The sequence below is a fragment of the Gottfriedia sp. NPDC056225 genome, from assembly GCF_042267765.1.
In the GTDB taxonomy this organism is placed as follows: Bacteria; Bacillota; Bacilli; order Bacillales; family Bacillaceae_G; genus Gottfriedia.
On record NZ_JBHJTJ010000014.1, the window covers coordinates 1 to 112103 of the forward strand.

Genomic DNA, 112103 nt, shown 5'->3' on the forward strand with positions numbered 1-112103 from the left:
GCCTTGTAAATTGTTATGTTTTTTACGATAAAATTGATAATTTCCTAAATTTAAGCGTTTTCATTCATATTCATAAAAAAAATACCATTTTCGAAATGGTATTTTCACTAAAATGATTACATTATTCATTTATAAATTATTTCATTATATTAATACTTCTTCTTCTACCACAAAATCCACAACTCTATTCTCCTTATAATAAAAGGAATAGTGATAGTTATGATCATCATTTAATAGAATGGGAAGAAAAAAAGGAATACACTCTCCTACTCCTTGATTTTTTGCATCGATTACCCAATCAATTTTTTTCCAATCTAAAATACCTTCGTCCGTTTTTATAGGAGTATCAAATAGTAAACGATCGGACACTTCAGCAAGAAATACATACATACCACCAAAATCCACATCTTCTTCATGCCAGGTTACTTTACCTTTATAAGTTAATTGATTCATTTCAATTTGAATACCGGTTTCCTCAGCAATTTCTCTTTGTACAGACCTTTCAATTGATTCACCTTTTTCTATTTTTCCACCAACACCATTCCAAATTCCCATTGTTGGAGCGTTTACTCTATTTAACATTAAAAGTTCATTTTCTCGTTTAATAAAGCATAAAGTATATTTCAAAATGTACACGTTCCTTTCAATCCATTAGTCTACTTTATTCCATTAATTATGGCATAATTTGCTATTAATTTGTGCATTGAAAAACTTTACTAATTTTTTAGAATATTTTAAAATTTAAATAATATATATACAATAAAGGAGAGGTGTGTTGTGGATCAATCAAATATTATCGATTTAAATCAATATAGAAAATCAAAAAAGCATAGATTGGAATCCTTCGCATTTCGAGTAAAGTATGACGAGTCAGCATATAAAGATGCTTTAAAGCTTTTAATTTTCACCTGCTCACTAGCCGTAATTTCCTTCTTTTTTATCTTTTATTTTATTTATAAAATAATTAACTGAAATTACCAGTTACACTTTAGTTTACATAATAATATTATGTACAAAAAAAGTACAAAAATTTATGGAATTCTACCCATAAATTTTTGTACTTTTTTAAACTTAATTAAATTTCCTCGCAGTATTGTTCAAAATAAGTTTGAAGTTTTTGAACAACTTGCATTGGATCATGTCCTTCAATTTCATGACGTTCAACCATTGCAACAAGCTTACCATCTTTTAATAATGCAAATGACGGAGAAGAAGGAGCTTTTCCAGTAAAATATTCACGTGCTTTTGAAGTAGCTTCTTTATCTTGCCCTGCAAACACGGTAACTAATTGATCAGGTCTTGCATCATAATGTACTGAATGTGCTGCTGCAGGACGGGCAATACCACCTGCACAACCACATACCGAATTCACCATTACTAGTGTTGTACCTTTCTTTCCTAATGCTTGCTCGACTTCCTCAGGTGTTTTTAATTCTGCATAACCAGCCGCTACGATTTCTTGACGTGCAGTATGGACAACATCATTCATAAAAAAGTTAAAATTCATATTCATTTCATCTACTCCTTACGTGCTTTTTTTCATCTTACCAATTTAGAGACTATTAATTCAAGCTTTTAAACCTGCTACTATTATATTTTCATTCATTCACTAACTCATCAATAATAATCGGTAGATGAGCTAAAGTAGATATTGCATATTGATAACTATCATTAACTTCTTCAACGACACGAATAACTGTTACATATGGATTATTATTTTCAAATTGATTAATCTTTTCCACATCACCTGCAATAAATAATATTTTTGCATCGATTTTATTTTTTAATCCAATTGAATGTAATGTAGATAATACATTTTTCATTAACTCTTCTTCTTGTTCACTAGCACCTTCTAAAATTATACAGTCCCAACTTACTAATTTCAGTTGATCAAAAAGAAGTTCGTCCATCTCTCTCCCTCCATATCGTTTGTTTATACAAATATATGAGGAAGTGATCTAACACATACTTTTTTAGTTTGAAAAAACTCTATTTAGAAAGAATTCACTTATATCGATTAAATTCTGATTAATCAAACCTTATCTACATTTCACCAATACCAAATGCCAATACTAATAAGAAAAAGGAAATAAATGCTACGATATTTAAAAACGTACCAAGAATGATATTTGTTATTTTTTTCGAGAGGAATGCAAAAATCACTCCACTCAATGACAAGATGCAGAAAAAGATAAGGAATATGCCAGGGTATTTAGTGTATTCTTTCATAAAAAAAGATAGAATTATGCTGATTCCAACCATCATAATCGAGAGCCAACCATATTTATTCACGAAATCTCCCCTTTCTTATTATAATGTATCACATTAATTGGAAATGGATGGAAATTTTATTAGATAAAATAAAAAGAACGCTTTTAGCGTTCTTTAAGAATTAACAGTTAACTTCGTTTCCGATTGAATCTCGACTTCTTTCCTTTTTTGAAAAAGACGATTTACAAAAAACATCATTGGAAAACTTAGAAAAGCAATTGCGCTAATAATAACAAAACCATGTCCGCCCTTTTCATATCCGAAGTAAGCTAACAAACTTCCCCCTAGCGCAGGACCGAAAACAAATCCAAGTTTTGAGAATCCCATCGCGCCAAAATAAGTTCCCTTTAAATCTTCTGGAGCAAGTTGATCTACAAATACATCTGTAAATGTAAAAGCAAAGATTTCTCCTACTGTTAAAATAATCATAACGATTGCTAATAAGAAAAAATTAGTAAATAAACCGAACCCAGCAACCGCTAGACTAACGATGATATTTCCGATCATCATTGATACAGTAGGTGAAAAATTCTTCATTCTACTTACAATTGGAAACTGAAGTATTACCACAGTAACTGCATTGATTGTTGTTAAATAAGCGTATAATTTAATCCCATTATGAAACTGTGGTGCATTCGCAAAATATTGAGACATTGTAGAAAAGCTTTGTGAATAACCAAGTCCATAAAAACAAATTGTAACAATCGTTAAAGCAAAGATAACATCCTTGCGTAAAATTGAAAACGATGCCTTCATCGAAACTTTATTAGTTGGCGCAGAGTTAACTTCTCCGATTTTATGTTTTGACAACATGTATAATAATGTTAGCCCATAAAAAAAGTACACAATTCCAGATAATACAAATGGTAATGTACTCTTAGAACTTCCAAGATATAAACCAACTAAAGGACCAACTGCCACCCCAACATTTATTGCAGCATAGCGCAAATTAAAGACTAACAGTTTTGATTTCTCATCGGTTATGTCAGAAAGCAATGCCCTTGAAGAAGGTTCGAAAAATGATGAGCAAATATTTAAGATCGAATTCAGTACAAAAAACCATATAAACGAATCTCCTAGCCCAAAACCAACTAACGTAATAGACCATAAGAAAATACTCGATAGTAAAATAGTTTTCCTCCCAATACGATCAGAAAGAGTTCCTCCTATGAAGCTGAAAAACACCCCTAAAAATGATGAAACTGTTAACATAAGCCCAACCATTGCAGGTGAGATATGTTTAACCGAAGTTAAATAAATAGCTAAAAACGGCATACTTACTGTGCTAGCAAATCTAACGAACAAAGTTCCAATTACGATATTCCAAGCAACAGGATGTACGGCAGATAAATTTTTAAACATCTTATCCCCCCCTATTTCTCTAAGATGTCACATATTTGTAAATTATCTTACAAATATTACAGTTTGTAAAGGGATTAGTTCCTAGACAAAAAAAGGGATGGTTCAGTGAATAAAGAGAAATCTTTAACTAAGGATGAATAAATTTTAGTGAAGGACTATTCCTAAGAAATGCAGAGATGAATCGAATAAGAGAAGTCTAAAGGCTAAGTCAGAGAAACTTAAAGTAATTAGGAACTGTGAGAGGCCTGCAAGATAAAAGGAAAGGATTAAGCTGGATTAAGGTTAGAAAATAACATTTTAGTAAACTAAAAAATATGATTTTCTAACCTACAACCGCGTTCTTATTATTTACTTTTCATATTCTTATACAAATTGTCTTTTAAAATTGCCATAAATCTATTTTTACTATTATCTATGACTTCAAAACCATATTTACGATATAAGTCATGTGCATCTCTCGTTCCTAACATAAACGTTCGAACTATTGATACATTTTCATCATTCATGATTTGTTCCATTAGCCATTTAGATAAACCTTTTTTACGATGATCAGGTAGGATAAATACATCTGCGAGGTAGGCGAATGTTACCCCATCAGTCACGACTCTTGCAAAGCCCACTTGGTTTGGTTCATTTGCTTCTGGATTTCCCTTATAGACACCAAAGCAGAATGAACTTTTAATAAACCGCTCTATATAATCAAATGGAATTTCGTTTGCCCAATATGAATCTTTGTCTAAAAAATTATAAATGACTTCTCTGTTTAATAATTCTTTATTAGTTGATATGAAATAGCCCTCTTTCTCGACTAGCATAAAATCCACCCCTATTTTTATTAATTTCAGATTAGTACGATTATTCAATTTTATCATAGAACTCGAAACATATTCCATCCTATTCAGTAGGAGATATAGGCTTGTATCCCTACTTCTGCACAACTGAAATTCCAGTTTAAGGTTAAAATCTTTATTAAAAATAAAAGTCTGATTAGGACTAAACTTTGTTTATCCTTTGTGTGAACGTTACTTTTTTTGCATTGAAAGTGAATATCGAACCTTACTTTCACTCATTAACAAGTTGTTTAATTACTGGATGGGGTATGTATACTCTTTTGACTGGTTGTGCTTTGTAGGTCTTCGTTCTTAACTTTTCAAGTAGTGACACAATATTACCTTCCAAGTTAGTTTCATGCTTCTAAAGATATAATCAAGATAAATTAAAGAGATTGCCCTTAAAGGACAATCTCTTTAATTTATCTATTAATACACACTAGTATTTTCTTTTGTTGTGTTTTCTAGGATTTCTTTTACTCTTCCTAGGAATTTACCACAAATGAATCCGTCAAGGACACGGTGATCAAGTGATAAGCATAGGTTAACCATATCGCGTACGCCAATCATTCCGTTTACAACGGCTGGGCGTTTTACGATGCTTTCAATTTGTAAAATTGCAGCTTGTGGATAGTTAATGATTCCTGCGCTTTGTACACTTCCAAATGATCCAGTGTTATTAACTGTGAATGTACCACCTTGCATTTCGTCTGATTTTAATTTACCAGTACGAACTTTTGTAGCAAGTTCAGTAATTTCGCGTGCAATACCTTTGATTGTTTTCTCATCAGCATTTTTGATTACTGGTACGAATAATGCATCATCAGTTGCAACAGCGATCGATAAGTTAATATCTTTCTTTTGGATGATTTTGTCGCCAGCCCACATTGAATTAATCATTGGGTATTCTTTAAGTGCTTGAGCTACTGCTTTAACAAAGAATGCGAAGAATGTTAAAGAGAAGCCTTCTTTTTGTTTGAATGAGTCTTTAAGGCTATTTCTGTAATTAACTAAGTTTGTTACATCAACTTCGATCATCATCCAAGCATGTGGAGCTTCGTGCTTACTACGTAACATATTTGCAGCAATTGCTTTACGTACGCCTGTAACAGGAATCTCAATATCGCCAACTGCTGTAGGAATAACAGGAGCTGGTGCTTTAGCTACTTCAACAGCAGGAGCAGTTTGTGCTGCAACTGGTTGTACTGGAGTTTGAGCTACAACTGGAGCTGGTGCAGCTTGAGGAACACCATTAGCAATTGCATTTAAAACGTCTTTTCGAGTAACTCGACCATTGTTTCCTGTACCAGGAATTAGTGAAAGGTCAAGATTATTTTCTTGTGCTATACGAAGTACAGCTGGTGAAAAACGTACTTTACCTGATTCATCTGTTTTAGAAATAGTTTGCGCAGGTGCAGCAGCTACTGGTGTTTGAACTGGTGCTACTGGTGCTGCAGGTGCAACTTTTTCAGCTGGTTTTTCTTCAATTGTAGTAGCAGCTACTTCACCAGAAGCGCCTTCTACTTCAATTGTACAAATGACTTCTCCAACTGCTAAAGTGTCGCCTTCATTCGCGATTAATTCTTTGATAACGCCAGTAAATGAAGATGGTACTTCTGCATTAACTTTATCTGTCATAACTTCAGCAAGAGGATCGTATTTATTTACATGGTCCCCTACTTTTACTAACCAACTACTAATTGTACCTTCTGTTACGCTTTCACCTAATTGAGGCATTTTAATATTTTCGATCATCATTATGTCCCCCTTTTTCAAACAGTGCCATTAAAATGCTGCAAGTTCTCTAGCCGCTTTTTCCACTTTATCTGGATTAACCATAAAGAATTTTTCCATTGTAGGTGAATAAGGCATTGCTGGAACATCAGGGCCAGCAAGACGAGCGATTGGAGCATCTAAATCAAATAAGCAATTTTCAGCAATAATTGCTGCTACTTCGCTCATAATGCTTCCTTCTTTATTATCTTCAGTTACTAATAAAACTTTACCTGTTTTAGCAGCAGCTTCGATAATAGATTCTTTATCTAATGGATAAATTGTACGTAAATCTAAAACATGTGCTGAAATGCCATCTTGAGCTAATTTTTCTGCTGCTTGAAGAGCAAAATGTACACATAATCCGTAAGTGATGATTGTAATATCTTCACCTTCACGTTTTACATCAGCTTTACCAATTGGAAGTACATAATCAGTTTCAGGTACTTCACCTTTAATTAAACGATAAGCACGTTTGTGTTCAAAGAATATTACTGGGTCGTTATCACGAATTGCCGCTTTTAATAATCCTTTAACATCATAAGGAGTAGATGGCATTACAATTTTTAAACCAGGTTGACCTGCAAATACCTTCTCAACTGATTGAGAGTGGTAAAGTGCACCGTGTACGCCACCACCATATGGAGCACGGATTGTAATAGGACAAGTCCAGTCATTGTTTGAACGGTAACGAATTCTTGATGCCTCAGAAATAATTTGGTTTACTGCAGGCATAATAAAATCAGCGAATTGCATTTCAGCTACTGGTCTAAGTCCGTACATTGCAGCACCAATACCTACACCTGCAATTGCAGATTCTGCAAGTGGCGTATCTAAAACACGGTCTTCACCGAATTGATCATAAAGACCATTAGTCGCTTTAAATACTCCACCTTTTAATCCAACGTCTTCCCCTAATACGAATACTTTTGGATCGCGTTCCATTTCTTCTTTTAACGCTAAAGTTACTGCATCTATATAAGACATTACTGCCATATTGTCCTACCCCCTCTTATTCTTCGTAAACAAACTTCATTGCATGCTCAGGTGCTGCATATGGAGCGTTTTCTGCGTAATCAGTTGCTTCATCAACGATTGCACGGATTTTTGTATCCATTTCTTTTTCTAATTCTTCAGTTAAGACACCAACTTCATGAAGGTATTTAGCAAATGTAAATAAACAATCTTTACTTTTTGCTTCTTCTACTTCTTCACGAGAACGGTAAACACGATCATCATCATCACTTGAGTGAGCAGTTAATCGGTATGATACAGCTTCAATCAATGTTGGACCTTCACCACGACGAGCACGGTCAGCTGCATCTTTTGTTACACGGTAAACTTCTAATGGATCATTTCCATCAACAGTAAAACCAGGCATACCATATCCGATTGCACGATCAGATACATTTTCACATGCTAATTGTTTCTCAATAGGTACTGAGATTGCATATTTGTTATTTTCACACATGAAAATTACTGGTAACTTATGTACACCAGCAAAGTTAGCTCCTTCATGGAAATCACCTTGGTTTGAAGAACCTTCACCAAAAGAAACCCATGATACAATATCTTTACCTTCCATTTTACCAGCTAATGCTACACCTACTGCATGAGGTACTTGCGTTGTAACTGGTGAAGAACCTGTAACGATACGGTTTTTCTTTTGTCCGAAGTGACCTGGCATTTGACGGCCACCAGAGTTTGGATCTTCAGCTTTTGCAAAACCAGAAAGCATTAATTCTTTTGCTGTCATTCCGAATTGTAAAACAATACCCATATCACGGTAATAAGGTAATACATAGTCTTTTGTATTATCTAATGCATAAGCTGCACCAACTTGCGCTGCTTCTTGACCTTGACAAGAAATAACGAACGGAATTTTACCAGCACGATTTAATAACCACATACGCTCATCAATTCGACGTGCTAAAAGCATTGTTTCATACATACTTAAAACGTCATCATTTGATAAACCAAGTTGTTCATGACGGTTTGTAGTTGTAACCTTTTCCATAAATATCCCCCTTTTACCACTTAAAAAATGTGGAAGCGTTTAAATCATATTTTGAGATGAAAAGTAGAGATTAGTTCTCTACTTTTCAATAGTTTATTAAGAATGAATTGCTAATCCTTCAACAGCAAGTGCTGCTTCACCAATCGCTTCAGATAATGAAGGATGTGGATGAATTGTATGAGAGATTTCCCATGCAGTTGCGTCTAAAACTCGAGCTAATCCAGCTTCAGAAATCATATCAGTAACATGTGGTCCGATCATGTGAACACCTAAAAGGTCATTTGTCTCTTCATCAACAATTATTTTTACGAATCCGTCATGTTCACCATATACTAATGCTTTACCAATTGCACGGAAAGAGAATTTACCTTTTTTAACTTTATAACCTTTTTCTTTTGCTTCACGCTCAGTTAAACCAACTGATGCAACCTCTGGATTACTATATACACATTTACTAACCATAGTTGGATCTAATGGAAGTGGCGTATTGCCTACAATATGCTCAACAGCAATAGTACCTTCTCTTGAAGCAACATGAGCTAATTGTAAACCACCAATTACATCACCAATCGCATAAATATGAGATTCTTTTGTTTGGTAGAAATCATTTGTTTGTATAAAACCATTTTCAACTACGATGTCAGTATTTTCTAAGCCGATTCCTTCAACATTTGCTTGACGACCAACTGATACTAACATTTTTTCAGCAGTGAATGATTTTTCAGTATCTTTATGAAGCGCATTAATTCTTACGCCATTATCGATAACTAAAGTTTCAGCTAAAACTTTTGCATCTGTAACTAATTTGATTCCTTTTTTCTTTAATAATCTTGTCATTTCTTTAGAAATTTCTTCGTCTTCTAAAGGTAAAATAGTTTTACTGTACTCGATTACTGTTACATCAACACCAAAATCTGCTAACATTGAAGCCCACTCAATACCGATTACACCGCCACCAACAATAATAATTGACTCGGGTAGAGACTCCATTTTTAACGCCTCATCAGATGACATTACATGCTCACCATCAATTGTTAAACCAGGTAAAGACTTTGGTCTTGAACCAGTTGCGACTAATACGTTTTTAGGGATTAACATTTCATTCTCGCTGCCATCGTTCATCTCCACAGAAATTGTTCCAGGCATTGGAGAGAAAATTGAAGGTCCTAAAATACGTCCTAAACCACTGTATACATCGATTTTACCTTGTTTCATTAAGTGTTCTACACCTTTATGAAGACCGGCAACGATATTTTCTTTTCTTTGTTGTACTTTGCTAAAATTTAAAGTTACGCCTGATGTTTCAACACCAAACTCTTCACTTTTCTTAGCAGTTGAAAAAACTTCAGCACTACGTAGTAATGCTTTACTTGGAATACAACCTGCATGTAAGCAAGTACCACCTAGTTTATTTTTTTCTACTACTGCTACTTTTAATCCTAATTGAGAAGCACGAATAGCAGCTACGTAGCCACCTGTACCGCCACCGAGTACGACTAAATCATATTCTGTTGCCATGATGAAATTCTCCTCACATTTATACTAAAGATTTAACTGCATTTTCTCCAGGATAGATTTTTGCTTCTTCTTCTTCTCGAAGTACTCGAAGTGCACCTTCACAAAGAGCTTGAAGTTCATTTTCACCTGGTAAAACAATTACACGTGCCATCCATTTAACTCTTTTTGTAATTTCATTAACAATAAAATCACTATAAGCAATTCCACCTGTTAAGATAATTGCATCAATATCGCCTTCAAGTACTGCTGCGGCACTACCAATTTCTTTAGCAACTTGATAAGCCATTGCTTCATATACTAAAGCGGCTTTTTGATCGCCATCTTCAATCATGTTTTCTACCTTAATTGCATCTGCAGTACCAAGATAGCTCACTAATCCACCTTGACCAACCATCATTTTTTGAACTTCGTTAATATAGTAGTCACCAGAGAAACAAAGTTTAATTAAATCACCGATTGGTACAGTTCCAGCACGTTCTGGGCTGAATGGACCTTCACCATCTAAACCGTTATTAACGTCAATTACTCGTCCTTTTTTATGAGCACCGACGCTCACCCCACCACCCATATGGGCAATGATAAGATTTAAATCGTTATATGACTGTTCTAACTGTTTTGACACTTTTCGTGCAACAGCCTTTTGGTTTAAAGCATGGAAAACACTTCTTCTTTCCATAAGTGATTGTCCACTGATTCTTGCTACTGGTTCTAACTCATCAACAACTACTGGATCAACGATAAATGCTGGAATGTTTAACCCTTGTGCAATTTCATTGGCAATGATTCCACCAAGATTTGATGCATGCTGACCACTATAGCCAATTTTCAAATCTTCTAACATTATTTCATTTACTGCATAAGTTCCACCTTCGATTGGTCTAAGTAGTCCACCTCGGCCACATACAGCACTTAATTTAGAAATGTTAATTCCTTCTTTGTGTAAAACCTCTAAAATAACATTTTTTCTAAATTCATATTGATCAATTATTGTTTTATATTTATTTACTTCTTCATCGTCATGGCGTATTGTTTGTTCAAAAATTGGTTTTTCATCATCAAATACACCAACCTTTGTGGATGTGCTGCCAGGATTAATTACTAAAATACGATGCATTTGTCAACACTCTCCCTTCTAAGTTTACCTTACCTTTATAACTAGAAAGAAAGAGCTTTTATTACTCCACTCTTTCTTTCCATCTAAAAAATAAAGGAATTTTTTAAATCAGTTAATTATCTTCTGCTTAAGATGTTGTGACCATTAGATAAGAATTGGCTACGAGATTTTGCCATTGTAGCAATACGTTCTTCAGCTAAACGATCAGCAGCTAAATATGTTGGAATACCATCACGTTTTGAAATTTCAATAACTTTTGCAATGTTATCATATAAGCCTTCAACTTTTTTCATTGCACGGTCGTAGTTATATCCGTATAACTCATCAGCAACGTTAATAACTCCACCTGAATTGATTACGTAGTCAGGAGCATAAACGATTCCTAATTCATGGATTAAATCACCATGGCGAGTTTCTTTTAATTGGTTATTTGCAGAACCTGCAATAACTTTCGCTTTTAATAATGGTATTGTTTTATCGTTAATAGTCGCACCTAATGCACATGGAGCGTAAATATCACATTCAACACCGTAAATATCATCAGGATCTACTGCTGTAGCTCCAAATGCTTCTACCGCACGTTGTACTGCTTCTTTATTAATATCAGTAACGATTAATTGTGCGCCTTCTTCATGTAAGTATTCGCATAGGCTGTATGCAACATTACCAACACCTTGGATTGCAATTTTTTTACCTTCTAAGCTGTCAGTACCAAATGCTTCTTTTGCAGCAGCTTTCATCCCACGGTATACACCAAATGCAGTAACTGGAGATGGGTTACCTGAAGAACCGAATGAAGGTGAAATACCTGTAACATAATCAGTTTCCTCGTGGATTAAATCCATGTCAGCAACAGTAGTACCTACGTCTTCAGCAGTAATATAACGTCCATTTAAGCCTTGAATATAACGTCCGAATGCACGGAACATTGCTTCGTTTTTATCTTTACGTGGATCACCGATGATTACTGTTTTTCCTCCACCTAAGTTTAAGCCAGCAGCAGCATTTTTATAAGTCATACCTTTTGCTAAACGTAGAGCATCTTCAATTGCAGCTTCTTCTGATTCGTAAGTCCACATTCTAGTTCCGCCTAAAGCTGGACCTAAAGTTGTATCATGAATAGCGATAATCGCTTTTAATCCTGATTCTTTGTCTTGGCAGAAAACTACTTGCTCATAATCGTAAGTTTCTAAGTATTTGAAGATTTCCATGTAATAACAGCTCCCTTAAAATGTGTAAGTTTATTTTTTAGAATTACATATAGCTAATGCTAATGAATATAACTTTGTCATTGCTGAATCAGAACGCGAAGTTAAAACAATCGGTGCCTTAGCTCCAGCAATTAGTGCAGCCACTTCTGCGTTAGCCATAAAGACTAAAGATTTATATAGAATATTTCCAGTTTCTATTGTTGGCACTAATAAAATATCAGCTCGCCCAGCTACTTCTCCAGTTAAACCTTTATGTTCAGCTGCTTCAACAGAAATGGCATTATCAAGCGCTAATGGACCATCAATAATACAATTTTTAATTTGTCCTCTTGTATTCATGACAGTTAGTGATGCTGCATCTAGTGTAACTTGCATCGCAGGATTTACTACTTCAACAGCTGCTAGTACAGCAACCTTAGGGGTTTCGATTCCTACTTTCCTTGCAATTTCAACACTGTTTTCAACAATTTTCACTTTTTGATCTAATGTAGGTGCAATGTTCATTGCAGCATCAGTTACGATGACTGCATTTTCTCTACCTGGTACATCGAATATTGCTACATGTGATAAAACGCCTTTATCTCTTAAGCCATATTCTTTATTCAACACTTCTTTCAGAAGAACTGAAGATGAAAGATTACCTTTCATTACAATTGAAGCTTCGCCAGAGCGAACAGCTACAACTGCATTTTTAGCAGCCTCTTTATTTGTATTAGAATGAACGATTGTTAGTTTTTCTGCAAATTGTTCATTTTTTAATAAATCTTCATACATTTCATAGATGGTCTGCTCATTTCCGAAAAGTAAAAATTTTGCTAAGTCATTATCTAATGCTAATGAAACTGCTTCTTTTACTTCAAAATCTTCAGCTACTGCTACAGCTACTGTTTGCATTGAATGACTTTTCGCGAGTATCATTATATCTTTTAAATTCATTGAAGCCCTTCCTTTCATCCCCTCACACTATATAAAGCAATTAGCGTGCCAACTTTTCAAAAAGGATGGAACTATTTTAAAAATAGTTGAAAAGCCTTACATTTCCAACGTTATAGTACCAGGTACTAGTAACACCCACAAAATCTATTCTACAACAATATTTTGAAAAATGACAGTAATTGTATGCAAAAATATTCATAGCACGCAAATTATTGCGTGCTATTTTTTGCAGTGTGGTATTTCTCTAATTTATAATACAAATTTCTGACCGATATCCCAAGCTCTTTTGCAGACTTTGTCTTATTGCCATTATTCTTTAGTAATATCTTTTCAATGATTTCACCTTCATAATTTATGACCATTTCATCAAGGGAGCTTATTTCTTCAAAATGTACAGTTTCGTTTGGTTCAGCAGATTGAACATCATGTTTAACTTGTACAATTGCTGATAAATGTTCAGGTAAAATTTGTTTTTCGTTAAACTTCATAAATATAACTGCTCTTCCCAACACATTTTCCAATTCCCGTACATTCCCAGGCCAATTGTAACTGTTTAATTTTTTTAATGCTGATACTGAGATTCCTTCAACATTACGCCCGTAGTCTTGATTAATTTTCGAAAGGAGCCTCTCACCAATTGGTAAAATATCTTCTATTCGATCCTTTAGTGCCGGAATAATGATAGGAAGTTTATTCAATCGGTAATAAAGATCCTCACGAAACTTTCCATCAATGATTGCTTCCTCCAAATGAACATTCGTCGCAGCAATCACACGCACGTTTATCGGTATAGACTTTGTCCCACCTACACGTCTAATTTCTTTTTCTTGTAGGACCCTTAATAGTTTGGCTTGCATGGCAGGTGATAATTCTCCAATTTCATCTAAGAAAATACTACCATTATTAGCTTCTTCAAACAGGCCTCTTTTCCCACCACGTTTCGCTCCCGAAAATGCACCTTCTTCATATCCAAATAATTCACTTTCTAATAAAGTTTCTGAAATGGCAGCACAATTAACGCGAACAAATTTATTATATTTGCGATCGCTTTCATTATGGATCGCGTGAGCAAACAATTCTTTTCCTGTTCCTGATTCTCCGCGTAGCAAAACTGTAGCAGGAGTACTCGCAGCTAATTTAGCCTGCATAATCGCTAATCGAATACCTTCAGAATCACCAGCTATATCCTCAAACGAATATTTTGCTTCTAATGTTCTAATAATTTGTCGTGCTCTATGTAACTCATTTGTTAACTGAGAAATTTCGGAAACATCATGGATTACTCCAACACTTCCTTTTAATTCTCCATCAACGATTACAGGTGCTACATTAACTAATACATCTCGGTTTTGTTTTCCAACTTTCATTCGCACTCCACGAACAGCTTGCTTAGTCTTCAATACTTTTACGTGAACACTTTCTCCTTCAGCAATATCAATTGTTGCATGTTTTCCTAAAACTTGTTCACTTGATAATCCAGTTAATCTCGTGTATGCGGGATTAATAATAATTCCATTACCTTTTTCATCCACAACCGAAATCGCTTCATCTGAACTTTGAATGACTGCTTCAAGCATGCTATAAACTTCTTTTAAATTCGTCACTTCTTCAGCTAAATCTAGCACTTCAGTATCATCTTTAAAAACAGAAATAGCACCTTCAAGTTCTCCATCTTCACGGAATATTAGAATACGCGTTGTAAAAATTTTGCTACCATTAATTAATATGTGCTCTTGATTAATTTCCTTTTTTTTCGTTTGAAGCACTCTTGGCAATTTACTAGTCGGCACTACATCTAATATATACCTGCCAATTGCATCATCTTTATCAGTATGTAACATTCTTTCTGCTGATCGATTAAATAAAAGAACTTTCCCCCATTTATCTACGACAATCATTCCATCATGAGTGTTATCTAAAATTAATTCCTGCTGCCTTTTTTTATTATTAATTAAATTAAAAAGCGATTCTTTTTCTTGAACAAGATCAGAAATCATTTTTGCAACTGAACCTGGAATAACTAAAGTTTGATTAGCTTTATGTTCGATTAATTCCTGATAAATTGCTTCATCTCCAGTTGTATTAATTACTACATGAATATCCTCGGTTAAATTAGCTTTCCAATCCTTTAGTATTGGTATATTTAAGCTTTTAGCATATTCTAACCCTTTAGCCTCTTTTATCATATCTACTACTGCAACTACATGAAATAAATCAGAATGTGACAACAGCTTTAATACAGCTGTTCCACCAGTTCCCATTCCGACAATCATTACGTTTTGTTTCATCTTAGTTCACCTACTAATTTCAACAAATTATTAAACACATTAGACTATTATATCTATAAAGTTATTCTTTCGTCTATTTCAAAAGTTTTATTAGTCTTGACAACACTATACTTGTATAAGATTATGAAGAAAGAGAATTATGTAATTTTGTTATATATTGTTATTATTAATCGGAGGAATTAATTAACATGAAAGAATCATTTACACGTATGTTAGCATTCGTTGTGATTGTTGTACCAATAGCTTTAGCAGTTATCGGCATTAAATTACTTCGCGACTCGGTTTTTTTAATTCATTCTTTTGGTATTCCTAATATTCCATTGCAATTACTAATCGGAATTGTTTCTTTAGGTGTCGGTTTTTATTTAGTTGGAAGCTTTGTATTATTCAGGGATCGAAAACGAAACAAAGTTCAAGGTAAATTTTTAAAAAGATAATCCGCTTATAAAAATGAATAGTTAATTTCCACAGTAGGATGCGGGTAGAAATGCAAAGAAAGTGCTCACTATAAAGTAAGCACTTTTTTTATTTACTTAGAAGCTGACTTCGAATTTTGAACGCTATTTCTGGAAAGTCCGTAATAATCCCGGTACAATTGATTTCAATTAAATGTTTCATTACATCCGGCTCATTGATCGTATACGGCCTAACTGCTATTTGATGTTCCATCGTCCTTTTGATTTGTTCATCAGTAATAATACGATAATTCGGATGAACTGCTCTTGCTTTAAAATCTTCAGCAAGTTTCCATGGTTCTTTACTTCTTCTATTATATAGAACTGCTGTTTCAATATCTGGCGCCATTAAGTGGAATTTAAGCATACTTTTATGATTAAAAGAAGATAAAACGATTCTTTTTTCATATTCATATGAACGGATTAAATTTATTACTCGTTCTTCTAGCCCGTGATATTCAATCTTATCGTTTTTTAGTTCCACATTAATACTGAAACTATTCCCTCTTGCCCATTCAAACACTTCTTTTAATGTCGGAATTGTACATCCTTTAAATTGCCGTTTAAATCGATAACTAGCATCAAATTGCTTTAATTCAGCTAAAGTATAGTCTTTAACGAAACCTTTTCCGTTTGTTGTACGATTAATTGTCTCGTCATGTATAACAACAATTTCACCATCTTTTGTTAAGTGTACGTCTAATTCAATTCCATCTGCTCCTAAATCCTCACATGCCATAAAAGAAACCATTGTATTTTCTGGATAGGTTCCTGCTGCCCCTCTATGACCAATAATATCGACCACTTTAAAATTCCCCCTTGGAGAAAATATGTACTTTCTTCTTTTTCTTATTGTATACTAATTTTACGAAACTACTAAGGAGGTACATTATGCGACCATTACAAATTTCGCCTGAAACGGCAATATTATTATCAAAAAAATTAAATGTTCCTTTAGAACAAATTATGCATATGCCACAGCATATATTAATGAAAAAGTTGATGGAATTGGATTTAACTAATAACAATGAAACTTCTGAAGATCAAGAAAAGAAATAAAAAAGTTGTTTAGTAAATTTTATTCATTTTACTGTTACAAAGAAGGTAGAATTTTTTCTCCTTCTTTTTTTTGCACTATACTCACATAAATTATCTCATAAAAATTACATTTATCATTAAATTGAGTAAAATTATACAAATAATTAACAAATATAAGGTAATTTTAATTTAAACTTCCTTTCATATTACTTAATTTTCAAGTAAAATGTTAAGTATTGTGTATATTTTAAAGACAAGTATTTATGGAGGTATTTTTAAATGTTACCTGATTGGTTAATTGGTTTTATCATGGGTATGGTTGAAGGCTTAACTGAATTCTTACCCGTTTCTTCAACTGGTCATATGATTTTAGTTGCTGATTTATTAAAATTCACTGGTGAAAAAGCATCATTTTTCGAAGTTATTGTACAACTTGGTTCAATTTTAGCAGTAGTTGTTGTTTTCTGGAAACGACTTTGGTCAGTCCTTGGCGTTAAATCCGACGGTTACCGACAAACTAACCTAAACTTAATACATATCATTATCGGTGCAATTCCAGCTGGGATTGTTGGGCTTGTATTCCACGATTTTATTAAAGATGTATTATTTTCACCAAAAACTGTTGTAATCGGACTAGTAGCAGGCGGTATTCTATTAATTGTTGCAGAAAAAGTTTCTAAACAACCTAAATCATCTGATTTAGATCATATTTCATATAAGCAAGCTTTCATTATTGGTTGCTTTCAAATGTTAGCATTATGGCCAGGATTTTCACGCTCAGGCTCTACTATTGCTGGGGGATTATTATTTGGTCTAGATCGCAAAACTTCTGCAGAATTTACATTTATTCTAGCAGTTCCTATGATGATCGCAGCAAGTGGATTAGATCTTGTAAAAAATATCGATATTTTAAGTGCTTCAGACTTACCACTGTTTGCAACTGGATTTATTACTGCTTTCGTAGTTGCATTACTTGCTATCGTTTCATTCTTAAAATTATTAGAAAAAGTAAAGCTAACTGGATTTGCAGTATATCGTTTCATCGTTGCAATTGTATTTACAATCGTATTTATTATCTAATAAGACAACAAATAAAAAAGATAGGGCTACCATATTGCATGGTCCTATCTTTTTTTATTTTAATTAAGATCATAATTTTATTTTTTAAAATGGAAAAAGGCTATTCGTACAACGTATACGACTAGCCTTTATTTATATATGTTAGTTAATTATAATTAAAAATTGTTGTCTATTGGCGAAAGCCCTACCTCTCTTTCGCAATTCGGCTCCAGGGCCGTTCCATTAGGCAGCTTGTTTCACAACAATCTTCACTAACAGACACTACTACTAAATTTAAAACAAGGTTGAAATAGCTAACGCGTCATGGAATACGTCCAATTTTCTTCCAAATTTCCGTAGTAATAATATCGTTTTTCTTAATGTTTCAGTGGCACAATAAATATTATAGCACACTACAAAAAAATGTACAATCTAATTTTAATTTAAAAGAAGTTGCATCTAAAATTAGCGTAGTAGAGAAATGCGAATTGCAAATCGTTTAATAAATGGAATTTGGGGAGACTCTGATTTAATTAAGGTTAACTGCAAATAAATACGAACTGCAATTAGGTGAGAATATTGCAATTAAATTAAAAATGGATAGAAATCTGCTGAAATAATGATCTGCATACCCCTTTTCATATTGAAAGCAATGTACTAAAAAATACGTTAACAAATCAATAATACATTGAATGATTAAAGGGGCTGCCCACGTGCCAGTTAACCTGACTTGTGGACAGCCCCTTTCTAATAATAATTGCTAATGCGAAAAAATACCGAAGATCTCATAAGAAGTTATTCGCTTAGAGAATAAGTCTGTGGGATCACTGTTAGAAGTTTATCGGAATTGAAATTTTCTTGGACAATTTGTACTTAAAAATTAACTTATGATGCTTTATGTTCTAGGCGCAATTTGTCTGCTACCATTGCAATAAATTCTGAATTTGTTGGTTTTGCTTTTGACATCGAAATTGTGTAACCGAATAATGTAGAAATACTATCGATATTTCCACGGCTCCATGCTACTTCAATCGCATGTCGAATCGCACGCTCAACTCGGCTAGCAGTTGTATTAAATTTCTTAGCAATATCTGGATATAATACTTTTGTAATTGAACCTAGTAGTTCAATATCATTGTATACCATTGAAATTGCTTCTCGTAAGTACATATAACCTTTAATATGAGCAGGTACACCAATTTCATGAATGATACTAGTGATACTTGCATCTAAGTTGCGTGGCTTACTTTCGTAATTTGAAACAAGCGATGGGGCATTTCGTTTAGTAATTGAGCTACCTTTTCCAACTACTTGACGAATGTTGCTGATTAAATGCTCCATATCAAATGGTTTCAAGATAAAGTATGACGCTCCAAGATCAACCGCTTTTTTAGTTACATCCTCTTGACCAAAAGCAGTTAACATTATTACGTTTGGAATTTTCTCAACTAAGCCAGTACGTAAGCGATCTAAAACTGCTAAACCGTCTAAATGAGGCATAATAATATCTAATACTAATACATCTGGCTTTTTGTCTTTCACTAGAGGTAAGCAATCTTGTCCATTAAACGCAACTCCAACCACTTCCATATCAGTCTGTGCGTTAATGTAGTTCTCCAACATGATAACAAGTTCTTTATTATCATCAACCAATAATACTTTAATTTTCTCCACGCCCGTTCCTCCCTACATCCTCTATAGTGAATTACATTACTTATTACCGATAATTTCGACAATAAAAATTTATTTCCTGTTTTTATTATAAATTCTGAATATTTTTATTAATATAGATAGTTTTCTTCATTTTCTTCTAGCATTCGACGATAGCAATAAAAACAACTATGTATTAAGTCGAATTATCATATAATTCATTATATAAAAAATGAAATAGTATGTAAATTTATAATTTTTAATAAAAATTTACAAAGTCTTAAAATATTCTTTATTCTCAACTATTTTTTATATTAATAATTTTTTAATCAACTCGTTCTTCTTACTAGTATATAACCATTTTTTTCCATATTCAATCTAATTTCAAAAAATACACCTACTAAATTTAGTAGGTGTATTTTACTTCAAGATGCTTTTTTATTTTGATAATCATATATTGGGACTTTTGCTTCATCAAGCATCCATTCAATATGAACTCCATATCCACTCGTTGAATCATTTACAAAAACATGTGTAACTGCACCAATTAATTTACCGTTTTGAATGATTGGTGAGCCGCTCATGCCTTGTACGATTCCACCGGTTTCTTTAAGTAAACGCTTATCAGTTACCTTTAAAATAATCCCTTTTGTAGATGGAAATTTTTGTTGGATACTGCTCACGATTTCTATGTCAAATGCTTCAACTTTATTATCATGTATAACAGTAAGTATTTTAGCAGGACCTTTTTTCACTTCATTTGATAATGCAATCGGTAAAGGTTGAGACATAATCCCATTGTCAATTGTACTATTAACTTTACCGAATATTCCAAAGGGACTATTAGATGTGATATTGCCAATAGTTCCGCGATCTAGAGCAAAATGTGCAATTTTTTCTCCTGGGGAACCATCTGAGCCTTTTTCAATAGCTGTAACAGTAGAATAGACTATATGCCCGTCTTCTACTTCTATAGCCTTTCTTGTATCGCTGTCTGAGATGACATGTCCTAATGCGCCATATTTTAATGAATTTGGTTCAATAAATGTCATCGTACCAATACCAGAAGCTGAATCTCTTATATACAAGCCTATTCTATAGCTGTCACGGCCTTGATCACGAATAGGTTGTAGCATTTTAGTATAATACTTCCCTTCACGTTTTACAGTGATTTTAATCGGTTTTCCGTACTTCCCGGCTTTTTGAATAAATGGTAGTACATCCGACATTTTTTCGATTTGTTTACCATTCATTTTTATTATCATATCTCCAACCTTAATACCTGCAATTTCACCTGGAGACTTTTGTCCTGAGCTCGTATTTACTAAATGGTGCCCAACGACTAAGACACCTACTGAATTAAGTTTTACTCCTATTGATTGTCCTCCTGGTATTATTCTTAAATGGTTTAATACTTTTACATCCACCTTTTTGCTTGGTAATTCATTCATACCTAAAGCAACATTTACGATTTCGCTTTGTTGATCTTTATTTATGGTAGATGAAAATACATTTTTTTGATTTATATTAAACACGCCAATACCAACTATAAATAAAAGGAGAAGAATTTTTATTATTCGATGAACATTTACCTTTTTCACAAGCGAATCACTCTCCTTAGCGCCAAATTTCATTTTTTTTAATTCGCGGCTATGTAGTTAATGTTAGCTTTGTAAAAGCAAAATATGATTGTAAAATTATGATAGATACTTTCTCGTATAATGTTGTATTAGTATGTTTCATTTAGCATTTTCCAATTACTAATTTATCAATAATTCCCACAAAAAAAAGAGAATATTTAATGAATAGCAAAAAAACTTCTATCATTAAAAATTCTCTTATATTATTGAGCTTGAAATTTTGTTGAAGTTGCTTGTTCAATCAATTCTTTAGCATGCTGAATCGTAACGTCTGTAATTTCTACTCCAGCAATCATTCTTGCGATTTCATTAATTTTTTGATCATTTCGTAACGGCGTAACAGAAGTTTTTGTTCGGTTGCCATCAATTAACTTCGCTATAAATAAATGAGTATCTGCCATAGACGCAACTTGAGGTAAGTGGGTAATACAAAGTACTTGAGAATTAATCGATACCTTATGTATTTTTTCCGCTATCGCTTGCGCTACTCTTCCACTAACACCTGTATCAACTTCATCAAAAATAATTGACGTAATTCCTTGGTGCTTAGTAAATATACTCTTTAAAGCAAGGAACATTCTTGATAGCTCTCCGCCTGATGCAACTTTAGCTAACGGCTTTAAAGGCTCACCTGGATTTGTCGATATATAAAATTCGACAAAATCAAATCCATCTTTTTTAAACTTTACATGTTTATCACCTAATAATGGATCTGTTTCTTGACCTTCTTCTACTTCAAACATAATTTCAAAGGTCGTTTTATCCATATAAAGCTCTTTTAATTCTTTATGTATATCAGCTGTTAATTTAATTGCTAATTCTTTACGTTTATTTGAAAGTAATTTTGCAGCTTCGATTAGTTTATCCGTTACTTGATCTAGTTCTTTTTCTAGCTTCTCTATATGCTTATCTTTATGTTGGATCGTATCTAACTCTTGTTCGATACCTTCAGCGTATTGTAAGATGTCTGCAACGCTATGTCCATACTTCTTTTTAAGAGTAGAGATTTCGCTTAAACGTGTTTCAATTTCATTCAGTCTATTTGGATCATATTCCATTTGTTCAATGGAATCACGTAATCGATAAGATATATCTTCTAATAAATAATAACTACTACTAATACCCTCATGCATTTCCTTAATATCATTATCAATATTTGTAACAGATTCTAAAGAATACATACTTGATCGAACTGAATCTAAACCTGATCCATCCTGTGATAAACTTTGATATGCCTCTACTAATGATTTATAAATGCGTTCAAAATTAGAAATTTTAAGTCTTTCTTCCATCAGCTGATCATCTTCATTTTCCTGTAAATTAGCATTTTGAATTTCTGATAGTTGAAATTGGATTAAATCTAATCTATGCGCCATTTGTTGCTCATTTTCAGTCAATTGCTTTAACTGTTTTTTTAGGGCCATATAGTTATTAAAAATTGATTGATATTCAGTAACTAAAGGATGAATCGCTTTTTCATCATATTGCTGTAACATCGGTAAATGATGTTCTTGGTCCATTAAATCTTGACTCTCATGTTGTCCATGAATATCAACCAAGAGACCACCAATTTCCTTTAAAATAGAAGTTGTCACTAACTTACCATTGATGCGACAAATACTTTTTCCAGTTGAAGTAATATCTCTTTTTAAAATAATCATTTCATCTTCAATGTCAAAACCTAATTCTCTACATCTAGCGTAAATTAAATGATTCTCATTTTCGATATGAAATAAGCCTTCTATTTCTGCTTTATCAGTATCATATCTTACGAATTCTGCAGACCCACGACCACCAAGTAATAGACCGATGGCGTCAATAATAATTGACTTCCCAGCTCCTGTTTCACCACTTAGTACAGTTAAACCCTTTTCAAATGAAATGGCTACTTCCTCAATGATTGCAAAATTTTTAATGATAATTTCAGATAACAATGAGTTTCTCTCCTCTTTTTTAAAACCATTCTCCTATTGAAGCATGTCAATAAATTTTTCTTTTAAATCCTCAGCATCTACAGGTGTACGACAAATAATTAATATCGTATCATCACCACAGATTGTACCCATAATTTCAGCCCAATCTAAATGATCAATTAATGCACCAACAGCATTTGCATTACCCGGTAATGTTTTCATTACGATTAAATGACTAGAACTATCAATTTTAATAAATGAATCAATTAAAAGTCTTTTTAATTTTTGTAATGGATTAAATCGTTGATCCGCAGGTAAGCTATATTTATATCGACCATCTGATAATGGTACTTTTACTAGGTGTAGCTCTTTTATGTCACGAGAAATAGTTGCTTGAGTTACTTTAAAACCTAAATCTCGTAATGATTGTACTAATTCATCTTGTGTTTCGACTTCATTTTTCGCGATAATTTCACGTATTTTTATATGACGCTGACCTTTATTCATAATACACCTCTTTGCAAGTTCCGACAAATATCTTACTTATGTAAGATTATCTTATCTAACTTACTCGTTATTGTATATATTTTTTTAAACGTTTTCATAAAATGCATTTTTTAGTATTTAAATATTAAATACTATTTTTACCGATATCTCCATTTGGAAAAAAGGAGAAAAAGGAAACCAAATAGGTTTCCTTTTTATTATTTGGCCTTCTTCAATTCACTATGTGCTTCATTTACAATTTCCATTGGAGAACGTTTTAGTTCGCTCGTTCCAACTTCTTTTGAACCTTCCCAATGAAGATGAATTAAGAATTCAATATTACCATCTCCACCTGTTATAGGAGAGAAAGTTAATGCTTTAATATCATATCCTTGACGTAGTGAAAAGTCGACCATCATTTCGATTACTTGTTCATGTACTTTCGGTTCGCGTACAATCCCTTTTTTACCAACTTGTTCTCTACCTGCTTCAAATTGTGGTTTGATTAAAGCGACAACATCACTTGAAGGTACTAGTAATGTTTTTAGAACTGGTAAAATTAATCTCAATGAAATAAATGACACGTCGATTGAAGCAAATTGCGGTAGTCCTTCGATTAAATCTTCTGGTTTCACATACCTAAAATTTGTTCTCTCCATAACAATTACGCGTTCATCTTGTCTTAATTTCCATGCAAGTTGATTATATCCAACATCAAGTGCATATGATTTTTTCGCTCCATTTTGAAGTGCACAATCTGTAAAGCCACCTGTTGAAGAACCGATATCAATCATAATTTTATCTTGCACAGATACATCAAATGTGTTTAAAGCTTTCTCTAATTTGAATCCACCACGACTTACATATGGCATTACTTCACCTTTAATTTGCAATGGTAGTTCAATATCAATCTTTTCTCCAGGCTTATCTAATCTTTGTTCATTTGTATAGACAAGACCTGCCATGATCGCTCGTTTAGCTTTTTCGCGTGTTTCGATTAAACCACGATCTACTAGGAGTACGTCTACTCGTTCCTTTTTTGCCATTTATATGTCATCCTCTTATTTATTACAAACCATTTCACGGATTTTTTTAACCGATTCATCTTTTGTTAAATGAATTTCTTCAAGCAATTTATCAACATCACCATGCTCAACAAATAAATCAGGTATACCGATGCGTTCTACACGGACATTTTGAAAATTATTTGAGCTTGCAAATTCTAAGACAGCACTTCCAAACCCACCTTGTAGGACTGCTTCTTCGATTGTTAAAATTGGTTTTCCATCTTTAAAAATATCACTTAACATAGCAGTATCCATCGGTTTAATAAACCTAGCGTTTACTACTTTTACAGAAATATTATCTTTTTCCAATTCATCCGCAGCATCTAGAGCCATTTTAATGGTTGTTCCAAATGTTAGGATTACGGCATCAGTTCCTTCTCTTAAAACTTCCCATGAGCCTATTGGAATTTCTTTTAACTCTTCATCCATTGGTACACCGATTCCATTCCCTCTTGGGAAACGTAATGCAATAGGACCATCATCATATTTAATGGCAGTATTAACCATGTGTTGGCCTTCATTTTCATCTTTAGGCATCATTAATACTAAATTAGGTATATGACGTAGGAATGCAATATCAAATACACCTTGGTGTGTTTCACCATCTGCCCCAACTAACCCTGCACGGTCTATGCCAATAAACACATTTAAATTTTGTCGACAAATATCATGTAGCACTTGGTCATATGCTCTTTGTAGGAATGTAGAGTAAATCGCTAAAAACGGCTTCATCCCCTGTGTCGCTAAACCAGCTGCTACAGTTGCGGCATGTTGTTCAGCAATACCGACATCAAAAATTCGATCAGGTAATAGCGCTTGGAAATTTTCCAATTTTGACCCTACTGGCATTGCAGGTGTAAGCGCAACGATTCGCTCATCATTTAAAGCTAATTTTAAAACCGTATCGCTCACAAGCTTACTCCACGCAGGTGGTGCTTGATTTGGCTTAATTAACTTACCTGATTCAACTTTATAAGGACCAGTGCCATGCCAAGTTCCGATGTCATCACTTTCAGCAGGCTTATAACCTTTTCCTTTTTTCGTTAAAACATGCACTAATACTGGACCTTTAGTTTTCTTTGCATATTCAAGCGTTTCAAATAAATCTTCATAACTATGTCCATCAACTGGGCCAAAATAAGTGAAGCCCATTTCCTCGAAAAACATACCTTGCGTAACTAAATATTTAAGGCTATCTTTTAATTTCTTAGATGTACTTGAAAGTTTATCGCCGATTCCTGGAATTTTTTTGATGACACCTTCAAGTTCACCTTTTGCCCAACGATATTTCCCGGTTGTTCGGAGTCTACCTAAAATGCTATGTAAAGCACCTACGTTAGGTGCGATTGACATTTCATTATCATTCAGTATAACAATGACATCTTTTTGCTCATGACCAATATGGTTCATCGCCTCTAGAGCCATACCGCCTGTTAAAGCACCGTCTCCGATGATTGGAACAATATACTCTCCAGTTTTTTTAATATCTCTTGCAATAGCCATTCCCATCGCAGCAGATAGAGAAGTCGAGCTATGCCCTGTTTCCCATACATCATGTTCACTTTCATTTCGCTTTGGAAAACCACATAATCCTTTAAATTGTCTTAGTGTAGTAAATTCCTTCGCTCGACCAGTTAGTATTTTATGAACATATGATTGATGTCCTACATCCCATAAAAATTTGTCTTTAGGCGAATCAAAGACTTTATGTAATGCTATCGTTAATTCTACAACCCCTAAATTTGGTGCAATATGGCCACCAGTTTCAGAAAGTTGCTGAATAAGAAATTTACGAATTTCTTCACTTAATACTTCTAACTCACCGTTCGTTTTATTTTTTAAAAAACTCGGATTTTCAATTGTCGTAAGATCCATCTTGGATCACTCACCTTCCTAGATGTTAAATCTCTTTAAATAGTTCATTATTATGTAATTTTATCTATAAAATGATTTTACCATACTTGTAGTTAAACGCTAGTTTCAAAAAGACTTACTCTTAACACCATGTATCATAATACCATTTTTATTAAAAACTGTTTAATGTTTTTTATATTTATAGATTAAAATTATCGATATTTTCCATCAAAATGAAAAGAAAGCCGCTAGCACAGATGTGTTAACGGCAAACATTTCTGTATATTTGATTAACAACATTAGCATTTGTTATAAAGTACCTACATTATACATAAATGTATAAATCTATTCAATGGACAGCCATTTCATTACATAATTATAGGTTAAAAACTGCGATTTCCGACAAAATCACAAATTGAGATTAGATAATCATCTTTAATTCCACATGCTCTAACATGTTGTTTAGCTTCTGTAATAAAAGTATGCAGTCTCTCTTTTGCCCCTTCGACTGTGTATAGCTTCACATATGTCGTTTTATCATTTTCGATATCACTACCTACAGGCTTTCCTAAAACTTCTTCGTCGCCAATTACATCTAAAATGTCATCTTGTATTTGAAATGCTATGCCAAGTTTATATGCAAATTGTGTTAGATGTGATAATTGCTCAGCTGAAGCTTTTGAAATAATTGCACCCGCGATAACTGGATACATTAGCATTTTACCCGTTTTTCTTTCATGGATATATTGCAATTCTTCACCACTAAGCTGTTTACTTTCACCTTCCATATCTGCAACCTGACCAGCAACCATCCCTTCAGGACCAGCAGCAATTGCTAATTCACTAATCAATTGTAGCTTCACTGAATTAGATACTTGATTGTCATTCATTTCTGTAATTAATTTGAATGCATATGTCAGTAAACCATCACCTGCTAATACTGCAAGATCTTCACCAAATACTTTATGATTCGTCGGTTTTCCTCTTCGGAAATCATCATCATCCATACAAGGTAAATCATCATGAATTAATGAATAAGTATGAATCATTTCCAAAGCACATGCAGGTTTAATCCCTAGTACTGGGTCATTACCAAATGCATCTAGAGTCGCGAAAAGTAAAAGAGGTCTAATTCGTTTCCCGCCACCTTGTAATGAATAAGACATCGATTCTTTTAATCTCTCTGGGGCTTTTAAACTCTCAATTGATTTAATCATTTCTTCATTAACAAGTCTACTGGAATACTCCATAAATTCCTTGAAAGTGTTCATATTATTCCTCCTCAACAGTAAAAGGAGTTTGCTCACCTTGTTCATTTAAAATCGATGTCATTTGTTTTTCAACTTTTGTAAGCTTTTCTTGACAAACTTGAGACAGTTTTATACCTTCTTGAAAATATTCGATTGCTTTTTCAAGTGGTACATCACCTTGCTCTAGTTTTTGTACAATCGTTTCAATCTCTTTAATTGCTTCTTCAAAAGATAGTTCGTTTTGTGACAATTGCTTTACTCTCCTTTTACTTCAAGTACTTCACAATTTAATTTTCCATCAGTCATTTGTAACTGGAATCGATCTCCGCTTTTTGCTTGGTTAACCGATTTTATCAGTTCATTATTATCTTTATAAGCTAATGAATAACCCCTGGCCATAACCTTTAATGGACTAAGTGCATCAAGTGTATGCACTATTTTTTCCATTTCAAATTTTTTCTGGGTTACAAGTCGATTAAATTCTTTTTGTAAAGTCATATGTAACTGCAAGTGTTTTTGTTTTTCAAGCTGAATTCTATTACTCGGATGATGTATTAGTAATGACGAATTAAGCTCTTTATGTTTATTGATTTTCGATTTCACAATTTCATTTATTGTCGAGTGAAAGCGCTCATTAATTCGATCAAACTGTTCTTGTTTTGGATGTAATAATGAATTTGGATACCTAAAAACATAAGCATCTTGAACTGACTTTAATTGAGCTTTTTTACGTTCGATAATTGTATCTATCGCTTTATTAAGTCTTGTTTCTCTTACTGAAAATTGTTCTAGAATTTCTCTCTGACTTAAAGAAACTAACTCTGCCGCAGCTGTTGGTGTAGGAGCTCGTAAATCGGCAACATAATCAGCTATAGTCGTATCGGTCTCATGCCCAACTGCTGAAATAATTGGAATTTTTGATGTAAAAATAGCTCTTGCGACTTTTTCATCATTAAAAGCCCAAAGCTCCTCAATTGAACCTCCACCTCGCCCGACTATTAAAACATCAATTTCTTTCATTTTATTAGCTGTTTCAATTGATTTCACAACTGATGTAGGGGCACCTTCTCCTTGTACAAGAGTCGGTATTACGACTATTTTACCAATTGGATATCTTCTTTGAATTGTTGTTATTATGTCCCGTACGGCTGCTCCAGTCGGTGAAGTCGCAACCCCGATTACACTAGGAAAAGAAGGAATCTTTTTCTTAAATTTCTGATCAAAGAGTCCTTCTTCTAATAGTTTTTTCTTTAATTGTTCATAAGCTACAAAGAGACCGCCAACCCCATCAGGTTGCATGTCTCTTATGTAGATTTGATAGCTACCAGACCCAGGGTATACATTTATTTCACCTTGAACAATAACCTGCATACCATCAGTTGGTTGAAATGCTATATTAGCATTATAGGATTGAAACATGACCGCCGCAATTCTAGCACCATCATCTTTTAAGGTAAAATAATAATGACCGCTAGATGAATGACGTTTAAAGTTTGAGATTTCTCCACGGAGAAGTATACTTTGTAAATTTCGATCCGCTTGAAACTTTGCTTTTAAATATTTAGTTAATGCGGTAACAGTAACTGGTAGCTTTTCCGTCATGCCTACCCCTTCTTTCATTCTTGCAAAGCAATATGATTAAAGTTTTACACTCAAATTAATGTTATGATCAATTTGAGACGCCGCTTTTAACGTATTATGAAGTAGCATTGTAATTGTCATAGGACCAACTCCACCTGGTACAGGAGTAATAAATCCAGCAATATTTTTTACATCTTCAAAATTTACGTCTCCACACAATTTGCCATTTTCATCTCTATTCATTCCGACGTCAATAACAATTGCACCTTCTTTAACATAATCAGCCGTAATTAATTTTGCTACACCTATAGCAACAATTAGAATATCAGCCTGCTTTGTAATATTTTTAAGATTAGTTGTACGTGAATGTGTATAAGTAACCGTTGCGTTTTCGTTTAAAAATAACTGCCCAACTGGTTTCCCTACAATATTACTACGACCAATAACAACCACATGTTTACCACTAATCGGAATATTTGTATTTTCAATTAATTTTAATATACCAAAAGGAGTACAAGGTAGTAATGAATCTTGATTAGTCATCATTCTTCCAATATTAATTGGATGAAATCCATCAACATCTTTTAATGGAGAAATCGTTTCAATTACTTTCTTTTCAGAGATATGAGCAGGTAGTGGTAACTGAACTAAAATACCATGAATTGCCTGATCATCGTTTAATTTGTTTACAACCGATAATAATTCATCTTCAGAAACTGTCTCAGGTAATTCAATCACTTCAGAATACATACCTAGTTCATTACATGCTTTGTGCTTCGAATTTACATATGTTCTTGAAGCAGAATTATTTCCAACTAAAACAACTGCTAAACCTGGTGTAACACCTTGACTTTTCAATTCAGAAACACCATTTTTTAAACCCTCACGAATAGATACTGAAATTTCTTTACCATTAATTAATGTTGCTACCATTTTAGTTTCCCCCTATGCATATAAACAATTATCTATTTAGAATTTTGATAATACCGCATTGATAAATTTACTAGAATCATCGTCACCGTAAATTTTTGCAATTTCAATCGCTTCATTGATTGCTACACTTTTAGGAACATCCTCTAAGTAATTTAATTCCACTAAAGCAATTCTAAGAATATTACGATCAACATTAGCTAAGCGATCAATCGTCCAACTTTCGACTTTTGAAGCTAACTGTTCGTCAATCACCAATTTATGATCAACATAATTCGTTACGATCGCATCTAAAAATGCATCTTGTTTTTCTTCAGCTTCTTCTAATACATGCTCTAATGCTTCTGTTGCATTTGCCTCACTTAAATCCATTTGAAATAATGTTTGTAATGCAAGTTCCCTTGCTTTTCTACGTTTCATCAAAATAATAAACTCCTTTAAGCTAAATTCATCATTCGTTGCATAGGTTATAACGAATTCTAATTTGTATAGTAACACGTTATTTTACCATTTTTTTTAACAAGTTCCAACGACTGTATTCATTAACTCCAATTTTTATTATTATTAACGTTTCTAAGCAAACTCAATACTATAAACTGTTTTCTACATTTTAACTTAAATTCTCATAAAATAACAGAATAATGTTTGTGTTTTACAAAACTTTTTTACTTTTTATTACTAATAGAAAAGAATTGCGAACCAAAACACGAACATTAAGCGAGTGCAAGGTAAAGAAACTAAGGTCAAGCGGAAACAGAAATGAATAGAAATGAATAAAAATTTTTCTCTTTTAACCTCTTCTTTTCTGTCATACCTGCCATTACTCCCCTAAATACTCCATTCATGTTCTAAAATGCTGTATAAAAACGTGTCTCTCCATCCATCTCTCAGTAATAAATCTTCGCGCATTTTCCCTTCCAAAGTTAGCCCACACTTTTCGAGTACTTTTGCTGATCCAATATTTCTAACATCACATGTTGCAAATACTCGGTGAAGCTTAAATTGTTCAAACCCAAATGAAATGATTTCTTTTGCAGCTTCAGTAGCAAAGCCCTTTCCCCAATAGCTTGGATTAATGATATATCCAATTTCACCGATTAGATTTTTTTCATCCCTAATATTAAACTCAATCGAGCCTATTAGCTCATCTGATTCTTTTTCGATTATTGCCAATGCAAACCTTGTCCTATTTATTTTTTTCTGATCAACAAGTATCGTTCGAACAAATTCCTTTGTATCGTCTTCAGAATTTGGTCCCCATGGCTGAAATTGACATACATCTTTTTGAGATGCATATTTATGTACTTGCTTCCAATCATTTTCTACAAACTCACGTAACATTGTACGATTTGTACTCAAATTTCGAATCATTTTTTCCACCTTTTTCTATTTTATTTACATTTGAATTTTAACATATTTCAGAATTTTAAGATGGAGAGCACTTCATAAAATACGTGTATGAGAATAAGAGATACAAAAGTAAGTGTCACCACGTAAAGCATTTCCTATATTGATTAAAAACTGTTTGATTTTAGATGGCAGATATTGAAGATTTTATGTTGTGGCGGAAATAGGAGGGTATATTGCGTTGGTTTTCATTTGTTTGATGGATAAATGATTCTTATTTATATGGTTTCTACAAAATTTAAGTAGGTTTTGCTAGAATTTAGACCACGCTACCTAATTTGACTATTAAAAGAGCTATTTTTAGTCAATTTCAATTGTGAAATACCCTAACCGGTATAGGTATTATCTTATATTATTTGCGATTCTAGGAATTTAATTGCGGTTTTGCTTAATATATTTGCAGGTTCGAATCTTTTATTTGCACCCAATACATTTTTATTTGCATTTCGGACCTATTTTTTTGCCAGATACACTTTTATTTGCATGCTTACACGCTTTTTTCACCTCGACATTTAATTGGCAGTTTCGGACCTGTTTTTTGCACCAGATACTCTTGTATTCGCATGCTCAACACACTTTTTTCAACTAGACATTTAATTTCAGTTTCGGTCTCCTTATTTGCACCAGATACTCTTTTATTTGCACTCCCACACTCTTGTATCCTCCACGACACTTAATCGCAGTTTCGGTCTCCTCAATTGCACCCTTCAAAGTTTGATCGATTCCTTCTACTTTTTCAATAATTGTTTCAATAAAAAAAGGATGCCCCAAAAAGTCTTAACTTTTGGGACATCCTCTTCTTTTAAATATTAAAGTTCAATTGGAGCTTCTTGCTCAGGTTTCGTATCAAATTGAACTCCTACAACATGAACGTTTACTTCAGATAACTCAAGACCAGTCATTGTTAATAGAGCTTGACGGATATTGTCTTGTACATTACCTGCTACTGTTGGGATTGACTTACCAAATTTAACTAGAATGTATACATCGATTGTAATTCGATCGTCTGATAAATCAACTCGGACACCTTTACCATGATATTTCTTACCGATAATTTCAGAAATACCTGATGCTAGGTTACCACGCATGCTTGAAACACCGTCAACTTCAGCAGCTGCAATACCAGCAATTACTTCGATTACTTCAGGTGCGATTTCTACTCGACCTAATGTCGCAGTACCCATTTCTAAAATTTGATTTTCATTCATACGGATCCCTCCACTTTATCCTTTAACAAGCGCATGCTCCTCAAGGAATTTAGTATTATACTTCCCTTTTACGAAGATTTCATTTTGCAATAAATTTAAATGGAATGGAATTGTTGTGTGAATTCCTTCTACCACAAATTCTTCAAGTGCTCTTATCATTATAGCAATTGCTTCTTCTCTTGTCTTGCCATGTACGATAACTTTCGCAATCATTGAATCATAATATGGCGGAATTGTGTACCCGCTATATACAGCAGAATCGACACGAACATTCGGGCCACCTGGTGGTAAATACGCAACGATTTTACCAGGAGACGGCATAAAATTCTTAGCTGGATTTTCAGCATTTATACGACATTCAATTGACCATCCTTTTAGAGATACGTCTGCTTGTGTCATTTTTAAAGGATGACCTTTAGCAATCAATAATTGTTGCTTAATAAGATCGATACCAGAAATATATTCTGTTACGGGATGTTCAACTTGAATACGAGTGTTCATCTCCATAAAGAAGAAGTTTTTAGTATGTGGCTCATAAATGAACTCAACAGTACCTGCACCCCAATAATTAACTGCTTCAGCTGCACGAACGGCTGCTTGACCCATTTTAGCACGAGTCTCTTCGTCTAATACTGGTGATGGTGCTTCTTCTACTAATTTTTGAAGGCGTCTTTGAATAGTACAGTCACGCTCTCCAAGGTGAATCGTATTACCGTGTTCATCTGCTAAAACTTGAATTTCAACATGTCTAAAATCTGTAATATATCTTTCAAGATATACGCCTGGATTTCCGAATGCAGTTTGAGCTTCTTGTTGGGTAATTTGAATACCTTTTTCTAATTCAGCTTCATCTTTTGCTACACGAATACCTTTACCGCCGCCACCAGCTGTAGCTTTGATAATAACTGGATAACCAATTTCTGCAGCAATTCTTTTACCATCTTCAATACTTTCAATAATACCTTGTGAACCAGGTACAACAGGAACTCCTGCTTCTTTCATTGTTTCACGAGCAACGTCTTTAGTACCCATTTTTGAAATGGAGTCAGCTGTCGGTCCGATGAATTTCACATTACATTCAGTACATAATTCTGCAAAACTAGCATTTTCAGATAAGAAACCATAACCTGGATGGATTCCATCACAACCAGTTAATTTTGCAATACTAATGATGTTCGTCATATTTAAATAACTATCTTTTGATAATTTTGGACCTACACAATAAGCTTCATCAGCCATTTGAACATGTAATGCTTCTTTATCTCCTTCAGAGTAAATAGCAACTGTTTCAATATTTAATTCTTTACATGCTCGAATAATACGAATGGCGATTTCTCCACGATTAGCGATTAAAACCTTTTTCATTTCTTCACCTTCTCTAGTAAAGTACTTTTGATTTTGTAGATACTTAAGCCTTTACCACGAATAATGGTTGACCGTATTCTACTAATTGACCATTTTTAGCAAGTACTTCAACGATTTCGCCTTCAATTTCAGCTTCAATTTCATTGAATAGCTTCATTGCTTCTACGATACATACGATTGAATCATTTTTAATACGATCGCCTATTGATACGTACTCTTTTGCATCAGGAGATGGCGATGCATAGAATGTACCTACCATTGGTGATGTAATCTTATGTAAGTTACTAGTATCTTCTTTTTCTACTACAGGAGCAGCAACTTCTGCAGCTGGTCTTTCTAATGTTGCAACTGGAGCAGCTGTAACAATTGGAGCTACCTCTTGGAGTACAACTGGAGTTGTTTGTGAAACAACAGTTGTTTGTCCACCTTTTTTAATTTTAACGATAGCACCATTATCTTCGAATTCGAATTCATTAATTGTTGATTGATCGATTAACTTAATTAATTCTCTAATTTCATGAATTTTCATTTCTGTTCACCCCTTAAGACATATAGTCTAATCTTATAACCTAATACTAAACTTTTCAACAAATTATTTTAAACAGGCAAATCCCTACTTATTTTTAGCCATTTTACTAGGAATATTTATCATATCATTCCTTATCTAAAATATTTTGGTATAACCTATTATAACAGGGAAAAGGAAAGACAGGAAGGGCACCGAAAATAGAATAGGCAAAAGATTATGGTTATATCTTATATGCTTTTTAGAAAAATTAAAGAGCCAACAGAATAGAATCTGCTGGCTAATATTTCTAATTATTTAACTTGGAATTGTACTACTACTAATTTTTCTCCAAGAACACTTCTTGTCATTTGAATAATATCGTTTGCTGCTTTTCTACTTGCTTTAGATGAAGTTACATCTACTTTTACTTCGTCTTTGTCTGTACGAACTAATGCATCTTTATAACCTGCTTCTTTAATCATTGTTTCTACATCTGATTCTAATGCAGTTAATTTTTGAAGCTCATTCATATTAGTAAATGCTTCACTTTTTTCTTCTGCAGTTGCAGTTGCAGAGTCTACAGTAGCTTTATATTCATCGATTAATTGACTTCTTTGATCTTCTTGTTCCATACGTTGTTTTAGGAATACTTCACTAGTTGAATTTTCTTGAGAAGTAGTTTCTTTATCGTTTTGTTTAGAAGAATCTGATTTCTTAGTGTCTTTAGGAGTTGAATCTAATGAACTTGTATCAGTATTATTATTCATGTCCATAAAACTTGTAGTTTTTAATTTATCAGGCGTTGTGACATAATACACTGATAATACAACAACTAAACTCAACATTGTTAGTAACCAAATTGTTTGTTTTTTCATTTAAATTTTACCTTCTTCCTCTTATTTTTTTGGTAATACAGATACACGATAGCTTGGTACATCAAGTAATCGTGTTACAGCTTCTCGAATCATGCTTTTTACTTCAAGATTATCTGCGCCCTTAGCAATTACAAGTACTCCTCTAATTCTTGGCATTTCAGTTTCGACTACAACAGGTTCTTGTTTATCACCGTTATCTATAATGACTACTTGCTCTTCTTGAGATTGATCATCAATATTTCTTTTCCCGCCTTGTTTATCTGTTTCATCAGTTTCCTGAGTACGATTTGTTTTATTTGTTTGATAAACTTTCTTTTCACTACCTTCAAGGTTTACTTCTACTTTTACATTACTTACACCAGCCATATTATTTAATGTGTCTGTTAACTGTTGCTCATATTTCCTTTCAAATTCTTCTATTTTGCTTGACGATGAATTTCCACCACCACTACCAAGAGTCTCAACAGCATTTTCATTCTTTGGTTTTCCACTAGTTTCAGTCGACATCGGTGAAATCATTGAATTCGTTTTTTGATTTGCATTTGCAAATAGACCACTTGCAAGCATCCAACAAATCCCGAGTCCTAGTAGGGCTAGTACATATTTTCTCGAAAATTTAAATGGACTTTGTCCTTTTTCAGAAGAGGTTTTATCATCGCCATTTCCTTTTAGAAAGTCTGCTAATTTTATTGGTGGAATCTTTTTTTTCATTTGTCATTACTCCCCTCCTTCCATTTTGACTTCAATTTGCTTGTCCTCAAGCTCCCATTTATTTGCTAAAAAAGTTTGTAACTCTTGTTGTTTAATTTTTTCATCGTCTGTCTGCACTGGTTGATCAGTACTGATTGAAACTTCTTGAACAGGTTCTACATTGCTTGTCTCATCTTTCTTCGGACTAACGTAAACGGTTACTTTAGATAGGTCCTGTGCCGTTTTTACTGTATTTACTCCATCTTTTACTTGTAAATCCACGTTTGTAATTACCTGTTCAAATTCTTTCGTAAAGCTTTTTTCAACTTCTTTTTTCATTTGGACAGCCATTTGTTTTAATATATATGCACGTTCTGCTTCTTGTATTTCACTTTTCTTATTATTTATTTCATTTTTTATTTCGCTATCTGCTTGATAAGTTGTAGATTGGTATCCAGCTAGAACTTCTTTAATATTCACTTTAAAAATTTGAAAAATCGGTTGAAGCATCATGACGATTAATAATAGACTCGCAACAAATCGTACATATTTCGCTAAGCCGGAATTTGGAATTAACATCATAATAATCGTTGCAACTAATATATAGACGATAATATTTGATACCCAATGTATAAAGAATTCCATTTTTTCACCTACCTAAACATGACGACAATATTTCCTGCCGCTATTATTAATGTCATACTTAAGAAAAACATTAATGAAACAATCGATAAACAAACAAATAAATACGTTACACTTTTTCCAATCGTATCGATCGTGCTAATGATATTTTTACTACCTACTGGTTGAAGGATTGCAGCTGAGAATTTATAAATTAACGCTAAAACTAGTATTTTAATAGCTGGGAAAACGATGATTGCTAAAAGTGTCACTAAACCTACAATCCCAACTGTATTTTTAAGTAATAAAGACGCACTAATAACTGTATCCGTAACATCAGCAAATACTTTCCCAACAACCGGAATAAAGTTACTTGTCACAAATTTAGCCGTTTTTACAGCTACTCCATCTGTTACTGCAGTCGTCATACCTTGTACACCTAAAACCCCTAAAAAAATAGTTAAAAAGATCCCTAATACACCAACTGCAACATTTCTTATTAAAGCTGCTAATTTTGTCACCTTTAACTCATCATTAATGATGCTTACAATACTTAAAATTGTTGATACAAGAATTAGAGGTAAGACAAAATACGTTACTAGTAATCCGCTTGTATGCATTAAAAATATTAAGATTGGGTGAAAGAAGCCAACGGATATTACGCCACCAGAGGTTGCAATCAAAGCTAGTAAAATAGGGATTAATGCTCTTAAAAAATCGATCATGACTGTAATTGCATCTTGCGTGGCTTGAGTTGCCACATAAAAGCTATTTAAAGCGAAAACTACTAAAACTAGAAAAACTACATTATCTGCAATTTTACTGATTGTACTTTTCTCAAAAGCATTCTGTAATGACTGGAGGAGTGAACTGAAAATGACTAACATAATTAGGATTCCTAATATTTTCCCATTGCTTAATAACTCAAAAAATATATATTTACCAAACGCGATAAACCATTCTTGTATTGAAAATTTCTTTTCTCCCTTTACAAATTGGATAAAGTCACCTTTTTGACTTTCAGGTAAAAAGCCGCCATATTTATTCACAACTTCATCCCAATATTGTTGAACATCATCGATCCCTAGCTTTTGTATTTGTTCATTTACGATTTCAGCAGGTGGAGGAGCAGCTTGTACATATTTTGGTACTAAAAAAAAGAAGGTAAAGAAAAGAAGAAAAACTGTTAATTTTTTGGCCATAATGTCCTCCTTCCCTTACGTTTAAGAAACTTTAGGTAAAAAGCTTAAGATTGTTTCAATCAATGCTGTCAAAATAGGAACTGCAAGTACCAGAATAAGAATTTTACCTCCTAATTCAATTTTGGAAGCGATCGCACCCTGTCCAGCATCTTTTGTAATCTGAACTCCAAACTCAGCTATATATGCAATCCCAATGATTTTTAATAAAGTTTCAACGTAAACATTTTTTATATTTGCTTGATTTGCTAATTTTTGAATTTCATGCAGTAAGTATTGAACCTTATCTAGTAAAAATAAAAATAATACGCAGCTTATAAAAACAGTTATTGCTAAATTGAAATTATTCATCTTAAATTGATTTAATAATAGAATGATAAATGTAGCGCATAATCCTATACCGACAATTTGGATGATTTCCATTACGCTTTCACTCCTAATCTAATGAAATAGAAATACATCCTTAACTTTATTAAAAAGATCACCAGCTTTTGTGATGACTTGTAGAAACACGATAATAAATGCAGTAATAATTGTCCAAGTAGCAAACTCTTCTTGTCCTGCTTTTTTTAAGACTGCGTGGATAATCGCGGCAATTACCCCTATACCTGCTATTTGAAACATTAATGCATAATTTGTAATCAACTTAAACCCCTCCTACAAGAGTAATATAACGATTAAAATACCACTTAAAACGCCAAGCATTTTTGACATCCGTTCATAACTAGCCTGCGAGTCGATCGCTTCTTGTTCTTCTCTTTCTAAATGTTTTAATGCCAAAATAATTTGTTTTTGCTGTGAATATTTATCATGCATTCCAATCGTCTCACCAAACTGTAATAATACTTGGAGATCTGACTCTTTAATGGAGACCGTTTTTGCATATTTCATTAATGAACTTTCCCAGGCCTCTTTTGCTGTCAATGCGCTTGTCTCAAGTTGAGTTGCAAAATCCTGTAAACACCCATTAATCGGTCCTTTTAATTGACTAGAGATTCTTCGAAATGCTTCTTGCAGTGGCAATTGACTATACATAACCTCTGCTTCAAGAGATTGGAGAGCTAGTTTCCAACCTCTTAGTTCTTTTGTTCGTTCTGATAATCGACCTGCAAAATAAAATCCAAGCCAACTTGTTGAAAAGATGATAAAAAGCGCTCCAATCCATCTCATTTAAAGCACCGCCCTAGAATGAAATAAACTAGTGCAATTTTTATTTTTAATATCCGTAACAGTGCCTGGCGAAGGAAAATTCGAAATTTCGATAAATCGTTCAAAAGTACCATTTTGAAATAAAGGTTGTAGTGATGGTCGCTTTTTTATTTCCTCTAACGAGTAACCATGTACTGTTACAATTAATTGAACACCAGCAAAGATGGCCTCTAAAATCGCGTCAACATCCTCTTTTTTGCCTATTTCGTCTACAAGGATGACATGAGGACTCATTGACCTAACAAGCATCATCATCCCCTCAGCCTTTGGACAGGCATCTAATACATCGATTCTTTCACCAAATGTATATTGAGGAACGCCTTTAACTGAACCTGCTATTTCCGATCGTTCGTCAACAATCCCAACCTTACCAGGCCTAATTCCTCTTACTGCATCACCTTGGCTAACAACTCTTGCAAAATCTCTTAGTAATGTTGTCTTACCTGCTTGTGGTGGGCCAATCAGCATTGTATTCTTCCATCTTCCTTCATAAACATACTTAACAAATGGATTAGCTATTCCAACTTTTTCTTTCGCAATCCGAAAATTATAAGAACTAATATCTCGAATCATTTTAACAAGTCCATTTTCAGTAACGACTCGACCAGCAAGCCCGACCCGATGTCCACCTTTTATTGTTATGTAGCCCTTTTTCAATTCTTCTTCAATCGTATAAATTGAAAACTGACTAAGCTTCCCAAGTATTTGGCTACCTTCCTCTTCAGTTAAAATATAAGGAATAAAGTTGGACTCATTATTAGAAATCACCTCAACCGGGCGACCGACCCTTAGCCTTAGCTCTTCTACATAACGAAGGTCACCATAAGAACGCTGTAACTTTTCTTTTAGCAAAGTAGGAATTACATTGAAAACCTCTTCCATGAAGGTCACATCCTATCATTTAAAAACTGCTAATAATATTAAAAACACACCACAAACTACTAAAACTAATCGAATAGGGTCTAATTTAGATGCAACACCTATAATTCCAATTGCCATCGTTGAAATCAGAATAATTGGACCAACAGTGGCCAAAACACTATTTACAGCTAAAGCCTTCTTAATATCGTTCAAATACAATATTGTAAAAGCTGCAATCAATTCCACACTTCCTCCAAAAACCCTAAGCATCCCCATACTCAAAACTGCTCGATCCATCGATTCAATCCAGTCCTTCATAGCTACACACCTTTTTTCAGTCTTTTTATTACTAATATGCTGAACATGTCCATTTCAGAAGACAAACATTAGTTAGAGGACATAAAAAAAGAGAGAAGTTTTCTAACTTCTCTCTTTAAAGTGTTGAATTATCAATTTGTAAAGTAGCGACCAACAGGATCTACTCATTGGATTCCCATTAATTTTTTTAAACTTCGGACCTTTTTACTTACTCATGAACCCTTTATGAGTAACCTTTTTGGGGATTTCCGCTGTTTTACTTACTTATGAGCCCTTTATGAGTAACTTTTTCCGGATTTCCGCTGTATTACTTACTCATGAGCCCTTATGAATAACCTTTTTGGGGATTTCCGTTGTTTTACATACTCACGAACCCCCGCAGGAAACATGACACTCAGGTCTTGCTTACTGAAAAAAGCTAGTATCCTAGTAGTGATAATCCACTGATTTTGCTTTTCAAATATTATTAAAAAACTAGGTAAACAAAAAAGATAATAACCATAATAACCTGCAAAATCGCTTTTGCTAGCGAGCTGCTTATAAAAGAAAGTACTGTAGCCCAGGCAGATTTGATCGATTCTTTCGTATCCTTACCTTGTAATTTTTCAGCTACAAAAACAGAAATAAACGGGACAATGATTAAGCCAAACGGAGGAAAAACAAACGAACCAACGATTACAGCTAAACAGCCTACTCTTTCACCTGTTTTTGTACTACCATATTTTTTAAGAAAATATGCATTCGCTAGAAAATCCGCTAAAAAGATAACTGCTGTAAAAATAACCATTATAATCCAAAAAGACAGATTTAAATTACTTTTATTAATACCAAAATAATATATTAAAAAACCTACCCATAAAACTGGTACACCAGGAATAATTGGTTTGATTAACGCAATAAACGCTAATGCAAAACAAATGATGATCAATGCCCAAAGAACGATTGATGTAACCATTTCATCACCCTTACTTATTTAAATTAGTTAATACGAAAAAGAGACACTTCATAAATAAGTGCCTCCAATTTTTATATTATTAATTAAGCTTTTGAACGTGAAACATAGCTAGCTTCAGTAGTGTTAATAATTAATACTTCACCTTCATTAATGAAGATTGGTACTTGAACTACTAAACCTGTTTCCATAGTAGCTGGTTTTGTAACGTTTGAAGCAGTATCACCTTTGATACCAGGTTCAGTTTCAACTACTTTTAAGTCAACTGTGTTTGGTAATTCAACACCTAAAATTTCACTTTCAAAAGTCATGATATAAACTTCCATATTTTCTTTAAGGAATTTTAATTCACGTTCAATGTTTGCTTCTGGTAATTCAATTTGTTCATAAGACTCATTGTCCATGAATACATGTTGGTTACCATTCGCATATAAGTATTGCATTTTACGGTTTTGAATATGTGCTTTTGCTACTTTTTCACCTGCACGGAATGTTTTTTCTTGAACAGCTCCTGTACGTAGGTTACGAAGTTTTGAACGTACGAATGCAGCACCTTTACCCGGTTTAACGTGTTGGAAGTCAATTACTTGCCAAAGGCCACCGTCAGTTTCAATTGTTAAACCCGTACGAAAATCGTTTACTGAAATCATTAAAATATCCTCCTAAAAAATGAAATGGTCCTAATAATATGTATCGTGTAAAAAAAGAACCATTTCGCTTACCATGAATTTCTTTTACAACTTTATATCATAAAGTAAAATACGCGTTTTGTGTAGTTCTAATTTCTAATCTAATGAAAACTTATAATATGATTAGATTTTTTGGTGAAGACATTAAGTTTTCGTTACCACCAGTTTTAACGATTAAATCGTCTTCTATACGAACTCCACCTAAATTTGGAATGTAAATACCAGGTTCGCAAGTTACGATCATATTTGGCTCTAATACTGTATCAGAACGGAATGAAACTCCAGGTCCCTCATGTACTTCTAGTCCAATACCATGACCTGTACCATGTCCGTAATATTCTCCATAACCTTTTTCTGTAATATAATCACGAGTTAAAGCATCCGCTTCTTTACCTGTAATTCCTGCCTTAATTCCGTTAACACCACGTAATTGAGCTTCAAGAACGATTTCATAAATTTTCTTTAATTCATCTTTAGGCTCACCAACAGATACAGTTCTAGTCATATCTGAAACATAACCTTTATAGTATGCACCAAAGTCTAATGTTACAAAATCACCGATTTCAATTACTTTTTCAGATGCTACACCATGTGGAAGTGCAGAACGAGCACCAGAAGCAACAATTGTATCAAAAGATGATGAAGTTGCACCTAATTTACGCATGAAAAATTCTAATTCATTTGATACTTCTAATTCTGTAACACCTGGACGGATAAATCCTAAAATATGATCAAAAGCAGATTCTGCAACTTTAGCAGCTTCTTTAATAATTGAAATTTCAGCATCAGTTTTAATTAAACGTAATTTTTCAATTAATCCGCTTACTGGAACTAATTCAGCTTTTACAACTTTGCGATATGAACCGAATTCTGTAAATGTAACATAATCTTGTTCAAATCCAAGTTTTGAAACGCCTAATTTTTCAGTTAAAGCAGCAACTTCTGCTGGAATAGAACCTTCATGTTTTACAATCTCATAGCCAACACATTGGCTAGTAGCTTGCTCAATATAACGGAAATCAGTAATGAATAAAGCTTTGTCCTGAGTTATTAAAGCAACACCTGCAGAACCTGTAAAATTCGTCATATAACGTCTGTTGTATGTACTAGTAATTAATAATGCATCTAAACCTTTTTCTACTAAAGTCTCACGTAACTTGTTAATTTTTTCCATTATTTTTCTCTCCCCTACTAATCTTTTGTAACGCACTTAACCCTAAATCATATCCATACACACCTAATCCTACGATTTGTCCTACAGTAACTGCAGCTAAAACTGAAGTATGTCGGAACTCTTCTCTCTTATGTATATTTGAAATGTGTACTTCAATCGTTGGAACAGTAATACTTGCAATTGCATCACGAATTGCATAACTGTAATGAGTAAATGCGCCAGGATTAAAAAGAATCCCATCATATACATTATTTGCCGCATGAAGTTTATCGATTAAATCACCTTCATGATTAGATTGAAAGCAATCAACCGTATCTCCATTTTCATGTGCTAGTGATGATACATGATCCTCAATATCCTTTAATGTAGTTGAACCATAGATAGAAACTTCTCTTTGACCGAGCATATTTAGATTAGGTCCATTTAACAATAAAAACTTAGCCATTTAAAAGTCTCCACCCATCATTTCAGCATATTTATCCCAAAAACGCATATTTTGGAATACCCAAGCTTTATTTTATCATAGGCCAGACTATTTTGAATAGCCACGCAAATATGTCTTTTGTTCTTGAAATGCAAATGAAACAGAATATCCAATAAATGTTCCGTATAAAATGAATACACAGATAGTTGTAACTGTTGTATCAGATGAATAATCCTTAACTGCTTTTAAATCAAATGCTATTTTACCGAGCACGATAAAAACAATGACCCAAAGAATTAATCCAAAGAATATTCCCGGAAGAACACCAGTAAACCTTTTACCAATAAAGTAAAATACAAATGCGATTATAATTGAAATGATTCCGATTCCTACAATTGAAATGAGGTTTTCTATGTAACCATGTGCCCATTTTCCAAGCTTAATTTTTTCTAAAACAAAATTCGGACCAATTTGAGTAAAATCAAAATAACTAAGAACTAATAAAATAGTGGACCAAAATATCCCACCAAAAAAGCCAATACTTACGATCTTATTAAAATTCTTATTTCCATTAGATTCTCCTTGCCCACCCTGAACTTGATTCTCAGCCGGAGTTTGGTCTTGGTTTGGATTTTGATTTTGTTCCTGGTTTTGATCTTGACCTTGGTTTTGATCTTGACCCTGCTTTTCCTGTTCTTTATTCTCTTCTTGCTCTTTATGCCCTATGTCCATCTAACATTTCCCTTTCCATACATTGCTAAATATCTTACTGTATTATGTCCAACAAAGAAATTTTTAATGTGACTGTGATTATTTATTTGAAAATTACAAATATTTAAATTATTATTTTTATTTTCCTACTTCTTATACTTGCACCTTTATAATGCTTACATTTACAATAGATATAAATAGATAAATACAAGTTTAGGTTGGTGCAACATGAGAGAGAAGAATAAAGCAGTATATGGGGGTCAAGCAATCGTTGAGGGTGTAATGTTTGGTGGCAAAACACATACAGTCTCTGCAATACGCAGATCAAATGATGAAATACAATATTATGAAGAACCGATACATATAAATCGGACAATGCAAAAATTAAAAAAAATTCCATTTGTCCGTGGTGTAGTCGCGATTGTTCAAGCAAGCATCAATGGATCTAAGCATTTAAACTATTCCACTGATAGATATGGTGTAGATCCAAAAGATGATGAAAAAATAGCAATTGAACGTGAAAAACAAAAAGGTAAACTTGCAACTTATCTTGGGCTTTCATTACTTGCCGTTTTATCATTTTTAGTTGGAAAAGTTATTTTCACACTTGTGCCCGTTCTACTAGCTGCAACATTGAAACCAATATTCGAAACCGATTTTCAACAAGTCGTAATAGAAAGTATTTTAAAACTAGGTTTTCTGTTAATTTATATTTATTTAGTTTCGTTAACTCCATTTATTAAAAGAGTATTTATGTATCATGGTGCCGAACATAAAGTAATTAACGCATTTGAAAACAATATACCTTTAACAATTGAAGGCGTTCAATCACAATCACGACTACATTATCGTTGTGGTAGCAGTTTCATTCTATTTACTGTAATTGTTGGCATGTTTATTTACTTCTTAGTTCCAACAAGCCCACTTTGGTTAAGGATTGTAGATAGACTTTTATTAATTCCAGTTGTAATAGGCGTATCATTCGAAGTTTTACAATTAACAAATAAAGTTCGAAACATTCCAATATTAAGATGGGTTGGTTACCCAGGATTATGGCTTCAATTATTAACGACAAAAGAACCTACTGATGATCAAGTTGAAGTATCAATCGCCTCTTTTAACCGACTGATGGACATGGAAAAAAATAACATCAGATAATTGACAGAATTTTATAAAAAATATCAACTTATTGGATAAAATGTAATAAACTATAAGAAACAATATTTTTTCTAATACAATTAATAACAAATTTACTCTTCACTTAGGAGGTGCTTAAAGTGAATCAAAAAGTGTACACATCAATATTTTATGGAATCATTGCATTAGCACTTTTTGGCTTAATTGCTCAGTTGATACACGAACCAGCAAAAATATTACAAAGGTTTTTGTTTATAGGATTAATCCTTTTAATTCTTTATTTTATTTATAGAGTTTTTACCTCTTCAAACAGTCAAAGAAGCCAACAAGACTCTTATCGAAAGGCTGCAAAACAAACGGTAAAAAAATATAACACACAAAAATCAAGTCCGATAAAAAAATCGATGAACAAATCAAAGCCCACTTCAAGAAAAAGTACCTCCAGCCCTTTATTAAAAAAACGAATAAAGGATTCGAGCCACTTAACTGTGATTGAAGGTGAAAAGGGCAAAAAGAAAGACCGTGCTTCCTACTAAGCACGGTCTTTTTAATTATTTGAATTCGATTGTTGTTCTTCATTCGATTTTTGGATATATTTTAATGCTTCAATTCGCTCTTTATCTTCTTCAAAGAATTGAACTAATTCTCCAATTCGATCAACTGCTTCCCAACTCATATGGTGTTCCATTCCTTCAACATCTTGATAGATTAATTTTTCATCAACACCAATAATACGTAGGAATTGCTCAAGTAAAACATGACGATAAACAAGCTTTTTCCCCATTTTTTTACCTTTTTGCGTTAAGATAAGTCCTCTATACTTTTCATAAATTAAATACTCGTCTTTATCAAGTTTTTGAACCATTTTGGTCACCGACGATGGGTGTACTGATAAGGCTTCAGCAATATCAGAAACACGAGCATACCCTTTATCTTCAATTAAAAGGTAAATTTGTTCTATATAATCTTCCATACTAGGTGTGGGCATGTTCTTCCTCCAATACAGTAATTCAAACTTTTATCCGTTACAATAAGCATCAGTTAAAATGATACAACACATATTCCAAAAGAGCAATTAACATGAACTAGAATCGATAGATAGTCCTACTGTATAAGAATATGTCAAAAATAAAAAGAGTGTACCTATTAATTAGATACACATTTAAGTAAAATATTGAATTTCTCCATTTGGAAAATATTTATTTATATAGCTCGAGATCGTTTCTTCAATTGAAGCCGCCTCTTCCTTTTGATAAACATATTTTCCAATTCCATATTTCCCCCATTTATATTTCCTTTTCTCCTCATCCATCTCAAGTTTCGTATTAGGATACCTCTCTAAAATCACTTTTTTTGCAGGCTTAGTAAAACGATGCTGAATTAGCTCAAACGTCATTTTCTCATCTGCCAATTCACCTAATGCATCCTTCAACCGAATAAAAAGCTCTTCATAGCCCTCTTCCCACTCATCATGCATATAAATAGGTGCCACTATAAAACCAAATGGATAACCTGCATGCGCAACTTTTTTCGCAGCTTCTATTCTCTCATCAAATGAACCCGTACCAGGTTCAAAATTTTTAATAACATACCTAGAATTTATACTAAATCTAAATGTTGTTTTCCCATTATGTTTTGCATCGAGTAAATGATCAACATGTGGAAATTTCGTTACAAATCGTAAACGACCAAACTCAGTTTGTCCAATAAATTCAATTGTTTTCTTAAGCGAGTGAGTTAAATAATCAATCCCTACAATATCCGAAGTACACGCTGCCTCAAACCTTGTAATCTCAGGCTCCCGCTCCTTCATATATTTTTCTGCTTGTGCGAAAATATCCTCTAAATTAACATAAACCCTAATATACGGCTTTGAACCAAGAGTAGTTTGTAAATAACAATAATGACAATGTCCCATACAACCTGTAGCAAGAGGAATAGCATACTCCGCAGAAGGTTTAGAAGTCTCGAATTTTAATGTTTTACGTAATCCAACGACTAAAGTTGATTTTGCAATACGATACTTTTCTATATCATTCTCACCTGGTAAATTACGAATTTGATTATGGGAAGTCGTTTCTCTAATATCTAGCCCCATTTTCTCAAATTTCTCTTTTAACTCCATACCTAAAGGATACTCTAAAGCTTGAGGCTCAAAATAAACAAGCTTTGGTACAAAAGGTTTCATCCAATCACCCCTTCTCCACGTTATTGCTTAGTATTGACCCCAATAAAAAATAAAACATTGGAAATGGTAGGAAGTTCATTTCTTATTGTGATGTTCTTTTATTTTTTGTAGAGCACAGCTTGTGGTTTCCGGGTTATTTTTTGTTTTGATGGCTGATTGCATATGAAAACACTCTACATTACATGTAATTTTTAACTGATTTGCAATTCGGGAAGTAAAACTAAATGTTTTTCTTTAAAATGAACCGATTTTTCTTCAAATTACACTTATCTCGGCCATTCAAATAAATTTTAAAGGTCAATATGAATCTTACTGGAATACCCTTAGGCTATGGGTATATTTTTATTTTATTTGCACTTTTATCATTTTTAATTGCGATTCTCGGATTTTATTTGCATTTTTCCTATTTTTAATTGCGATTATCAGATTTTATTTGCACTTCATTGTTTATTTACACTTATTTCAATGTTATTTGCGTTCCTCAGATTTTTATTTGCACCTTTGTTTTATTTATTTGCACTTCAAAGATAATTACTCCTCTGATTATATTTGCAACTTTACCTTGTTACTCCTTTAATCCCCACACAAAAAAAGAAAGCCAAAAAGGCTTTCCTCAAAACTACCTATTACTTATAAAACTATTTACGTAAGTTCCATTCCTCAGTACTATACTTTGTAGCTAGTAGGAATTGAACTTCTTTTTCTTGAGCTTCAGTTAATTCATATGGAACTAACTCAATATCTAAGCCAATTTCAAAGCCTTTTTCAAATGCTTCGTATAGATCCGACATTGTTTTTGGAGTTGCACTTTCTGCATTAATCCAAGTTGCACGATCTAAGAATCTTTTCTTCATTTTCTCTTTTACTGCATCTGAAGAGAAAATATATAGGTCATATAGCATATCAACATCAATATTTAATGGAATTGATCCGTGTTGAAGAATTGATCCTTTTTGTCTAGTTTGAGCACTTCCAGCAATTTTTTTATCGTTCACTACGACTTCATACCAAGATGGGGCATCGAAACATACTGCACTTGCTGGGTTTTTAAGTTGATTTTTTTCTTCAGCAGTTTTTGGTACTGAAAACGATGCATCTAGACCTAGAAGCTTGTACCCTTCCAAAATTCCCATTGAAATTACTTTATATGCTTCAGTTACCGTTACAGGCATATTAGGATAGCTTTCTGGAACAATTACACTGTAAGTTAGTTCTTCATGATGTAGTACGCTTCTTCCACCAGTTTGTCGTCTAACGAAGTCACCATTGTATTTTTTTAATGCATCTAAACTAATTTCTTGATTCTTTTGGAAATAACCAATTGTGACAGTAGGATTTTCCCATTCATAAAAACGTAAAGTTGGTAGAAAGCCTTCTTCACTTTGCCATTTAATTAAGCATTCATCAAGTGCCATATTATAGCTACCAGATTTCACTCCACTATTAATAAAGTTCCACTTAGTCTTTGCCATGTTGATAAACTCCTCTTTTTTGTTTAAAATTTTACTTTTTTAATGAAAGTTTCTTGCACAATCCTATTAGAGAATTATAATAAGATAAGTAGGTAATTGAAAGGTGATGAAAAATTTGAATCAGTTTTTACCAGTAATTTTTGTCGTACTAGGTATCATTGTATACTCAACAGTAATGTATTTCTACCAAAAACGTTTAATTAAAACGTTAACTGAGGAAGAATTTCGTGCTGGCTTACGTAAAGCTCAACTAATTGACTTACGCGATCAAGAAGATTTTAAGAACGGCCATATATTGGGTGCTCGTAATATCCCGTTCGCACAACTAAAAACGCGTTCAAAAGAAATTCGTAGAGATCAGGCAGTATATTTATACGATCAAATGGGCGTTCGTCCTGGACAAGCTGCACGTATTTTACGTAAACAAGGCGTAATGGAGCTTTACCAACTTAAAGGCGGCTTCAAGCTTTGGTCTGGTAAAGTAAAAAAAGGCTTATAATCTACATTTAATGTAAATAAAAAAACTACTTCATTTTAGGAAGTAGTTTTTTACGTTTATGTAATTATTACATATGTTTATTCTTTTTGAGTTTTAGGTTTACTATATTTTTCACCTTTTGTATCAACCTTAATTGATTCGATTACTACAGGAGTTACAGGTTTTTCCATTGAATCTACTTCAACTTCATCGATTTTTTTAACAATATCGATTCCTTCAATTACTTTACCAAATGATGCATATTGTCCATCAAGGTCTGGTGTATCATTAGACATAATGAAAAATTGGCTACCAGCACTATTAGGGTCGCTAGTTCTTGCCATTGATAATACACCTGTTGTATGTTTTAAATTATTTTTAAAACCGTTTGATGTAAATTCCCCTTTTATAGTATATCCTGGTCCACCGTTACCAGTACCCTCTGGATCTCCACCTTGAATGACAAAATCTCTAACAACTCGATGGAACGTTAAACCATTATAAAACCCTTTGTTTGCTAGTGAAATGAAATTATCTACTGTATTTGGAGCAATTTTAGGATATAATTCAGCTTTAATGACACCATAATCCTTTACTGTTATCGTTGCAATTGGGTTTTTCACATGCTTATTCCCTTTTGCAGTTTTATCATTATTGTTACCACATGCGGCTAATAAGCTGATCGTTAATACAAGACAGCTTATTAAAATTGCTCTAAAAGATTTTTTTAACATTTTTACTTCTCCCCTCTTTCCATAATTATAGTTTACCAAATTTGACCACTTATTTTCTACGGTTTCAAAAAATTGGGAATTTTTACACAGATAGACATCTTCCGATAAATTTAATAAAAATTCGCCGACTGGATCGATTTAAGGTTAAGAAAGACATGTAAAATTGGAAACCACTTGAATTTTCTTCACCTTTGCCTATTTAGAGTTCTTACTGTACAAAAAAACTACTATCCATCTTTAAATGAATAGCAGCTTACTTTTTAATTTACACAACTTTTTTCGATCGTTCTTCGATATTGTTTTTCCTAAATGGAAACCACCAATTCCATTTTCCAAATAACTGCATTAAACTTGGAACTAAGACTAAGCGAACGATTGTAGCGTCCAAGAATATAGCTATTGCGATCCCGATTCCCATTTGTTTTACTGGTACCATATCAGTAAAAGCGAATGCACCAGTTATAACGATCATAATGGACGCTGCAGACGTAATAATACGACTCGTCGATACTAACCCTTCTCTAGTCGAATAAGTATTATCTCCAGATTCATAATATAACTCTTGCATTCTTGACATTAAAAATACTTCATAGTCCATGCTTAAGCCAAAAACTAATCCAAAGACAAACACCGGTAAAATCAACATAATATCAGATTGAGGTAATCCAAAATTCCCACCTTGGAATAGCCACGTAATAATTCCAAAAGTTGCGCTTAATGATAATACATTCATTAGTATTGCTTTGATTGGGATGATAATTGACCTAAAAGCAATCATTAATATGATGAAAGTACTAACCATAATGACAAGTAAACCGTATAAGATATTATCTGTAATCTCATCAAATAATTCTTGTTCGAATTTAACTTGGCCACCTACAGTATAGTTAAGGCCTTCAATTTTACCTTTATATTTATCCTCAAAATCTCGTACCCATTGCTTCCCTTTTTCTGATTTCGGATTAGAATTCAGGAAAACTTGTATATAAGTTTTATTATTTTTAATATAAGCATCAATCGCTGGCTGAATTTTTGAAGTACTAGGAGTTTTTAAAGCAGGTAATACTTGCTGTGCATTTAAATTAACTGCATTTAACACGCTTTTTACTTCATAAACATTCTGATCTTTTTCAAGTTTTTTCTGTATGTTTTCTAAGGTGTTTAAATGATCTTGATTTAAGAAATCATCTTTAGATGCCAATACGATTGATATTGTCCCATGCTTTTGAGCTTCTGGAAGGAACGCTTTTTGATATTTTTCATAATTAATTCGCGATGCTGCATCCTTCGGTAATGCATCAATCGTCGGTATATTTAAGTGCACATCTCTAATTGGAATGACAAAAAGACCTAATATGATCAAAGATGTTAGAGCCATAATGACTGGTCTTTTCATAACGAAATTTGCAAATTTTCTCCAAACCGCTTGTTGTTGGTCTTGGCTTCGATTCGCAATCGATTTTAGCGTACCTTTATTAATATTTTTACCAAGGGCTGAAAGTACAGCTGGTAGTAATGTTAATGATAAAAATAAACTGACTAAAACTACAACTGCGCCACTGATTGCAACACTTCTAAATAAATCAATATTAATGAAATAAAGTGCCGATAAACCTATAAACACACAAATTCCAGAAAAAATAATCGCTCTGCCGGCAGTTGCAAAAGTGACACTAATCGCTTCCTTAACCGTTGAATGATTCTGTAATTCAGTTTTATAACGACTTACGAATAGCAATGCAAAATCGATTGATAGTGCTAATCCAATCATCGGTGCAACATTTAATACAAAGATTGACAATTCAATATGTTTTCCAATAAAGGCTAATATACCAAAAGTACTTAAAATACTAATCATACCAATAATAATTGGAATAGCAGATGCAACTAAACTTCCAAATGCAAAAAACAATACAATAAACGCAATTGGAACACCAATCATTTCAGCTTTCTTTAAGTCTTTTTGACTAGTTTTATTCATTACATCACTTATGATCGTAAATCCAGTTGTTCCTATTTTCACAGAATCATTTGACAAGGACTCTACTTTTTTTGCAAATTTATTATTTAGATTAACAAGCTGATCATGGTCCTTTTCATTGTATAAAAAAGATAAGTAAGCGATATTCTTCTTTTTCATACTTGGATTATTTAGAGGATGATGAAATTGTTCTATATTCTTTTCTTTTTGAACTTCTTTAACGACACGTTCAATTTCAGATTGGAATTTAGCATCGGTTACCCCTTTTTTCCGTTCAAGAATTATGATTAGTGAGTCGGGTGATTGTTCAAATTCTTTTTCCAATACATTCTTAGCTTTTTCATATTCCCCAGGTGTTCTAAATCCATCCCCATCCAAAATGCCCGGTAAATGTTTGGAATATATACCTAAAAAAATTGAAATCAAGGCTAATATTGCTATGACAAAATATCGAAGTTGATAGATCGAACGACCCACCTTTTTCCAAGCACTATTTTCATTTACTGTACTTTTCATCTTTCCACTCCTTATTTACATATCCTACCAATATTTTATCAAACTTTAGTGTAAATTCGCCTATTTATTTTATATTTTGACATAAGAATTTTTAAAGAAAACTCGCAAAAATTGATGGACCTTAAAGTGAAGACCGATTCGTAAGTGTAATTTGTGTAACTACGACGAGTGTCCTTCTTAGCTGCATATTTATTCTTTCTTAAGATGATAAAAAAACGCCCAAAATATAAATCAAATTGATTTATATTTGAGCGCTAAAATTTTGAAACAAATATAGCAACGATTATGCCTAATATTGCCCCGACAACAACTTCATATGAAGTATGACCTACTAATTCATTTAATGCTTTATAATTTTTTATTCTCCCATGAAAAAAATCATTTAATAACTTTGCATGTTTACTAACTGCAAGTCTAACGCCAGAAGCATCGTACATAATAATCGTCGCAAAAATCGCTGAGATTGCGAAAGTAACATTTTCAAAGCCTTCTGTTAGCCCTACACTCAGTGCTAATCCTGTCACCGTAGAAGAATGTGAACTTGGCATTCCACCAGAGGCAAAAAACTTAGATATATCAAAGTCCTTTTCTTTAAACAAATGAATAATAACCTTTAAGAACTGTGCAATAAACCACGCGATCACCGCTGAAACCAATGGTTCGTTATGAAGTATCGACAAAACGTACCTCCTCTAAATACAAAAAATTATTATTCCATTATTATCTTCCTTAAGTAATTGTATATTCACCAACTTTGTAAAAGAACTGATATTTAAGTCAGAAATAAGGAATTCGTAATCTGGGCAATGGTAGCGTAGTATAAAATATTCCACTTGCATTTTCTGACTTTAATGTTCTACCTCATTGACTTGAAATTCTTGCCTTTAACGATCGCCCTAAATTTTTTTAATAAATTATCATTTTTCAAATTGACAATTCATACAATTCTGATAGACTTAGTTGTAATTAATATCTAGGAGGAAGCCCATGAGCCAAGCCAACGACTTAAAACCCATCATTGAGGTCGTGGAATCGTTACTTAGTGGTTTAAAATTTGGAACAATCACATTAGTCGTTCAAGATGGGAGAATTATTCAAGTAGAAAAACAAGAAAAAATACGATTAAAGTAAAATGTGTTCCTGCTGACTAGAAAAACTAGAGGCAGCTCAAGTCTACGAAACTGTAGATTTGGGCTGCCTTTTTCTTTTTAGGATAACTTAAATGGAAATAAACGTTCTTTTGAAGAAGATCTGTTCCGCTCTACTCTCTTAGTCAATTGGAGGAAAGAAAATGAGGTTTGAAAATTGGAACGAGAAAAATATTCCTAATTTTTCGATTGAAAATGAAACAAAAGGTGCACTTGAAGTACTCGAGTGGGCTTACAAAACCTATGGTGATGAGCTAATTTATGCTTGTAGCTTTGGTGTTGAGGGAATCTTATTAATTGATTTAATTTCAAAAGTTAAACCTGATGCAAAGATTGTATTTTTAGAGACCGGCCTACATTTTAAGGAAACATATGAATTAATAGACCGTGTCCAAGCAAAATATCCACGCTTACAAATTGAAAAGAAAACACCAGGTGTTACTTTAGAAGAACAAGCGAGTATTCACGGAGATGAGTTATGGAAGCGTGAACCGAATAAGTGCTGTAATATTCGCAAAATCCTACCGCTTCAAGAAGCTCTAAAGGGTGCTCCAGCTTGGATCTCAGGCTTAAGAAGGGAACAATCACCTTCAAGGCAAAAAACAGAATTTCTTAATCTAGATCAAAAGTTCAATTCAATAAAGGTTTGCCCCTTAATTCATTGGACTTGGAAGGAAGTTTGGCGATATGTATATTACAAAAAACTTCCATACAATCCATTACATGATATAGGTTATCCAAGCATTGGTTGTGAGGTTTGTACTTTGCCTGTTTCAAACTCTTCAGATAGTCGTTCTGGACGTTGGTCAGGAACAAATAAAACAGAATGCGGTTTACATGACTAGTTGTCTTATTAGTTGCTAAAAAATTAAATTTTATTCTTACTAACTATTAAATTAGGAAAATATAAGGAGTGTTTTGGAATGAGTTTAGCCCCTCACGGTGGAGTCTTAATTAATCGATTTTATCCAGAAGTAGCTGTTAGAGATGGTCTGAAAGAAATTCCTTTAGATTTAATTGCTTTAAGTGATCTCGAGTTAATTGGAAATGGTGCCTATAGTCCCCTAACTGGATTTTTAGGAAAAGATGATTATGAGCAAGTCGTAAGCACAATGAGATTAAAAAATGGAACAGTATGGAGTATTCCAATTACCCTTCCTTTAAATGGTCAATTAGCTAGTAAGCTAAAACTAGGTGAAGTAGTGAAACTTACTTGGGAAAATGATGTGTATGCATTGTTAGCGATTGAAGATATTTATACACCTAATAAATTACTAGAAGCACAGTTTGTTTATGGAACTACTGACACAAACCACCCTGGAGTTGCGAAAATGTATTCTCGTGGTGATGTTTATTTAGGTGGAGAAGTAACTGTTATTAAACAAATTAATCGTACTAAGTTCACTGAGCATTACTTAAGTCCAAAAGAAACGAGAGAAAAATTTACGTCATTAAATTGGAAGAAAATTGTTGGATTTCAAACTCGTAATCCAGTTCATCGTGCCCATGAGTATATTCAAAAAACTGCACTTGAAATCGTAGACGGCTTGTTCTTAAACCCATTAGTTGGTGAGACAAAATCAGATGATATTCCTGCGGAAGTTCGTATGAAAAGCTATAAAGTATTACTTCAAAACTATTACCCAACAGACCGAGTATTTTTAGCTGTATTCCCTGCCGCTATGCGATATGCGGGCCCAAGAGAAGCTGTGTTCCATTCGATCGTTAGAAAAAATTATGGCTGCACACATTTTATAGTCGGCCGTGATCATGCTGGAGTAGGTAATTACTATGGAACATATGATGCACAAAAAATCTTTCAAAATTTTTCACAGGATGAATTAGGAATCAATCTCTTATTCTTTGAAAATAGTTTCTATTGCTCAAAATGCGAGAATATGGGTTCAACAAAAACTTGTCCGCATGGTAGTGAGCACCATGTAACTTTATCTGGTACAAAGGTTCGTGAAATGCTGAAAAACGGTGAAGTTCCTCCTTCAGCTTTTAGTAGGAAAGAAGTTGTTGAAGTATTAATAGAGGGATTGAAAGAACCTCAATCAATTTCAGCAGAATAGGAGAAATTTTAAATGTCTAAAAATATTGTTTGGCACCAAGCAAGTATTACAAAACAAGATCGTCGTCTCAAAAACAATCACCACAGCGCTATTTTATGGTTTACAGGTTTATCAGCTTCAGGTAAATCGACTATTGCTAACGAAATTGCAAAAGCATTGTTCAATCTTAATGTTCAACAGTACGTCTTGGACGGTGATAATATTCGTCATGGCTTAAACAACGATCTTGGCTTCACTGATCATGATCGAACTGAAAACATTCGTCGAATTGGTGAAGTAGCTAAGCTCTTTGTAGATAATGGGCAGATTGTCTTAACTGCCTTTATCTCCCCATTTATAGCTGATCGAAATATAGTACGGTCATTAGTCGCGCAAGATGAATTTATTGAAGTTTATGTAGAATGCTCTGTTGAGACATGTGAAAGTAGAGACCCGAAAGGGCTTTATAAAAAAGCAAAAAATGGTGAAATTCAAAACTTTACGGGCATCAGTTCTCCGTATGAAGCTCCATTAAATCCAGAAATTACATTAAATACAGATAAACTATCCGTTCAAGAATGTGTTGAAACAGTACTTCAATTTTTAAAGAGTAAAAATTATATTGGGTAAGGTGATGTTCGATGCCATTTGAAAAAATATGGAAAGACAATCTTAAGTTAAATGAAACTGAAAAAACGAAACTCGTTAAAGATGGACTTAAAATTTATGAGGACATCCCCCACTATGCTAAAAATGGCTTTGAGTCCATACCAAAGGATCAATGGGATTTATTCAAGTGGGCTGGATGCTATCTACAAAAACCAAAAGAAGCTGGTTATTTTATGATGCGTGTAAATGTTCCTTCTGGAATTTTAACGCATGATCAACTTGTCACATTAGCTGAAATCGCACGTGATTATGGTCGAGATGTATATGACATTACAACTCGTCAAGCAATCCAATTTCATTGGTTAACAATTGATCAAATACCTGATATTTTCACACGCTTAGAAAAAGTTGGGCTTTCTAGTTCCGGTGCGTGCGGTGATATTACTCGTAATATCGTTGGAAATCCACTTGCAGGAATCGATCCAAATGAATTATTTGATACTACACCAATTGTGAAGGAAATTTATGAATTCTTTCAGTTTAATGAAGATTTCTCTAATCTACCTAGAAAATATAAAATGTCGATTAGTACAAATAAGAGTAATGCATCCAATGCAGAAATTAACTGTATTTCATTTGTTCCAGCAATTAAAGATATTGATGGAAAAGAAACTTCTGGTTTCCATGTAAAAGTTGGTGGTGGACTTTCTTCCGCTCCACATTTAGCTCAAGAACTAGATCTATTCGTACTACCACATCAAGTGAAAGAAGTTTCAATAGCTGTTACAACAATCTTTAGAGATTTTGGCTATCGTGAAAAACGCCATCACTCCCGTTTAAAGTTTTTGGTCGCTGATTGGGGAGTTGAGAAGTTTAAAGAAGTTTTAGAAGGATACACAGGTAAGTTATTAACGAAAGGAACAGGCTTTGATGAGTCATGGAATGCAGGGTATTTTTACGGAGTTCATCCACAAAAGCAAGAAGGACTAAATTATGTGGGATTAAGTATACCTGTTGGACGATTACATTCTAAAGACGTTTTTGAATTAGCTAGAATCGTAAAAAGATATGGTAATGGTGAAATACGAAATTGTAATTCACAAAATTTAATTTTGCCAAATATCCCAACAGAAAATCTTGATGAACTATTAAAGGAACCTATTCTTGAAAAATTCACGCCAGTGCCTCCAAAATTCGTCGGCTACTCCGTTGCTTGTACTGGGAATGAGTATTGCAATTTAGCATTAGTGGAAACAAAAGCTCGTATGAAGGATACTGCTTCTTATTTAGATGAAAAAATCACATTAGATGTCCCTGTCAGAATTCATATGGTCGGTTGCCCTAACTCTTGTGGTCAAAGAGCAATCGCAGATATAGGTCTCCAAGGGATCAAAGCTCGTAATGAGAAAAAAGAATTAGTAGAAGCTTTTGAAATTTACGTAGGTGGTACATTAGCGAATGGTGGTAAATTAAACGAAAAGTTAAAAGGTAAAGTTGAATCCCCTGCCCTTCATCTAGTGTTAGAAAAATTCTTGCAGCACTTTAGTCAAAATAAACTACCTTCTGAACCTTATTTAGATTATGTATCAAGAGTTGGAATTGAACAATTGCAAAATCATTTAACTTCTATTCTTGAAACTGTTAAAGCATCTTAAAGAAAGACGGTGACATATGTTTTTATATCGATTTGAAGCAACGATCCAAAACCGTGTCGTTCCTATTGTTATTCTAGCAAGTGATGATGAGAAAGCATTTAAACTAGTTGATACCGAACTTGAAAAGTTTTATGTAAAAAAACCAGACGTTAAAGATCTACTAATGTATGAAAAAAAGAAAGTCAGTCAAAGTGGTGGATTTGTTTTAGATTTAGAAGTTTTAAGTAAACGATAAATGATGAGGTGTGTGGAATGATTGGAAAAGTTTATTTAGTTGGTGCTGGGCCAGGGGATGTTGATCTAATTACTGTAAAAGGACTAAAGTGCATTCAAAATGCAGATGTCATTATATATGACCGATTAGTCAATAAGGAACTACTAGATTATGCAAAAGAATCCGTCGAGTTAATATACGCTGGTAAACTACCAAACTACCATGCATTGAAGCAAGAAACTATAAATGCCTTCCTAGTGAAATATGCTAAAAAAGGCAAAAACGTTGTTCGATTAAAAGGTGGAGACCCCTTCATTTTTGGCCGCGGAGGTGAAGAAGCAGCTTATCTTGTTGAACGTGGTGTTTCCTTTGAAATTGTTCCTGGTATTACTTCAGGTATAGCAGCCCCAGCTTATGCTGGCATACCTGTCACCCACCGTGATTACAGTAGTTCATTTGCTTTTGTAACAGGGCATTGCAAAGAAGAGGATACTGTTAAATGGGCAGCTTTAGCAAAAGGCATTGATACACTAGCAATTTATATGGGAGTTAATAATTTACCATATATTCGTCAGCAACTAATTTCAAATGGAAAACATCAAGACACCCCTGTTGCACTAATTCATTACGGTACTACTGAACAACAGCGAACTGTTATAAGTACATTAAAAAATGTCTTATCAGACGTTGAAAAAGAAAAAATAACAAACCCTAGTATGATTATTGTAGGAGAGGTCGTTCATTTACATCATCAATTACAATGGTTTGAAACGAAATATAACGCTATGGCTGACCATAAAAATATTAATTATTCTAGTCTTTAAATTCTCACCTAGCATGAAATGAGGTGCTTTACAATGGATGCAATATTATATGTATGTCATGGAAGCCGTGTAAAATCGGCTGTCCATTCTGCCATACAATTTGTTAAAAAAGTTCAAAAGCAAATTGATTGCAAAGTACAAGAAATTAGTTTCATCGAACTCGCTGAACCATCAATTTCAGTAGGATTAGAGAATTGTTTGCGTAAAGGAGCAAAATCGGTAACAGTATTGCCGGTTTTACTCCTTTCTGCAAATCATGCAAAGGTAGATATACCTCTAGAAATTGCAAAATTTCAAGAGGTATATCCAGACATTACAATTAATATAGCTGAACCAATTGGCATTCACCAAAATATGATTGAATTAATTAAAAAACGCATCAATGAAAAAGTGAAGTATTTAATTAAACCAACCAAAATTATGTTAGTTGGACGAGGAAGTAGTGATCCACTAACCATCAAAGATTTTAATTCGATTGTTAAACTCCTTGAGGTTAATATAAATCACCCCGTTCTAGCAGCTTTTATGGCTGTTTCAAAGCCATCTATTCATGAAGCTTGGAATCAACTAATGAACGAACAAAATACTCAAGTTATTATTGTACCTTATTTATTTTTTTCAGGAACGCTTATGAATGAAATAAAGCATAAACAAAAAACACTACCTCTAGCTATGCAAAATAACTGGATATTATGTGAACCATTAGGATATGACCCTTTAATTACTTCAATTTTTACTGAAAGAATTCATGAATCTCAAGCAAAACAATTAATCACAGTGGCAAAATAAAAGCTCTTGTTCCTTCTATGAAGAACAAGAGCTTTACTATTAATTATTTACTTTCAACTTTCAAGAAATTTGTTGGTTTGTAAGTTGGAAGTGTTTGTAAAAAACGATTAATTCTTTTTGTAGCTTCAATTAATTGATTTAATGAAGTTGCATAAGAACATCGAATATAGCCTTCACCACAATCCCCAAAAACATTTCCCGGGACGACCGCTACTCTCTCTTTTAATAATAATTGTTCAGCAAATTCCTCTGATGTTAAACCAGTATTTTGAATTGATGGGAAAACATAGAATGCGCCACCTGGATTATGACATGATAATCCAATTTCTTGTAGTGATTGAACAAGGAAATTACGGCGTTGCATATAGCTTCTTCTCATAGCTTCTACATCATGATCTCCATTACGAAGTGCTTCAACCGCTGCATGCTGAGACATTGTTGGTGCACACATGATTGCATATTGATGAACCTTAAGCATATGGGAAATAATGTCTGAAGGTGCAGCAACAATCCCTAAACGCCAACCTGTCATCGCAAATGTTTTCGAAAATCCAGAGATTAAGATTGTATGATCTCTCATTCCATCTATATTTGCAAAGCTTGTATATTCGCCATCATAAACAAGTTCAGCATAAATTTCATCCGAAATAACTAATAAATTATGTTTTTTAACAAATATAGCTAAATCTTCTAATAATTCTTTTTCTAATAAAGTACCAGTTGGATTATTAGGGTTACAAAGTAAGATTGCCTTTGTTTTCGGTGTAATTTTCTTTTTTAACGCTTGGAGATTAATTTTAAACTCCTCTTCTCCCGTCGTCGCTAAATGAACTGGAACACCACCAGCTAGTGATACAAGAGGCGCATATGATACAAAGCATGGATCAATGACGATTACTTCGTCCCCTGGATTTAAAATTGTTCTTAAAGCAATATCAATCCCTTGGCTTGCCCCTACAGTTATAATTAATTCTTCCTCTGGACTATAATGCACATCAAATTTCTTTGCAAAATAACGACTAACTTCCTCACGTAATTCTAGTAGTCCAGCATTTGAAGTGTATGCCGTATGTCCAGTCTCTAATGAATAAATACTTGCTTCTCTTACGTTCCAAGGCGTAACAAAGTCAGGTTCACCTACCCCAAGTGAAATGACATTATCCATACTAGCCGCTAAATCAAAAAACTTACGAATCCCTGATGGTTGTAGTGAAGTTACTGTATTTGATAAATTAAATTTACTCATGGCGTGATCACCATACGCTTATCACTTTGTTTTTGACCATATACAATACTGTCATGCTTATATCGTTTTAAAATAAAATGGGTAGTTGTTGATAAAATAGATTCTAAAGTTGAAAGTTTTTGAGATACAAATGAAGCGATTGATGTCATTGTCTTCCCTTCAACTACAACTGATAAATCATATGTTCCTGACATTAAATAAACCGATTTTACTTCTGGGTATAAATAGATTTTTTCTGCAATCTCATCAAAGCCAACCCCACGTTTTGGTGCAACCTTAACATCAATCATTGCAGTTATACTTTCTTGAACTGGCACTTTACCCCAATCAATAAGCGTAATATATTGAAGAATAACACGATCATTTTCGAACTTCGTTAATATTTGAGCTACTTCTTCTTCTGTAGCTCCGATCATTTTTGCCAAAACATCATTATTTAATCGACCATTTTGTTCGATACACTGTAATAATTGTATTTCTTTTTCTGTCATATCCATTTACTCCTTATGTATTCCATTATTCCTGGAATAACCTTCAGTTGTTTATTCTATTCATCTATATTTTAATATTTTTGTTAGATGACACTTTTGTAAAGAATTCTTCGTAAATCACTTGAACAGCTTTTTTCTCATCACATGATTTTACGCCAAACATCATACTAACCTCTGATGACCCTTGGTTTATCATTTCAATATTGATCCCTGCACTTGCTAATGCTTGACTCGCTCTTGCAGTAGTACCAACATTATGACGCATCCCCTCACCCACTAGCATAATCAATGCAAGGTCCCTTTCAACGAAAACATAGTCTGCATGTAATTCATCTCTGATCCGATTAATAATTTGAAATTCCATTTCATCAGTTAATTGACTTTGACGAATGATGATTGAAATATCGTCAATTCCACTCGGTTGATGCTCATATGAAATTTGATAATCTTCAAGAATTTGCAATAATTTACGACCAAATCCAATCTCTCTGTTCATTAAATACTTGCTTATATAAATACTACAAAATCCATTGTCACTAGCAATACCAATTAAAGGACCGTTTGACAAGGCTCGTTCCTTTACAATTCGTGTACCAGGAGCTGCGGGATTATTCGTATTTTTAATGTTTACTGGAATGCCAGCTTCAAAGGCGGGAATCAATGCTTCGTCATGAAATACATTAAAGCCTGCATAAGATAGCTCTCGCATTTCTCGGTAAGTTAATTCTTTAATTTCCTTAGGATTTTTTATAATTGCCGGATTAACAGAAAAAACTGCGTCAACATCTGTGAAGTTTTCATACAGTGTAGCTTTAACTCCATTTGCCACAACAGATCCAGTAATATCCGATCCACTCCGTGAGAATGTAACGATATGCCCGTCTTCTGAATAGCCAAAAAATCCTGGGAAAATGAGTATTCCTGATTTTTTTCTCAATTTGAATAAGTTCTCATAGCTTTTCTGTAAAACTTGGGCATGTCCTGGTTCATTTGTTACAAATAAACCCGCTTCTTTTGGATTAATGTAACTAGCCTCAAGTCCTTTTAACTGAAAATAAGAAGCTACTAATCTAGCACAGTTATCTTCCCCACATGCCATAACAGCATCCATAAATCTTGCAGGATCATCCCTCTTACTACTAATCGAAAGTTCGATACCTAGTGAAATTTCATTCACAATATCCGCATGTATTCCTAATCCATTTGCAATTTCAGAATACCTTTGAATGATTTGATCAAATTCTTTAGAATAATCCTTTTCCTGTAGAGCAAGCTGTGCGCAATTAATTAGTAAATCGGTAACTTTAATATCCTCTGGAAATCTTTTACCTGGTGCAGATACAACGATAATTTTACGTTCAACATCTGATGTAACAATCTGAAATACTTTTTCAATTTGTTCAGAAGTGGCTAATGAAGACCCACCAAATTTTACGATTTTCATTTTTATTACCCCTAATTAAGTTAATTTTCAGTTAAAATAATGCTACAATTATCCTCCTATTATGAGAAAAAATCAACACTATTTAAAAAGATTTTTGGGAAAATTTAGTATTCCACAAAAAGAATTTTGCTTTGTTATGGGTATTTATTCACTCTAGTGAAAAAGTTGGTCATAGGAAGCACTGAATTTAATAGGTATAAGGTAGTGCAGACGAAAAAAGGTAGGATAAAGGGGATACTTGAACAAGCGTACAGCTGGCTCATAAAAGTTTCCTGTTTTTTCTTCCTCGCTATTTCGCAATTTTACTTTTGACTCCAATGGCTACGCTTAATAATTTTGTATAAAAATCCACTTAAAAATATTTTCATAAAATTTAAACTGCTATCTCAAAAATATGTTAAATGAAAAAATTCCTCTAAAAAAACTCCCTATTTTTAGCAATCTCTTTACGAAAAGGAGATTACTAAAAATGGGGAGCTCATACTATTATAGCTCTAGTAGGAAAGAGAATTCAGTATATTCATTTTCTACACTAGTAGCAGAAATCGCACCACCTAAACGATTTGAAATTGACTGCGCAATTGACAGACCAAGTCCATATCCTTCTGTTTTGTGTGCCCTTGAAGGATCTGAACGGTAGAAGCGATCAAATACTTTTGGCAATTCCTCGGAAGTAATTCCTTTGCCACTATTTCTAATTGTAAACTTCACTTGTCGTTTTAATTTTTTTAGTGAAACGTCAATTTGTCCACGCTCATTTATGTATTTAACTGCATTATCAAATAAGATAGTCAATAGCTGCTTAATTTTGTCTGGATCACTTTCAACCATAATGTTTGATTCAATTGAATGATTTAGTGTAATTTCTTTATTCTTCAATACTGTTTCCATCGACATCATCACTTCATTTACTTCAATACTGAGATCAAAGAGCTTAATTTCTATCTCATCAATTGCTTCTTCCATTTTAGTTAAAGTTAATAGGCTATTAATTAATTTTGTCATTCGATCAGAGCCAACTTTTATATGGTTGAACCATTTTTGTTGATTTTCAATCGTTTCATCCTTATTCGCCATTAATACATCATAATTCACATTAATAATAGCTAATGGTGTTTTTAACTCATGTGATGCATCTGCAACAAATTGATTTTGCTTTTTCCAAGCTTCAGCAATCGGTTCAATTGCTCGATTTGCAAAATAACGACTGATAAAATAAATTGCAAAAAGCGTTATAAGACCTACACTTATTAATGTTGTAAGCAGTTTAAATAACGCTTTATGAGAATCGGTAACATCTAAAAAATTAATTAATGTCACTTTATTTATTATTTGTGGTGGCAGTTCATTTGTTTGATTAGCAATTATCTCTGAAGGCTTTATTACGTATTGCCATTTTTTTCCATCTAGAGTGAAAGTTGAAAAGTTCTTCTTATTTTCCAATGCAATCTCTGTAGCTTTTTTAAAGTTTTCCGTAGGCATTGAAATAAACGAATGCCCTTCTATAACATTTCCATTTGAATCAACTTCCACACTAAAAGAAACCGAATCTCCTAGAGATATTTTTTGCGTCACAATTCCGCCTTCACCAATTATATTCGTAATTTCCTTTTTGCTTTGCGCCGGTCCATTTTCTTCAATGTTATTTTTCAGCTCAGACCCTATTTCTTTTCTTTTAATCTCTCTTTGAATCGTAACTAGTTTTTCCGTCTGTGCATCTAGCTTTTTTTTATTTTCATTTTGAATATTGTTATATGTCATTATGTAGATGATTGTAAAGGCTCCAAGCATTACCAATGAGATAACTGACATATTAATAAGCAAAAATTTATTTCGGAGTTTCTTAAACATATTTTTCTCCAGTTTTATCATTTTTCAAAAAATAACCTGCACCTCGAATTGTTGCTATTGAAACAGTTGATTCAACCTGTCTTAACTTTTTTCGTAAAAGTGAAACTTGTACTTCTACATGACGATCATCAGTATCTGTGTCATAGCCCCAAAGCTTTTCAATTATAATTTCTTTCGAGCTAATTGCTTCTTTTCGGTTAATAAGCAACTCTAACAGTTGAAACTCTTTTAAAGTCAACTTAACTTCATTTTCTCTGCAGCATAAAACTAACATCTTTTGATTAAGCGAAATATCTTCATAAGTAAGAATACCATCTCTTATTAACTCTGTTTTTCGTCGTCCTAATGCTCTAAGTCTAGCAAGAAGTTCATCAGTGTGGAATGGCTTCGCTAGGTAATCATCAGCACCACTATCTAAACCTCTTATTTTATCAGTAAGATCGCCTTTAGCTGTCAACAAAATGACTGGCGTCTTAATTCCATTTTTGCGTAATTCTATTAGTACTTGAATGCCATCCATTTTAGGAAGCATGATATCTAGAATAATAATGTCATATATATTTGACAGTCCACAATCTAGTCCAAACTCACCATCACTTGCTAAATCGACACTGTAGTGATTTTTCTTTAAAACTTGTGCAATTGCCTCCGAAATATAAATTTCATCTTCTACTATTAATATCCTCATTTAAGTTTCCTCTTTACCGTTGATTCTTTAACAAAGCACCCCCAGCAAATGAGCTATACACTTCTCATTTGTTGGAGATGTACTAAGTATATATTCCTGTGATTAAATTCGCTTATATATGTGTTAAAATTGAATGAACTTCTCTAAATTAATCAATTTTCTTTTTAACAATAATTGAACCATCTTCATTTTTTATAATTGTTACACCTTTTGGGGCTTTCTCTGACCAAGTTTTTCCTCCATCTGTAGAAAACATCACTTTACCATTTTCATTCTTTGTCATAAATGGTTCTTTCAATTTTTCTGGCTCACCTTTAATCCAAGTTTTACCACCGTCTTTAGAAAATTTAACAGTACCATTTTCTTTTTTTACAATTAGTTTCTTTTTCGCAAAAACTGCTCCGTCACCTTTTGCTTCAACTTTGAAATGATCAGGAGCTTTTTCGCTCCAAGTCTTCCCACCGTCTTTAGAGAACTTAAGCTTTCCGTTCTCATTCTTTACCATTAAACCTCCAGAAGGTGCAGATTTAGCTTCACCAATTATAAATGATTCTTTTCCATCTACATCTTTGATTATTTTTTCCCCTTCAGGTGCACCTGGTATCCATGTTGTACCATCATCAGTTGAGTGACTTATTACACCATTTTCATTTTTAACTAACATTTTTGTCATAACTTTTTCACCTTGTTGAGAAAATGAAGTTTCCTCACTTTTAACTTTGGATCCATCATTATTAGCAGCGTATACAGCTCCTGAACCGATGCCTAAAACGATTGCGCTACATACTGATGCTGTAACCGCCTTCTTTTTTGTTGTATTTAACAATGTTTTAATTCTTTCTTGCATTTTATTTCCTCCTATATTTTGATTTATGTAAGCAGCTGTCTTACAGTAACAATAGTAGAAGACATACCTTTAACGAACCTTTAACATATTAATTTTTTCTTATATTCTCTTTAAAATAGCTCAAAGTTAATTGGATTAACTAATAGCTTACTATAATTTTCCGAAGACTTATAAGATTATACGTAAGCTTTCTTTTATATTCTGTTTTAAAATTTAACTGAAAATTCACACTAGAGCAAAGTTGTTTTTACATTCCTTTCCTATGCTTAGTAAGTAACCTACTAGCGAAATAGGAGGGAGAAAATTTTGAATTGGAACGCATTGAAAAAGGCAGCTTTTGCTTTTGTTCTTACGACTACATTATCTGTGGGTGTATTTATAGTCTCCGGTAAACCGGCAGCACTAGACATTCCGATTCACAACAAGAAAGATAAGGACCGTTTCATTCAAGTACAATTACTTGGCATTAATGATTTTCATGGACAATTGAATACAACTCGAAAATTTAATGGTAGGAATGTTGGCGGAGCAGCTTATCTTTCGGCATATTTGAAACAAAAGAAAAAAGAAAACCAAAACACTATTTTAGTTCATGCCGGTGATATGGTCGGCGGTAGTCCTCCAATATCTTCATTTCTACAAGATGAACCTACCATTGAAGTATTAAACAGGATGGATTTTGACTATGGAACACTAGGTAACCACGAATTCGATCGTGGTGTAAAAGAAATGATGAAGCTAATATACGGAGGAAAAAATGCAAAAACTGAATACTTTAACGGGGCAAACTTTCCATATTTATGTGCTAACGTAATCGATGATCAAACAGGTAAGACAATTCTACCTCCATATAGTATAAAAAAAATAAATGGTGTACCGATTGGATTTATTGGTGTCGTAATAAAAGATACTCCAAAAATTGCACCACCTAATCAAACCGCTGGAGTAAAGTTTATTGATGAAGCAACAGCAATCAACCATTCTGTAGAAGCACTAAAAAAACAAGGTGTGAAAGCAATTGTGGTAATCGCACATGATGGAGGAAGTCAATCCAATTCTACTGGGAAAGTTACAGGTGATATTGTTCGAATGGCAAAAAAAATGGACGATGAAGTTGACGTTATTATTTCTGGACATACACATACTTATCTTAATAAAGAAGTAAATGGAAAACTGATTGTGCAAGCATATTCATACGGAACAGCTTTCTCTGATATTCACTTGAAAATCGATACTAAAACGAAAGATATCATAGACAAACATGCTAAAATCGTAATGGTTTATCAAGATGCAATTAAACCAGATCCTGAAATAAAAGTAATGATTCAAAAATATGAATCAAAAATTGCACCCGTTGTTAATAAGGTTGTTGGAAAAGCAGGAGACGACGTGTTTAGTAAGAAAAATCATGACGGAGAATCCAGTTTAGGAAGTATAATTGCAGATTCACAACGCAATGCAATGAATTCCGATTTTGCATTCATGAACTTTAGTGGGATTCGTGCTGATCTTCCTAAAGGGGATGTAACAATGGATGAATTGGTCACAATCCAACCATTTAAACTTAAACTTGTTAAGATGACTTTAACTGGTGAACAAATCCGAAAACTGCTCAATCAACAATGGCAGTATAACGGAAACGTTCGAATGCTACAAATTTCTGGTTTAAAATATACTTGGGATGATAGTAAGCAACCCGGCCAAAAAGTGATTAAAATTATGCGAACAGATGGTACCCCAATAAATACTCAAACTAAGTATAGTGTTACAACTAATAGCTATCTCTCAAATGGCGGTGACAACTTCTCCGTTTTACTTGATGGTAAAAATAAAATCGTAGGTCTAACTGATTTAGATGCATTTGAAAATTATTTGAAGGAACAAAAAAAACCATTAGTCGCAGCATATGATGGACGAATCATTCGGATAAAATAGATAAAGTAAGTTACTTAAAAGGCTCGTTTGTAAAGGGTTCTGTAGATTTATTTTTTAAGCTCCTCATCTTTTCTATTTTTAACAAAAAAGAAGCTGACTCAAAATTCGTTGTAAAACAACTTATTTGAGTCAGTTTTTCATTTCACATCAATTTTTAGGGAGATTTGAAAATTATTAACCTCATTTTAAGTGGGATTCCTTCTACTTCTACGCTACTATCATCTGCCTGTTTGGAAGTGTTTGTCTATTTTTTAGATTATAAGCAAAACAAATAAGACCCTAATCCGTGTTATTTTTGGATTGGCCTTTCATTGTATGCTTTATGAGTTAATTTTTTTCAGATTTCCGAACTTTTTTTATCTCATGAACCTCTTATGAGTATCATATTTTCAGATTCTTCCTTCTTGCTTGCTAATAAGCTCTCTACTCTGTTTTTATAGTTTAATCAGAAAAAAAAAGTTCCCTATCAAAAGGGAACTTTTTGCTTATGCTTTAATGTAACGTAATACTGGTTTACGAGCTGCTAAAGTTTCGTCAAGACGGCTTACAACTGTAGTGTGTGGAGCTTCTTGTACGATTTCTGGATTTTCTTCTGCTTCTTTAGCGATTGTAATCATTGCATCAACGAACGCATCTAAAGTTTCTTTAGATTCTGTTTCAGTTGGTTCAATCATGATACACTCTTCCACATTTAATGGGAAGTAAATTGTTGGTGGATGGTAACCAAAGTCTAATAGGCGTTTTGCGATATCTAACGTACGAACACCTAATTTCTTTTGACGTTTTCCACTTAATACAAACTCATGCTTACAATGACGATCGAATGGTAGATCGAAATGAGGCTCTAAACGACGCATCATGTAGTTAGCATTTAATACTGCATCTTCTGTTACTTGTTTTAAACCTTCTGGACCCATTGAGCGAATGTAAGTGTATGCACGAACATTAATTCCAAAGTTACCGAAGAAAGGTTTTACACGACCGATTGTTTCTGGACAATCATAGTTTAATACATATTCATCTCCAACTTTATCAACGATTGGTGCTGGTAAGTAAGGGATTAAGTCTGCTTTAACACCTACAGGACCAGAACCAGGGCCACCCCCACCGTGTGGACCAGTGAATGTTTTATGAAGATTTAAATGTACTACATCAAATCCCATATCTCCAGGACGTGCTTTACTTAATACAGCATTTAAGTTAGCTCCATCATAATAAACTTTTCCGCCTGCAGCATGGATAATTTCAGAAATTTCATAAATATCTTCTTCAAATAATCCTAGTGTATTAGGATTAGTAAGCATTAATGCTGCAACGTTTTCATCAACAACACGACGTAAATCATCTAAGTCAACTAAGCCTTTTTCATTTGATTTAACTGTGATTGTTTCGAAACCTGCTACAGTTGCTGATGCTGGATTTGTACCGTGAGCTGAGTCAGGTACGATTACTTTAGTACGGTTGAAGTCACCGCGACTTTCGTGATAAGCACGGATAATCATTAATCCAGTCCACTCACCATGTGCACCTGCAGCTGGTTGTAATGTTACTTCATCCATACCAGTAATTTCTTTTAATTCTGTTTGAAGCTCATGCATTAATTCAAGCGCACCTTGCACTGTATATTCATCTTGAAGTGGGTGAACATGTGCAAAACCTGCCATACGAGCTACAGCTTCATTAATTTTTGGATTGTATTTCATTGTACAAGAGCCAAGTGGATAGAAACCTGAGTCTAAACCGTGATTTCTTTTTGATAACGCTGTATAATGACGCATTAAATCTAATTCAGAAACCTCTGGTAGTTCAGCTTTTTCTTTACGAACATAAGCACTTGGAATAACTTCATTAATATCGATTTCTTCTACATCCCATGTAGGAAGACTATATGCAATACGACCTTCTTTACTTATCTCAAAAACTAACGGTTGATCCTTCAGCATGTTGAATCCCCTTTCCGTCTACTAATAGTGCTAACTCTTCTACAAATGTATCAATATGTTGTTTAGAGCGTAATTCAGTTACTGCGATTAACATATGATTTTCCATAGTAGGTTCAACTTTTGCTAAGTCATAACCACCGATAATTTTCTTCGTAAATAATTGTTTATTGATTTCTGAAACATTTTGTTTCACATCAATTACTAGTTCGTTAAATGCAGCACCTTGGAATACAACTTCGATCCCGTTTTCATTTAATTTTTTCTTCATATATTGAGTACGAGAAATATTTTGCATTGCCATTTCTACAGCACCATTTTTACCAAGAGCTGTCATAGCAACAGAAGCTGCTAATGCATTTAGAGCTTGGTTAGAACAAATATTTGAAGTCGCTTTGTCACGACGAATATGTTGTTCACGTGCTTGTAATGTTAATACGAAACCGCGACGACCTTCTCCATCAACAGTTTGACCAACTAAACGACCTGGCATTTTTCTCATTAATTTAGTTGTTGTAGCAAAATATCCACAGTGAGGTCCGCCAAATTGAGTTGGAATACCAAATGTTTGAGCATCACCTGCAACGATATCTGCTCCGAATTCACCTGGAGGAGTTAAAGCTGCTAATGCTAATGGATTACTTGAAACAACGAATAAACTTTTACCAGTATGTGCAATTGGTTCGATTTCTGCTAATTCTTCTACTTGTCCATAGAAGTTAGGATATTGAACAACAACACATGCTACATTATCATTCATTTCATTTTTTAATTCTTCTATATCAGTTCTTCCATCTTTAATGCCGATTTCAACAACCTCTAAGTGTTGACCTTTTGCATAAGATAAGATAACTTCACGTGATTGTGGATGAACACCTTTTGATACTAAAATACGTTTTTTACCATTGTGACCTGCGGCTAAAGTAGTTGCTTCCGCTAAAGAAGTACCACCGTCATACATTGAAGAGTTTGCTACAGCCATACCTGTTAATTCACAAATCATTGTTTGGAATTCAAAAATTGCTTGAAGTTCACCTTGTGAAATCTCAGGTTGATACGGCGTATAAGCAGTATAAAACTCTGAACGTGAAATAACATGATCTACAACTGTTGGTAAGTAATGATCATAAACACCAGCACCTAAGAAAGATACATACTCTCTTAAGTTAGCATTTTTATTCGCTAATCCACTTAACTCCTGGATTAAATCAGTTTCTGATTTAGCTTTTTTAATATTTAATAAGCCATTAAAACGAACTTTCTCAGGAATATCACTAAATAATTCATCAACTGATGAAACGCCTACTACTTTTAACATCTCTTGACGATCTTGCTCTGTCATTGGTAAATAACGATGCATTAAGGTAATCCCCTTTCTCCCCCTAGTTACTTCTTCTCTCTTTTATAAAATGGTTTTGAAACTACAACAGCTTTTAATTTTTTATTTCGAATTTCAACCTCAAGCTCAGTGCCTAAAGCAGAAAATTCCGATTTAATTAATGCAAGGCCAATATTTTTCTTTAATGTTGGAGATTGCGTACCACTTGTTACTTCACCAATTACTTCCCCGTTTACATATACAGGATAGTGAGTTCTTGGGATACCTTTGTCAATCATTTCAATTCCAACAAGTTTACGAGGTACACCTTGCTCTTTTTGATTTTTCAGAACTTCTTTTCCGAAGAAATCTTCTTCTTTATTTAATTTCACTGCAAAGCCGATACCAGCTTCTAATGGAGTAATGTCTTTAGTTAGTTCTTGACCATATAAAGCTAGTGCTGCTTCGAAACGAAGTGTATCGCGCGCACCTAATCCACATGGTTTTAAACCGTCTTCCTTACCTGCTTCTAATAGTAACGTCCAAAGTTTAGACGCGTCTTCAGCAGCTAAGTATAATTCATACCCATCTTCACCAGTGTAACCTGTACGTGAAACTAAAACATTTAGGTCACCAATTAATACATTATTTTTAAAAGTAAAGTACTTAATATCCGTAACGTTTTCTTCAGTTAGACGTTGTAAAATTGCTACAGCCTTTGGCCCTTGTAGAGCTAATTGTGCAACTTCATTACTTTTATTTTCTACTTTTACATCACCTTCAACATGTGAAAGTAACCATTCGAAATCTTTTTCAATATTAGACGCATTTACAACTAATAAATAGTGTTCATCGTTATACTTATAAACCAGTAAGTCGTCTACAGTTCCTGCATTTTCATAGCACATTGCAGTATATAATGCGCCTTCTTCATTTAATTTTGAAATATCATTTGTCATCATTTTTTGTAAATATTTAAGACTATCTTTACCAGTTACTTCAATTTCTCCCATATGAGAAACATCAAATAATCCAGCCGCTGTACGAACAGCTTCGTGTTCTTCTTTAATGCTTGAAAATTGCACCGGTAGCTCCCAGCCACCAAAATCAATTGTTTTACCACCTAACACTTTGTAATCTTCAAACAAAGGTGTACGTAATAAAGTCGTCATGTAGCCATTTCCCCCTTAATCTACATGCTAGCATGATGGAAAACTAAATTAATAGTTCGTTCAGCTAACCATTAAATAATTTACATATTTTTGTATATTTTCGGAAAAACTAGTAGAAAACAAGAAAATATTATCAGACTATATTAGTTAACTGTTTTTTCTTAACAATAAAAGTATTTTGTTTAATAAAAGAATAATAAATTTTTACTTTTTTCCTACACTATTATCCTAACATTAAACGACAAGTTTCATCAATATCCAAGTTAATTTTTTTAAAAATAAAATTACGAACATTATATCAGTTATCCTACTATAACGTTCATGATTATCTAATATAAATTAGAAATAGGTGAATATTGCATGTCAATAGAGATTAAATTCCATACAGAATGGCAGGAAGAGTTCTTAGAAAAGTTAGAAAGTGATGGACCATGGTCAAATTGGGAGAATTATAAACTCGCATATCATACTTCTACGAAATTAGCAGTTCCTTCTTTTACTGGTATGATTGCTCCTACCCATTTACCAAATTTAACTCCACTACCCCATCAATTAGAAGTTGCTACGACTGTCATTGAAAAAATGAACGGTAAAGCAATTCTTGCAGATGAAGTAGGTTTAGGTAAAACAGTTGAAGCAGGATTAATTTTAAAGGAATACATGATTCGCGGATTAGTTAATAAAGTTCTAATTCTAGTTCCAGCTTCACTCGTATCACAGTGGACATTTGAATTAAATACAAAGTTCCATATCCCTGCAATAGCTCAACAAAAAAAGAATTATGTATGGGATAGTTGTGATGTAGTTGTTTCTTCAATAGATACGGCAAAAAGAGAACCTCATCGTGAAAAAATATTAGACATTAATTATGATCTAATCATTATCGATGAAGCTCACAAACTTAAAAACAATAAAACAAAAAACTATGAGTTTGTTCAACTTCTTAAAAAGAAATATTGTTTACTATTAACTGCTACACCAGTTCAAAACAATATTGAAGAAATCTTTCACCTAGTTTCATTATTAAAACCAGGTCACTTAGGTAATAAATCTAGTTTTGAAGAATATTTTTCTGCTAAAAACCGCTCATTAGAACACGAAGACATGCTACGCGAACTTATTGGAAAAGTAATGGTTCGAAATCGTAGACAAGATACAGGTATCGAATGGACTAAGCGTAAAGTTGAAACAGTACTAATTAATTTTAGTGAAGATGAACAAAAACTATATGACTTAATAGATGAATGGCAGAAATCACAATATACCGGTGTAACATCGGCCTTCTCTTTTTTAACATTTAAAAGAGAAGCTTGTAGTAGTCGTGAAGCTGTATATGTCTCGATGAAGAAAATGCTACAGAGATTTGAAAAAGAAAATATTGATATGAATGATCCTTATGTCGATAAAGTTTTACATCAGATTAATCAAATTACCTCTAATTCAAAAGCAAATAAAGTAGTTGAACTAATAAAAAAAATAAATGATAAAGTAATTATTTTTACTGAATATCGAGCTACCCAATTGTACTTACAATGGTTTTTAAAACAAAATGGCATTACGTCTGTTCCATTCCGTGGTGGTTTTAAACGCGGAAAAAAAGACTGGATGAAGGAATTATTTAAAAGTAGGGTACAAGTTCTAATAGCAACCGAGGCTGGTGGAGAAGGGATTAACTTACAATTCTGTTCTAATATGATTAATTATGACCTCCCTTGGAATCCAATGAGATTAGAACAAAGAATTGGTCGTATACATCGTCTTGGACAAACAGAAGATGTTAGCATCTATAATTTTGCAACAGTCGGTTCGATTGAAGAACACATTTTACGATTGCTTTATGAGAAAATCCATTTATTTGAACGTGTAATTGGTGAACTTGACGATATCTTAACTCGAATTCCATATAAAGATTTCGAAGCCCATATGAATGAAATTTTTATTAATTCAAAAACAGAAGGCGAAATGAAAATTAAAATGGAAAATTTAACATCCATTATTCAATTACAGCAACATAAACAAGCAGGTGATAGTTATGCAGCAACATGAAATTCATGATTATATTGAACATTTTTTCCGACATAATGATTGTGAAATCATTAAGAAAATGCCAACGTATTTAGAAATTCAATTAACGATCGACATGGATAAAAAATTAATGAACCGACCTTTCTATTGGCATTATTTAGAAAAAACTGGCGGCATTCCAAATCCAATGAAATTAACAATTATTACTGATAGTGATAATGCACCGGAAGATCTTAAAGGCGAACAAATTCATTTTGGCTCGCCTCGTCTTCACCAGATTTTCTCAATTGTTAATGAACTTGGACAATCAATTAGACTTTATGAAGACACAAAAGCACCGATAGGCCAACAGATTGCACTTCATCCTTGGTTAGCTGTTAATTATCAAGTTTCATTTACTTGTGATCATAAAAAAGATTATTTATATTCTTTTGGAATCCATTTAATTTCAGGAAAAATAATTGAGGATTTTCATACAAAAATTGAAAAAATTCAATTTAACTCAAAAATTCCTGACTTTTGCTATTCAATGTCTCCGATCATTAAACCAATTAGTGGATTAAATCGTATGGAACAATTACTTCGAAATAAAATTGAGGCTGAAGATAAGAGTTGGGCTGAAGACGCAAGAAATAGATGGCAACATGATTTAGATTTACTAAATCAATTTTATAAAGATGATGAGGATAAACCAGAAAATTATCATGTTGAGTTAAATGCATTAAAGGAACTTTATGAACCAATCATTCATATTGAATGTATAAATGGTGGACTATTTTATTTATCTCCAAACAAAATGAGTGATTTAAATTAAAAAGAAAGACTGATTTCGTTTTTTTAAGGAAATCAGTCTTTCTTTTTAATTATATACTTTTCTTTTCTTTTTCTTTTCGATTTGAAATTTTTTTCATATATAAAGCTATACTCAATGGTAACATTCCAAACATGTTAGTAGAAAATGGTGTTTTCAAATCCTCTTTTTCTTGTTTCATTGAATCTCGCTTCTCTTTAGGTTGATCGATATAATTAATAAACTGTTCAGTCATATATTTCACATAATCATTCGTTTTCAAAAAAATCACCTTACTTTCTTATCACTTATTTCTACTATCTCCTCCTTTTGAATAATTTAAACAGTCAATGATTTCCATCGCAATTTCAATTGGCGTTAAATTATTCGTTGATATTTTAAAATCCGCTTTTTTATATTGCGCTTCTCTACTTTGAAATAAAACGGTTAACTCCTCTAACGTTCGATTTACAGCATTTGGTCGATTAGAATCTAAGTGAATTCGATCGAATATTACATCAATTGATGTTTCAAGATAGATAATATTACCAGATTCTTTCATACAACAAATATTTTCATCGCGTAGTATAATGCCCCCACCTGTTGAAATAACCGATTTTTTTCCTGATACATTTCTTAAAATTTGCGTTTCAAAATCACGAAATCCACTTTCGCCGTATTCATTAAACAATTCAGGTATACTTTTTCCTGTTTGAATGACAATTTCCTCATCTAAATCAATAAATTTTTTGTTCATTCTTCTGGCTAGTTCTTTACCAACAGTTGATTTTCCACATCCCATAAATCCTACTAAATAAACTGACTCCATTACATCCTCCAACTTAGTCTATCCATTTAAATACTTGGTTTGAATTCTTTTTATAATTGAATTGAACAACATGTTTTTTTATATTTGAATTACTACTAGTTAATGTAACATGGTATTCATCATTAGCTATTAAAGAGAAATTCCAGACAATTTTTGTATTATTATAATACTTTATTGTATTTGATTGAAAGGGTATTTCTCCACTTTTTAATTCGTAAATTGCTTGTATATGTGCTCGTTCAAGATTATTTTGACTAATTGTATAGCTATAAAAAGTGTGAATTGATTGAAAGATATCAACTTGAATTAGAAAAAAAACTAATAAAAGATTTATCATAAATATTGTATAAGGTAAATAAATGCCTCTTTCATCAAGCCACTTAAACTTAATTAGTAAATATTCGAATCGTTTTTTCATAAATACCACCATTTAGATCAACAACTTTTACTAAAATTTGACTTTGGTAATTTTGACTATATTCGATGTCCCTTATATTTTGAAGGACTATTTCATGTCCTGTTCCAAGCTTTTGCCTCCGAATGAACGTTGCATACTTACGATAAGTAATTGGAACATGAGTGTAATCTTCAAATAGAAGCATGTCTGAATAAACTTTATAACTGCTACTTATATTTACTTCTTTCTGAACTTCTTTAATAAAATTATCTAATTCTAATTTATTAACTGATTCATAGCGATAATTTCGTTTAACAAAGCTTTTTAAACTTGAAGTAGTTATAGCGATAATCATTAAAAATAAAACAAGTGAAAAAAGTGTTTCGATTAAAGTAAATCCCTTTTCATCCAATAATTTTTTCACATATTTCACGTTCCTTATCACGATCGACCCATGAAACACAAATCGAGTGCGAATGATTTTTAGACTTTAATTTTATAGAAAAATCTTTACTATTCCTTTTATATAAACCTTCTTTAAAATCTTCTCTATTAACAAAATAAAGATGCACCATATCCGTTAATAAGTCATCTGCGTTATTTCTTATCGTTAATTGATCTTTTTTTTGTAAAAATAATGACATTGAAGGAACAATCATAAGACAAAAAATAATTAGTAAGTTTAATGAGATGATTGCCTCAATGAATGTAAATCCCTTTTCACTTTTTATCATACTTAAATCGACCACTTCCTAAATAAAAAGTAACAATGTATTCTATTTTTTTATACTTAATTGAAATTGTACCAAAGTTTGAAATATTGCCGTCGGAGTTGAATCGTAATGGGGGTTTTAAAGTTAGATACGTAATCATGATCGATTCGTCAAAGTTTCGGATTACTACTGGTGGATTTAGTAAATTATCCTGTATTTCATATTTTTTTTGATAAAAAATTATTCTAGTTGGCATTTGTTTTAATATTGCGTTTCTTTGAGCAAGAAAAATATCATTCTGAAGCATTTGTATAAATAAGCTTAGTTTTTGTTCATCTTCAACTTTTCTAACTTGAGAAATCGGTAAAATTAATAACATCATCATTATTGTTAGGACTAATAACAATTCAATAAACGTAAAACCAGGAGAATTCCCCAATCTTTTTTTAAGGCATCGATACTGTGCCAGTCGATTTGTCATACGATAATTCTACTTTATTTTTGCATTTATAAGTTGTAATATAGCCCTGTTCCTTCAAACTCAATAAACTTTCCGGTAATTGTTCATTGTCTAACCTATACGCCTCAACGCTCGATTGAACCATTTTTTGCAGTGCCAAACAGCCTTTCGTTTGGATTGACTCTTGCTGCTTTCCTAAATTTGGAATTACAAGTAATAATAAAAGGGAAATGATTGTTAAAACAATTAGCATTTCAATAAGGGTGAATCCATTTTGCTCATTTAGTTTTTCAGTCCCTAAACGAGCATATTTGCGAACTTTCTTTAAAATAAACACACGCTCATTCACAACATAATCCTCCTAAATATTGTTCATCAATTGAAACATTGGAAATAAGATGGCTACGTACAGTGAAAGAATACTTGATGAGATAAGAATTAAAATAATCGGTTGAATGATTTTTATTGATCGATGAAAATATTCTTCGATACTATCTTTTAAATAATCAGCATAATCAGCAAGTTCTTTTCCAAGTATACTATTGTTCATGCCATGTTCAATCACAAATAATAAATCTCTATGAAATGTACGTTCATTTCTTAAAGCTTCTTGCATAGAGATTCCATTACGAATTTGATTATATAAAACAAGAGCTTTTTCTTTTAAAAATGTTCTACTTTCATTATTCTGCATCGTTTTTAATGCATCACTAATTGGAAATCCAGCATGTAGTAAAATACTTAATTGCATTGAAAATTCATAAGTATTGATCGCGATTAAATATTTGCTAACGAATGGGATTAGAACAAGTTTATTCATTCGCTCGATCGGATTTAATTTTTTTATCGTAATTAAATAAACAAAAACAATACAACCAAGTATGATAAGTGAGAAAAACATAATTGAAGGTAGGTTTTTTATAAATTTTAAGTAGATGAAAATAAACGAATGCTGGTTGGATTGAAACGTAGAAAAAAGCATTTCATATTGAGGAATAATTAAACTTTTGAACAAAAATAAAATGAATAAAAGTATTGAAATTAGAAAAATAGGATAGCCCATGATTTTTCTTAAATAGGCTCTATGTTGAATTTTTTTAGTTAGCATAAAGCTACCTTCACTTAATGCAAAAGATAAATCACCATGCTTTTTAGCATAATACAAGTAAACAAGAACGTCTGGATGAAGCCTTAATAATTTAGCGAATTCAATAAACGAATGCCCTTCTAACAATGATATTTTAGCTTTTTCAATTAATCCTTTAACATCGTCTTGGAATTGTATCGTTAGAAATTCAATCGCTTGTATTAAGGGATATCCTTTTTCTAAAAGTTCACTTAATATTTTTAAAAGCCTAGCCTGTTCATTATACGATAACCTTCTTTTAATAAGCTTTTTAACCATATAGCATACTTTTGTCAAAAGATTTATAATCAATAAATCCTAAAGCATATCCTTTAATAAGTTGATCATTTAAAGTGTTGAATTGAAATTGTTTATCGCTTCCTTTAATTTGTTTTATGACCGAATTTAATGCATTTCCATACAGTAATTCATATACTCCTAACCTCCGGTTTGTTCGATGAACGAAACAATTTGGCTCGCACTCACCTTCACAAAAACGACATTTTACTTGAACTAATCTCTGTGAAACGATTGCTACGATCGCTTGGAATAATTCTTCTTTAGGAATCCCAAGCTCCAGCATTCTATAGATCGCACCCTTAGTGTTGTTAGAATGAATTGTTGTTAATACTAAATGACCTGTTAAAGCGGCTCTAACAGCGATTTTCGCTGTCTCCTCATCCCGGATTTCTCCTACCATTACGATATCAGGATCTGATCGAAGAATAGCTTTTAAACCAGTTTCATAAGTTAGCCCGGCTTTCTCATTAACTTGTACCTGAGAGTATTCATCTGACTTTCTTTCAATCGGGTCCTCTAAAGTTATAATATTTCTAGCAATGTCTTTTTTAGCTGACTGTAATAGAGAATACAATGTAGTAGTTTTACCGCAACCAGTAGGACCTGTAAACAACATTAAACCGTGTGAATGATGTATTAAAGACAAAAGCTTACGAGTTGTAGATGGAAATAAGGATAGACTTTCTATTGGAGAAATTTTTTGTTGTGGGTGAATTCGAATAACTAATGATTCGTCTAAGATCGTAGGCAATGTTGCCAATCGAAGCGATAATAAAATGTCGTTTATATTAACGACTAATATTCCAGTTTGTGGTCTCCTTATTTCGCCTATATCCATACTTCCTAAAAATTTTAAATGCGTTATCATCCTCTTAGATTTCTCCTTATTAATTCGCTGAATGATTTTCAAATCTCCATCAACACGAAAATAAATTTCTACATGATCCTGTTTTGGTAATAAATGAATATCCGAGGCACCAAAATGACAAGCTTTTTTTAAAAGTTCTTCGACCATATTTTCAACCGATACCACATTTCTTCCCCCTTTCTCATTTGTAGCAATTATAGTTTCGTTTCAATCGACTATCAAATCATGAAAATTATGTATTTGTTTAAAAAACTTAGTTTTCATCAAAATTTTCATACAAACTAAAGGTTAATTAATTAAAATAATGGACTTGAAATTCAAAAATTAATTGAAAAATAATATGATGATTTTTAAAGCAATGTATAGAAAATATCAAATTAAGAAAAATAATAATGGATAAGCTACATTCATTATCTTTGTATCAATTTAGAATTGTATTGAATTGTATTAATACATTGTTTACAATTGTAACTTTCTTATTTTATAATAATGAATGGGTAGAAATTTTTTATGGGGGGATTTAGAATGGATCGCATGTTCCGCGTTCTAGGATTCTGGACAGCAATATTTACAGTAATGTTCTTTGTTGGACATATGTCAGCAGCAGCACTTATTTTCGCATGTCAAACAGCATTTTTCTTTGTATTAGGCTCTCTGAAGCTTTCTGAGCGTATGTACATCTATATCTTTGGCGCATACTTAACTGTGTTCTTTATTGGATTTACATATTATAGTACTTTCTTATTAGTACCAAGCTTTAGTGAATAATAAGAAAACCAGTCATATGACTGGTTTTTTTATTTATATTCATTTAATGAAATTAACTCATTCAACTTAGATTGATCAATTTTTGACATTCCCTTTGTTTGTAACAAGACTTGAAACGAATCGCTTATCCCACCAGGCATAATCAGTGATTGGACTGCCCTATTTTGTTTATACTCACTCGAAAATGGATTTGATTGAGCATGAGGAATGAGCCAATTTAAGACTCCAAAATCTAATAAAGCCTCTCTTTGACTAGAAAAGTATAGGTTTTCAATATTATTTATCGTTCCAAAATTCTTTAATTCATCCCAGTGTATATGTGTAGTTATGTCCATTGTACCTAAGTTCTCAAATAAATTTGTTTTCATTTCATGTTTTGAATAACCACGCAAACTTCCTTTAATTCGTTGGGGTGCATCCCATTCTTCTCTAGTAAATCCATAATCAACAGTTAATATGATTCCATAATTAAGTTTTGATTGTAAAAGGTCATATAATTTTTCCATTCCAACTGGAATTTCAACTCTTTGACCATTTTTACCATCAAAATGATTTCTTATTAGAAAATCGATTATTACTGGATCTTTTATATTAACAAGATTTTCTCTTAGATTATTTTGCTCATCAAGAGTAATTACAACCTCTTGCCACTCGTTATGTTTGAATTCCACTACTCGTACTGGTAAAGCGTCAAACAATTCGTTTGAGAATATCATACCGTTATTGATTTGTTCAATCTCTTCTATATTTGAGAAATAGTTACAACTCAAATGGCTTTCCAATAGGTCTTGTTGTAATTTCCGATGATATTTACTTGCATCAATTATATAGTAAGTTATTCGATTATAAATTTCTGGCTCATTTTCTTTACAATACGAAAGAAAAGATGAGGCAAATCTACCGTTTCCACCGCCAACTTCAACAAAAAAAGGTTCAATTAGATTAGTCTTAACAAATCGACAAAAGGTGGCTGCAATTACTTCTCCATATATTAAACCAACTGAGCTTGAAGTATAAAAATCACCTTTTCGACCAATTTTTTCATTAGCCATTTGATAATAACCTTTTTCTGGATTATAAAGAACTAATGAAATAAATTGTTCGTATGTAATAAAATGATCTTCACTATTATTTATTGCGTTTAAAATTAAGTTTTTCATCATTTCACCTTAAAGAAATGGATTATACCTTTTCTCGTCACCAATTGTTGTAGTATCACCATGACCACTGCATACAACTACATCATCTGGTAAAGATAGAAGCTTACCTTTTATACTTCTAATTAGTTGGTCGTGGTCTCCACCTGGTAAATCTGTACGGCCAATACTGCCTTCAAATAATGCATCTCCAGAAAAGACTGTTTTGATTTCTTTACAATAAAATGAAACACTTCCTGGTGAGTGGCCTGGAGTTTCAAAAATTGAAAATAAGAAATGACCGATTTCCATTTTACCTTCTTTTTCAATTAGGTGATCTGCTTCCCTAGCAAAAATGGATTGATTTCTCATAAATAATTCAGAACCATTTTTTTGACCGTCAGTTAACCAATCTGCTTCATATTTATGGATATAAACGGGTATATTATACTCATCACGCACATCGTCAACAGCCCCAATATGGTCAAAATGAGCATGCGTTAAAAGAATTGCTAATGGCTTTAATCCATTTTCTTCAATTTTATTAAAGATTACATCAGCATCTTCGCCTGGATCAAAGATTACTGCTTCTTTCATATCATTACTTATGATATAGCAATTAGTTTGTAAAGGACCCAACGGTAATTGAAAAACATTCATATTCATATCCTGCTTTCTTTATTTAATCTATATAATACTATATCATAATTTTGTTTTAGCATTTAATTTCAAATAGACAATTGTTCATAAAAGTTTTACAATAATAATGATGTGATAGCAAACAGGGGTTGCTTGAAGAAATTTATAGGGGGTTTACAATGGGTACAGTTATTATTTTTATACTAGTAGCTATTCTAAGTGTTCCAGCTTTTTTAGGATCAATTAAAAAGAAGAACTTATTAGCCATTTTTTGGTCTGGAGCTACTTTAGTTTTATTTGGTTGGTTTGCCATTATGACAATTTTACATAACGGATATCCACCAGCGCACTTATAAAATTTATTCTTTATGTAGCGTACTAATTTCTACATAGAAACATGTTACTTAAAATAAAAAAGCTGACATTAAATTGTCAGCTTTTTTATTTTAAAGTTTGGTTGGTGTAATTTTCTAAATTAAATAATGATCCTAATAGGATTGGAAACGTTTCTGAAAAAATGGATTCAAACATAGAAAGTGGCAATGGGTTAATTCCTTTACCTAATTCCAATGTAAATCCAGGTTTCCTAAATTCTTGTATATACCAATCTTTATAACCTGCGTGGCTATCAATCGTTTTTACAGACTTATATGGACTCACACTCGCAAAATAATTAGCATAAACCTCCGAAATTGCCGGCTCAAGCTGTCCATAGCCCCAATAGAATTCCTTCCCTTGTGTATGGAGTGCTAATAATAGATCAAACTGCTTTTCAATCGCCAAATTGCTCATTGCAATTGCTTCTGGTTCAGTTAATGGCGCATCTCCTGGATAATCTCTTGGAGCGTATGTTTTTTGCTTCTTTCTTTCTTTTTCAACCTCCCAATTTGCCGGAAATTGATTATTTAAATCAACACCTCTAATATTCGCTTTCCACCCAGTAAAACCATCATTTCCATTGTTTATTTGATTAACAAAATCCATAAATTCTTTATAATCAACAACTTCATTTAAAACTAAATTTACTCCATCAGGATTAACCATTGGTACAACCGATAATGTATTTTGATTAAATAAGGTCAATAGCTCTTGATGGAAGGGTAAATCCTCCATTGCTACCGTGTTACATAACCAAACAACCATCTTCAATATGACACAGGTTGTAATCCATTCATTTGCATGAAATGAACCATTCCAATGAATCTTTCTCGGACCTTTGCCAATCTCAATTTCGTAAATAGGTTTGTTCAAAACACTATAACCGATTGTATTCACACGAAGAAAAGGAAATTTTTCAACTAATAAGCTGATATCATTAGTCAGTTCATTAAAATCATATCTTCTTGGATAGAAGACATAGGGTCGATTACTATTATTCAATATTTTCACCTCATATAAATTTATCTAATTAATTGTATGAAGTAAAAATAAAGAAAAGCACTCCCTTAAAGGAAGTGCTTTTTATCGTTATTCAAACTTTGTTTCACCTTTATCATATTTGATTTGGTAGAAACGTAGTAAATCTTTATAAATGATTGAGTTTGAGTACTCAAGTGATTTATTTGCTTTTGCTAAATCTTCTTTAGGTGGTTTTTGACCTTTTAATTCTTCACCAGTTTTTGGATCATACATCTTCTCACCAGTATAAATATACTTATCAGTAACAATTGTACCATCACGGAAGACTACGAAATCTTTGTGTTTTGGAGAGAATAAATCATTACCAAAGTTGATAGATGTTTTATTTGGATCTTCACCTAATAAGTTTAAGATTGTAGGCTTGATGTCAATTTGACCTGCTACTTCATGCATTGTTTTACCTTTAGTTTGTCCAGGTAAGTGGATAAAGAAAGGTACTTGTTGTAATTTAACATGTTCAGCAGGAGTGATATCTTGTCCTAAAACTTCACTCATTGCACGATTATGGTTTTCAGAAATACCATAGTGGTCACCATACATAACAATAATCGTATTATCATATAAACCTTTTGCTTTCATTTCTTCAATGAAATGTTTGATTGATTCATCTAAATAACGAACTGTTGTTACATAATTATCAACAGTTTGGTCACCTGTTTTTAAACGAGGAATCATTAAATCTTTATCATCTAACTCAAACGGATAGTGATTTGTTAATGTAATCATACGGTTGTAGAACGGTTTAGGTTCAGCAGCCATTTTTTCTACAGATTGCTCAACAAAATATTTATCTTTCAGACCCCAGCCAATTGAAGTAGCTGCAGATACTTTAAAGTCAGCTTCATTATAATAACGATCGTAACCTAGACTTGGATACATCATATCACGGTTCCAGAACGATTTATTATTTGAATGCATTACAGAAGTATAATAGCCTTGATCCTTTTTAAGGATAGCTGGAGTAGCAGTAAACGTATTACTACTGTTAGTAAAGTATACAGCTCCGCGATCTAATGGGAATAAACTATTATCAACTAGGAATTCAGCATCAGAAGTTTTACCTTGACCAGTTTGGTGGTAGAAATTATCAAAGTAATAACTTTCTTTTGTAAATTTATTTAAGAATGGTGTAATTTCTTTACCATCAACTTTTCGTCCAATTACGAAATTTTGTAATGATTCTAATGAAACTACAACAACGTTTTTACCTTTATACTTACCGTGTAATTGTGCATTTACACCTGTATCGTTCGCACGAATAAAGTTTTCAATACCAGCTAATTGACTGTCATCAGCCATTGCTTTTTGAGCAGTTGTTTTTGATTGAATAACCATATCATATAAATGATAGTTGTATAAACCTAAGAATTTAACAATGTATTCTCTATCGAATGAACGTGTTAATAATTGAGGACGCTCAGTTTCAGCAAGTCCAAGGTTTACTAAGAAAATAGCTACAGCTCCTAAGAAATAAGCAGTTCTTGCTTTAGCTTTGATGTTACCTGTAGTAAAGAATTTTTTACCCCAAATAAGATTAGCGATAATTAGAATATAAATATCAGAAAAAGCAAAGAATGTTTTATAACTAATCATTGCTTTAACACTTGATCCTAAATCACCGAAGTTGCGCGTCATAAATAAAACTGGGATTGTAACGAAATCATCGAAAAACGAATAATACGCTGTGTCACCAATTAAAATGAATGACATAATTGCACTAATCCAAATAACTGCTCTATTTCTCTTTGGACCTTTTGCAAAAAGACTTATACCGATAAAAATTAATAATGAAGATATAGGTGCAATTATCAAGATAAATTCTTGCATTGAATTTTCAATTTCTAAATCAAAATAAAATTGGCTTAGTAAAGTTGCTTTAATCCATAAAAGGAATACAGCAAGTAACGGGAAACCAAAGTTTTTGATAAACTTTTTCCACATATTCTGTTCCTCCTCTTGTTAAGACTATTAATCTATTATAAACAATGTTTGGCGTTTCACATATCTATTTAATTGGTATTTATTACCAAGAATTTTTTAAATGATTCATACAATCATTAGCTACTAATTGTATTTATCGTATGAATTATTGTAAGAAATCATTTGACGTAACCTCTAGGTTTTTTTCTAACGTCATTCAATTTATCATAAACTGGTTCTGTCGTCAAATAACTAATTTTTTTTTCAATTCAATACAATAAACATAATAAGGTACTTCAATTAGAAGCACCTTAAATTTAAGTTAAATTTCATTAGTAATAAACTTTTTCACCAAATATGCTGCACCAATTGCTCCTGCATCGTTACCTAATTTAGCAATTGAAAGTTTTGTCGAATCACGAACTGTCGTAAATGCAAATTCGTCAAAATATCTTTTTAATGGTTTCAATAACAATTCTCCTGCATTTGACACTCCGCCGCCAATAATAATATTTTCTGGATTTAATGTATTCCCTACTCCAGCTAAGACTAGAGCAAGATATCTCATTACATGATTAACAATTTCTTCTGCGACTTCATCACCTTTTGAATAAGCTTCAAATACATCCTTAGTTGTAACCAGGGACCCATTTGCAATTTCTTTTAAAACTGTCTCTTTTGTCGTATTTTGTAATTTTTCGTTTGCGATTCTTGCAATACCAGTAGCTGAAGAAATTGTTTCTAAACAACCCCTTTTACCACAATTACAAAGTACTCCATCTTCAAGTTGAACAGTTATATGACCAATTTCACCTGCAGATCCACTAATTCCGTGTGCTACATCTCCATTTACAATTACGCCACCGCCGACACCTGTTCCTAGCGTCACCATTACGACGTCTTTAGCGCCGTTTCCAGCACCCTTCCACATTTCCCCAACAGCAGCTATATTTGCATCATTATCAACAATTACGGGAATACCAGATTCCTTTTCTAAGATTTCTTTTAAAGGAAAATTAACCCACCCTAAATTTACTGCTGCAAATATTAATCCATCTTCAAGGCGAACTGAACCTGGTGCACCAATACCGATTCCAGCTATATCTTCTTTTGTTTTATTCATTTGGTTTAGCTTTTCTTCAATCGCAATTGTTATTGTTCTTGGAATATGCTTACCACTATCTGATTTATCAGTCGGCACTTCCCATTTATCTATGAATTCCCCGTTATTTGTTAACAATGCCAATTTAATACTTGTCCCACCTAAATCTACGCCTACAATCATTTTATCCATTTTGCCTTCTCCCTCCGTTGTGAAATCGCTTGCAATCCGATTCTAAAAAAAAACGATTTTCTTCAAACCGTCTTATTTTTAATTACATCCATCTCTTTTTTTAAGATCAACGTTGCCACTTGTAAATCTTTTATATCTAAAATATTTGCTAAAAATAACTCTTTAAGCTCATCTTGCATTAACATCAAGTCTGCTAATCGATCACCTGTATAAATAAAGGTTCCATAATTCTTTAGAAATTGTTGAATATCATATACGGATTTCATTTTTAACTCCTACTATTTAATCTTTCTAAATATGTAATTAGTATAAGTTGGAAACAGTTACTCGTCAATGTGAAATACCAAACAATCATATATTATTTAAGTATTTAATGATTTGATTTCATGACCTCTTCTAAAACTAAATTATTTTTATAAAGGTAGGTTGCGTATTTGACTCCTACATATCTTATATGCCATGGTTCATAGTCATATCCTGTCATTTCAACCTTATCCTCTGGATAACGAATGACAAATCCAAATTCATGTGCATGCTTGGCCAACCATATACCTTCCTTTGTTTTTCCAAATCCCTGCTCTAGCTTATTTCCAAAGTTAGGCGACGATACATCAATTGCTAATCCAGTTTGATGTTCACTTGTACCGGGAACAGCACTAAAGGATTGTGTCCAATCTTCTCCATGAATTTGTACATAATAATTATATAAGCTTTTTTGTCTTTCAAAAGAACGGTATGCGGAAACTGGTGTCAGTTCAATACCAGCTGATTCAGCTTTTTCAAATAATTTTTCTAAAGCATGACCTGCTTCTTTTCTCATTAAAGTTTTATCTTTACTTACACCATGTAACGGAACAATGGGATAAATTAAATCAGGAGGTCCATATCCATCTGGAAGCTTTCTTTCTTTATTCACTAATACTAAATCTGATTTAGGATTTGTGACCTCTAGTAAGCCATTCTCAGCTTCTATAGCCGTATGATTATAATTTGGGAACACTGGTGAACGTTTTGCTGTTTGATTTTTTGGTTCATTGTTTATACTATTTTGGTTCTTAATAAAAAGAGCTAGTCCAACAATTGTGATTAAAGCAATTAACAACCAGACGAACTTTCGATTTATTTTTTTCAAAACAGCCTCCCTCTGAACAGTTATCGTTATCATAACAAATTAAAAGACAGCATCTTTTTCAAATTACACGTAATGAAATTATTCTTCTTTTTCTATAAAAAGACCTCTTTCAAAATGAAAGAGGTTTTTTCGTACTGCTTACAAAATAGGTTCCATCGTTTTTCTTAATGTCTCAACTGAATTTTTAAATTGTCGTTGTTCTAATTCATTCAAATCTAATTCGACGATTTCACGAATTCCGCCTCGATTTAAAACCGCTGGAACACCGATATAAATATCATTTTCTCCATATTGACCTTCTAAATATGCTGAAACAGTAATAATACTATTTTCATTTTCAAGTATTGCTTTAGTTAGCCTAACTAACCCCATACCAATACCGTAGTATGTTGCACCTTTCTTCTTAATAATATGATATGCAGCATCACGTGTATTTAAAAAGATTTCATCAAGCTCTCTTTGACTATATTTCGGATTTTTCTTTAAAACATGGTGCACTGGTGAAGTACCAACAGTTGTTTGTGACCAAACAGGAAGTTCACTATCCCCGTGCTCACCTATTATATACCCGTGGATATTTCTAGAATCAACATTAAAGTAGTCCCCTAGCATATATCTAAAACGTGCAGTATCTAAACTAGTACCTGATCCGATTACTCTTTCTTTCGGTAACCCAGAGTATTTCCATGTTGCATAAGTTAATATATCAACTGGATTCGTAGCGATTAAAAAGATTCCATCAAAACCAGAAGCCATAATCTCTCCAACGATGCCTTTAAAAATTGAGCAATTTTTAACCACTAAATCTAGTCGTGTTTCTCCAGGCTTTTGTGCAGCTCCAGCTGTAATAACGACTAAATCTGCATCTTTACAATCACTATAATCTCCAGCCCAGATTTTTGTTCTAGAACTGACAAAAGGTAAACAATGACTTAAATCCATCGCATCTCCTTCTGCTTTATCTTTGTTTAAGTCGATCATAACTAATTCTTCGGCAATACCTTTGTTTAACATTCCAAAAGCATAACTGGCTCCAACTGCGCCTGTACCAATAAGTGCGACACGATTAATTTCTTTTTGTAACATTAAATCCACCTCATTAGTGTTATAAAAGTGTAAGTCATTGGGACTTTTATATTATATATGTATATCCGCTTAAAGTTTGTGAAACATTTTACAAATTTGTTACAATAAACATTAAAAACCAATTTTCTTTAAGGAATATCGGTTTAATTCATCATTTATTTTAAACAAAAGGTGTCGCTTTATGCACTTATTGGAAAGCTTGTATTATTTTTGATTCTGTTATGATTAAAGGTATTTTAATGTCATGTTTCTCTGATGGTAGCTCATTAACGATTTGAATATCATACGCTAAAGCTAAAAGAGGTTTATTATAGTCTTCTAAGTACCGATCGTAATAACCGCCGCCATATCCTAATCGATCTCCTTTTAATGTGTACGCTACTCCAGGAACAATTACTAAATCAATCTGTTCCTTTTCTATTTTTTCGCAATTTTCTTCAATCGGCTCCTGTATACCAAAATAGCCTTCTTTTAAATCTTCAAACGAACTGATTTTATAAAAATCCATTTCTCTTGTTTTGTGATTACATTTCGGTACAACAACCGATTTATTCTCATTCCAACAATTAGCTATTAAATACTTAGTATTTATCTCGTGCTCCATCGGCATCGTTGTTGCAATTATGTTTGCATCCTTTAATTGTTTTGTACTAATTAATGTTTCTATAATTTGCTTCGACTTTTTCTCTCTGTCCAATGATGATATATTTTTCAAATTTTTCATCATATTATTTCTTATGTCTTTTTTTTCCATTATGGCCTCCTAAGGTCAGGATTAAAGTTTCTATAAATAGGATTAAATAGTAAAATGACGTTTCTAATTAGATTATAAATTTTTATATAAAAAAAAACAGTAGGAAAATTCCTACTGTTTATTTTGTTTCGCGATGAACTGTAACTTTTTTAAGTCTTGGGCAATATTTTTTAAGCTCAAGACGGTCTGGGTTATTACGTTTATTTTTAGTAGTGATGTAGTTACGATCTCCGCATTCTGTACATGCTAAAGTAATATTTACGCGCATTTTATTTTCCCTCCTGACATAGTGACATAATCAGACTTGTATATAATAACATTCTTTCACGATAATTTCCATACCTTTTATTGATTCATTGCATTTCTTTTGATTTTTTTTTTATTGAATTATGTACAAATTTATTTTCATAATTCAGAGTATATTTTTGAAAGACTGCTTGATGCTGTAAAACGCTCCCCTGATCGATTCTAATATTTGAGCTGATTGATACGTATGGACCAATTACACAGTTTTCTTCGATCGTAACATCATTGCCAATAATTACTGGAGAAACAATCTTTACATTATTATTAATCGTTACATGCTCACCTAAAAAAATTCGTGGTAATATTTGAACGGCCGGAATAGGCAAGTTTAATTTTTCTTCAATCCAATCTACATTTAGCTTTGCAAAACGTCTAGGAGTTCCATAATCAATCCAGTAGCCTTCTAAATGATATGCATTCAATCTAATATTATTTTTTAACATTAAAGGAATTAGGTCGTTACTAATGTCAAAATATCGATTTTCTGGAATTTGAAATAATAATTCCGGACTCATAATATAAATTCCGGTATTTACTAGTTTACTAATTTCACTACCCTCATTAGGCTTCTCAATAAAATCGATTATTTGTCCATTTTTCACTTTTACATTTCCATAAGACCCACAATTTTCAACTTGTTTTACAAACATAGAAAATTTACTTTTATTTTCTAAATGATTCTTTAATGCCTCTCTAATTTCTCCATCAAATAAAATATCACCATTCACTAATAGAAAGGGTTCATTGAGAAAATGCTTAGATAATCGTAAACAACCAGCTGAGCCTAAGCTTTTTTCTTCTATAATATAATCAATTGAAACATTTTTTAATTTCATCGCGTTAATTGTTTCAATTATAGCTTGGGACATATAATGAAGCTGAATAATAAACTCATTAAACCCCAATCTTGTTAGATGTAATAATAAATGCTCAATTGCCGCTCTATTTGCGATTGGTAATAGTGGTTTAGGAATGTTGTTAGTAATTGGTAAAAGCCTTTGACCGTATCCTCCAGCTAAAATAACAACCTTCATTTGTTACCACCCCAATATGTTATACTAGTTAAAGAAGTATGCTTAATATTACATAAATATGACAAAAGGGCGTCCAGTAAAATTAGAACTGAACACCCTTTTTTATTTTATTGATTTAATAAATAATGCTTACCTTTTACTAAATAGTAAATGTTCTCTGCAATATTAGTTGCATAATCTGCAATTCTTTCAAGATATCTACAAATGAATGCCATTTGCAAAATATTTGCAACATGCTCAGGCGACTCAACAATACTCGACATTAAATTTCGTACAGTCGTTCCATATAACTCATCAACTAGATCATCAATTTCACCAATCTCTTTTGCAGCTTGTAAATCTTCAGTTCGGTATGCTTCTGAAGCTTTTGTTAACATATCTAAACCAAGTTCATGCATCTTTTCGATATTTTCTATAGGTAAGGTTTCTTGACGGCTACGAATACGAATTGTCGACTTTGCGATATTTACAGCATAATCTGCAACTCGTTCAAGGTCATGAGCAATCTTAATTGCCGTTAAGTTTCTTCTTAAATCCACTGCAACTGGCTGTTGTCTTGTTATTATGACTAAAATTAATTCATTAACTTCTTTTTCTAATTTATCGATTCGATCATCTTCATCAATGACTTCTAAAGCTAATTCAATATTTTCAGTTCGAAATGCATCCATACTCTTAACTACAGCTTTTTTTGTTTTCTCAGCTAGCTCGATGATCATTTCTTGTAATGATTTTAACTCTGTTTCAAATTGATTTCTCATATTATTGCCACCATTTCCCCTTCTATTAACCGAATCGTCCAGTAATATAGTCTTCTGTGCGTTTATCCTTAGGAGTCGAGAATAGTTTATTTGTATTTGAGAACTCAACTACCTCACCGCTTAAGAAGAAAGCAGTTTTATCAGAAACACGTGCTGCTTGTTGCATATTATGAGTCACGATAATAATACTAAAATCCTTTTTCAAATCATTGATTAATTCTTCAACTTTTAAAGTTGAAATAGGATCTAATGCCGAAGTAGGCTCATCCATTAAAATAACATCAGGTTCGATTGCAAGGCAGCGTGCAATACATAAACGTTGTTGTTGTCCCCCTGACAAGCCATGTGCGTTCTCATGTAAACGATCCTTAACCTCATCCCAAATCGCAGCACCTTTTAAACTTTTTTCAACAATTTCATTTAATGAGGCTTTATCTTTAATACCATGAATTTTTGGTCCGTAAGCAACATTTTCCCAAATTGACTTAGGAAATACATTTGGTTTTTGGAATACCATTCCTACATGAGTTCTTAATTCTTGTACAGGATAGTTTTTATCGAAAATATCTTGTTGACGGTAAAGAATTTTACCTTCTGTTCTAACTGTAGGCACTAGCTCAACCATACGATTTAAAGTTTTTAAATAGGTCGATTTACCGCAACCACTTGGACCAATAATTGCTGTTACTTCATTTTCATATATGCTTAAATTGATGTTTTTTAGCGCTTTATCTTGTCCATACCATAAATTTAAATTTTGAGTATCATAAACAATTGATTTTTTTGTGTTTGTATTTGTATCTTCAATATCTTCACTTTTAATATTATTTTCTCTATCTAATGTAACTGTCATAACTTCTATCCCCTCTCATCCTAAAGGAAGCATTCTATTGTTGTTTTAAAATGTTAACTAAACAATAGCTATAATTTATAATCTTTTTAATTCGGTAATTGATTACATGAATAATCATATCCTTAAACTATTAAACCTGTTTTAACCGAATGTAAAGATTATGTAAATAAGTTCAGAAGCTCTTTTAAATTAGATAAAAAAAAGAGAAGGGATTCTCCTTCTCTTTTATTGATTCTTATTTTGGTCGTCTTGACTATTTTGAGTACTTTGATTTTCAGTTGTGTCTTTTGGTTCATCATTGTAAACTGATTGTCTTTCTTTTTTTAATTTAAAGTACTCATCCATAATATCGCGGCCAATGTATTTATTGACAGGCGCTTGGTCAGTTTGTAACCAAGGAACTACAACTGAAAATGCAATTTCAGGATTGTCATATGGAGCATAGCCAGTCAATGTTTCATTATATGTTCTTGGTGCTTCTTTATAATTTTTACGATCAGGTCCATCATAGAAGGACTGGGCAGTACCTGTTTTACCAGCTATTTTATAGTCTACGCCTAAGAAATAAGGACGAGCAGTACCACCTTGTTCATTATATACTTTGATAAAACCTTGTTTAACTCGATTGATGTATGAATCCTTCATATCAATTCGATTTAAAACTTTTGTTTTTACTTCTGATCTAATTACTCCAGTATCTTCACCAATAGAAGGTTGTCTTAATTCTTTTGCAACATGCGGTTGAATTCTATAACCTCCATTTGCGATTGTCGATATATACTGAGCTAATTGAAGTGGTGTATAAGTATCATACTGTCCAATCGCCATATCTAGAAGGAAACCTGGGTTTTTGTCGACACCTTTAAATCCAATTGCTTCATTTGGTAAATCAATTCCAGTTTTAACACCAAGTCCAAACTGACTGAAGCTATTACGGAATGTATCAAACGCTTTTACATCGATATCCAAAGGTTTATTTGGAACATAATTTGCATGACCAATTGCCATTGCTGTTCGGAACATATAAACGTTTGAAGATCTTTTTAACGCATCTAAATCATTAATCCATCCCATATTACTATAAGATGATTTGATAGGTGTCCCTGCAATTTTAATCGGTGTATCGAATTGTCTTTGTCCAGGAACAATCGCTCCTGTTTGAAAACCTGTTAAAAGCGTTGCACCTTTTACTGTCGAACCCATCTCGTAAGATGAAGTAAGATTGCCTGTTGCATAGTCAATAACTTTATTTCTTCCTGTCTTTTTATCTTTAACAATTTGTTTACCTGACATCGCTAGAATTTCACCCGTATTCGGATTAATCATTGTAACGAATGCTCGGTCCAAATATTTACCATTTGAAGTTGCTTTTGCTTGTAAAAGCCTATTTTTTACAATTTCATCAACCTTACCTTGAAGCTCCATATCAATTGATAGTACTAAATCACTACCAGGTTCCCCTTCAGTAATCACCTTCGTATCAACAACATTTCCATTTGAATCAATAACATTTTGAGCTTTACCTTTTGTACCTCGTAAAACATCTTCATACTGCTTTTCGATATAACTTTTTCCGACACGATCATTACGATCATAGCCACGTGCTAAATAATAATCTACATTCTGAGCAGGTAAACCCTCTTTTTCAGAAGTAATATTACCTAAAATTGTGCGGAACGTATCACCGTAAACGTATTTTCTTTCCCAATTTGTTGTTACATCTACACCAGGAAGCTCGTCCAAATGTTCACTAACAGTTGCATATTCTTTTTCAGTAACTCCCTCACTTTTAATTGTTTGTGGAGTTAATGCATAACCTACGCTCATTTGCTTGTAAATTGCAAGGATTTGCAAGTCATTTGGACTAAACGAATTCATGTCAGCTTCTGTAATTTTATCAAGTTGTAAATTATAGTAAGCTTTGTTATATGCAGCATCATCATCTTTATTTTGAGCCTTTAGATCTTTATCTTCTTGTTTTGATACTAGTGTTTTTGCGTCTTCAGGATTTTTTAGTAACCAAAAATCCTTTCGATCTCTTTCAGTTATTTTATTAGTTGGCATCTTAATAAAAGTTTTTAACTTAGTAGCCATTTGTAATAGTTCACCAGACGTCGTACCTTTTTTCCTTGTATACGTGATTGTACGTAAAGGCTTATTATCTACTACAACCTTACCATTACGATCTAGAATTTTCCCCCTTGGTACAGCTTGATCGACGGTCATATTTTCTGTTCGCTCTAATTCTGATTTATAGTCTTCACCTTTTACAATTTGTACAACACCTAATCTTAGAATTAAAAAGGAAAATAGTACAAATACAAGGAAAAATAGAGTATTCAGTCGTGTGGGTAATGTAATTTTATATTTCTTAGGTTTATTCATCTTTTCTCCTCTTTTTTCTACCATTGCTTTCATTACGCGTATTATTATTTTATTGAATTGGAAACAGATTTACAGATATACTTTTGACAATTTAGTGAACTATCTTGTATTAAGCATGGTTAAATTCTAATTTCCTCATTACGAAATAGACCAAAAAGTGTCCTGTACCAAATAAACACATTAACAATGGAATAACTTGTTTCGCTGGAAACAATATAGTACAAACAATGAATACTGCAATTGAAAACATTCTACCACTATTCAAATAAACTTCACGTATCACTATATATTCCACTCGATATTCCCTGGCCTTATACGATTTTCCTATTATATCATATGTTAAAGATAAGTAAGGTACTAAAATGATTGGATACGCCAAAGAAATAATTGCACCATAAATAATCAATAATGAAAAATTAACTTTAAAAGCAATTACGAAAACCGCACTAAATAATAAAAATCCTCCAAGAAATATTGCTTTCATTCTAAAATTTTCTTTTATGATTCGAGTCACAATGTAATAAGTAATAAAGCTGATTAATGATGTTATTAATCCATACTTCCCTAAAGCAAACTCACTTCCAGTTGATAAGAAAATATAGATTGAAATGACAAACATAAAGATCCCTTCACGATTGCCTTGAAAGAAATTGGCATAAGTAACTTGTCGCCAATTCTCATTTAACTTTCTTTCCAAGATGACTCGTTTAATGTTGAACTCACTATCAAGTTCTCTTTTAATTAAAAAACAACTTAAGACAACCGCACAAACAAATAATAAAACTGCAGCCATAAATACAAAGTGATAACCTTTATTTCCAATCATGGAAGAAATGATTGCTCCAGCAATAAACGGCCCAAGCATTCCAGAAAATGAATTAACAAGCCCTAAAAAACCGTTAAAAAATTGCCTAGTCTCAGGCTCAGTCACTTCAAATGTTAATAAATTAAACGCCAAATAATAACAACCATTTCCAACTCCTAAAATAGCTCCGATTAATATCGTTGCTAGCAATGTCTTTGTTTCAAACACTAAAACAACAATATAGAAGATCGCTAAAAAAGAAATACCGATCCTAAGAATCACAACACGATCAACTGTTTTAGCTAATCTACCCGCAATCACGAAAGTCAGAGCTTGAAAAAATGCAATCGCAAATTGATACGAAGCTATCGGTAAATAATCATTTGACTGCTTCCATAAATAAACATTTACAAATGTACTAGATAAAGCTGTTGCCAAAGTAAATAATCCACCGACACTTAATAACAAAACTAAGTCTCTGTTTAGATCGACATCACCTAATAAAAATTTCCACCTACTCATAAAAACTCTCCTTTGTCTCATGAACTAGTTTTCCGAGTAAATGAAAATTTATCCTTTTATTTAACAAATATAAAAGATACTATCCTGAAGATTTAACGATTCGAGGTAAAAATAGATATCGCGCTTGAAAGGATTGGATACTGAGTTACAAATAAAACCGTTGAATCCGAAAAATGAAATCTGGAACCGAAGTGTATGGTTGAAGCTCAAATAAAAATGGGGAACGAGCGATGAATTACTTTACTAATTTTTTAATGTTTTTACTGATAAATGCTAAGTTAGCTGCACACTAATAAACTAATAAGGTTTACTTAAGTAAAATAAGGTATTATATTTGTTGAATAGATTCTCTTTAGAGACAAGAAAAGTAGGTGAACAAAGTGGGAAAATATCAATTAGATTATAAAGGTCAGCAAGCTGTTGCAAAGTTTCATGAAAAACAGACACCTGCCAAATTTGATAAAAAGATGCAACTTGAAAAAATGCGTGCGGAGTATTTGAAAAAAAAGCAAAAACAAACAGATAAATAATTTGAATGAAAACATAGGAAGACTAAAATCTTCCTATTTTTTAGTTCAAAAAGCAATTAAAAAAATTACTGCGACAAATAAAAAAGGGGCCATCCCTATGTCAATTATCCTGACTTTAGGATGACCCCTTCATGTTTTATAAATTATTTAGCAGCTTGGTATAACTCTTCTACTTTTTCCCAGTTTACTACATTCCAGAATGCACCAACATAGTCAGGGCGTTTGTTTTGGTAGCCTAGGTAGTAAGCATGCTCCCAAACATCTAAGCCTAGGATTGGAGTTTTACCTTCCATTAATGGTGAATCTTGGTTAGGTGTGCTAGTTACTTCTAACTCACCATTGTTTACTACTAACCAAGCCCAACCAGAACCGAAACGAGTTAATGCAGCTTGTGTAAATGAAGCTTTTAACTCATCTAGGCTACCGAATTTAGCGTTAATTGCTTCTGCAACTTCACCAACTGGAGTGCCTGTGCCTTCTGGAGTTAATAAAGTCCAGAATAAGCTGTGGTTAGCATGTCCACCACCATTGTTACGTACAGCAGTACGGATACCTTCTGGAAGTGCATCTAAGTTTGAAATTAATTCTTCAATTGAAGAAGCAGCTACTTCTTTGCCTTCTAAAGCAGCGTTCAAGTTAGTTACATATGTATTGTGGTGACGAGTGTGGTGAATGTTCATTGTTTCTTTATCAAAGTGTGGCTCTAATGCATCATAAGCATAAGGTAATTGTGGTAATTCGAATTTTGACATTTTTAAATTCCTCCCAAGGATAATAGTGAATTTCCATTTAAAGTTATCAAATATATTGAAAGATTTCAATAGTAATGCTCAGAAAAGGAAAATAATATAAAAAAGATTTACTTTTATCAGAATTAGATCCAAGGTTTAATAGCAATATTTAATAATCAAAACGAAAAAAGTCTCCAACGATAACGTTGAAGACTTTTTCACTGTTTAAGGAGTAAGAGGGATTCGAACCCCCGCGGGCTGTTACACCCCTGTCGGTTTTCAAGACCGATCCCTTCAGCCGGACTTGGGTATTACTCCATAATAAAATATTGGTAGCGGCGGAGGGAGTCGAACCCACGACCTCACGGGTATGAACCGTACGCTCTAGCCAGCTGAGCTACACCGCCAAATTATATAAATGGCTCCGCAGGTAGGATTCGAACCTACGACCACTCGGTTAACAGCCGAGTGCTCTACCACTGAGCTACTGCGGAATAATTTCCGTTGTCCTTAAGACAATATTTAATATATCATGCCTCTAATTAAACGTCAATGTAATTTTTCACTTTTTTTATTTTTTTTAGATATTAATTTATCTTAATAAACTTTTAGTGTAAATAATATGAATGTGAAGTTTGAAACTGCTCTAAAAGTTCATCTTCCCCACTAATCTTGCACTCCTGTATTTCTCCCCCTAATTCATAGTCCAGGCCAACTTACTATCCTTAATAAAACTTCTGCCCGCTCTTAATCTTACTCTTTTCATTCTAATTAAAGTTTAATATTCATTTTCAAAAAAAAGATTATAATATACAAAATAGCTCTAAAGATACATAATAAATTTCGGGAAGTGAAATAACATTTAATAAGAAAGGATGAGTTTATGAATATATTTAAACAATTTTGGTTTAGTTTATACTCTCCAAAAACAATATCAAGATATAGACTCCAAAAAATCGGTAAAACAATCTTTTTTCTATTCCTACTAGCAATTTTATATACTCTTCCTGGGTTCTTTTCATTGGAAAAAAATGTGAAGCTTCAGGTGAACAATGTTTCTGATTTGCTAAAAGAAAATATTCATACAATTTCTTTAAACAAAGGAACAATAGCCTTAAACGACAATACGCCATTCGAACAAAAGATTGGTGAATATAACTATGCTTTTTATCCAAATGAAACAGTTATGCCTACCAAATTAAAAAATGAACAGTTTGCATTTGTTGTATTAAAAAATAGAATAATCATGAAAAATGATAAAGGCGAGCAAGATTTCCCTTACCCTTCATTAAAATCAAAAGAAATAAATAAAGCGGGCGTTTCAAAATTTATTAAAAATATAAAAGAAGCTCTTCCAGTCATTTTAATCGCGTTATTTTTCCTATATTATTTTGGTTCATGTATCTTCATATTTTTACTTGCGACAATTTTAGCATTTTTAACAACTGTAATTAAGTCGACTAAACACCTACAGTTTAGACAACGCTTTGCAATGGTTTCATATAGCTTAACATTACCTACTGTTATTTATTTCTTACTTAGATTATTCGAAATAAATATTCCATTCCAAACTTTAATTTATATTGTAATTGCAGTTGTTATGTATACATTAACAATTCGAAATTTACCATCAAAAAAATAATCAATTTCCGAAGCGTTTACACGCTTCTTTTTTTATGGACTATTTCCTGGCTTCTTTTTGGAATATTCGGTGTGGACAAGCATATAGTCTACAAAAGGAGTGATTATTAATGAAAAGAATAGCTTTCTTATTCGGTGCATTATTACTTGGATATATAATTTTCTTCGACCTTAACGTAGGAACGATCCCTACTCAACATATTGCTACAGTAGCCAAAGCATCTAAATCAGAAACAAAAACATCCTCACTTCCAAAATATGAAAAAATCCAAGTAAAGAATGGAGATACTGTTTTAGGAATTATCGAAGATCTCAATCCCGATTTTAGCCAACCAATTAGCCAAATTACGAAGGATTTTACAGAGTTAAACGACGGCCTTCTACCGACTAAAATACAAAGTGGAAAATCATATAAATTCCCAATTTACTCTTCACAAAAGTAAATTTTGTGTTATATTTCTTTAGAACCAGTTGATAAAATGAGTAATCATGAAGAAAATATGATAATGTAGAAATATAAAAAATGAAATAAGTTATTTTTGAAGGAGCGAGTTACTCGTGAACGAAATTACACATAGAAGTAAAACACGTGCAGTTAAAGTAGGAAATGTAGTTGTTGGTGGAGCAAATGAGATTTCAATCCAAAGTATGACAACAACAAAAACACACGATGTTGAAGCAACAGTTGCAGAAATTAAACGACTTGAAGAAGCTGGATGTCAGATTGTTCGAGTTGCAGTACCAGATGAAAGAGCAGCTAATGCGATTGCTGATATAAAAAGACAAATTAATATACCACTTGTAGCAGATATTCACTTTGATTATAAATTAGCGCTTAAAGCAATTGAAGGCGGCGTAGATAAAATAAGAATTAATCCAGGTAATATTGGACGTAAAGAAAAAGTTGAAGCAGTTGTAAATGCAGCTAAAGCTAAAGGAATTCCAATACGTATCGGTGTTAATGCTGGTTCTTTAGAAAAACGTATTTTAGAGAAATACGGTTACCCAACTGCTGATGGAATGGTTGAAAGTGCATTACATCATATTAAAATTCTTGAAGACTTAGATTTCCATGACATCATTGTTTCAATGAAAGCATCAGATGTAAATCTTGCAATTGAAGCATATGAAAAAGCATCAAAAGCATTCGATTATCCTTTACACTTAGGTATCACTGAATCAGGTACACTATTTGCTGGTACAGTTAAAAGTGCTGCTGGTTTAGGTGCAATCATAAGTAAAGGGATCGGAAACACAATGCGTATCTCTTTAAGTGCAGACCCAGTTGAAGAAATAAAAGTTGCTAGAGAATTACTTAAATCTTTCGGCTTATCTTCAAACGCTGCAACATTGATTTCTTGCCCTACTTGTGGACGAATCGAAATTGACTTAATTAGTATTGCAAACGATATTGAAGAATATATTTCAACACTAAAAGTACCAATTAAAGTTGCCGTACTAGGATGTGCAGTAAATGGACCTGGTGAAGCACGTGAAGCTGATATTGGAATTGCTGGAGCACGCGGTGAAGGATTACTATTCCGCCACGGGGAAATCGTTCGTAAAGTACCTGAAGCAACAATGGTTGAAGAATTAAAACGTGAAATCGACATTATCGCAAAAGAAAAACTTGCTGAACTAGAAGCAGCAAAAGGCTAAAGAGACAAAGAAACAGTCTCCCCTAGCTTTTAATAACGTTGTAAACAAAGAGGCCTCCTAAGAGTCAGCGTAACTGACAAATAGGAGGCCTCTTTTTTCATATTAAGAAAGACTATGTATAACTGCATCTTCGCCTAAGGCACGATTGGCAGTTTACGTTAATATAAGCCTTTCTAGAATGGGGGTATCTTGTTAGAATTTTATTATTAGAGTGGAATTTATGCTCACCTTATATTGATATTTAATAGATTTCTTCACTTTTTTAAGCAATTTTTTTTAAAAAAGTGCAAATTTATTGATTTTCCATTGTGTGCATCGATCTTTGAACAATTAATTAGATGAAATACCCTAACCGGTATTAGTATTTCCCTATCTAAATTGGGGTCCAACGGAGTTTAATTGCAGTTTCGCTAATTTTATTTGCAGTTTTACTGATTTTATTTGCAGTGTTTCCTTCATTTGCTCTGTTCACAGCTTTATTTGAACTTTCAAGTTTTTATTTGCAGCTAATCTTCATCTCAACTACTCTTCCTCTAAATACTTAGTAGGATGCCCATTTCAAACATTTTGGACACCCTACTGTTTACACGTTCCTACTAGATCGAATAATCCTGAGGGATAAATACCTTTAATTCATTAGGGCGTACAAATACTCGTTCTCCAAGTTGAATATTTAAATCATAAAATAATTCGTTCATTAATTCGATTTCGACATAATCATTTGTGTCTTCTCGAAGGACTTCGACGTATACAATTGGCCCCACTGCATGAATATGAGTAATGATTGCACTTATTGATGTTTGATTTGTTTCAATTTTTTCGATTGATATTTGATGAGGTCGGACATAACCTGTAACTTCTTTATGATCTCTTTCCACTTGCTCCTGTAATGGTATTTCTAGACCACCACTTATTAAATTTCCTTTATTAATCCGTCCATGGAACAAGTTTACTTTTCCAAGAAAATCATAAACAAACGGGCTTGCAGGTGTATGATAAACTTCTTCCGGGGTACCTATTTGCTCAATTGTTCCCCCATTCATAATGACCACTCGGTCGGCAACTTCAAGTGCTTCTTCTTGATCATGTGTTACAAATATGCTTGTAACATTAATTTCGTCATGAAGCTTACGTAACCATCTTCTTAAATCCTTTCTTACTTTTGCATCTAGTGCTCCAAATGGTTCATCTAATAATAATACGCTCGGTTCAACAGCCAAAGCTCTAGCTAATGCGACACGTTGTCGTTGTCCACCTGATAATTGCGAAGGAAATCTTTTGGCAAAGCTTTCTAATTTTACTAAATTTAATAGCTCCATTACTTTCTCATTAATTTTTCGCTTAGTTGGTCGTGTAGCTCTTGGTCTTACATTTAATCCAAATGCAATATTATCAAAAACGGTCATATGCTGAAATAAAGCATAGTGCTGGAAAACAAACCCTACATTCCTTTCCTTTACTTGTAAATTTGCTACATCCTGTTCCTCAAAGAATATTTCCCCATCATCTGGATTCTCTAAGCCAGCAATTATTCGTAGTAATGTTGTTTTTCCAGAACCAGAAGGACCTAATAGTGCTACTAATTCTCCTTTTTTTATATTTAAATCAATTCCTTTTAAAGCAGACTCATTTTCATAACTCTTTAATACATTAGAAACTTTAATTGACATACGATCCTCTCCTATTGTTTCTCTGCCTTCTGTACTTTCCATTCAATAATATTTTTTATCACTAATGTCAGAATCGCAAAAATAGACATAAGTGACGCAACTGTATAGGCTTGTGGAAATTGGTACTCATTATATAAATTTTCTATATGAAGTGGCATCGTAATCGTTTCTCCGCGAATATGTCCAGAAACTACTGATACAGCTCCAAATTCTCCAACCGCTCTTGCATTACATAATATAATGCCATATAAAAGTCCCCATTTAATTTTTGGAAGTGTCACCTTCCAAAAAATATGCCAACCGTTAGCACCTAAAGTTAACGCAGCCTCTTCTTCTGCACTTCCAGTAGCCTGCATAACTGCAATTAATTCTTTCGCAACAAACGGAAGAGTTACAAAGATTGTTGCTAAAACAATTCCTGGGGTTGAAAAAATGACTTTTAAATTGTGCTCTTTTAACCAGCCACCAAATACCCCATTATTCGGACTAAATAAAAGTACAAATAAAAAACCCGTAACAACTGGAGACACAGCAAAAGGTAATTCAATTAAAGTTACCAATAAATTTTTCCCTTTAAAATTAAATTTCGTTGTAGCCCAAGCAATTGAAACTCCAAATATTGCATTAAGTGGTAAGGTAATAATCGTTACAATAAATGTTAATTTAATTGCAGCTAAAGTTTCATCATTTACGATTGTTTCTTTATAAACTCCGAAGCCATCCTGCAATGCTTTTATAAAAATTGAAACTAAAGGAAGAAATAAAAATAGCGCTAAAAATAAAATAACGATACTAGTTAAGATGATTTGAAACGATTTCCCCTTTAATTTAATTCCTTTTTTTGTATGACTATTTAAAGTTAATTTTCTCTCAATATTTAACTCTCTTTCCATTCTAACTCTTACCCCCTTGAACAAATGCCCGATTAGAGTATCGTTGAAAAATACTAATCAATAATAATAGAAGGAAAGAAATAACTAATAATACAACTGCTAGTGCAGTTGCCCCTGCATAATCGTATTGCTCTAATTTTGTCATGATCAATAAAGGGGTTATTTCAGTTTTCATAGGCATATTTCCCGAAATAAATACAACAGACCCATATTCCCCTAAAGACCTCGCAAAAGCTAATGAAAAACCAGTTAACAAGGCTGGTAAGATTCCTGGGAATATTATCTTCCAAAAAATTTGTAAACGGTTTGCGCCTAAACTTGCAGCTGCTTCCTCAACATCTTTATGGAAATTCTCTAGCACAGGTTGCACCATTCTTACTACAAATGGTAATCCAATAAAAGTAAGAGCAATAATAATACCTAAAGGTGTATAAGCTATTTTGAAAGAAAATAGTCTTCCAATCCAACCACTTGGAGAATACAAAGTAGTTAAAGTAATACCGGCTACTGCAGTCGGTAATGCAAATGGTAAATCAATGAAAGCATCTACTATTCTCTTCCCTGGAAAACGATATCGTACAAGCACCCAGGCTACTAATAAACCAAAGACAGCGTTTAAGATCGCAGCAATAAAGGCTGTTCCAAAACTAACTTTATATGACATTAGTACTCTAGGATCGGTTACAATTTTAAAAAATTTAGTCCACCCTATATCAAAAGAGTGTAGAAATAACATCGATATTGGTAAAAAAATAAAAAAACTTATATACAATATTGAAAATCCAAATGTTAAACCGAACCCAGGTAAGATTCTCTTTCTTGTCTTTAGCAAATTTATGTCCACTCCTTAAATGAAAATCAAATAAAGAAGACTTGGACATAGCTCTATAGATGAGCCTCGGTACATCCATGTCCTCTTTATTTTTTAAGTTATCGTTACTCAATTAATCGTTTATTGATAAATTTGGTCAAATATTCCACCATCATTAAAATGCTTCGCTTGTGCCTTACTCCATCCTCCAAAATCTTTATCGATTGTCAACATTGGTATACTAGGATATTGTTTACTATATTTAGCAAGTATTTCTTGATTTCTAGGACGATAGTAATTTTCTGCAATGATTTTTTGACCTTCTTTACTATATAGATAAGATAGATAGGCTTTCGCTACTTTTTCAGTTTTCTTTGCCTTTACATTTTTATCTACGACTGCAACGGGTGGCTCAGCAAGAATACTAATAGATGGATAAACAATTTTATAATTCCCTTCGCCTAATTCTTTAACAGATAAAAGACCTTCATTTTCCCATGCAATTAGTACGTCCCCAATCCCTTTTTCAACAAATGTAGTTGTTGAGCCACGCGCGCCAGTATCTAAAACAGGTACATTCTTATATAATTTCTTCATAAATGCTTTAATTTTTTTCTCATCACCATCATATTTTTTATCTGCATAACCCCAAGCAGCTAGGTAATTCCATCTTGCACCACCAGAAGTTTTAGGGTTTGGAGTAATTACTTGAACACCTTTCTTAGTTAGATCATCCCAATCCTTAATATTTTTTGGATTGCCTTTCCTTACTAAGAAAACAATAGTTGAAGTATATGGTGTTGAATTATAATTAAATTCTTTTTGCCAATTAGGTGATAATAGTTGTGCCTTTTCGTTGATTGAATCAATATCATAACCTAGAGCAAGTGTAACAACATCAGCATCTAAACCATCAATTACTGCCCTAGCTTGCTTTCCCGAACCTCCATGAGACTGCTTAATTGTCACTGTTTGGTGATGCTCTTTTTCCCAATATTTACTAAACGCTTTATTATAGTTTTCATATAATTCACGGGTTGGATCATATGAAACATTTAGTAATTCTACTTTTTTATTTGCCACATTTCCATTCGTTACCTCACTACTATCGTCTTTTAAAGTCGAATATAAGATTCCAGAAACAGCCAAAACTGCAACAACCGAGCCAATAATCCAAGTTTTTGCCCCCACTATATTCCGCCCCCTCAAATATCAATTCTCCGATATTATTTGTACCCATCTCGATCATTCAATACATTAAAATCTCCCCTTTAAGGCACAAATGCAAAAAGACCCTTAACTAAAGAAACTAGTTAAGGGCCTTTGGTCTTCCAATCAGCCAATTTGATTTTTTTATATAAGCTTAATAATAAACACACTATTCCTATGTGTCAACTATGAATTTAGAAAATTTAAAATTATTTTTCATTATATTTACTATTTATACAAACCTCATTGTATACTCATTATATTTACTATTGAAATTACATTTTATATGGAGGATCTCATGCTGTTAGAAACATATTTTAAACACATCGGATTAAAGAAACCAGATACAATTTCATATTCCTCGTTAAAAGAAATTCATCGTCATCACTTACTTTCCATACCATTTGAAAATATCGATATTATTTCTCAAATACCACTAACTATGAACCCTTCTCTAGTATTGAAAAAGATTTCATCAGGTAAGCGTGGGGGAATTTGTTTTGAAACAAATTCATTATTATTTTCTGTCCTACAAGAACTAGGTTTTAATGTCTCTTATATTTCAACTCAATTTTGGAACCAAGAAAAACAACAATGGAATCCAGAGTTCTCCCATTTATCTATTTTAGTTAAAATTAACGGACAAAATTATCTTGCCGACGTAGGAATTGGTGGCGGTTTTTTAGAGCCCCTCCTTCTACAGGATCAATACGAATACTCTGATTCAAATGGATCCTATCGTATAAAAGAACAAGACCATTCGGACTGCTTCATCCTCCAAAAGTTCAATCAATCTTGGAAGGATTTATTATTCATTTCAATCATACCGAAACAGCTACATCAATTTGAAAAACAATTTAACTACTTCCAAACTAGTAATGAAACAATCTTTACCCAATATAAAATTGTCAATTTACTAACAAAAGAAGGAAGAATCTCGTTATCGGATCATCAACTAAAAGTAACTAAAAATCGTAGAATCTTTATATCTGAAATAAAAAATGAAGATGAATGGCAATCAATTTTTAACCAATTATTTAATCCAAAAGCTGAAATAAAGGGCTAAGAGATTGGCCAAAGTCCCAACAATCTCTTTTTGGCCCCTCTTCTTCCTAAAATACTAATAAACGAAACAATAATCGAACAAATTAATTGTAAACAAAGTAAAGGGGATCGATCATTTGAAAAACAGCGAAAAACAAAATAGCATAATAAGAGAAAGACGTGAAGATGAAGTAAATAATGTTAATGAGAGTCAAAAAAATAAACAGCCACTTCCTCAAGCAAAGGATATTGAAGAAATGGAATACTAAACGCTTAAATGCAAAAAATCTACAAGATCATTAACCTATCTTGTGGATTTTTTGCGAAGATGTAAAATTTTGTTCAAACTCTAAACTTGAATCATTACATGTTTGACACTAGATCACCAGGTTTTTACCATATATCGCCGAAATTCAATGATATATCAACGAAGTTCAGTGCTTTATCAACGAAGTTCAGTGTTTTATCAACGTAGTTTGGTGTTTTATCAACGAAGTTCAGTGTTTTATCAACGAAGTTTGGTGTTTTATCAACGAAGTTCAGTGCTTTATCAACGAAGTTCTGTGTTTTATCAACGAAGTTCTGTGCTTTATCAACGAAGTTCTGTGCTTTATCAACGAAGTTCTGTGTTTTATCAACGAAGTTCACAGCTTTATCAATATTGTTCACATTATGTTCGTATTTCTTCCTACTATCGCTATCCCTACATTTTACTTACCATACGGATTACTTCTTCTACTATAAAAGGTACTTCTTCAAATGCATTTTTCATATGCAGTCGCTCAGTTAACTTATGGGCATCCTTTCCGAATGGCCCAATATTTAATACAGGGGCATTTAATTTTCCCATTAAATCAAATGGTAATGTATAGCAATCCCCCCATACTGGTGTGTTTTGCTCAAATGCTATCCATCCGTTAGATGTGTCACTGTAATTAACATAACTTAAATCACAAATCCCATTAAAATAGTGAATTCTTTTTACTGGCAAATTAAACTGATTAATAGCAAGTTCAGAAGAAAACTTAATACATTGTTCGACTAATTCATTTCCAGTGGAATTAATAGCTGGATAATATGGTGGTGCAAACAAAATGATAATCGCTGGTGCAAGCTCCTGACATTCAATCATTAAATGATCAGCAATTCTAAAAGATTTTTCACGATCATCCCACTCATTATGAGCATTAATTTCCTTTTTAAGTTCCATAATATAGTTCTGTCCTAGTTTTTCAGAAGCATAGTTATGCAACTCCCTATACTGCAGAACTTTTACTTTTCCAATGGGATTCACATGATGTTTTTTACATATATTTTCATATTCAAGATTACATTCATCAGCAGCTTGCTGGGCTATTTTTTCGAATAGATTAAAAACTTCAGAAGCATTTCTTTTCATTAAAAATACATTATACAGCGCGCCTGAACGAAACGGGGTTTGAGTGGAATACTCTAACCTCAAGTCCTTTTGTTGTAACGTAACTGGTAAAGGCGTAGTTTCATCAAAATCAGTCTCTTGAAATTCGTCATTCCATTCCATTTTTCTAGTTAAAAATGAAGCAATATATGGAGATGTTATACCACTTAACGGTTCTCCTGCATGGGTTTCTTTTCCATAAAATAGTGCTGCTGGCATGATTTTACCGATTGTACCAGAGTATGTGTAATACTTTGGATCGCCTGGTTCCTGTGTAAACACTGGCTCCCCGTTCAAAAACAATTTGTAATTCAAATCATATTCCTCTTTAAGATTTACAAGTGTTGAAACCGCATCACGCATGCCATCCGAATTAACCTCTTCATCAGGAACCGTTACTAATAGAAGATTGATCGGCCATTTCTCAATACTTGCCTTCTCAATTATACCCATATGCATCGCAAGTCCCATTTTCATATCCATTGTGCCTCGACCAAATAAATACTCACCGGATTTTAAATCATTCTGAACTTCTGTAGATAGCTCACTAAGACGTTCATAGAAAACTTTTGTTAACTCCTCAGTTTTAGTAGATAAAGTTTCTAACTCTCCATATTCTTCTGTGTTTACCGTATCAAAATGACTTATAAGACAAATTGTATCTTTTACTTCTGGATGTTTATATAATGCCGTTAAAAATTTCCGACCTTTATTTGAATTATGTAACTTCAATTGATCTGATGAATCTATGAAATATTGTAAGTCACTTAACTCTTTATATAAGTTAATCGGAAATTGACGCTCTCCCTCTGTTAGGCTAATACTTTTCCAACTAACTAGCTCTGATAATAATAATTTTAAGCGTTCAGGTGTATCCCATCGCATTTTATCCATAATATCCCCCATAAACAAATGTGTAGTTATGCTCCAATATTTCATAATTCTAGTAATATCTCACCAATTCTAGAAAAGTAATTTAATACCTTTTTTAAATGAACTCATCTGCTTAAAAATAAAAAAACATCTATTATTAGATGGTTCAGAGTGTTAAAAAATGAGTTTGTCAATTAGTGTCCAACATTACCTAGGTAAGTAAAGTTGGGTGTATGAGTAAGTTTTTTCATCATCTTGCATTTTTTCTTACTCATGATGCCCTTATGAGTTACATATTTTCAGCTTCTTGCTCTTTTTTAACTCATGAACCTCTTATGAGTAATTAATTTCGTGTTTCCTCTTTTTTTTAACTCGTGAACCCTTTATGAGTTAATTAATTTCGTGTTTCCTCTCTTTTTTTAACTCATTAATCATTTTATGGGCACGTATTAACAGCTTCATGCTTATTTTCTTACTCATATCCTTAATTGAGTAAGTAATTTACATATTCGCGGTATATTAAGATCACATGAACCCTTCAAGAGTATCTTCAATTTATCTGTTAAATATTGACCAGTTATTATTTCAATGCCCTGGACCAACTATAGGTTAGAGTGTAAAAAAAATAGATGGTTCAGACTGATGCAAATACTTGCCGACAATCTGAAGCATCAATTATTAGATAGATTACTTAACTCCACTATCTGATTATTTAAAATCGCGTTCCGCTCATATTCCATACAATAAATGTACACATAAAGATTAAGCCAAATATGAGCATCAAAATAAAACCTGATAATTTTGCTAGCCCTTTTTCTTCTTTAACAATGGCTATTACACCAGTAATTAAGCTTGCAAAAAGACAAATATAATAGATATAAAATGAGATAACATTTATTGAATTAATTGTTTCGATCTTAAAAGCAAAAATTGAACTAATTAAACTACCTAATACAAAAAAATATGCCAATTTCCCAATCTTTTGACTAAACTTTATTACTCCGCTTGTAATGACTCCAAAACAACTAATTAGAGAAAGCCAACAAATGCCTTCTAGTATTCTTCTACTAAAGATTGGCAATGGCTTAGCTAAGTGGCCCATATACGATAATAAAATCACACATAATAATAGGAAGGCATTTCTTCTATATATTTTGAGCTCCTGCAAACTATCCAGCCTCCTAGGCTATAAGTTTAATAAAACATCTTGCCCTAATGCATACTATTCAACAGTTGATGAATTTTCCCTTTAATTACTAGTTAAATTAAAATCGCAAAAAAGAACAAAGGTTCTCTTTTTATGTCGAAAAAATTAAAATAAATCTTTATTGCAAACGTATGTTCTTTATTTTATAATTTATACATGGATAGAATAATTTAATAGGTTAAGAAAATTATGTTATTCTTTCATTTAAATATTTAAAAACATTATAGGAGTGAAGTGGACATGTCATTAGAATTAATCCCTTATTTAATCATGGATGGAAACGCAAGTGAAGCAATAAATTTTTATGAAAAAGCTCTTGATGCAAAGGTACTTTTTAGTCAAACTTACGGAGATGTTCCAGGAGACACTGACGGAAAAATTCCAGCAGATGCTAAAGAATTAATCATGCATGCAACAATCCAAATTGGCGAATCAGTATTAATGCTTTCAGATACATATCCAGGTTATCCATTTCAAAGTGGGAATCAAGTCACTATTTGTATATCTACAAATGATATTGAAATTTCAAAACGATTTTTCGAAGGACTTTCAGTTGGAGGTCAAGTAGAGTTACCTCTACAAGATACAGGTTTTAGCCCGTGCTACGGTAAAGTTGTAGACAAATTTGGTGTATTATTCCAAGTATTTACCCACCCTGCTGGGCAGTAATAATTGAATTTCTTGATTACTAAACTATTCAAGTATAATTTGACTTGATTAATTTAACATAGCCTTTGTTTCCTAATTTCTTAATTGAAATTCATACAGGATTAATTGAAATAAAAAACGACTCGATCAAATATGACAGAGTCGTGTTTTTTATATTTTATTTTTATTTTTAAAGTCCGAACGAAGGTGGTGTCCGGTGTATTTTAAAAAAAAGAAGCAGGCGACGGTATTTTTTGGGGTGA

The 112103-nt window shown here is 32.9% G+C and carries 116 protein-coding genes, 3 tRNA genes and 1 pseudogene; 26 read left to right on the top strand and 94 right to left on the bottom strand.

The window, feature by feature from the left end; all coding sequences use genetic code 11:
- Window positions 1–144: 144 nt before the first annotated feature.
- The 14 genes from ACFCYN_RS11265 to ACFCYN_RS11330 all read right to left on the bottom strand — a co-directional run bounded on the left by ACFCYN_RS11265 (window position 145) and on the right by ACFCYN_RS11330 (window position 15320).
- On the bottom strand, window positions 145–636 hold the full coding sequence (locus tag ACFCYN_RS11265) for an NUDIX hydrolase (protein WP_375949365.1): 492 nt from the start codon (window positions 634–636) through the stop codon (window positions 145–147).
- Window positions 637–1075: 439 nt separating this feature from the next.
- On the bottom strand, window positions 1076–1513 hold the full coding sequence (locus tag ACFCYN_RS11270) for a BrxA/BrxB family bacilliredoxin (protein WP_172443939.1): 438 nt from the start codon (window positions 1511–1513) through the stop codon (window positions 1076–1078).
- Window positions 1514–1598: 85 nt separating this feature from the next.
- On the bottom strand, window positions 1599–1910 hold the full coding sequence (locus ACFCYN_RS11275; RefSeq protein ID WP_375949367.1) for a hypothetical protein: 312 nt from the start codon (window positions 1908–1910) through the stop codon (window positions 1599–1601).
- A 133-nt stretch (window positions 1911–2043) separates the two neighbouring features.
- Complete coding sequence (locus tag ACFCYN_RS11280) at window positions 2044–2292, bottom strand: hypothetical protein (protein WP_375949369.1); 249 nt, start codon at window positions 2290–2292, stop codon at window positions 2044–2046.
- Window positions 2293–2385: 93 nt separating this feature from the next.
- Complete coding sequence (locus tag ACFCYN_RS11285; protein WP_172443936.1) at window positions 2386–3633, bottom strand: MDR family MFS transporter; 1248 nt, start codon at window positions 3631–3633, stop codon at window positions 2386–2388.
- A gap of 344 nt (window positions 3634–3977) precedes the next feature.
- The gene (locus ACFCYN_RS11290; protein ID WP_172443935.1) at window positions 3978–4448 is read right to left on the bottom strand and encodes a GNAT family N-acetyltransferase; all 471 of its coding nucleotides are present in this window, start codon (window positions 4446–4448) and stop codon (window positions 3978–3980) included.
- A gap of 444 nt (window positions 4449–4892) precedes the next feature.
- Window positions 4893–6221: a dihydrolipoamide acetyltransferase family protein gene (locus ACFCYN_RS11295; protein ID WP_172443934.1), complete on the bottom strand. Its 1329-nt coding sequence runs from the start codon at window positions 6219–6221 to the stop codon at window positions 4893–4895.
- 27 nt (window positions 6222–6248) lie between these two features.
- Window positions 6249–7232 (bottom strand): alpha-ketoacid dehydrogenase subunit beta, encoded by a 984-nt coding sequence (locus ACFCYN_RS11300; protein ID WP_172443933.1) that lies wholly within the window; start codon window positions 7230–7232, stop codon window positions 6249–6251.
- A gap of 16 nt (window positions 7233–7248) precedes the next feature.
- Window positions 7249–8253 carry a thiamine pyrophosphate-dependent dehydrogenase E1 component subunit alpha gene (locus ACFCYN_RS11305; protein WP_172443932.1) on the bottom strand — a complete coding sequence of 335 codons (1005 nt, stop codon included), beginning with the start codon at window positions 8251–8253 and terminating at the stop codon, window positions 7249–7251.
- A gap of 96 nt (window positions 8254–8349) precedes the next feature.
- Window positions 8350–9771: a dihydrolipoyl dehydrogenase gene (gene lpdA, locus ACFCYN_RS11310; RefSeq protein ID WP_172443931.1), complete on the bottom strand. Its 1422-nt coding sequence runs from the start codon at window positions 9769–9771 to the stop codon at window positions 8350–8352.
- Between the two features lie 19 nt (window positions 9772–9790).
- Window positions 9791–10885, bottom strand: coding sequence for a butyrate kinase (gene buk, locus ACFCYN_RS11315; protein ID WP_172443930.1), 1095 nt, complete (start codon window positions 10883–10885; stop codon window positions 9791–9793).
- A gap of 116 nt (window positions 10886–11001) precedes the next feature.
- Window positions 11002–12096, bottom strand: coding sequence for a branched-chain amino acid dehydrogenase (bcd, locus tag ACFCYN_RS11320; RefSeq protein WP_098171050.1), 1095 nt, complete (start codon window positions 12094–12096; stop codon window positions 11002–11004).
- Between the two features lie 30 nt (window positions 12097–12126).
- Window positions 12127–13032 carry a phosphate butyryltransferase gene (yqiS, locus tag ACFCYN_RS11325; protein ID WP_098121354.1) on the bottom strand — a complete coding sequence of 302 codons (906 nt, stop codon included), beginning with the start codon at window positions 13030–13032 and terminating at the stop codon, window positions 12127–12129.
- Window positions 13033–13241: 209 nt separating this feature from the next.
- A complete protein-coding gene (locus tag ACFCYN_RS11330; protein WP_375949374.1) occupies window positions 13242–15320 on the bottom strand; it encodes a sigma 54-interacting transcriptional regulator in 2079 nt (692 codons plus the stop codon).
- Between the two features lie 188 nt (window positions 15321–15508).
- Here ACFCYN_RS11330 and ACFCYN_RS11335 point away from each other — a divergent pair, with 188 nt between their 5' ends.
- A complete protein-coding gene (locus ACFCYN_RS11335; RefSeq protein ID WP_098121356.1) occupies window positions 15509–15757 on the top strand; it encodes a DUF2627 family protein in 249 nt (82 codons plus the stop codon).
- Window positions 15758–15845: 88 nt separating this feature from the next.
- Here ACFCYN_RS11335 and ACFCYN_RS11340 read toward each other — a convergent pair whose 3' ends face one another.
- Window positions 15846–16580, bottom strand: a complete 735-nt coding sequence (locus tag ACFCYN_RS11340; protein ID WP_375949377.1) for a glycerophosphodiester phosphodiesterase — start codon at window positions 16578–16580, stop codon at window positions 15846–15848.
- Window positions 16581–16666: 86 nt separating this feature from the next.
- Here ACFCYN_RS11340 and ACFCYN_RS11345 point away from each other — a divergent pair, with 86 nt between their 5' ends.
- Window positions 16667–16834 carry a YycC family protein gene (locus ACFCYN_RS11345; protein ID WP_172443928.1) on the top strand — a complete coding sequence of 56 codons (168 nt, stop codon included), beginning with the start codon at window positions 16667–16669 and terminating at the stop codon, window positions 16832–16834.
- Window positions 16835–17092: 258 nt separating this feature from the next.
- On the top strand, window positions 17093–17893 hold the full coding sequence (bacA, locus tag ACFCYN_RS11350) for an undecaprenyl-diphosphate phosphatase (RefSeq protein ID WP_098171052.1): 801 nt from the start codon (window positions 17093–17095) through the stop codon (window positions 17891–17893).
- Between the two features lie 864 nt (window positions 17894–18757).
- Here the strand turns inward: bacA and spo0A are convergent.
- The 29 genes and pseudogenes from spo0A to ACFCYN_RS11495 all read right to left on the bottom strand — a co-directional run bounded on the left by spo0A (window position 18758) and on the right by ACFCYN_RS11495 (window position 44475).
- Window positions 18758–19546, bottom strand: coding sequence for a sporulation transcription factor Spo0A (spo0A, locus tag ACFCYN_RS11355; protein WP_098120090.1), 789 nt, complete (start codon window positions 19544–19546; stop codon window positions 18758–18760).
- Window positions 19547–19947: 401 nt separating this feature from the next.
- Window positions 19948–21072: pseudogene (spoIVB, locus tag ACFCYN_RS11360) on the bottom strand (SpoIVB peptidase); the annotation flags it as partial.
- Window positions 21073–21365: 293 nt separating this feature from the next.
- Window positions 21366–23096, bottom strand: coding sequence for a DNA repair protein RecN (recN, locus tag ACFCYN_RS11365; protein WP_172443927.1), 1731 nt, complete (start codon window positions 23094–23096; stop codon window positions 21366–21368).
- 33 nt (window positions 23097–23129) lie between these two features.
- Window positions 23130–23582, bottom strand: a complete 453-nt coding sequence (gene ahrC, locus ACFCYN_RS11370; RefSeq protein ID WP_172443926.1) for a transcriptional regulator AhrC/ArgR — start codon at window positions 23580–23582, stop codon at window positions 23130–23132.
- A gap of 197 nt (window positions 23583–23779) precedes the next feature.
- A complete protein-coding gene (locus ACFCYN_RS11375; RefSeq protein ID WP_172443925.1) occupies window positions 23780–24607 on the bottom strand; it encodes a TlyA family RNA methyltransferase in 828 nt (275 codons plus the stop codon).
- A 15-nt stretch (window positions 24608–24622) separates the two neighbouring features.
- On the bottom strand, window positions 24623–26503 hold the full coding sequence (gene dxs / locus ACFCYN_RS11380) for a 1-deoxy-D-xylulose-5-phosphate synthase (RefSeq protein ID WP_172443924.1): 1881 nt from the start codon (window positions 26501–26503) through the stop codon (window positions 24623–24625).
- A 362-nt stretch (window positions 26504–26865) separates the two neighbouring features.
- A complete protein-coding gene (locus tag ACFCYN_RS11385) occupies window positions 26866–27753 on the bottom strand; it encodes a polyprenyl synthetase family protein (RefSeq protein ID WP_172443923.1) in 888 nt (295 codons plus the stop codon).
- 1 nt (window position 27754) lies between these two features.
- Complete coding sequence (locus ACFCYN_RS11390; RefSeq protein ID WP_098120083.1) at window positions 27755–27982, bottom strand: exodeoxyribonuclease VII small subunit; 228 nt, start codon at window positions 27980–27982, stop codon at window positions 27755–27757.
- A gap of 5 nt (window positions 27983–27987) precedes the next feature.
- Window positions 27988–29334: an exodeoxyribonuclease VII large subunit gene (gene xseA / locus ACFCYN_RS11395; protein WP_172443922.1), complete on the bottom strand. Its 1347-nt coding sequence runs from the start codon at window positions 29332–29334 to the stop codon at window positions 27988–27990.
- Window positions 29335–29370: 36 nt separating this feature from the next.
- A complete protein-coding gene (folD, locus tag ACFCYN_RS11400) occupies window positions 29371–30246 on the bottom strand; it encodes a bifunctional methylenetetrahydrofolate dehydrogenase/methenyltetrahydrofolate cyclohydrolase FolD (protein ID WP_375949381.1) in 876 nt (291 codons plus the stop codon).
- Between the two features lie 36 nt (window positions 30247–30282).
- Complete coding sequence (nusB, locus tag ACFCYN_RS11405) at window positions 30283–30663, bottom strand: transcription antitermination factor NusB (RefSeq protein WP_172447575.1); 381 nt, start codon at window positions 30661–30663, stop codon at window positions 30283–30285.
- 408 nt (window positions 30664–31071) lie between these two features.
- Entirely contained in the window at window positions 31072–31614 is a 543-nt protein-coding gene (locus ACFCYN_RS11410; protein ID WP_172443920.1) for a GNAT family N-acetyltransferase, read from the bottom strand.
- Window positions 31615–32459: 845 nt separating this feature from the next.
- Complete coding sequence (locus ACFCYN_RS11415; RefSeq protein WP_172443919.1) at window positions 32460–32858, bottom strand: Asp23/Gls24 family envelope stress response protein; 399 nt, start codon at window positions 32856–32858, stop codon at window positions 32460–32462.
- 15 nt (window positions 32859–32873) lie between these two features.
- The gene (accC, locus tag ACFCYN_RS11420) at window positions 32874–34223 is read right to left on the bottom strand and encodes an acetyl-CoA carboxylase biotin carboxylase subunit (RefSeq protein WP_172443918.1); all 1350 of its coding nucleotides are present in this window, start codon (window positions 34221–34223) and stop codon (window positions 32874–32876) included.
- Between the two features lie 43 nt (window positions 34224–34266).
- Window positions 34267–34752: an acetyl-CoA carboxylase biotin carboxyl carrier protein gene (gene accB / locus ACFCYN_RS11425; RefSeq protein WP_098120077.1), complete on the bottom strand. Its 486-nt coding sequence runs from the start codon at window positions 34750–34752 to the stop codon at window positions 34267–34269.
- Window positions 34753–35042: 290 nt separating this feature from the next.
- A complete protein-coding gene (locus tag ACFCYN_RS11430; protein ID WP_172443917.1) occupies window positions 35043–35606 on the bottom strand; it encodes a SpoIIIAH-like family protein in 564 nt (187 codons plus the stop codon).
- A gap of 21 nt (window positions 35607–35627) precedes the next feature.
- Window positions 35628–36317 carry a stage III sporulation protein AG gene (gene spoIIIAG / locus ACFCYN_RS11435; protein WP_172443916.1) on the bottom strand — a complete coding sequence of 230 codons (690 nt, stop codon included), beginning with the start codon at window positions 36315–36317 and terminating at the stop codon, window positions 35628–35630.
- Between the two features lie 6 nt (window positions 36318–36323).
- On the bottom strand, window positions 36324–36941 hold the full coding sequence (gene spoIIIAF / locus ACFCYN_RS11440) for a stage III sporulation protein AF (protein WP_172443915.1): 618 nt from the start codon (window positions 36939–36941) through the stop codon (window positions 36324–36326).
- An 8-nt stretch (window positions 36942–36949) separates the two neighbouring features.
- The gene (gene spoIIIAE, locus ACFCYN_RS11445) at window positions 36950–38119 is read right to left on the bottom strand and encodes a stage III sporulation protein AE (RefSeq protein WP_098120073.1); all 1170 of its coding nucleotides are present in this window, start codon (window positions 38117–38119) and stop codon (window positions 36950–36952) included.
- Between the two features lie 21 nt (window positions 38120–38140).
- A complete protein-coding gene (gene spoIIIAD / locus ACFCYN_RS11450; protein WP_172443913.1) occupies window positions 38141–38539 on the bottom strand; it encodes a stage III sporulation protein AD in 399 nt (132 codons plus the stop codon).
- Window positions 38540–38557: 18 nt separating this feature from the next.
- Window positions 38558–38761 carry a stage III sporulation protein AC gene (gene spoIIIAC, locus ACFCYN_RS11455; protein ID WP_373604971.1) on the bottom strand — a complete coding sequence of 68 codons (204 nt, stop codon included), beginning with the start codon at window positions 38759–38761 and terminating at the stop codon, window positions 38558–38560.
- A gap of 12 nt (window positions 38762–38773) precedes the next feature.
- Complete coding sequence (gene spoIIIAB, locus ACFCYN_RS11460) at window positions 38774–39286, bottom strand: stage III sporulation protein SpoIIIAB (protein ID WP_098120072.1); 513 nt, start codon at window positions 39284–39286, stop codon at window positions 38774–38776.
- Window positions 39287–40207 (bottom strand): stage III sporulation protein AA, encoded by a 921-nt coding sequence (spoIIIAA, locus tag ACFCYN_RS11465; protein ID WP_172443912.1) that lies wholly within the window; start codon window positions 40205–40207, stop codon window positions 39287–39289.
- A gap of 15 nt (window positions 40208–40222) precedes the next feature.
- Window positions 40223–40504, bottom strand: coding sequence for a YqhV family protein (locus ACFCYN_RS11470; protein ID WP_216854064.1), 282 nt, complete (start codon window positions 40502–40504; stop codon window positions 40223–40225).
- 466 nt (window positions 40505–40970) lie between these two features.
- The gene (locus tag ACFCYN_RS11475; RefSeq protein WP_098171060.1) at window positions 40971–41459 is read right to left on the bottom strand and encodes a DUF456 domain-containing protein; all 489 of its coding nucleotides are present in this window, start codon (window positions 41457–41459) and stop codon (window positions 40971–40973) included.
- A gap of 83 nt (window positions 41460–41542) precedes the next feature.
- Complete coding sequence (gene efp, locus ACFCYN_RS11480) at window positions 41543–42106, bottom strand: elongation factor P (RefSeq protein ID WP_172443911.1); 564 nt, start codon at window positions 42104–42106, stop codon at window positions 41543–41545.
- A gap of 151 nt (window positions 42107–42257) precedes the next feature.
- The gene (locus ACFCYN_RS11485; protein WP_172443910.1) at window positions 42258–43319 is read right to left on the bottom strand and encodes a M24 family metallopeptidase; all 1062 of its coding nucleotides are present in this window, start codon (window positions 43317–43319) and stop codon (window positions 42258–42260) included.
- Complete coding sequence (aroQ, locus tag ACFCYN_RS11490) at window positions 43306–43764, bottom strand: type II 3-dehydroquinate dehydratase (protein ID WP_172443909.1); 459 nt, start codon at window positions 43762–43764, stop codon at window positions 43306–43308. The genes ACFCYN_RS11485 and aroQ overlap by 14 nt, the downstream gene beginning before the upstream one ends.
- A gap of 87 nt (window positions 43765–43851) precedes the next feature.
- Window positions 43852–44475: a YqhR family membrane protein gene (locus tag ACFCYN_RS11495; RefSeq protein ID WP_172443908.1), complete on the bottom strand. Its 624-nt coding sequence runs from the start codon at window positions 44473–44475 to the stop codon at window positions 43852–43854.
- Between the two features lie 207 nt (window positions 44476–44682).
- On the opposite strand from ACFCYN_RS11495, the gene ACFCYN_RS11500 reads away from it, so the two are divergent.
- Both ACFCYN_RS11500 and ACFCYN_RS11505 read left to right on the top strand, forming a co-directional pair.
- Window positions 44683–45612, top strand: coding sequence for a DUF1385 domain-containing protein (locus ACFCYN_RS11500; protein WP_098171063.1), 930 nt, complete (start codon window positions 44683–44685; stop codon window positions 45610–45612).
- A gap of 119 nt (window positions 45613–45731) precedes the next feature.
- Window positions 45732–46127: an SA1362 family protein gene (locus ACFCYN_RS11505; RefSeq protein WP_172443906.1), complete on the top strand. Its 396-nt coding sequence runs from the start codon at window positions 45732–45734 to the stop codon at window positions 46125–46127.
- An 11-nt stretch (window positions 46128–46138) separates the two neighbouring features.
- Here ACFCYN_RS11505 and mntR read toward each other — a convergent pair whose 3' ends face one another.
- The 3 genes from mntR to ACFCYN_RS11520 all read right to left on the bottom strand — a co-directional run bounded on the left by mntR (window position 46139) and on the right by ACFCYN_RS11520 (window position 49251).
- Complete coding sequence (gene mntR, locus ACFCYN_RS11510) at window positions 46139–46579, bottom strand: transcriptional regulator MntR (protein ID WP_172443905.1); 441 nt, start codon at window positions 46577–46579, stop codon at window positions 46139–46141.
- 174 nt (window positions 46580–46753) lie between these two features.
- Window positions 46754–47779 carry a spore photoproduct lyase gene (splB, locus tag ACFCYN_RS11515; RefSeq protein ID WP_172443904.1) on the bottom strand — a complete coding sequence of 342 codons (1026 nt, stop codon included), beginning with the start codon at window positions 47777–47779 and terminating at the stop codon, window positions 46754–46756.
- 638 nt (window positions 47780–48417) lie between these two features.
- Window positions 48418–49251 (bottom strand): lipoate--protein ligase family protein, encoded by an 834-nt coding sequence (locus tag ACFCYN_RS11520; protein WP_375949389.1) that lies wholly within the window; start codon window positions 49249–49251, stop codon window positions 48418–48420.
- A gap of 106 nt (window positions 49252–49357) precedes the next feature.
- Between ACFCYN_RS11520 and ACFCYN_RS11525 the strand changes: the two genes are divergently transcribed.
- The gene (locus ACFCYN_RS11525; RefSeq protein ID WP_098120106.1) at window positions 49358–49750 is read left to right on the top strand and encodes a rhodanese-like domain-containing protein; all 393 of its coding nucleotides are present in this window, start codon (window positions 49358–49360) and stop codon (window positions 49748–49750) included.
- Window positions 49751–49827: 77 nt separating this feature from the next.
- On the opposite strand, the gene ACFCYN_RS11530 is transcribed toward ACFCYN_RS11525, so the two are convergent.
- The 3 genes from ACFCYN_RS11530 to ACFCYN_RS11540 all read right to left on the bottom strand — a co-directional run bounded on the left by ACFCYN_RS11530 (window position 49828) and on the right by ACFCYN_RS11540 (window position 53640).
- A complete protein-coding gene (locus ACFCYN_RS11530) occupies window positions 49828–50463 on the bottom strand; it encodes a peptidylprolyl isomerase (RefSeq protein WP_375949391.1) in 636 nt (211 codons plus the stop codon).
- Window positions 50464–50728: 265 nt separating this feature from the next.
- Window positions 50729–52960, bottom strand: coding sequence for an MMPL family transporter (locus ACFCYN_RS11535; protein ID WP_375949393.1), 2232 nt, complete (start codon window positions 52958–52960; stop codon window positions 50729–50731).
- A gap of 254 nt (window positions 52961–53214) precedes the next feature.
- On the bottom strand, window positions 53215–53640 hold the full coding sequence (locus ACFCYN_RS11540; protein WP_098120058.1) for a divergent PAP2 family protein: 426 nt from the start codon (window positions 53638–53640) through the stop codon (window positions 53215–53217).
- Between the two features lie 307 nt (window positions 53641–53947).
- Between ACFCYN_RS11540 and ACFCYN_RS11545 the strand changes: the two genes are divergently transcribed.
- From ACFCYN_RS11545 to ACFCYN_RS11580, 8 genes are all read left to right on the top strand, one after another.
- A complete protein-coding gene (locus ACFCYN_RS11545) occupies window positions 53948–54091 on the top strand; it encodes a YezD family protein (protein WP_098120057.1) in 144 nt (47 codons plus the stop codon).
- Window positions 54092–54251: 160 nt separating this feature from the next.
- Window positions 54252–54953: a phosphoadenylyl-sulfate reductase gene (locus ACFCYN_RS11550; protein WP_375949395.1), complete on the top strand. Its 702-nt coding sequence runs from the start codon at window positions 54252–54254 to the stop codon at window positions 54951–54953.
- 78 nt (window positions 54954–55031) lie between these two features.
- A complete protein-coding gene (sat, locus tag ACFCYN_RS11555; protein WP_375949397.1) occupies window positions 55032–56183 on the top strand; it encodes a sulfate adenylyltransferase in 1152 nt (383 codons plus the stop codon).
- Between the two features lie 12 nt (window positions 56184–56195).
- A complete protein-coding gene (cysC, locus tag ACFCYN_RS11560) occupies window positions 56196–56792 on the top strand; it encodes an adenylyl-sulfate kinase (protein WP_172443898.1) in 597 nt (198 codons plus the stop codon).
- 11 nt (window positions 56793–56803) lie between these two features.
- The gene (locus tag ACFCYN_RS11565) at window positions 56804–58426 is read left to right on the top strand and encodes a nitrite/sulfite reductase (RefSeq protein WP_375949399.1); all 1623 of its coding nucleotides are present in this window, start codon (window positions 56804–56806) and stop codon (window positions 58424–58426) included.
- 16 nt (window positions 58427–58442) lie between these two features.
- The gene (locus ACFCYN_RS11570; protein ID WP_172443896.1) at window positions 58443–58661 is read left to right on the top strand and encodes a DUF3906 family protein; all 219 of its coding nucleotides are present in this window, start codon (window positions 58443–58445) and stop codon (window positions 58659–58661) included.
- A 17-nt stretch (window positions 58662–58678) separates the two neighbouring features.
- A complete protein-coding gene (cobA, locus tag ACFCYN_RS11575; RefSeq protein ID WP_172443895.1) occupies window positions 58679–59464 on the top strand; it encodes a uroporphyrinogen-III C-methyltransferase in 786 nt (261 codons plus the stop codon).
- A gap of 33 nt (window positions 59465–59497) precedes the next feature.
- Window positions 59498–60253, top strand: coding sequence for a sirohydrochlorin chelatase (locus tag ACFCYN_RS11580; RefSeq protein ID WP_172443894.1), 756 nt, complete (start codon window positions 59498–59500; stop codon window positions 60251–60253).
- 43 nt (window positions 60254–60296) lie between these two features.
- Here the strand turns inward: ACFCYN_RS11580 and ACFCYN_RS11585 are convergent, their stop codons facing one another.
- The 6 genes from ACFCYN_RS11585 to ACFCYN_RS11610 all read right to left on the bottom strand — a co-directional run bounded on the left by ACFCYN_RS11585 (window position 60297) and on the right by ACFCYN_RS11610 (window position 66820).
- Entirely contained in the window at window positions 60297–61499 is a 1203-nt protein-coding gene (locus tag ACFCYN_RS11585) for an aminotransferase (RefSeq protein ID WP_098120049.1), read from the bottom strand.
- Complete coding sequence (locus ACFCYN_RS11590) at window positions 61496–61996, bottom strand: Lrp/AsnC family transcriptional regulator (RefSeq protein WP_172443893.1); 501 nt, start codon at window positions 61994–61996, stop codon at window positions 61496–61498. Before ACFCYN_RS11590 ends, ACFCYN_RS11585 begins: the two co-directional genes overlap by 4 nt.
- Before the next feature lie 58 nt (window positions 61997–62054).
- Window positions 62055–63434, bottom strand: a complete 1380-nt coding sequence (locus ACFCYN_RS11595; RefSeq protein ID WP_375949403.1) for an aspartate kinase — start codon at window positions 63432–63434, stop codon at window positions 62055–62057.
- Window positions 63435–63920: 486 nt separating this feature from the next.
- On the bottom strand, window positions 63921–65285 hold the full coding sequence (locus ACFCYN_RS11600; RefSeq protein ID WP_375949405.1) for a sensor histidine kinase: 1365 nt from the start codon (window positions 65283–65285) through the stop codon (window positions 63921–63923).
- On the bottom strand, window positions 65278–65973 hold the full coding sequence (locus tag ACFCYN_RS11605; protein ID WP_375949407.1) for a response regulator transcription factor: 696 nt from the start codon (window positions 65971–65973) through the stop codon (window positions 65278–65280). The genes ACFCYN_RS11600 and ACFCYN_RS11605 overlap by 8 nt, the downstream gene beginning before the upstream one ends.
- 148 nt (window positions 65974–66121) lie before the next feature.
- Window positions 66122–66820 carry a sialidase family protein gene (locus ACFCYN_RS11610; protein ID WP_375949409.1) on the bottom strand — a complete coding sequence of 233 codons (699 nt, stop codon included), beginning with the start codon at window positions 66818–66820 and terminating at the stop codon, window positions 66122–66124.
- A gap of 306 nt (window positions 66821–67126) precedes the next feature.
- Here ACFCYN_RS11610 and ACFCYN_RS11615 point away from each other — a divergent pair, with 306 nt between their 5' ends.
- Window positions 67127–68755, top strand: a complete 1629-nt coding sequence (locus ACFCYN_RS11615) for a bifunctional metallophosphatase/5'-nucleotidase (RefSeq protein WP_375949411.1) — start codon at window positions 67127–67129, stop codon at window positions 68753–68755.
- Between the two features lie 485 nt (window positions 68756–69240).
- On the opposite strand, the gene gcvPB is transcribed toward ACFCYN_RS11615, so the two are convergent.
- The 3 genes from gcvPB to gcvT are packed head-to-tail and all read right to left on the bottom strand — an operon-like array spanning window position 69241 to window position 73185.
- A complete protein-coding gene (gene gcvPB / locus ACFCYN_RS11620) occupies window positions 69241–70698 on the bottom strand; it encodes an aminomethyl-transferring glycine dehydrogenase subunit GcvPB (protein WP_172443888.1) in 1458 nt (485 codons plus the stop codon).
- A complete protein-coding gene (gene gcvPA, locus ACFCYN_RS11625; protein WP_216854061.1) occupies window positions 70670–72055 on the bottom strand; it encodes an aminomethyl-transferring glycine dehydrogenase subunit GcvPA in 1386 nt (461 codons plus the stop codon). Before gcvPA ends, gcvPB begins: the two co-directional genes overlap by 29 nt.
- A 26-nt stretch (window positions 72056–72081) precedes the next feature.
- Window positions 72082–73185 carry a glycine cleavage system aminomethyltransferase GcvT gene (gene gcvT / locus ACFCYN_RS11630; protein ID WP_172443887.1) on the bottom strand — a complete coding sequence of 368 codons (1104 nt, stop codon included), beginning with the start codon at window positions 73183–73185 and terminating at the stop codon, window positions 72082–72084.
- Between the two features lie 360 nt (window positions 73186–73545).
- On the opposite strand from gcvT, the gene ACFCYN_RS11635 reads away from it, so the two are divergent.
- Both ACFCYN_RS11635 and ACFCYN_RS11640 read left to right on the top strand, forming a co-directional pair.
- Complete coding sequence (locus ACFCYN_RS11635) at window positions 73546–75231, top strand: DEAD/DEAH box helicase (protein ID WP_172443886.1); 1686 nt, start codon at window positions 73546–73548, stop codon at window positions 75229–75231.
- Window positions 75218–76024 (top strand): YqhG family protein, encoded by an 807-nt coding sequence (locus tag ACFCYN_RS11640; RefSeq protein WP_375949414.1) that lies wholly within the window; start codon window positions 75218–75220, stop codon window positions 76022–76024. The genes ACFCYN_RS11635 and ACFCYN_RS11640 overlap by 14 nt, the downstream gene beginning before the upstream one ends.
- Before the next feature lie 49 nt (window positions 76025–76073).
- Here the strand turns inward: ACFCYN_RS11640 and ACFCYN_RS11645 are convergent, their stop codons facing one another.
- From ACFCYN_RS11645 to comGA, 9 genes are read right to left on the bottom strand one after another with little or no spacing between them, the layout of a single operon-like run.
- A complete protein-coding gene (locus ACFCYN_RS11645; RefSeq protein WP_098120103.1) occupies window positions 76074–76283 on the bottom strand; it encodes a YqzE family protein in 210 nt (69 codons plus the stop codon).
- Between the two features lie 21 nt (window positions 76284–76304).
- Window positions 76305–76829 carry a shikimate kinase gene (locus tag ACFCYN_RS11650; RefSeq protein WP_375949416.1) on the bottom strand — a complete coding sequence of 175 codons (525 nt, stop codon included), beginning with the start codon at window positions 76827–76829 and terminating at the stop codon, window positions 76305–76307.
- 13 nt (window positions 76830–76842) lie between these two features.
- Window positions 76843–77247 carry a hypothetical protein gene (locus tag ACFCYN_RS11655; RefSeq protein ID WP_098120038.1) on the bottom strand — a complete coding sequence of 135 codons (405 nt, stop codon included), beginning with the start codon at window positions 77245–77247 and terminating at the stop codon, window positions 76843–76845.
- Window positions 77216–77650 (bottom strand): competence type IV pilus minor pilin ComGF, encoded by a 435-nt coding sequence (gene comGF / locus ACFCYN_RS11660; protein ID WP_375949418.1) that lies wholly within the window; start codon window positions 77648–77650, stop codon window positions 77216–77218. The genes ACFCYN_RS11655 and comGF overlap by 32 nt, the downstream gene beginning before the upstream one ends.
- Window positions 77631–77960: a pilus assembly FimT family protein gene (locus ACFCYN_RS11665; RefSeq protein ID WP_375949420.1), complete on the bottom strand. Its 330-nt coding sequence runs from the start codon at window positions 77958–77960 to the stop codon at window positions 77631–77633. The genes comGF and ACFCYN_RS11665 overlap by 20 nt, the downstream gene beginning before the upstream one ends.
- Complete coding sequence (gene comGD, locus ACFCYN_RS11670) at window positions 77947–78420, bottom strand: competence type IV pilus minor pilin ComGD (RefSeq protein ID WP_375949422.1); 474 nt, start codon at window positions 78418–78420, stop codon at window positions 77947–77949. Before comGD ends, ACFCYN_RS11665 begins: the two co-directional genes overlap by 14 nt.
- Window positions 78386–78748 (bottom strand): competence type IV pilus major pilin ComGC, encoded by a 363-nt coding sequence (gene comGC, locus ACFCYN_RS11675; RefSeq protein ID WP_375949424.1) that lies wholly within the window; start codon window positions 78746–78748, stop codon window positions 78386–78388. Before comGC ends, comGD begins: the two co-directional genes overlap by 35 nt.
- A 12-nt stretch (window positions 78749–78760) precedes the next feature.
- Window positions 78761–79804, bottom strand: a complete 1044-nt coding sequence (comGB, locus tag ACFCYN_RS11680) for a competence type IV pilus assembly protein ComGB (RefSeq protein WP_375949426.1) — start codon at window positions 79802–79804, stop codon at window positions 78761–78763.
- Window positions 79797–80858, bottom strand: a complete 1062-nt coding sequence (gene comGA, locus ACFCYN_RS11685; RefSeq protein ID WP_375949428.1) for a competence type IV pilus ATPase ComGA — start codon at window positions 80856–80858, stop codon at window positions 79797–79799. The genes comGB and comGA overlap by 8 nt, the downstream gene beginning before the upstream one ends.
- A gap of 360 nt (window positions 80859–81218) precedes the next feature.
- Here comGA and ACFCYN_RS11690 point away from each other — a divergent pair, with 360 nt between their 5' ends.
- Entirely contained in the window at window positions 81219–81461 is a 243-nt protein-coding gene (locus ACFCYN_RS11690) for a DUF2626 domain-containing protein (RefSeq protein ID WP_098120032.1), read from the top strand.
- Window positions 81462–81490: 29 nt separating this feature from the next.
- Here ACFCYN_RS11690 and ACFCYN_RS11695 read toward each other — a convergent pair whose 3' ends face one another.
- Entirely contained in the window at window positions 81491–82621 is a 1131-nt protein-coding gene (locus tag ACFCYN_RS11695) for an SAM-dependent methyltransferase (protein WP_375949430.1), read from the bottom strand.
- Window positions 82622–82630: 9 nt separating this feature from the next.
- Window positions 82631–83257 carry an MBL fold metallo-hydrolase gene (locus ACFCYN_RS11700; RefSeq protein WP_172443875.1) on the bottom strand — a complete coding sequence of 209 codons (627 nt, stop codon included), beginning with the start codon at window positions 83255–83257 and terminating at the stop codon, window positions 82631–82633.
- A gap of 158 nt (window positions 83258–83415) precedes the next feature.
- On the opposite strand from ACFCYN_RS11700, the gene ACFCYN_RS11705 reads away from it, so the two are divergent.
- Window positions 83416–83592: a DUF2759 domain-containing protein gene (locus ACFCYN_RS11705; RefSeq protein WP_172443874.1), complete on the top strand. Its 177-nt coding sequence runs from the start codon at window positions 83416–83418 to the stop codon at window positions 83590–83592.
- An 85-nt stretch (window positions 83593–83677) separates the two neighbouring features.
- On the opposite strand, the gene ACFCYN_RS11710 is transcribed toward ACFCYN_RS11705, so the two are convergent.
- From ACFCYN_RS11710 to ACFCYN_RS11770, 13 genes are all read right to left on the bottom strand, one after another.
- Window positions 83678–84616 (bottom strand): M14 family metallopeptidase, encoded by a 939-nt coding sequence (locus ACFCYN_RS11710; protein ID WP_375949432.1) that lies wholly within the window; start codon window positions 84614–84616, stop codon window positions 83678–83680.
- An 87-nt stretch (window positions 84617–84703) separates the two neighbouring features.
- Window positions 84704–86596: an LTA synthase family protein gene (locus ACFCYN_RS11715; protein ID WP_172443873.1), complete on the bottom strand. Its 1893-nt coding sequence runs from the start codon at window positions 86594–86596 to the stop codon at window positions 84704–84706.
- Between the two features lie 301 nt (window positions 86597–86897).
- Window positions 86898–87869 (bottom strand): ROK family glucokinase, encoded by a 972-nt coding sequence (locus tag ACFCYN_RS11720; protein ID WP_172443872.1) that lies wholly within the window; start codon window positions 87867–87869, stop codon window positions 86898–86900.
- Between the two features lie 62 nt (window positions 87870–87931).
- The gene (locus ACFCYN_RS11725; protein ID WP_098120026.1) at window positions 87932–88135 is read right to left on the bottom strand and encodes a YqgQ family protein; all 204 of its coding nucleotides are present in this window, start codon (window positions 88133–88135) and stop codon (window positions 87932–87934) included.
- 104 nt (window positions 88136–88239) lie between these two features.
- A complete protein-coding gene (locus ACFCYN_RS11730; RefSeq protein WP_216854058.1) occupies window positions 88240–89001 on the bottom strand; it encodes a M15 family metallopeptidase in 762 nt (253 codons plus the stop codon).
- A 138-nt stretch (window positions 89002–89139) separates the two neighbouring features.
- Window positions 89140–90087 (bottom strand): L-lactate dehydrogenase, encoded by a 948-nt coding sequence (locus tag ACFCYN_RS11735; RefSeq protein ID WP_172443870.1) that lies wholly within the window; start codon window positions 90085–90087, stop codon window positions 89140–89142.
- A 187-nt stretch (window positions 90088–90274) separates the two neighbouring features.
- Entirely contained in the window at window positions 90275–90841 is a 567-nt protein-coding gene (locus tag ACFCYN_RS11740; RefSeq protein WP_172443869.1) for a 5-formyltetrahydrofolate cyclo-ligase, read from the bottom strand.
- Window positions 90842–90959: 118 nt separating this feature from the next.
- Entirely contained in the window at window positions 90960–91109 is a 150-nt protein-coding gene (gene rpmG / locus ACFCYN_RS11745) for a 50S ribosomal protein L33 (RefSeq protein ID WP_056475024.1), read from the bottom strand.
- Between the two features lie 85 nt (window positions 91110–91194).
- Window positions 91195–92181 carry a nucleotidyltransferase family protein gene (locus ACFCYN_RS11750; protein WP_172443868.1) on the bottom strand — a complete coding sequence of 329 codons (987 nt, stop codon included), beginning with the start codon at window positions 92179–92181 and terminating at the stop codon, window positions 91195–91197.
- Window positions 92182–92288: 107 nt separating this feature from the next.
- Window positions 92289–92942: a phosphate signaling complex protein PhoU gene (gene phoU / locus ACFCYN_RS11755; protein WP_172443867.1), complete on the bottom strand. Its 654-nt coding sequence runs from the start codon at window positions 92940–92942 to the stop codon at window positions 92289–92291.
- Between the two features lie 25 nt (window positions 92943–92967).
- Window positions 92968–93795, bottom strand: a complete 828-nt coding sequence (pstB, locus tag ACFCYN_RS11760; protein WP_172443866.1) for a phosphate ABC transporter ATP-binding protein PstB — start codon at window positions 93793–93795, stop codon at window positions 92968–92970.
- A gap of 225 nt (window positions 93796–94020) precedes the next feature.
- A complete protein-coding gene (locus tag ACFCYN_RS11765; RefSeq protein ID WP_216854057.1) occupies window positions 94021–96180 on the bottom strand; it encodes a peptidoglycan D,D-transpeptidase FtsI family protein in 2160 nt (719 codons plus the stop codon).
- Window positions 96181–96289: 109 nt separating this feature from the next.
- Complete coding sequence (locus ACFCYN_RS11770; protein ID WP_172443864.1) at window positions 96290–97507, bottom strand: MFS transporter; 1218 nt, start codon at window positions 97505–97507, stop codon at window positions 96290–96292.
- A 380-nt stretch (window positions 97508–97887) separates the two neighbouring features.
- Between ACFCYN_RS11770 and ACFCYN_RS11775 the strand changes: the two genes are divergently transcribed.
- Entirely contained in the window at window positions 97888–98037 is a 150-nt protein-coding gene (locus tag ACFCYN_RS11775; RefSeq protein ID WP_172443863.1) for a hypothetical protein, read from the top strand.
- Window positions 98038–98180: 143 nt separating this feature from the next.
- Here ACFCYN_RS11775 and ACFCYN_RS11780 read toward each other — a convergent pair whose 3' ends face one another.
- The 4 genes from ACFCYN_RS11780 to ACFCYN_RS11795 all read right to left on the bottom strand — a co-directional run bounded on the left by ACFCYN_RS11780 (window position 98181) and on the right by ACFCYN_RS11795 (window position 99262).
- On the bottom strand, window positions 98181–98789 hold the full coding sequence (locus ACFCYN_RS11780) for a superoxide dismutase (RefSeq protein WP_172443862.1): 609 nt from the start codon (window positions 98787–98789) through the stop codon (window positions 98181–98183).
- 207 nt (window positions 98790–98996) lie between these two features.
- Window positions 98997–99086 (bottom strand) — tRNA-Ser (locus tag ACFCYN_RS11785).
- Between the two features lie 12 nt (window positions 99087–99098).
- Window positions 99099–99175 (bottom strand) — tRNA-Met (locus ACFCYN_RS11790).
- A 12-nt stretch (window positions 99176–99187) separates the two neighbouring features.
- Window positions 99188–99262, bottom strand: a tRNA-Asn gene (locus ACFCYN_RS11795).
- A 389-nt stretch (window positions 99263–99651) separates the two neighbouring features.
- Between ACFCYN_RS11795 and ACFCYN_RS11800 the strand changes: the two genes are divergently transcribed.
- From ACFCYN_RS11800 to ispG, 3 genes are all read left to right on the top strand, one after another.
- On the top strand, window positions 99652–100410 hold the full coding sequence (locus ACFCYN_RS11800; protein WP_375949439.1) for a DUF1189 domain-containing protein: 759 nt from the start codon (window positions 99652–99654) through the stop codon (window positions 100408–100410).
- Between the two features lie 109 nt (window positions 100411–100519).
- Complete coding sequence (locus tag ACFCYN_RS11805; protein ID WP_172443860.1) at window positions 100520–100852, top strand: hypothetical protein; 333 nt, start codon at window positions 100520–100522, stop codon at window positions 100850–100852.
- 115 nt (window positions 100853–100967) lie between these two features.
- Complete coding sequence (ispG, locus tag ACFCYN_RS11810; protein WP_098120014.1) at window positions 100968–102068, top strand: flavodoxin-dependent (E)-4-hydroxy-3-methylbut-2-enyl-diphosphate synthase; 1101 nt, start codon at window positions 100968–100970, stop codon at window positions 102066–102068.
- A gap of 596 nt (window positions 102069–102664) precedes the next feature.
- Here ispG and ACFCYN_RS11815 read toward each other — a convergent pair.
- The 4 genes from ACFCYN_RS11815 to ACFCYN_RS11830 all read right to left on the bottom strand — a co-directional run bounded on the left by ACFCYN_RS11815 (window position 102665) and on the right by ACFCYN_RS11830 (window position 106636).
- A complete protein-coding gene (locus ACFCYN_RS11815) occupies window positions 102665–103738 on the bottom strand; it encodes a sulfate/molybdate ABC transporter ATP-binding protein (protein WP_375949441.1) in 1074 nt (357 codons plus the stop codon).
- A gap of 11 nt (window positions 103739–103749) precedes the next feature.
- Window positions 103750–104631 carry a sulfate ABC transporter permease subunit CysW gene (gene cysW / locus ACFCYN_RS11820; RefSeq protein ID WP_172443857.1) on the bottom strand — a complete coding sequence of 294 codons (882 nt, stop codon included), beginning with the start codon at window positions 104629–104631 and terminating at the stop codon, window positions 103750–103752.
- Window position 104632: 1 nt separating this feature from the next.
- Window positions 104633–105463: a sulfate ABC transporter permease subunit CysT gene (gene cysT / locus ACFCYN_RS11825; RefSeq protein WP_375949443.1), complete on the bottom strand. Its 831-nt coding sequence runs from the start codon at window positions 105461–105463 to the stop codon at window positions 104633–104635.
- A gap of 120 nt (window positions 105464–105583) precedes the next feature.
- The gene (locus ACFCYN_RS11830; protein ID WP_375949454.1) at window positions 105584–106636 is read right to left on the bottom strand and encodes a sulfate ABC transporter substrate-binding protein; all 1053 of its coding nucleotides are present in this window, start codon (window positions 106634–106636) and stop codon (window positions 105584–105586) included.
- Between the two features lie 313 nt (window positions 106637–106949).
- Between ACFCYN_RS11830 and ACFCYN_RS11835 the strand changes: the two genes are divergently transcribed.
- Both ACFCYN_RS11835 and ACFCYN_RS11840 read left to right on the top strand, forming a co-directional pair.
- A complete protein-coding gene (locus ACFCYN_RS11835; RefSeq protein WP_375949445.1) occupies window positions 106950–107717 on the top strand; it encodes an arylamine N-acetyltransferase family protein in 768 nt (255 codons plus the stop codon).
- Between the two features lie 115 nt (window positions 107718–107832).
- The gene (locus ACFCYN_RS11840; RefSeq protein WP_375949447.1) at window positions 107833–107964 is read left to right on the top strand and encodes a hypothetical protein; all 132 of its coding nucleotides are present in this window, start codon (window positions 107833–107835) and stop codon (window positions 107962–107964) included.
- A gap of 124 nt (window positions 107965–108088) precedes the next feature.
- Here ACFCYN_RS11840 and ACFCYN_RS11845 read toward each other — a convergent pair whose 3' ends face one another.
- From ACFCYN_RS11845 to ACFCYN_RS11855, 3 genes are all read right to left on the bottom strand, one after another.
- Window positions 108089–108364, bottom strand: a complete 276-nt coding sequence (locus tag ACFCYN_RS11845; RefSeq protein ID WP_375949449.1) for a BAR domain-containing protein — start codon at window positions 108362–108364, stop codon at window positions 108089–108091.
- A 34-nt stretch (window positions 108365–108398) separates the two neighbouring features.
- Window positions 108399–110006 carry a M20/M25/M40 family metallo-hydrolase gene (locus tag ACFCYN_RS11850; RefSeq protein ID WP_375949451.1) on the bottom strand — a complete coding sequence of 536 codons (1608 nt, stop codon included), beginning with the start codon at window positions 110004–110006 and terminating at the stop codon, window positions 108399–108401.
- Between the two features lie 691 nt (window positions 110007–110697).
- Complete coding sequence (locus tag ACFCYN_RS11855) at window positions 110698–111153, bottom strand: hypothetical protein (protein WP_172443853.1); 456 nt, start codon at window positions 111151–111153, stop codon at window positions 110698–110700.
- Between the two features lie 279 nt (window positions 111154–111432).
- Here ACFCYN_RS11855 and ACFCYN_RS11860 point away from each other — a divergent pair, with 279 nt between their 5' ends.
- The gene (locus ACFCYN_RS11860) at window positions 111433–111861 is read left to right on the top strand and encodes a VOC family protein (protein WP_172443852.1); all 429 of its coding nucleotides are present in this window, start codon (window positions 111433–111435) and stop codon (window positions 111859–111861) included.
- Window positions 111862–112103 lie beyond the last annotated feature (242 nt).

Excerpts from the sequence above, each read along its gene's own strand:
- ACFCYN_RS11270 (WP_172443939.1), bottom strand. The coding sequence starts at position 1,513 with ATGAATATGAATTTTAACTTTTTTATGAATGATGTTGTCCATACTGCA.
- ACFCYN_RS11275 (WP_375949367.1), bottom strand. The coding sequence starts at position 1,910 with ATGGACGAACTTCTTTTTGATCAACTGAAATTAGTAAGTTGGGACTGT.
- ACFCYN_RS11285 (WP_172443936.1), bottom strand. The coding sequence starts at position 3,633 with ATGTTTAAAAATTTATCTGCCGTACATCCTGTTGCTTGGAATATCGTA.
- ACFCYN_RS11290 (WP_172443935.1), bottom strand. The coding sequence starts at position 4,448 with ATGCTAGTCGAGAAAGAGGGCTATTTCATATCAACTAATAAAGAATTA.
- ACFCYN_RS11295 (WP_172443934.1), bottom strand. The coding sequence starts at position 6,221 with ATGATGATCGAAAATATTAAAATGCCTCAATTAGGTGAAAGCGTAACA.
- ACFCYN_RS11300 (WP_172443933.1), bottom strand. The coding sequence starts at position 7,232 with ATGGCAGTAATGTCTTATATAGATGCAGTAACTTTAGCGTTAAAAGAA.
- ACFCYN_RS11305 (WP_172443932.1), bottom strand. The coding sequence starts at position 8,253 with ATGGAAAAGGTTACAACTACAAACCGTCATGAACAACTTGGTTTATCA.
- lpdA (WP_172443931.1), bottom strand. The coding sequence starts at position 9,771 with ATGGCAACAGAATATGATTTAGTCGTACTCGGTGGCGGTACAGGTGGC.
- buk (WP_172443930.1), bottom strand. The coding sequence starts at position 10,885 with ATGCATCGTATTTTAGTAATTAATCCTGGCAGCACATCCACAAAGGTT.
- bcd (WP_098171050.1), bottom strand. The coding sequence starts at position 12,096 with ATGGAAATCTTCAAATACTTAGAAACTTACGATTATGAGCAAGTAGTT.
- yqiS (WP_098121354.1), bottom strand. The coding sequence starts at position 13,032 with ATGAATTTAAAAGATATAATGATACTCGCGAAAAGTCATTCAATGCAA.
- ACFCYN_RS11330 (WP_375949374.1), bottom strand. The coding sequence starts at position 15,320 with ATGAAACAAAACGTAATGATTGTCGGAATGGGAACTGGTGGAACAGCT.
- ACFCYN_RS11335 (WP_098121356.1), top strand. The coding sequence starts at position 15,509 with ATGAAAGAATCATTTACACGTATGTTAGCATTCGTTGTGATTGTTGTA.
- ACFCYN_RS11345 (WP_172443928.1), top strand. The coding sequence starts at position 16,667 with ATGCGACCATTACAAATTTCGCCTGAAACGGCAATATTATTATCAAAA.
- bacA (WP_098171052.1), top strand. The coding sequence starts at position 17,093 with ATGTTACCTGATTGGTTAATTGGTTTTATCATGGGTATGGTTGAAGGC.
- ahrC (WP_172443926.1), bottom strand. The coding sequence starts at position 23,582 with ATGAATAAAGGTCAGCGTCATATAAAAATACGTGAAATTATCGCGAAA.
- ACFCYN_RS11375 (WP_172443925.1), bottom strand. The coding sequence starts at position 24,607 with ATGGCAAAAAAGGAACGAGTAGACGTACTCCTAGTAGATCGTGGTTTA.
- dxs (WP_172443924.1), bottom strand. The coding sequence starts at position 26,503 with ATGGATCTTACGACAATTGAAAATCCGAGTTTTTTAAAAAATAAAACG.
- ACFCYN_RS11385 (WP_172443923.1), bottom strand. The coding sequence starts at position 27,753 with ATGAACACTTTCAAGGAATTTATGGAGTATTCCAGTAGACTTGTTAAT.
- xseA (WP_172443922.1), bottom strand. The coding sequence starts at position 29,334 with ATGACGGAAAAGCTACCAGTTACTGTTACCGCATTAACTAAATATTTA.
- folD (WP_375949381.1), bottom strand. The coding sequence starts at position 30,246 with ATGGTAGCAACATTAATTAATGGTAAAGAAATTTCAGTATCTATTCGT.
- nusB (WP_172447575.1), bottom strand. The coding sequence starts at position 30,663 with ATGAAACGTAGAAAAGCAAGGGAACTTGCATTACAAACATTATTTCAA.
- ACFCYN_RS11410 (WP_172443920.1), bottom strand. The coding sequence starts at position 31,614 with ATGATTCGAAATTTGAGTACAAATCGTACAATGTTACGTGAGTTTGTA.
- ACFCYN_RS11415 (WP_172443919.1), bottom strand. The coding sequence starts at position 32,858 with ATGAATGAAAATCAAATTTTAGAAATGGGTACTGCGACATTAGGTCGA.
- accC (WP_172443918.1), bottom strand. The coding sequence starts at position 34,223 with ATGAAAAAGGTTTTAATCGCTAATCGTGGAGAAATCGCCATTCGTATT.
- accB (WP_098120077.1), bottom strand. The coding sequence starts at position 34,752 with ATGAAAATTCATGAAATTAGAGAATTAATTAAGTTAATCGATCAATCA.
- ACFCYN_RS11430 (WP_172443917.1), bottom strand. The coding sequence starts at position 35,606 with ATGAAAAAACAAACAATTTGGTTACTAACAATGTTGAGTTTAGTTGTT.
- spoIIIAG (WP_172443916.1), bottom strand. The coding sequence starts at position 36,317 with ATGAAAAAAAAGATTCCACCAATAAAATTAGCAGACTTTCTAAAAGGA.
- spoIIIAF (WP_172443915.1), bottom strand. The coding sequence starts at position 36,941 with ATGGAATTCTTTATACATTGGGTATCAAATATTATCGTCTATATATTA.
- spoIIIAE (WP_098120073.1), bottom strand. The coding sequence starts at position 38,119 with ATGGCCAAAAAATTAACAGTTTTTCTTCTTTTCTTTACCTTCTTTTTT.
- spoIIIAD (WP_172443913.1), bottom strand. The coding sequence starts at position 38,539 with ATGGAAATCATCCAAATTGTCGGTATAGGATTATGCGCTACATTTATC.
- spoIIIAB (WP_098120072.1), bottom strand. The coding sequence starts at position 39,286 with ATGAGATGGATTGGAGCGCTTTTTATCATCTTTTCAACAAGTTGGCTT.
- spoIIIAA (WP_172443912.1), bottom strand. The coding sequence starts at position 40,207 with ATGGAAGAGGTTTTCAATGTAATTCCTACTTTGCTAAAAGAAAAGTTA.
- ACFCYN_RS11470 (WP_216854064.1), bottom strand. The coding sequence starts at position 40,504 with ATGAAGGACTGGATTGAATCGATGGATCGAGCAGTTTTGAGTATGGGG.
- ACFCYN_RS11475 (WP_098171060.1), bottom strand. The coding sequence starts at position 41,459 with ATGGTTACATCAATCGTTCTTTGGGCATTGATCATCATTTGTTTTGCA.
- efp (WP_172443911.1), bottom strand. The coding sequence starts at position 42,106 with ATGATTTCAGTAAACGATTTTCGTACGGGTTTAACAATTGAAACTGAC.
- ACFCYN_RS11485 (WP_172443910.1), bottom strand. The coding sequence starts at position 43,319 with ATGGAAAAAATTAACAAGTTACGTGAGACTTTAGTAGAAAAAGGTTTA.
- aroQ (WP_172443909.1), bottom strand. The coding sequence starts at position 43,764 with ATGGCTAAGTTTTTATTGTTAAATGGACCTAATCTAAATATGCTCGGT.
- ACFCYN_RS11495 (WP_172443908.1), bottom strand. The coding sequence starts at position 44,475 with ATGGACATAGGGCATAAAGAGCAAGAAGAGAATAAAGAACAGGAAAAG.
- ACFCYN_RS11500 (WP_098171063.1), top strand. The coding sequence starts at position 44,683 with ATGAGAGAGAAGAATAAAGCAGTATATGGGGGTCAAGCAATCGTTGAG.
- mntR (WP_172443905.1), bottom strand. The coding sequence starts at position 46,579 with ATGCCCACACCTAGTATGGAAGATTATATAGAACAAATTTACCTTTTA.
- splB (WP_172443904.1), bottom strand. The coding sequence starts at position 47,779 with ATGAAACCTTTTGTACCAAAGCTTGTTTATTTTGAGCCTCAAGCTTTA.
- ACFCYN_RS11520 (WP_375949389.1), bottom strand. The coding sequence starts at position 49,251 with ATGGCAAAGACTAAGTGGAACTTTATTAATAGTGGAGTGAAATCTGGT.
- ACFCYN_RS11525 (WP_098120106.1), top strand. The coding sequence starts at position 49,358 with ATGAAAAATTTGAATCAGTTTTTACCAGTAATTTTTGTCGTACTAGGT.
- ACFCYN_RS11530 (WP_375949391.1), bottom strand. The coding sequence starts at position 50,463 with ATGTTAAAAAAATCTTTTAGAGCAATTTTAATAAGCTGTCTTGTATTA.
- ACFCYN_RS11535 (WP_375949393.1), bottom strand. The coding sequence starts at position 52,960 with ATGAAAAGTACAGTAAATGAAAATAGTGCTTGGAAAAAGGTGGGTCGT.
- ACFCYN_RS11545 (WP_098120057.1), top strand. The coding sequence starts at position 53,948 with ATGAGCCAAGCCAACGACTTAAAACCCATCATTGAGGTCGTGGAATCG.
- ACFCYN_RS11550 (WP_375949395.1), top strand. The coding sequence starts at position 54,252 with ATGAGGTTTGAAAATTGGAACGAGAAAAATATTCCTAATTTTTCGATT.
- sat (WP_375949397.1), top strand. The coding sequence starts at position 55,032 with ATGAGTTTAGCCCCTCACGGTGGAGTCTTAATTAATCGATTTTATCCA.
- cysC (WP_172443898.1), top strand. The coding sequence starts at position 56,196 with ATGTCTAAAAATATTGTTTGGCACCAAGCAAGTATTACAAAACAAGAT.
- ACFCYN_RS11565 (WP_375949399.1), top strand. The coding sequence starts at position 56,804 with ATGCCATTTGAAAAAATATGGAAAGACAATCTTAAGTTAAATGAAACT.
- ACFCYN_RS11570 (WP_172443896.1), top strand. The coding sequence starts at position 58,443 with ATGTTTTTATATCGATTTGAAGCAACGATCCAAAACCGTGTCGTTCCT.
- cobA (WP_172443895.1), top strand. The coding sequence starts at position 58,679 with ATGATTGGAAAAGTTTATTTAGTTGGTGCTGGGCCAGGGGATGTTGAT.
- ACFCYN_RS11580 (WP_172443894.1), top strand. The coding sequence starts at position 59,498 with ATGGATGCAATATTATATGTATGTCATGGAAGCCGTGTAAAATCGGCT.
- ACFCYN_RS11585 (WP_098120049.1), bottom strand. The coding sequence starts at position 61,499 with ATGAGTAAATTTAATTTATCAAATACAGTAACTTCACTACAACCATCA.
- ACFCYN_RS11590 (WP_172443893.1), bottom strand. The coding sequence starts at position 61,996 with ATGGATATGACAGAAAAAGAAATACAATTATTACAGTGTATCGAACAA.
- ACFCYN_RS11595 (WP_375949403.1), bottom strand. The coding sequence starts at position 63,434 with ATGAAAATCGTAAAATTTGGTGGGTCTTCATTAGCCACTTCTGAACAA.
- ACFCYN_RS11600 (WP_375949405.1), bottom strand. The coding sequence starts at position 65,285 with ATGTTTAAGAAACTCCGAAATAAATTTTTGCTTATTAATATGTCAGTT.
- ACFCYN_RS11605 (WP_375949407.1), bottom strand. The coding sequence starts at position 65,973 with ATGAGGATATTAATAGTAGAAGATGAAATTTATATTTCGGAGGCAATT.
- ACFCYN_RS11610 (WP_375949409.1), bottom strand. The coding sequence starts at position 66,820 with ATGCAAGAAAGAATTAAAACATTGTTAAATACAACAAAAAAGAAGGCG.
- gcvPB (WP_172443888.1), bottom strand. The coding sequence starts at position 70,698 with ATGCTGAAGGATCAACCGTTAGTTTTTGAGATAAGTAAAGAAGGTCGT.
- gcvPA (WP_216854061.1), bottom strand. The coding sequence starts at position 72,055 with ATGCATCGTTATTTACCAATGACAGAGCAAGATCGTCAAGAGATGTTA.
- gcvT (WP_172443887.1), bottom strand. The coding sequence starts at position 73,185 with ATGACGACTTTATTACGTACACCTTTGTTTGAAGATTACAAAGTGTTA.
- ACFCYN_RS11635 (WP_172443886.1), top strand. The coding sequence starts at position 73,546 with ATGTCAATAGAGATTAAATTCCATACAGAATGGCAGGAAGAGTTCTTA.
- ACFCYN_RS11640 (WP_375949414.1), top strand. The coding sequence starts at position 75,218 with ATGCAGCAACATGAAATTCATGATTATATTGAACATTTTTTCCGACAT.
- ACFCYN_RS11650 (WP_375949416.1), bottom strand. The coding sequence starts at position 76,829 with ATGGAGTCAGTTTATTTAGTAGGATTTATGGGATGTGGAAAATCAACT.
- ACFCYN_RS11655 (WP_098120038.1), bottom strand. The coding sequence starts at position 77,247 with ATGAAAAAACGATTCGAATATTTACTAATTAAGTTTAAGTGGCTTGAT.
- ACFCYN_RS11665 (WP_375949420.1), bottom strand. The coding sequence starts at position 77,960 with ATGATAAAAAGTGAAAAGGGATTTACATTCATTGAGGCAATCATCTCA.
- comGD (WP_375949422.1), bottom strand. The coding sequence starts at position 78,420 with ATGACAAATCGACTGGCACAGTATCGATGCCTTAAAAAAAGATTGGGG.
- comGB (WP_375949426.1), bottom strand. The coding sequence starts at position 79,804 with ATGGTTAAAAAGCTTATTAAAAGAAGGTTATCGTATAATGAACAGGCT.
- ACFCYN_RS11690 (WP_098120032.1), top strand. The coding sequence starts at position 81,219 with ATGGATCGCATGTTCCGCGTTCTAGGATTCTGGACAGCAATATTTACA.
- ACFCYN_RS11695 (WP_375949430.1), bottom strand. The coding sequence starts at position 82,621 with ATGAAAAACTTAATTTTAAACGCAATAAATAATAGTGAAGATCATTTT.
- ACFCYN_RS11700 (WP_172443875.1), bottom strand. The coding sequence starts at position 83,257 with ATGAATGTTTTTCAATTACCGTTGGGTCCTTTACAAACTAATTGCTAT.
- ACFCYN_RS11705 (WP_172443874.1), top strand. The coding sequence starts at position 83,416 with ATGGGTACAGTTATTATTTTTATACTAGTAGCTATTCTAAGTGTTCCA.
- ACFCYN_RS11715 (WP_172443873.1), bottom strand. The coding sequence starts at position 86,596 with ATGTGGAAAAAGTTTATCAAAAACTTTGGTTTCCCGTTACTTGCTGTA.
- ACFCYN_RS11720 (WP_172443872.1), bottom strand. The coding sequence starts at position 87,869 with ATGGATAAAATGATTGTAGGCGTAGATTTAGGTGGGACAAGTATTAAA.
- ACFCYN_RS11725 (WP_098120026.1), bottom strand. The coding sequence starts at position 88,135 with ATGAAATCCGTATATGATATTCAACAATTTCTAAAGAATTATGGAACC.
- ACFCYN_RS11735 (WP_172443870.1), bottom strand. The coding sequence starts at position 90,087 with ATGTTACAAAAAGAAATTAATCGTGTCGCACTTATTGGTACAGGCGCA.
- ACFCYN_RS11740 (WP_172443869.1), bottom strand. The coding sequence starts at position 90,841 with ATGGAAAAAAAAGACATAAGAAATAATATGATGAAAAATTTGAAAAAT.
- rpmG (WP_056475024.1), bottom strand. The coding sequence starts at position 91,109 with ATGCGCGTAAATATTACTTTAGCATGTACAGAATGCGGAGATCGTAAC.
- ACFCYN_RS11750 (WP_172443868.1), bottom strand. The coding sequence starts at position 92,181 with ATGAAGGTTGTTATTTTAGCTGGAGGATACGGTCAAAGGCTTTTACCA.
- phoU (WP_172443867.1), bottom strand. The coding sequence starts at position 92,942 with ATGAGAAATCAATTTGAAACAGAGTTAAAATCATTACAAGAAATGATC.
- pstB (WP_172443866.1), bottom strand. The coding sequence starts at position 93,795 with ATGACAGTTACATTAGATAGAGAAAATAATATTAAAAGTGAAGATATT.
- ACFCYN_RS11765 (WP_216854057.1), bottom strand. The coding sequence starts at position 96,180 with ATGAATAAACCTAAGAAATATAAAATTACATTACCCACACGACTGAAT.
- ACFCYN_RS11770 (WP_172443864.1), bottom strand. The coding sequence starts at position 97,507 with ATGAGTAGGTGGAAATTTTTATTAGGTGATGTCGATCTAAACAGAGAC.
- ACFCYN_RS11780 (WP_172443862.1), bottom strand. The coding sequence starts at position 98,789 with ATGTCAAAATTCGAATTACCACAATTACCTTATGCTTATGATGCATTA.
- ACFCYN_RS11800 (WP_375949439.1), top strand. The coding sequence starts at position 99,652 with ATGAATATATTTAAACAATTTTGGTTTAGTTTATACTCTCCAAAAACA.
- ACFCYN_RS11805 (WP_172443860.1), top strand. The coding sequence starts at position 100,520 with ATGAAAAGAATAGCTTTCTTATTCGGTGCATTATTACTTGGATATATA.
- ACFCYN_RS11815 (WP_375949441.1), bottom strand. The coding sequence starts at position 103,738 with ATGTCAATTAAAGTTTCTAATGTATTAAAGAGTTATGAAAATGAGTCT.
- cysW (WP_172443857.1), bottom strand. The coding sequence starts at position 104,631 with ATGGAAAGAGAGTTAAATATTGAGAGAAAATTAACTTTAAATAGTCAT.
- ACFCYN_RS11835 (WP_375949445.1), top strand. The coding sequence starts at position 106,950 with ATGCTGTTAGAAACATATTTTAAACACATCGGATTAAAGAAACCAGAT.
- ACFCYN_RS11850 (WP_375949451.1), bottom strand. The coding sequence starts at position 110,006 with ATGGATAAAATGCGATGGGATACACCTGAACGCTTAAAATTATTATTA.
- ACFCYN_RS11860 (WP_172443852.1), top strand. The coding sequence starts at position 111,433 with ATGTCATTAGAATTAATCCCTTATTTAATCATGGATGGAAACGCAAGT.